The 112525-nt window shown below is 67.7% G+C and carries 108 protein-coding genes (2 of these 108 cut by a window edge); 76 read left to right on the top strand and 32 right to left on the bottom strand.

Going from position 1 to position 112525, the window contains the following annotated elements; all coding sequences use genetic code 11:
* On the bottom strand, positions 1-642 hold the beginning of the coding sequence (locus tag SPHME3_RS0102260) for a thiamine pyrophosphate-binding protein (RefSeq protein ID WP_017977475.1). Its footprint begins 1011 nt before the window's first position; 642 of the gene's 1653 nt are visible here — the first part of the coding sequence; it begins with the start codon at positions 640-642; its stop codon lies beyond the left edge, outside the window.
* 108 nt (positions 643-750) lie between these two features.
* Here SPHME3_RS0102260 and SPHME3_RS0102255 point away from each other — a divergent pair, with 108 nt between their 5' ends.
* Positions 751-1662: an SMP-30/gluconolactonase/LRE family protein gene (locus SPHME3_RS0102255; protein WP_017977476.1), complete on the top strand. Its 912-nt coding sequence runs from the start codon at positions 751-753 to the stop codon at positions 1660-1662.
* Between the two features lie 55 nt (positions 1663-1717).
* On the opposite strand, the gene SPHME3_RS0102250 is transcribed toward SPHME3_RS0102255, so the two are convergent.
* Positions 1718-2095: a hypothetical protein gene (locus tag SPHME3_RS0102250; protein ID WP_017977477.1), complete on the bottom strand. Its 378-nt coding sequence runs from the start codon at positions 2093-2095 to the stop codon at positions 1718-1720.
* A gap of 178 nt (positions 2096-2273) precedes the next feature.
* Positions 2274-3194 (bottom strand): oxygen-dependent tRNA uridine(34) hydroxylase TrhO, encoded by a 921-nt coding sequence (gene trhO, locus SPHME3_RS0102245; protein ID WP_017977478.1) that lies wholly within the window; start codon positions 3192-3194, stop codon positions 2274-2276.
* 147 nt (positions 3195-3341) lie between these two features.
* Here trhO and rnr point away from each other — a divergent pair, with 147 nt between their 5' ends.
* From rnr to SPHME3_RS0102190, 10 genes are all read left to right on the top strand, one after another.
* On the top strand, positions 3342-5561 hold the full coding sequence (rnr, locus tag SPHME3_RS0102240) for a ribonuclease R (protein WP_017977479.1): 2220 nt from the start codon (positions 3342-3344) through the stop codon (positions 5559-5561).
* Positions 5558-5896 (top strand): hypothetical protein, encoded by a 339-nt coding sequence (locus SPHME3_RS0102235; RefSeq protein WP_017977480.1) that lies wholly within the window; start codon positions 5558-5560, stop codon positions 5894-5896. The genes rnr and SPHME3_RS0102235 overlap by 4 nt, the downstream gene beginning before the upstream one ends.
* A 111-nt stretch (positions 5897-6007) precedes the next feature.
* On the top strand, positions 6008-6163 hold the full coding sequence (locus SPHME3_RS21250) for a hypothetical protein (RefSeq protein WP_017977481.1): 156 nt from the start codon (positions 6008-6010) through the stop codon (positions 6161-6163).
* Positions 6156-7517 carry a DUF5935 domain-containing protein gene (locus SPHME3_RS0102225; protein WP_017977482.1) on the top strand — a complete coding sequence of 454 codons (1362 nt, stop codon included), beginning with the start codon at positions 6156-6158 and terminating at the stop codon, positions 7515-7517. Before SPHME3_RS21250 ends, SPHME3_RS0102225 begins: the two co-directional genes overlap by 8 nt.
* Positions 7514-8551: an acyltransferase family protein gene (locus SPHME3_RS0102220; protein WP_017977483.1), complete on the top strand. Its 1038-nt coding sequence runs from the start codon at positions 7514-7516 to the stop codon at positions 8549-8551. Before SPHME3_RS0102225 ends, SPHME3_RS0102220 begins: the two co-directional genes overlap by 4 nt.
* Positions 8552-8606: 55 nt before the next feature.
* Positions 8607-9620: a DNA topoisomerase IB gene (locus SPHME3_RS0102215; protein ID WP_017977484.1), complete on the top strand. Its 1014-nt coding sequence runs from the start codon at positions 8607-8609 to the stop codon at positions 9618-9620.
* 7 nt (positions 9621-9627) lie between these two features.
* Positions 9628-10800, top strand: coding sequence for a mechanosensitive ion channel family protein (locus tag SPHME3_RS0102210; RefSeq protein WP_017977485.1), 1173 nt, complete (start codon positions 9628-9630; stop codon positions 10798-10800).
* A 193-nt stretch (positions 10801-10993) separates the two neighbouring features.
* Positions 10994-11428 carry a MaoC family dehydratase gene (locus SPHME3_RS0102205; RefSeq protein WP_172436207.1) on the top strand — a complete coding sequence of 145 codons (435 nt, stop codon included), beginning with the start codon at positions 10994-10996 and terminating at the stop codon, positions 11426-11428.
* A gap of 61 nt (positions 11429-11489) precedes the next feature.
* Positions 11490-12668 carry an acetyl-CoA C-acyltransferase gene (locus tag SPHME3_RS0102200; RefSeq protein ID WP_017977487.1) on the top strand — a complete coding sequence of 393 codons (1179 nt, stop codon included), beginning with the start codon at positions 11490-11492 and terminating at the stop codon, positions 12666-12668.
* Between the two features lie 360 nt (positions 12669-13028).
* Complete coding sequence (locus tag SPHME3_RS0102190; RefSeq protein WP_017977489.1) at positions 13029-13511, top strand: pyridoxamine 5'-phosphate oxidase family protein; 483 nt, start codon at positions 13029-13031, stop codon at positions 13509-13511.
* A gap of 69 nt (positions 13512-13580) precedes the next feature.
* Here the strand turns inward: SPHME3_RS0102190 and SPHME3_RS0102185 are convergent, their stop codons facing one another.
* A complete protein-coding gene (locus tag SPHME3_RS0102185) occupies positions 13581-14813 on the bottom strand; it encodes a polyhydroxyalkanoate depolymerase (protein ID WP_017977490.1) in 1233 nt (410 codons plus the stop codon).
* Between the two features lie 150 nt (positions 14814-14963).
* Between SPHME3_RS0102185 and SPHME3_RS0102180 the strand changes: the two genes are divergently transcribed.
* The 5 genes from SPHME3_RS0102180 (at position 14964) to SPHME3_RS0102160 (ending at position 21835) form a co-directional block, all read left to right on the top strand.
* Positions 14964-16748 (top strand): ABC transporter transmembrane domain-containing protein, encoded by a 1785-nt coding sequence (locus SPHME3_RS0102180; RefSeq protein ID WP_017977491.1) that lies wholly within the window; start codon positions 14964-14966, stop codon positions 16746-16748.
* A 324-nt stretch (positions 16749-17072) separates the two neighbouring features.
* On the top strand, positions 17073-18221 hold the full coding sequence (locus tag SPHME3_RS0102175; protein WP_017977492.1) for a saccharopine dehydrogenase family protein: 1149 nt from the start codon (positions 17073-17075) through the stop codon (positions 18219-18221).
* Between the two features lie 48 nt (positions 18222-18269).
* Positions 18270-19505, top strand: coding sequence for a TIGR04063 family PEP-CTERM/XrtA system glycosyltransferase (locus SPHME3_RS0102170; RefSeq protein WP_017977493.1), 1236 nt, complete (start codon positions 18270-18272; stop codon positions 19503-19505).
* On the top strand, positions 19502-20161 hold the full coding sequence (locus SPHME3_RS0102165; RefSeq protein ID WP_017977494.1) for a hypothetical protein: 660 nt from the start codon (positions 19502-19504) through the stop codon (positions 20159-20161). The genes SPHME3_RS0102170 and SPHME3_RS0102165 overlap by 4 nt, the downstream gene beginning before the upstream one ends.
* Before the next feature lie 102 nt (positions 20162-20263).
* Positions 20264-21835 carry a spinster family MFS transporter gene (locus SPHME3_RS0102160; protein ID WP_017977495.1) on the top strand — a complete coding sequence of 524 codons (1572 nt, stop codon included), beginning with the start codon at positions 20264-20266 and terminating at the stop codon, positions 21833-21835.
* 4 nt (positions 21836-21839) lie between these two features.
* Here SPHME3_RS0102160 and bla read toward each other — a convergent pair whose 3' ends face one another.
* Positions 21840-22691: a subclass B3 metallo-beta-lactamase gene (gene bla, locus SPHME3_RS0102155; protein WP_020486353.1), complete on the bottom strand. Its 852-nt coding sequence runs from the start codon at positions 22689-22691 to the stop codon at positions 21840-21842.
* Positions 22692-22790: 99 nt separating this feature from the next.
* Here bla and SPHME3_RS0102150 point away from each other — a divergent pair, with 99 nt between their 5' ends.
* On the top strand, positions 22791-23684 hold the full coding sequence (locus tag SPHME3_RS0102150; RefSeq protein ID WP_017977497.1) for a LysR family transcriptional regulator: 894 nt from the start codon (positions 22791-22793) through the stop codon (positions 23682-23684).
* On the opposite strand, the gene SPHME3_RS0102145 is transcribed toward SPHME3_RS0102150, so the two are convergent.
* From SPHME3_RS0102145 to SPHME3_RS0102135, 3 genes are read right to left on the bottom strand one after another with little or no spacing between them, the layout of a single operon-like run.
* On the bottom strand, positions 23645-23875 hold the full coding sequence (locus SPHME3_RS0102145) for a helix-turn-helix domain-containing protein (RefSeq protein WP_017977498.1): 231 nt from the start codon (positions 23873-23875) through the stop codon (positions 23645-23647). The two genes, SPHME3_RS0102150 and SPHME3_RS0102145, sit on opposite strands and share 40 nt — an antisense overlap.
* On the bottom strand, positions 23875-24507 hold the full coding sequence (locus SPHME3_RS0102140) for a hypothetical protein (protein WP_018250530.1): 633 nt from the start codon (positions 24505-24507) through the stop codon (positions 23875-23877). The genes SPHME3_RS0102145 and SPHME3_RS0102140 overlap by 1 nt, the downstream gene beginning before the upstream one ends.
* A complete protein-coding gene (locus tag SPHME3_RS0102135; RefSeq protein ID WP_017977500.1) occupies positions 24507-25136 on the bottom strand; it encodes a hypothetical protein in 630 nt (209 codons plus the stop codon). Before SPHME3_RS0102135 ends, SPHME3_RS0102140 begins: the two co-directional genes overlap by 1 nt.
* A gap of 83 nt (positions 25137-25219) precedes the next feature.
* Here SPHME3_RS0102135 and SPHME3_RS0102130 point away from each other — a divergent pair, with 83 nt between their 5' ends.
* From SPHME3_RS0102130 to SPHME3_RS0102095, 8 genes are all read left to right on the top strand, one after another.
* Positions 25220-25879: an acyloxyacyl hydrolase gene (locus SPHME3_RS0102130; protein WP_017977501.1), complete on the top strand. Its 660-nt coding sequence runs from the start codon at positions 25220-25222 to the stop codon at positions 25877-25879.
* Positions 25876-26178, top strand: a complete 303-nt coding sequence (locus SPHME3_RS0102125; RefSeq protein ID WP_017977502.1) for a hypothetical protein — start codon at positions 25876-25878, stop codon at positions 26176-26178. Before SPHME3_RS0102130 ends, SPHME3_RS0102125 begins: the two co-directional genes overlap by 4 nt.
* A 380-nt stretch (positions 26179-26558) precedes the next feature.
* Positions 26559-27725, top strand: a complete 1167-nt coding sequence (gene crtY, locus SPHME3_RS0102120) for a lycopene beta-cyclase CrtY (protein ID WP_017977503.1) — start codon at positions 26559-26561, stop codon at positions 27723-27725.
* 16 nt (positions 27726-27741) lie between these two features.
* Positions 27742-29217: a phytoene desaturase gene (locus SPHME3_RS0102115; protein ID WP_017977504.1), complete on the top strand. Its 1476-nt coding sequence runs from the start codon at positions 27742-27744 to the stop codon at positions 29215-29217.
* 77 nt (positions 29218-29294) lie between these two features.
* Positions 29295-29678, top strand: a complete 384-nt coding sequence (locus SPHME3_RS0102110) for an endonuclease domain-containing protein (RefSeq protein ID WP_017977505.1) — start codon at positions 29295-29297, stop codon at positions 29676-29678.
* The gene (locus tag SPHME3_RS0102105; protein WP_017977506.1) at positions 29678-30214 is read left to right on the top strand and encodes a septal ring lytic transglycosylase RlpA family protein; all 537 of its coding nucleotides are present in this window, start codon (positions 29678-29680) and stop codon (positions 30212-30214) included. The genes SPHME3_RS0102110 and SPHME3_RS0102105 overlap by 1 nt, the downstream gene beginning before the upstream one ends.
* A 38-nt stretch (positions 30215-30252) precedes the next feature.
* Complete coding sequence (locus SPHME3_RS0102100) at positions 30253-30834, top strand: LOG family protein (RefSeq protein ID WP_017977507.1); 582 nt, start codon at positions 30253-30255, stop codon at positions 30832-30834.
* A complete protein-coding gene (locus tag SPHME3_RS0102095) occupies positions 30824-31768 on the top strand; it encodes a phytoene/squalene synthase family protein (protein ID WP_024310434.1) in 945 nt (314 codons plus the stop codon). The genes SPHME3_RS0102100 and SPHME3_RS0102095 overlap by 11 nt, the downstream gene beginning before the upstream one ends.
* Before the next feature lie 265 nt (positions 31769-32033).
* On the opposite strand, the gene SPHME3_RS0102090 is transcribed toward SPHME3_RS0102095, so the two are convergent.
* Both SPHME3_RS0102090 and hemF read right to left on the bottom strand, forming a co-directional pair.
* The gene (locus tag SPHME3_RS0102090; protein WP_017977509.1) at positions 32034-32618 is read right to left on the bottom strand and encodes a GNAT family N-acetyltransferase; all 585 of its coding nucleotides are present in this window, start codon (positions 32616-32618) and stop codon (positions 32034-32036) included.
* Positions 32619-32622: 4 nt separating this feature from the next.
* On the bottom strand, positions 32623-33465 hold the full coding sequence (gene hemF, locus SPHME3_RS0102085) for an oxygen-dependent coproporphyrinogen oxidase (protein WP_017977510.1): 843 nt from the start codon (positions 33463-33465) through the stop codon (positions 32623-32625).
* A 36-nt stretch (positions 33466-33501) separates the two neighbouring features.
* Between hemF and SPHME3_RS21245 the strand changes: the two genes are divergently transcribed.
* Positions 33502-33891, top strand: coding sequence for a hypothetical protein (locus SPHME3_RS21245; RefSeq protein WP_020486354.1), 390 nt, complete (start codon positions 33502-33504; stop codon positions 33889-33891).
* Positions 33892-33918: 27 nt separating this feature from the next.
* On the opposite strand, the gene SPHME3_RS0102075 is transcribed toward SPHME3_RS21245, so the two are convergent.
* Entirely contained in the window at positions 33919-34380 is a 462-nt protein-coding gene (locus SPHME3_RS0102075; protein ID WP_017977512.1) for a tRNA (cytidine(34)-2'-O)-methyltransferase, read from the bottom strand.
* A 160-nt stretch (positions 34381-34540) separates the two neighbouring features.
* Here SPHME3_RS0102075 and petA point away from each other — a divergent pair, with 160 nt between their 5' ends.
* The 5 genes from petA to SPHME3_RS0102050 all read left to right on the top strand — a co-directional run bounded on the left by petA (position 34541) and on the right by SPHME3_RS0102050 (position 39210).
* Positions 34541-35122: a ubiquinol-cytochrome c reductase iron-sulfur subunit gene (petA, locus tag SPHME3_RS0102070; RefSeq protein ID WP_017977513.1), complete on the top strand. Its 582-nt coding sequence runs from the start codon at positions 34541-34543 to the stop codon at positions 35120-35122.
* A gap of 16 nt (positions 35123-35138) precedes the next feature.
* Complete coding sequence (locus SPHME3_RS0102065; protein ID WP_017977514.1) at positions 35139-36425, top strand: cytochrome b; 1287 nt, start codon at positions 35139-35141, stop codon at positions 36423-36425.
* 24 nt (positions 36426-36449) lie between these two features.
* Positions 36450-37313, top strand: coding sequence for a cytochrome c1 (locus SPHME3_RS0102060; RefSeq protein WP_017977515.1), 864 nt, complete (start codon positions 36450-36452; stop codon positions 37311-37313).
* A gap of 396 nt (positions 37314-37709) precedes the next feature.
* Complete coding sequence (locus SPHME3_RS0102055; protein ID WP_017977516.1) at positions 37710-38240, top strand: adenine phosphoribosyltransferase; 531 nt, start codon at positions 37710-37712, stop codon at positions 38238-38240.
* 325 nt (positions 38241-38565) lie between these two features.
* Positions 38566-39210 (top strand): hypothetical protein, encoded by a 645-nt coding sequence (locus SPHME3_RS0102050; protein ID WP_017977517.1) that lies wholly within the window; start codon positions 38566-38568, stop codon positions 39208-39210.
* Between the two features lie 29 nt (positions 39211-39239).
* Here the strand turns inward: SPHME3_RS0102050 and SPHME3_RS0102045 are convergent, their stop codons facing one another.
* The 3 genes from SPHME3_RS0102045 to ychF all read right to left on the bottom strand — a co-directional run bounded on the left by SPHME3_RS0102045 (position 39240) and on the right by ychF (position 42304).
* Positions 39240-39686: a MaoC family dehydratase gene (locus SPHME3_RS0102045; RefSeq protein ID WP_017977518.1), complete on the bottom strand. Its 447-nt coding sequence runs from the start codon at positions 39684-39686 to the stop codon at positions 39240-39242.
* Between the two features lie 11 nt (positions 39687-39697).
* A complete protein-coding gene (locus tag SPHME3_RS0102040) occupies positions 39698-41029 on the bottom strand; it encodes an alkaline phosphatase family protein (protein ID WP_017977519.1) in 1332 nt (443 codons plus the stop codon).
* Between the two features lie 174 nt (positions 41030-41203).
* A complete protein-coding gene (gene ychF, locus SPHME3_RS0102035; protein ID WP_017977520.1) occupies positions 41204-42304 on the bottom strand; it encodes a redox-regulated ATPase YchF in 1101 nt (366 codons plus the stop codon).
* A gap of 248 nt (positions 42305-42552) precedes the next feature.
* Between ychF and SPHME3_RS0102030 the strand changes: the two genes are divergently transcribed.
* The 3 genes from SPHME3_RS0102030 to SPHME3_RS0102020 all read left to right on the top strand — a co-directional run bounded on the left by SPHME3_RS0102030 (position 42553) and on the right by SPHME3_RS0102020 (position 44768).
* Entirely contained in the window at positions 42553-43146 is a 594-nt protein-coding gene (locus tag SPHME3_RS0102030; RefSeq protein WP_017977521.1) for a hypothetical protein, read from the top strand.
* Between the two features lie 67 nt (positions 43147-43213).
* Entirely contained in the window at positions 43214-43867 is a 654-nt protein-coding gene (locus tag SPHME3_RS0102025; RefSeq protein ID WP_017977522.1) for a trimeric intracellular cation channel family protein, read from the top strand.
* An 85-nt stretch (positions 43868-43952) separates the two neighbouring features.
* Complete coding sequence (locus SPHME3_RS0102020; RefSeq protein WP_017977523.1) at positions 43953-44768, top strand: hypothetical protein; 816 nt, start codon at positions 43953-43955, stop codon at positions 44766-44768.
* A 7-nt stretch (positions 44769-44775) separates the two neighbouring features.
* Here the strand turns inward: SPHME3_RS0102020 and SPHME3_RS0102015 are convergent, their stop codons facing one another.
* The 6 genes from SPHME3_RS0102015 to SPHME3_RS0101990 form a co-directional block, all read right to left on the bottom strand.
* Positions 44776-45312 carry a hypothetical protein gene (locus tag SPHME3_RS0102015; RefSeq protein ID WP_231372494.1) on the bottom strand — a complete coding sequence of 179 codons (537 nt, stop codon included), beginning with the start codon at positions 45310-45312 and terminating at the stop codon, positions 44776-44778.
* An 8-nt stretch (positions 45313-45320) separates the two neighbouring features.
* Positions 45321-46586, bottom strand: coding sequence for a glycoside hydrolase family 28 protein (locus tag SPHME3_RS0102010; protein WP_017977525.1), 1266 nt, complete (start codon positions 46584-46586; stop codon positions 45321-45323).
* A 4-nt stretch (positions 46587-46590) separates the two neighbouring features.
* Entirely contained in the window at positions 46591-47151 is a 561-nt protein-coding gene (locus tag SPHME3_RS0102005; protein ID WP_017977526.1) for a GNAT family N-acetyltransferase, read from the bottom strand.
* A complete protein-coding gene (gene sppA / locus SPHME3_RS0102000; protein ID WP_017977527.1) occupies positions 47148-49037 on the bottom strand; it encodes a signal peptide peptidase SppA in 1890 nt (629 codons plus the stop codon). The genes SPHME3_RS0102005 and sppA overlap by 4 nt, the downstream gene beginning before the upstream one ends.
* Positions 49038-49122: 85 nt before the next feature.
* Entirely contained in the window at positions 49123-49917 is a 795-nt protein-coding gene (locus SPHME3_RS0101995) for an energy transducer TonB (protein WP_024310436.1), read from the bottom strand.
* Positions 49917-50687: an energy transducer TonB gene (locus SPHME3_RS0101990; RefSeq protein WP_017977528.1), complete on the bottom strand. Its 771-nt coding sequence runs from the start codon at positions 50685-50687 to the stop codon at positions 49917-49919. The genes SPHME3_RS0101995 and SPHME3_RS0101990 overlap by 1 nt, the downstream gene beginning before the upstream one ends.
* Positions 50688-50832: 145 nt before the next feature.
* On the opposite strand from SPHME3_RS0101990, the gene SPHME3_RS0101985 reads away from it, so the two are divergent.
* Positions 50833-52851 carry an alpha/beta hydrolase family protein gene (locus SPHME3_RS0101985; protein WP_017977529.1) on the top strand — a complete coding sequence of 673 codons (2019 nt, stop codon included), beginning with the start codon at positions 50833-50835 and terminating at the stop codon, positions 52849-52851.
* 44 nt (positions 52852-52895) lie between these two features.
* Here the strand turns inward: SPHME3_RS0101985 and SPHME3_RS0101980 are convergent, their stop codons facing one another.
* Both SPHME3_RS0101980 and SPHME3_RS0101975 read right to left on the bottom strand, forming a co-directional pair.
* On the bottom strand, positions 52896-54908 hold the full coding sequence (locus tag SPHME3_RS0101980) for a TonB-dependent receptor (RefSeq protein WP_024310437.1): 2013 nt from the start codon (positions 54906-54908) through the stop codon (positions 52896-52898).
* A gap of 68 nt (positions 54909-54976) precedes the next feature.
* Complete coding sequence (locus tag SPHME3_RS0101975) at positions 54977-55339, bottom strand: DUF2946 family protein (protein WP_017977530.1); 363 nt, start codon at positions 55337-55339, stop codon at positions 54977-54979.
* Between the two features lie 248 nt (positions 55340-55587).
* Here SPHME3_RS0101975 and SPHME3_RS0101970 point away from each other — a divergent pair, with 248 nt between their 5' ends.
* The 5 genes from SPHME3_RS0101970 (at position 55588) to SPHME3_RS0101950 (ending at position 60728) form a co-directional block, all read left to right on the top strand.
* The gene (locus tag SPHME3_RS0101970; RefSeq protein ID WP_017977531.1) at positions 55588-57294 is read left to right on the top strand and encodes a hypothetical protein; all 1707 of its coding nucleotides are present in this window, start codon (positions 55588-55590) and stop codon (positions 57292-57294) included.
* Positions 57295-57471: 177 nt separating this feature from the next.
* Positions 57472-57759, top strand: a complete 288-nt coding sequence (gene groES, locus SPHME3_RS0101965) for a co-chaperone GroES (protein WP_017977532.1) — start codon at positions 57472-57474, stop codon at positions 57757-57759.
* Positions 57760-57837: 78 nt separating this feature from the next.
* On the top strand, positions 57838-59481 hold the full coding sequence (groL, locus tag SPHME3_RS0101960; protein WP_017977533.1) for a chaperonin GroEL: 1644 nt from the start codon (positions 57838-57840) through the stop codon (positions 59479-59481).
* A gap of 182 nt (positions 59482-59663) precedes the next feature.
* Positions 59664-60227 (top strand): Uma2 family endonuclease, encoded by a 564-nt coding sequence (locus tag SPHME3_RS0101955; protein WP_017977534.1) that lies wholly within the window; start codon positions 59664-59666, stop codon positions 60225-60227.
* A gap of 39 nt (positions 60228-60266) precedes the next feature.
* Positions 60267-60728 (top strand): DUF3429 domain-containing protein, encoded by a 462-nt coding sequence (locus SPHME3_RS0101950; RefSeq protein ID WP_017977535.1) that lies wholly within the window; start codon positions 60267-60269, stop codon positions 60726-60728.
* A 16-nt stretch (positions 60729-60744) separates the two neighbouring features.
* On the opposite strand, the gene SPHME3_RS0101945 is transcribed toward SPHME3_RS0101950, so the two are convergent.
* On the bottom strand, positions 60745-61782 hold the full coding sequence (locus SPHME3_RS0101945) for a mannose-1-phosphate guanylyltransferase/mannose-6-phosphate isomerase (RefSeq protein ID WP_017977536.1): 1038 nt from the start codon (positions 61780-61782) through the stop codon (positions 60745-60747).
* A gap of 159 nt (positions 61783-61941) precedes the next feature.
* On the opposite strand from SPHME3_RS0101945, the gene SPHME3_RS0101940 reads away from it, so the two are divergent.
* The 5 genes from SPHME3_RS0101940 to SPHME3_RS0101920 are packed head-to-tail and all read left to right on the top strand — an operon-like array spanning position 61942 to position 69578.
* A complete protein-coding gene (locus SPHME3_RS0101940; protein WP_017977537.1) occupies positions 61942-63330 on the top strand; it encodes a TIGR03013 family XrtA/PEP-CTERM system glycosyltransferase in 1389 nt (462 codons plus the stop codon).
* Between the two features lie 10 nt (positions 63331-63340).
* Positions 63341-65374 (top strand): XrtA/PEP-CTERM system histidine kinase PrsK, encoded by a 2034-nt coding sequence (gene prsK / locus SPHME3_RS0101935; protein WP_231291967.1) that lies wholly within the window; start codon positions 63341-63343, stop codon positions 65372-65374.
* The gene (gene prsR, locus SPHME3_RS0101930) at positions 65371-66729 is read left to right on the top strand and encodes a PEP-CTERM-box response regulator transcription factor (RefSeq protein ID WP_018250526.1); all 1359 of its coding nucleotides are present in this window, start codon (positions 65371-65373) and stop codon (positions 66727-66729) included. The genes prsK and prsR overlap by 4 nt, the downstream gene beginning before the upstream one ends.
* Entirely contained in the window at positions 66722-68719 is a 1998-nt protein-coding gene (locus SPHME3_RS0101925; protein ID WP_018250525.1) for a tetratricopeptide repeat protein, read from the top strand. The genes prsR and SPHME3_RS0101925 overlap by 8 nt, the downstream gene beginning before the upstream one ends.
* 28 nt (positions 68720-68747) lie before the next feature.
* Positions 68748-69578 carry a DUF815 domain-containing protein gene (locus SPHME3_RS0101920; protein WP_231291968.1) on the top strand — a complete coding sequence of 277 codons (831 nt, stop codon included), beginning with the start codon at positions 68748-68750 and terminating at the stop codon, positions 69576-69578.
* Between the two features lie 283 nt (positions 69579-69861).
* Here the strand turns inward: SPHME3_RS0101920 and SPHME3_RS0101915 are convergent, their stop codons facing one another.
* A complete protein-coding gene (locus SPHME3_RS0101915; RefSeq protein WP_017977542.1) occupies positions 69862-71640 on the bottom strand; it encodes an ABC-F family ATP-binding cassette domain-containing protein in 1779 nt (592 codons plus the stop codon).
* A 121-nt stretch (positions 71641-71761) separates the two neighbouring features.
* Between SPHME3_RS0101915 and SPHME3_RS0101910 the strand changes: the two genes are divergently transcribed.
* From SPHME3_RS0101910 to SPHME3_RS0101895, 4 genes are all read left to right on the top strand, one after another.
* Positions 71762-72067, top strand: coding sequence for a hypothetical protein (locus SPHME3_RS0101910; RefSeq protein WP_286165152.1), 306 nt, complete (start codon positions 71762-71764; stop codon positions 72065-72067).
* Between the two features lie 12 nt (positions 72068-72079).
* Complete coding sequence (locus tag SPHME3_RS0101905) at positions 72080-72745, top strand: response regulator transcription factor (RefSeq protein ID WP_017977544.1); 666 nt, start codon at positions 72080-72082, stop codon at positions 72743-72745.
* A 113-nt stretch (positions 72746-72858) separates the two neighbouring features.
* Positions 72859-74256, top strand: a complete 1398-nt coding sequence (locus SPHME3_RS0101900; protein WP_017977545.1) for a sensor histidine kinase — start codon at positions 72859-72861, stop codon at positions 74254-74256.
* Positions 74257-74561: 305 nt separating this feature from the next.
* Positions 74562-75224, top strand: a complete 663-nt coding sequence (locus SPHME3_RS0101895) for an HPP family protein (RefSeq protein ID WP_017977546.1) — start codon at positions 74562-74564, stop codon at positions 75222-75224.
* Here SPHME3_RS0101895 and SPHME3_RS0101890 read toward each other — a convergent pair.
* Entirely contained in the window at positions 75199-76197 is a 999-nt protein-coding gene (locus SPHME3_RS0101890) for an LLM class flavin-dependent oxidoreductase (RefSeq protein ID WP_017977547.1), read from the bottom strand. The genes SPHME3_RS0101895 and SPHME3_RS0101890 overlap by 26 nt on opposite strands.
* A gap of 118 nt (positions 76198-76315) precedes the next feature.
* On the opposite strand from SPHME3_RS0101890, the gene SPHME3_RS0101885 reads away from it, so the two are divergent.
* From SPHME3_RS0101885 to SPHME3_RS0101840, 10 genes are all read left to right on the top strand, one after another.
* Positions 76316-76981 (top strand): pyrimidine 5'-nucleotidase, encoded by a 666-nt coding sequence (locus tag SPHME3_RS0101885; protein WP_017977548.1) that lies wholly within the window; start codon positions 76316-76318, stop codon positions 76979-76981.
* Complete coding sequence (dapD, locus tag SPHME3_RS0101880) at positions 76978-77805, top strand: 2,3,4,5-tetrahydropyridine-2,6-dicarboxylate N-succinyltransferase (protein WP_017977549.1); 828 nt, start codon at positions 76978-76980, stop codon at positions 77803-77805. The genes SPHME3_RS0101885 and dapD overlap by 4 nt, the downstream gene beginning before the upstream one ends.
* Before the next feature lie 224 nt (positions 77806-78029).
* Positions 78030-78992 carry a class II fructose-bisphosphatase gene (gene glpX / locus SPHME3_RS0101875; RefSeq protein ID WP_017977550.1) on the top strand — a complete coding sequence of 321 codons (963 nt, stop codon included), beginning with the start codon at positions 78030-78032 and terminating at the stop codon, positions 78990-78992.
* A gap of 453 nt (positions 78993-79445) precedes the next feature.
* On the top strand, positions 79446-80798 hold the full coding sequence (locus tag SPHME3_RS0101870) for a M48 family metalloprotease (protein WP_026151785.1): 1353 nt from the start codon (positions 79446-79448) through the stop codon (positions 80796-80798).
* On the top strand, positions 80795-81508 hold the full coding sequence (locus SPHME3_RS0101865) for a DsbA family protein (protein ID WP_017977552.1): 714 nt from the start codon (positions 80795-80797) through the stop codon (positions 81506-81508). The genes SPHME3_RS0101870 and SPHME3_RS0101865 overlap by 4 nt, the downstream gene beginning before the upstream one ends.
* 67 nt (positions 81509-81575) lie before the next feature.
* The gene (locus SPHME3_RS0101860) at positions 81576-83264 is read left to right on the top strand and encodes a sensor domain-containing diguanylate cyclase (RefSeq protein ID WP_018250524.1); all 1689 of its coding nucleotides are present in this window, start codon (positions 81576-81578) and stop codon (positions 83262-83264) included.
* A 138-nt stretch (positions 83265-83402) separates the two neighbouring features.
* Positions 83403-83840 (top strand): hypothetical protein, encoded by a 438-nt coding sequence (locus SPHME3_RS0101855; RefSeq protein WP_017977554.1) that lies wholly within the window; start codon positions 83403-83405, stop codon positions 83838-83840.
* Between the two features lie 62 nt (positions 83841-83902).
* Positions 83903-84832, top strand: a complete 930-nt coding sequence (locus SPHME3_RS0101850; RefSeq protein ID WP_017977555.1) for an ABC transporter ATP-binding protein — start codon at positions 83903-83905, stop codon at positions 84830-84832.
* Positions 84833-84890: 58 nt separating this feature from the next.
* Entirely contained in the window at positions 84891-85652 is a 762-nt protein-coding gene (locus SPHME3_RS0101845; RefSeq protein WP_017977556.1) for an ABC transporter permease, read from the top strand.
* A gap of 84 nt (positions 85653-85736) precedes the next feature.
* Positions 85737-86054 (top strand): hypothetical protein, encoded by a 318-nt coding sequence (locus SPHME3_RS0101840; RefSeq protein ID WP_231372496.1) that lies wholly within the window; start codon positions 85737-85739, stop codon positions 86052-86054.
* A 35-nt stretch (positions 86055-86089) separates the two neighbouring features.
* Here SPHME3_RS0101840 and SPHME3_RS0101835 read toward each other — a convergent pair whose 3' ends face one another.
* Positions 86090-86800 carry a CPBP family intramembrane glutamic endopeptidase gene (locus SPHME3_RS0101835; RefSeq protein WP_017977558.1) on the bottom strand — a complete coding sequence of 237 codons (711 nt, stop codon included), beginning with the start codon at positions 86798-86800 and terminating at the stop codon, positions 86090-86092.
* A 95-nt stretch (positions 86801-86895) separates the two neighbouring features.
* On the opposite strand from SPHME3_RS0101835, the gene SPHME3_RS0101830 reads away from it, so the two are divergent.
* From SPHME3_RS0101830 to SPHME3_RS0101820, 3 genes are all read left to right on the top strand, one after another.
* Positions 86896-89418: a penicillin-binding protein 1A gene (locus SPHME3_RS0101830; protein ID WP_017977559.1), complete on the top strand. Its 2523-nt coding sequence runs from the start codon at positions 86896-86898 to the stop codon at positions 89416-89418.
* A gap of 115 nt (positions 89419-89533) precedes the next feature.
* Positions 89534-90661, top strand: coding sequence for a peptide chain release factor 2 (prfB, locus tag SPHME3_RS0101825; RefSeq protein ID WP_017977560.1), 1128 nt, complete (start codon positions 89534-89536; stop codon positions 90659-90661).
* Positions 90658-91389: a class I SAM-dependent methyltransferase gene (locus SPHME3_RS0101820; RefSeq protein ID WP_017977561.1), complete on the top strand. Its 732-nt coding sequence runs from the start codon at positions 90658-90660 to the stop codon at positions 91387-91389. Before prfB ends, SPHME3_RS0101820 begins: the two co-directional genes overlap by 4 nt.
* Positions 91390-91399: 10 nt before the next feature.
* Here SPHME3_RS0101820 and SPHME3_RS20595 read toward each other — a convergent pair whose 3' ends face one another.
* Positions 91400-92980, bottom strand: a complete 1581-nt coding sequence (locus SPHME3_RS20595) for an anti-phage dCTP deaminase (protein ID WP_029720786.1) — start codon at positions 92978-92980, stop codon at positions 91400-91402.
* A 524-nt stretch (positions 92981-93504) separates the two neighbouring features.
* Positions 93505-93930 carry a JAB domain-containing protein gene (locus tag SPHME3_RS0101805; protein WP_231291969.1) on the bottom strand — a complete coding sequence of 142 codons (426 nt, stop codon included), beginning with the start codon at positions 93928-93930 and terminating at the stop codon, positions 93505-93507.
* Positions 93931-94038: 108 nt separating this feature from the next.
* On the opposite strand from SPHME3_RS0101805, the gene SPHME3_RS0101800 reads away from it, so the two are divergent.
* From SPHME3_RS0101800 to SPHME3_RS21235, 6 genes are all read left to right on the top strand, one after another.
* Positions 94039-94833, top strand: a complete 795-nt coding sequence (locus SPHME3_RS0101800) for a thymidylate synthase (RefSeq protein WP_017977564.1) — start codon at positions 94039-94041, stop codon at positions 94831-94833.
* Positions 94830-95309 carry a dihydrofolate reductase gene (locus tag SPHME3_RS0101795; RefSeq protein WP_017977565.1) on the top strand — a complete coding sequence of 160 codons (480 nt, stop codon included), beginning with the start codon at positions 94830-94832 and terminating at the stop codon, positions 95307-95309. Before SPHME3_RS0101800 ends, SPHME3_RS0101795 begins: the two co-directional genes overlap by 4 nt.
* Before the next feature lie 124 nt (positions 95310-95433).
* Entirely contained in the window at positions 95434-96438 is a 1005-nt protein-coding gene (gene cobS, locus SPHME3_RS0101790) for a cobaltochelatase subunit CobS (RefSeq protein ID WP_017977566.1), read from the top strand.
* A gap of 8 nt (positions 96439-96446) precedes the next feature.
* Complete coding sequence (gene cobT / locus SPHME3_RS0101785; RefSeq protein ID WP_017977567.1) at positions 96447-98273, top strand: cobaltochelatase subunit CobT; 1827 nt, start codon at positions 96447-96449, stop codon at positions 98271-98273.
* A 2-nt stretch (positions 98274-98275) separates the two neighbouring features.
* Complete coding sequence (locus SPHME3_RS21240; protein ID WP_017977568.1) at positions 98276-98434, top strand: hypothetical protein; 159 nt, start codon at positions 98276-98278, stop codon at positions 98432-98434.
* Positions 98435-98443: 9 nt separating this feature from the next.
* Entirely contained in the window at positions 98444-98602 is a 159-nt protein-coding gene (locus SPHME3_RS21235) for a hypothetical protein (RefSeq protein WP_017977569.1), read from the top strand.
* Between the two features lie 15 nt (positions 98603-98617).
* On the opposite strand, the gene SPHME3_RS20590 is transcribed toward SPHME3_RS21235, so the two are convergent.
* Positions 98618-98863 (bottom strand): energy transducer TonB, encoded by a 246-nt coding sequence (locus SPHME3_RS20590; protein WP_018250520.1) that lies wholly within the window; start codon positions 98861-98863, stop codon positions 98618-98620.
* Between the two features lie 323 nt (positions 98864-99186).
* On the opposite strand from SPHME3_RS20590, the gene SPHME3_RS0101765 reads away from it, so the two are divergent.
* From SPHME3_RS0101765 to SPHME3_RS0101745, 5 genes are read left to right on the top strand one after another with little or no spacing between them, the layout of a single operon-like run.
* Positions 99187-100404, top strand: a complete 1218-nt coding sequence (locus SPHME3_RS0101765) for a dipeptidase (protein WP_017977571.1) — start codon at positions 99187-99189, stop codon at positions 100402-100404.
* Between the two features lie 12 nt (positions 100405-100416).
* Positions 100417-101355, top strand: a complete 939-nt coding sequence (locus SPHME3_RS0101760; protein WP_017977572.1) for a bifunctional riboflavin kinase/FAD synthetase — start codon at positions 100417-100419, stop codon at positions 101353-101355.
* A 39-nt stretch (positions 101356-101394) separates the two neighbouring features.
* Positions 101395-104184, top strand: coding sequence for an isoleucine--tRNA ligase (gene ileS, locus SPHME3_RS0101755; protein WP_017977573.1), 2790 nt, complete (start codon positions 101395-101397; stop codon positions 104182-104184).
* Positions 104177-104686 carry a signal peptidase II gene (gene lspA / locus SPHME3_RS0101750; RefSeq protein ID WP_017977574.1) on the top strand — a complete coding sequence of 170 codons (510 nt, stop codon included), beginning with the start codon at positions 104177-104179 and terminating at the stop codon, positions 104684-104686. Before ileS ends, lspA begins: the two co-directional genes overlap by 8 nt.
* Entirely contained in the window at positions 104679-105095 is a 417-nt protein-coding gene (locus SPHME3_RS0101745) for a DUF3035 domain-containing protein (RefSeq protein WP_017977575.1), read from the top strand. Before lspA ends, SPHME3_RS0101745 begins: the two co-directional genes overlap by 8 nt.
* Positions 105096-105472: 377 nt before the next feature.
* Here the strand turns inward: SPHME3_RS0101745 and metC are convergent, their stop codons facing one another.
* The 3 genes from metC to SPHME3_RS0101730 form a co-directional block, all read right to left on the bottom strand.
* Positions 105473-106687 (bottom strand): cystathionine beta-lyase, encoded by a 1215-nt coding sequence (gene metC / locus SPHME3_RS0101740; protein ID WP_017977576.1) that lies wholly within the window; start codon positions 106685-106687, stop codon positions 105473-105475.
* Positions 106677-107531: a 3-mercaptopyruvate sulfurtransferase gene (gene sseA / locus SPHME3_RS0101735; protein WP_017977577.1), complete on the bottom strand. Its 855-nt coding sequence runs from the start codon at positions 107529-107531 to the stop codon at positions 106677-106679. The genes metC and sseA overlap by 11 nt, the downstream gene beginning before the upstream one ends.
* Before the next feature lie 67 nt (positions 107532-107598).
* Positions 107599-109143, bottom strand: coding sequence for a cryptochrome/photolyase family protein (locus SPHME3_RS0101730; RefSeq protein WP_024310440.1), 1545 nt, complete (start codon positions 109141-109143; stop codon positions 107599-107601).
* Between the two features lie 29 nt (positions 109144-109172).
* Between SPHME3_RS0101730 and queF the strand changes: the two genes are divergently transcribed.
* The 3 genes from queF to SPHME3_RS0101715 form a co-directional block, all read left to right on the top strand.
* Positions 109173-109619: a preQ(1) synthase gene (queF, locus tag SPHME3_RS0101725; RefSeq protein ID WP_017977579.1), complete on the top strand. Its 447-nt coding sequence runs from the start codon at positions 109173-109175 to the stop codon at positions 109617-109619.
* 123 nt (positions 109620-109742) lie between these two features.
* Entirely contained in the window at positions 109743-112019 is a 2277-nt protein-coding gene (locus SPHME3_RS0101720; protein WP_017977580.1) for a glycosyltransferase family 4 protein, read from the top strand.
* Positions 112020-112072: 53 nt separating this feature from the next.
* Positions 112073-112525: the beginning of a glycoside hydrolase family 130 protein gene (locus tag SPHME3_RS0101715; RefSeq protein WP_017977581.1), read on the top strand. 828 nt of this gene lie beyond the right edge of the window; 453 of the gene's 1281 nt are visible here — the first part of the coding sequence; the start codon lies at positions 112073-112075; the stop codon falls past the right edge of the window.

Genomic DNA, 112525 nt, shown 5'->3' with positions numbered 1-112525 from the left:
CCATCCCGCCCCGCCGACGATCGCGACGGGGCGTTCGGCGGTGGCGAGCAGATCGGCAAGCTGCGCCATCGCGCCCTCGTCGCACCCCTGCGCCGCGCGCTCGACGCGCGGCCGGTCGACCGCCTCGACTGCATCGAGCAGCATGTCCTCGGGCAGCGCGAGCACCACCGGCCCCGGCCGCCCGTTCATCGCCACCGCATAGGCGCGCGCGACATATTCCGGGATACGGGCCGCATCGTCGATCCGCGCCGCCCATTTGGCGAGGGGCCCGAACATCGCGGCGAAATCGACCTCCTGGAACGCCTCGCGATCGCGGGTGCCGCGATCGACGTCGCCGATGAACAGGATCATCGGCTGCGAATCCTGCCGCGCGACATGCACGCCGATCGAGGCATTGGTCGCGCCCGGCCCGCGCGTCACGAAGGCGATGCCCGGCCGGTGCGTCAGCGTGCCGTCGGCGCACGCCATAAAGGCCGCGCCGCCTTCCTGCCGGCACACCACGGTTTCGATCTGCGGCGTATCATGCAGCGCATCGAGCACCGCGAGGAAGCTTTCGCCCGGCACGGTGAAGATGCGTTCGCACCCTTGCGCGAGCAATTGGTCGACGAGGATGCGGCCGCCGGTCCGGGTCTGTCTCTCCATGCGCGCGACTGTGCCCCGCGGCGGCGGCGATGTCGAGGAAGGGACTTGCCAGCGCCACCGCCCCTGGCGATGCTGCGGCAGCATCGACGACGTGGGAGAGGCGCGCAGATGACGTGGCGGACGGTGGCGCAGGGCCTGCGCTTTCCCGAAGGACCGGTGGCGATGCCCGACGGCAGCGTCATCCTGGTCGAGATCGCGGCGGGGCGGATCACCCGCATCGATGCGGAGGGCCGGATCGACGTGGTCGCAGAACCGGGCGGCGGACCCAATGGCCTGGCGATGGGGCCCGACGGCAAGCTGTATTGCTGCAACAACGGCGGGTTCAACTGGCATGAAGCGGGCGGTTTTCTGGCGCCGCACGGGCAGGCCGACGATTATAGCGGCGGGCGCATCGAACGCATCGACCCGCTGCGCGGCACGGTCGACGTGCTGTACGCCGACGGCGATTTCGGCTGTTCGCTGCGTGGCCCCAACGACATCGTATTCGACGCGCATGGCGGTTTCTGGTTCACCGATCACGGCAAGACGCGCCCCCGGGAGCGCGACGTCACCGGCATCTTTTACGCCAAGGCGGACGGCAGTTTCCTGGAAGAGGTGGTGTTCCCGTCGGAAAACCCGAACGGCATCGGCCTGTCACCCGACGGCAGCCGCCTCTACGCGGCAGAGACCTACACGTGCCGGCTGATGGCATTCGACGTGATCGCCCCCGGCAAGGTCGCGCCCGGCGGCGGCCCAGGCGGGCCCGGCATCCCGGTCTATCGACCGGCGGGGTATAAATTCTTCGATTCGCTGGGTGTCGAGGCCGGCGGGAACGTCTGCGTCGCGACGATCGGCGAAAGCGGGATCAGCGTCGTGTCCCCGACGGGCGACCTTGTCGAATTCGTCGCGACTGATGACGTGTTCACGACCAACATCTGCTGGGGCGGGGACGATCTGCACGACGCCTATGTCACGCTGTCGGGCAGCGGCCGGCTGGTGACGATGCGCTGGCCGCGGCCCGGATTGCGCCTGGCCTATTGAGGGAACGGCGCGCCCGGCGATCGGTACGCCGACCGCTGAGCGCCTTATTGTCCGCTTACACCCGCGACCGCGGACCGAAGTCGAACCAGCCCGGACGCTGGCCTGCCGGATAGGCCGGACGGGCGGCGGTCTGACGGCGGCCGGTCAGGCGTTCGCCGATCGTCGGCGCCGTGGTGGCGACCGGCGCCGCGACCGGCCGGGCCTGCGCCGCTTCGGTCAGCCGCGCATTCTCCCGCTCCAGTTCGGCGACGCGCGCATTCGCGGCAGCCAGGCTGGTGTCGCCCTGCTTGCGATAGGTGCCATGCGCCTCGCGCTCCGCGGCGTACCGCGCCTTCCACTTCTTGCCGCCGCTGCTGCTCGCCAATCCGAAGAACCAGCCTGCGATCAGGCATAGCGCCAGGGCGGCGAATTGCGTGGTGGTGGTGAACAGCATCCGTCGAGCCTCCTGTTACGGCAGCATAACGACGATGCCGGGGGTTGGTTCATCCGACAGGCGCCGCGCTTCCTTCGACCCTCACCCTTCCGGCGCTACGCGTCTCCCTCCCTCTCCCGCTGGGAGAGGGAAGAGACGGCGAAGCCGTCGATAGGGTGAGGGTGGGTGCGCGACGCGCTCACTCCCCGAACCGTCGCCCGACATGCGCCTCGCCGCGCGCCTCCGCCAGCTGCGCCTGCCGGTGCCGCTCCGCATAGCGCGCCCGGTCCGCCGCATCGCGCGTGTCGTGGCAGCGCGGGCAGCTCACGCCCTCCTCGTACAGCGGCGACGCGCGATCCGCCTCTGACACCGGCATCCGGCACGCCCGGCACAAGCCGTGGCTGCCCGGCGCCAGGCCGTGCCCCACCGCCACCCGTTCGTCGAACACGAAACATTCGCCCCGCCACGCGCTCTGCTCGGCGGGCACCTCTTCCAGATATTTCAGGATGCCGCCCTTCAGGTGGAACACGTCCGGCACGCCCTCGGCCTTCAGGAACGCCGTCGCCTTTTCGCAGCGGATGCCCCCGGTGCAGAACATCGCGACCCGCTTCGTGCCGGCGAGCAATTCGTCGCGATGCGCCCGAAACCAGCCCGGAAATTCGCGGAACGATCGCGTTTCGGGATCGATCGCGCCGTCGAACGTGCCGACCGCCACCTCGTAATCGTTGCGCGTGTCGATCAGCACCGTGCCCGGATCGGCGATCAGCGCATTCCAGTCGGCGGGATCGACATAGGTGCCGGGATCGGTCGGGTCGACCAGCGGCTCGCCCATCGTCACGATCTCGCGCTTCAGCCGCACCTTGGTACGGTGGAAGGGCATCGTGTCCGCCGCGGAAAACTTCACCTCCAGCCCCGCGCATCCCGGCAGGGCGCGGATATGCGCGAGCACTGCGTCGACGCCCTCGGCCGGCCCGGCGATCGTCCCGTTAATCCCTTCCTCCGCCAGCAACAGCGTGCCGCGCACGCCCTGCGCCTCGCACAAGGCCAGCAACGGCCCCTGTAGCGCGGCGGGATCGGCGAAACGGGTGAAGTGATACAATGCAGCGACGGTGACAGACATGGGTAGGCCTTTAGTCGGTTCGCGCAAAGACGCGAAGCCGCGATGAGGCAGGGCGACCTCGCTCATCCGCAACCTCTTCGCGTCTTTGCGCCTTCGCGTGAACAAACATGCGGTGACGAACCCGCCCGCGCGCCCTATCTCCACTAAGTGGCAAAGAAACCCAGACCCGGCCTGCCGACGCAGGCGCAGATCCTCGACTTCATCACGCAATCGGAGGTTCCCGCCGGCAAACGCGAGATCGCCAAGGCGTTCGGCCTGACCGCGCAGGAAAAGATCGCGCTGAAGGCGATGCTGAAGGACATGGCCGACGAAGGCCTGATCGACAGCGCCCCCGGCCGCGCCTTTCACAAGATGGGCGGCCTGCCCAAGGTAACGGTGCTGCGCATCGCCGACGTGGACGATGGCGGCAACGTCTGGGCGGTGCCCGATCGCTGGGAGGCGGACGGCCCCGTGCCGCGGCTGCGCGTCCGCGAACGCAAGCGTGGCGCGCTCGGCATCGGCGAACGCATCCTCGCGCGCACCGAAGAGGCGGGCAACGGCTGGATTGCGCATCCGATGAAGGTGCTCGCCAGGGCCTCGGAGCAAATCCTCGGCGTGCTGCGGCAAGAGGGCGAGCGCTTCTGGCTGACCGGCGTGGAAAAGAAGGAGCGGCGCGAATTTCCCGTCTCCGACACCGGCGGCGCGGCGGCGGGCGATCTGGTCATGGCGGAAATGGGAGGGCGACCGCCGCGCATCACCGTTCGTGTCGTCCAGCGCCTCGGCGATCCGTTCGCACCGCGCAGCTTCTCGCTGATCGCGATCCACAAGCTCGGCATTCCGGACGTGTTCACCGGCGATACGCTGGACGAGGCGAAGCGCGTGTCCGCCTTGTCGCTCGGCGAAGACCGCGAAGACCTCACGCACCTGCCGATCGTGGCGATCGACCCGGTCGACGCGCGCGATCATGACGACGCCGTCTGGGCCGCGCCGCATGAGGATGGCGGCTGGCAGGCGGTCGTCGCGATCGCCGACGTCAGCTTTTACGTCCGCCCCGGATCGGAGCTGGACCGCGAGGCGCGGCGGCGCGGCAATTCGGTCTATTTCCCCGATCGCGTCGTGCCGATGCTGCCCGAAATCCTGTCGGCGGAGGTGTGCTCACTGAAGGAAGGCGAGGACCGCGCCGCCCTGGTCTGCCATCTCCACATCTCGAAATCGGGCAAGCTTGAAAGCTGGCGCTTCGCCCGCGCCCGCGTCCGCACCGCGGCGAACCTCGCTTATGAAGAGGCACAGGCGACGATCGACGCCGATGCCGGTGCGATGATCGACGTGCTGCGTCCGCTCTGGGCCTGCTGGCGCGCGCTGGCGAAGGCGCGCGATGCGCGTGAGCCGCTCGACCTCGACCTGCCCGAACGCCGCGTCGTGCTCGACGAGCAGGGCCGGATCATGTCGGTCGCCCCACGCGAGCGGCTCGATGCGCACCGGTTGATCGAGGATTATATGATCGCCGCCAACGTCGCCGCCGCCAAGGCGCTGGAAGCGAAGAAGGCGCCGGTGATGTATCGCGTCCACGAACCGCCCAGCCGCGAAAAGCTCGTCGCGCTGAAGGACTATCTCGAGACGTTCGACGTGCCCTTCGCGCTCGGCCAGGTGATCCGCCCGGCGACGTTCAACCATATCCTCGACCGGATCGGTGATGCCGACTTCCGCCCGCAGGTGATGGAGCAGGTGCTGCGCACGCAGACCCAGGCCTATTACGCGCCCGCCAACCAGGGGCATTTCGGCCTTTCACTGGGTAGCTACGCGCACTTCACCTCGCCGATCCGGCGCTATGCCGACCTCGTCGTCCACCGCGCATTGGTCGCGGCCTATGGTCTGGGCGAGGGCGGGCTCACCAAGGCGGATGCCGAGGCGATGGAGCAGATCGGCACGACGATCAGCGCGCTCGAACGACGCGCGATGGAGGCGGAGCGCGACACGATCGACCGGTACGTCGCCGCCTTCCTCGCCGAACGCGTCGGCGAGACGGTGTCGGCGCGGATCACCGGCGTGCAGAATTACGGCTTCTTCGCCACCGTCGAAGGGATCGGCGGCGACGGCCTGATGTCGGTCCGCGACCTGGGCGGCGAATATTTCCGCTTTGACGAGGCGGCGCGCACGCTGACCGGCGAGGACAGCGGCGAGGAATATGCGCTGGGGCAACGGCTGGAATTGCGGCTCGCGGAGGCAAACCCGGTGTCGGGCGCGCTGCGCTTCGAACTGCCCGGCGGCAAGGGCGCCGCGCCGGGGCCGCGGCATCTCGGCAAGGGCATCAAGGGCGGCCGCAAGGACCGCGTCGTCGCGCGCCGCGGTCGGCCCGGCAACATCCGCCACAACGGCAAGCGGCGGTGAGCGACCGGCTGACCCGGATCGCGACATCCGGCCCGCGCGGCACGGTGCGCGACCGCTATCTGGTCCACGGCACGATCGCCCCGCGCTTCGTCGCGGCGCACGCGGTGATCGCCGACGACGCCATGCCCTTCACCCCCACCGATGCACGCGAGGCGAAGGCCTTCGCCGCGATGATCGCCGACGGATCGATCCGCGGCGTGGGGCAGGGCCGCTTCTGGTTCGACATGCATGCCTACGAAACCGCCGCCGCGGCGCGCCGGGCGAAGCGCGTTCCGGTGCTGCTGGTGGTCGCGCTGCTGACCGCTGCGGTGGCGGTGGCTTTCTACCGAATCTAGTCCCACTCGTCATTCCGGCGTCCGCCGGGATGACGAAGCAAGTAATCCCTTAACGCCGCATCAACCCGAACCCCCTACACCTGTCGCCTGGACAAGGAGCGCTCGCACGCGATGATCGACAATCTGTCGCTGGCGCTGACGCACGGCCTGATGCTGCTCGCCGCCTGGCGGCTGCTGCGCCGGCCCGATCTCGATTCCGAAGCGCCGCCGCCCCGCCACTGGCGCGCCCGCCGCAGCACGCCGCCGGAGCCGCCCGCCGGTGCGTGATCTCGTCTTCGTCGCCTTCCTCGCCGCGCTGTTCGGAATGGGCCTCCGCCGTCCGTTCCTGCTGGTGTGCGCATACGTCTATATCGACATCGTCTCGCCGCAGCGGCTGACGTACATCCTGCTCAACGCCGTGCCGATTTCGCTGATCGCGGTGGTGCTGGCGGTCGGCGGCTGGCTGCTGATGGACGACAAGAGCGACAGCCGCTTCGCGCCGCGCCAGGGCCTCATCATCCTGCTGCTGCTCTATTGCGGGATCACGACGATGGGCGCGGACTTCCCCGTCGACGCGCGCGACAAATGGGACTGGGTGTGGAAGTGCCTGGCCTTCGCCGCCTTCCTGCCGCTGACGCTGCGCACGCGCCTGCGCATCGAATCGCTGCTGCTGTTCATGATCCTGTCGGCGGCGACGATCATCATCGTCGGCGGCATCAAGACCGCGGCGGGCGGCGGCGGCTATGGCCAGCTCGACCTGATGGTGACCAACAATTCGGGCCTGTACGAAGGGTCGACCATCTCCACCGTCGCGATCGCGATCGTGCCGCTGATCGCCTGGTTCATGCGCTGGGGCACAATCTTTCCGCCCGACTGGAAGGTGAAGGGCTTCTGCCTGTGCCTGATCTTCGCCTGCCTGCTGATCCCGATCGGCACCTCGACGCGCACCGGCACGCTCTGCACCGTGCTGGTCGCGCTGCTGTCGCTGCGCAATACGAAGCGCAAGTTCACCTATCTCGCCATGATCGGTGCGGCCGGGCTGCTCGCGGTGCCGTTCCTGCCCGCGAGCTTCACCGAGCGGATGAGCACGATCAAGAGCCACGACGCCGACGAATCCGCCTCCACCCGCATCGCCGTGTGGCAGTGGACGATCGACTATGCCAAGGCGCACCCCTTCGGCGGCGGGTTCGAGGCGTTCCGCGGCAACCACATCCGCTACGAGATCAAGAAGACGACCGCCGCGCAGGGCGATGCCGCCGCGACCGTCGCCGATCAGGCGGTGACCGACAAGGCGCGCGGCTATCACAGCGCCTATTTCGAAATGCTGGGCGAACAGGGTTATCCCGGCCTGGCCCTGTGGCTTGCGATCAGCCTGATCGGCCTCGTCCGCATGGAGGTGCTGCGCCGCCGCTATCGCGATCCCGCCGGCCCCTTCGGCTGGGCGGGCCCCCTCGCCGCCGCGCTCCAGACCGCGCACCTCGTCTATCTGCTCGGCGCGGCGTTCATCGCCATCGCCTTCCAGCCATTCATCTACATGCTGCTCGGCGCGCAGATCGGCCTCGACACCTATCTCGCCCGCCGCCGCAGCGAAGAGGGCCAGGCGCCGCTGCGCAAGCCACGGGGCGACGCCATTCCAGCATGAGCGAACTGCGCGCCCTCACCTCGGCCCGGGGCATCGCTGCGTGGCTGGTCGTCCTCTACCATATCCGCGCTAGCATCGCGGGCCTGCCGCACGGCGTCGAGGCGGTGTTCGCCAAGGGCTATCTCGCGGTCGACTTCTTCTTCCTCCTGTCCGGTTTCGTCATCTGGCTGACCTGGCATGACCGACTGCGCGGGCAGGGTGCCGCCGGCATCGCCCGCTTCCTGCAAAAGCGCGTCGCGCGCATCTGGCCGCTGCATGGCGTCATGCTGGCCTTCGCCGTCGCGCTGGCGCTCGCGCTGTGGGCGACCGGGCGCAGCGACCCCGCCTTTCCCTTCGCCGAACTGCCGCTGCATGTGCTGCTGGTGCAGAATTGGGGCGTCACCGATGCGCTGCGCTGGAACGATCCGGCCTGGTCGATCAGCTGCGAACTCGCCGCCTATCTGCTGTTCCCACTGCTGATCCTGACGATCGACTGGCGACGCCTGCCCGCGCTTGCGCTGGTGGCCGTCGCAGCGGCGATCCTCGCTGGCCTGCACATCGCGATGCAGGGCGCGCCGACGCTGGGCTGGGACATTCCGCGCTACGGCCTCATCCGCTGCCTCGCCGAATTTGCGACCGGCACGATCCTTGCCGCGCTGTTCCTGCGCCGCCCATCGCTCGCCTGGCCGCTCGGCGTCGCCGCGATCGGCACGGCAGCCTGGGCGCTGGGCTGCCCCGAGACGCTCGCCGCGCCTTTGACGTTCGCCGCGCTGCTGCTCGCACTGGCGCTGACCGCCGGCACGCCGCACCATCCGCTCGAGGGGCGCTGGCTCCACGCGCTCGGCGACATCAGCTACGCGACCTATCTGTCGCACTTCCTGTTGTGGAAGGCATTCAAGCTCGTCGCCGTCCGCGATGCGACTGCGGTGCCCTGGCCGGTCATCGCCCTCTATCTCGCGCTGGTCCTCGCGGCGTCCGTCCTCCTCTACCGCTGGGTCGAACGGCCCGCGCAACGCTGGGTCAACGCGCTCGGGCGGTCACGCGCCACGGGGTAGCGCTCGGAACCGTGCGCGTCGCCTGGGCATTTCCTACTAGGAAGGGAGTGCCCAATTGGCCGCACGCATAGTCTATTGCGATGATTCCAAGCCCGGCATCACGCGCCGCAAGGTTCGCAATGGCTGGGCCTATTATGCGCCCGACGGCGACCGGATCACCGATCGTGACGAGATCGACCGGCTGAACGCGGTCGGCCTGCCCCCCGCCTATCGCGACGCCTGGTTTTGCCCCAAGCCCAATGGCCATATCCAGGCGGTCGGCTGGGATGAGAAGGGGCGCAAGCAATATCGCTATCACACCGGCTTCCGCGAGGCGCAGGAGGCGGCGAAATACGAAAAATGCGCCGATTTCGGCCATTGCTTGCCCAAGCTGCGCGCCCGCGTCGAGGCGGACCTGTCCGCACGCGGCCTGCCGCGCGATCGCGCTATCGCCGCGGTCGTGCGCCTGCTCGACATCGGTCACCTGCGCGTCGGCAACGAAGCCTATGCCGAAACGAACAAGAGCTACGGCGCCACGACGCTGCGCAAGCGCCACGGCACCGTCCGCGGCAACACGCTTAAGCTGCGCTACAAGGGCAAATCCGGCAAGGAACGCGATGTCGCGATCACCGACAAGCGGCTCGCCGCGACGGTGCGCAAGATGCAGGACCTAGACGAACAGCATCTGTTCGCCTGGGTGGACGACGATGGCGATGCGCACCCCGTCACCTCGTCCGACGTCAACGATTATATCAAGCGCGCGACCGGCGGCGATTTCACCGCCAAGCATTTCCGTACCTGGGGCGCCAGCGTCGCCGCGTTCGAGGCGCTGGCCCGCGCCGAGGCGGACCTCAGCCTGAAGGCGCTGCTCGAACCCGTCGTCGCCCGGCTCGGCAACACGCCCGCCATCGCGCGCAAGAGCTACGTCCACCCGTCCCTCATCGCCTTGGTAAAGACGGGGCAGGGCGCCTTCCGCCGCGCGTTGCGCCTGCCACGCTCCGCCCGTCATCTCAGCCGTGAAGAGCGGGGGCTCATCGCCTTCCTCGAAGCCGGCACGCCCAGCACGGCGCCGCTGAAAGCCGCGGCCTGATCCCCTTATGTCCAAAACCACGACCGCTACCGCTTCGCCGATCTTCGACAGCAACGGCGTCCAGGATCAATTGACCGGCCTGTACACCGCCAGCGAAGTCTGGCTGCACACGCACTGGCTGCAAATCCTCATCGCGCTCGCCGTCGGCGTGGTGATCGTCGTCGCGCTGCACGGCCTGCGCCGGCTCGGCGAACGCCTGTGCCGACGCAGGGATGTCTCGGGCGTTGCAGAGACGCTCGTGCGCCGCGGCTGGGGCGCGATCGTCGGCCGGGCGATCGCGCGCACCAACAACTTCTTCATCGTCATGCTCGCCGCCAAACTGGTCGCGGGCTATGCCGGTGCGCCGAGCCAGGTATCGACGACGATCAACTTCCTGTGGACCGTCGCCTCCGTATTCCAGGCGGCGATCTGGGCGCGCGAGCTGATCCTCGGCGCGATCGAGCATCGCACCAGCAGCGAACATTATTCGGGCGAGGCGCTGCTCAGCGCGATGGGCCTCATCCGCCTGCTCGTCACCGTCGCGCTGTTCGCTGTCGCGCTGGTCGTCGTGCTCGACAATCTCGGCGTCAACGTCACCGGACTGATCGCCGGCCTGGGCGTCGGTGGCATTGCCATCGGCCTCGCCGCGCAGGGCATTTTCGGCGACCTCTTCGCCGCGCTTGCAATCATCTTCGACCGACCGTTCCGCCGCGGCGACAAGATCAGCTACGGCACGACCAACGGCGTCATCGAATCGATCGGCCTGAAGAGCACGCGCATCCGCGCTTTCACCGGCGAATTGCGCGTGATCAGCAACAAGCAGCTGCTCGACAAGGAAATCCAGAACATCAGCGTGCGCGACCACATCCGGCTCGCCTTCACGATCGGCGTCACCTACGAAACGCCGCCCGACTCGCTCGCCCGCGTGCCGCAGATCATGCGCGAGATCGTCGAGGGCGAAGGCGGCAAGGTCGCACGGTCCAGCTTCGAAACCTTCGGCGCCTCCAGCCTCGATTTCGTGCTGCAATTCGACATCCCCGGCGACGATTGGGCGACCGCGCACCCGATGCGCGATCGCATCATGGTGTCGTTGATCCGCCGCTTCGCCGCGGAAGGGATCGGCATCGCCTATCCGACGCAGACGACCTACACCGCCGGCCCCGACGGCAAGCTGGTCATGCCCTACGCCCCCGCGTCCTAGGCGTTTTCGAACATCGGGTCCGCCGCGTTTGGCGCGGTTCGTCGTGCATGGGCGCCGGGGTTCAAGCTTTCGGTCGGGAGAGGGGCTTGCGGAACGCCCCCGGCTCCGCCTACAGGATGGCGCGACGCGGAACGCCATCCGCGCGCCGCAATCGGGAGGGCGATTCTTCGTGACGACGATCACCGCGCAGGCGATGAAGGACAGGGTCGGCACCGAAACCGTGTCCGACTGGGTCGAGGTGACGCAGGCGATGATCGATCGCTTCGCCGAAGCGACCGGCGACCATCAGTTCATTCATATCGATCCCGTCGCGGCGGCGCAGACGCCCTTCGGCGGCACGATCGCGCATGGCTTTCTCACGCTGTCGCTGATGCCGCTGCTCAGCAGCAAGGTGCCCGACGCGCCGCAGATCGAAGGCGCGCGGATGGGCGTCAACTACGGCGGTAACAAGGTTCGCTTCCTTACCCCCGTCCGTTCGGGATCGCGCGTGCGCGGCCGCTTCACCCTGCTCGCCTTCGACGAAAAGCGCCCCGGCCAATTCCAGCAGACCACCAATTTCGTCGTCGAGATCGAAGGGCAGGACAAGCCTGCCCTGATCGCCGAATGGATCAGCCAGATTTTCGTCTGACGCCAACCCTATAGTCACCGAACCCGCGCGCCGCGTCGCGCCCCATCAAGGAAGCCAGCCCATGCGCTCCGCCGTCATCGTCTCCACCGCCCGCACGCCGATCGGCCGCGCCTATCGCGGCGCCTTCAACAACACGACGCCGCAGGCGTTGGCCGGCCATGCGATCGACCATGCCGTCAAGCGTGCCGGCATCGATGGCGGCGAAGTGGAGGATGTGGTGTTCGGCGCCGCGCTTCAGCAGGGGCATCAGGCGGGCAATATCGCGCGCCAGGCGGCGTTGCGCGCCGGCCTGCCGATCACCGTGTCGGGCATGTCGCTCGACCGCCAGTGCGCCAGCGGCCTGATGGCGATCGCCACCGCGGCCAAGCAGATCGTGATCGACGGCATGGATGTCGCGATCGGCGGCGGCGTCGAGAGCATCAGCATGGTCCAGACCCCGCAGATGCGCGTCGCCCCCGACAAGCAGCTGCTCGCGATGCACAACGACATCTACATGCCGATGCTGCAGACCGCCGAAACGGTCGCCAAGCGCTACGGCATCGGCCGCGAGGCGCAGGACGCCTACGGCCTTCAATCGCAGCAGCGCACCGCCGCGGCGCAGGCGGCGGGCAAGTTCGATGACGAGATCGTGCCGATGGCGGCGACGATGAACGTCGTCGACAAGGTGACCAAAGAGGTCAGCACCAAGGACGTCACGCTGTCGAAGGACGAGGGCAATCGCGCCGACACGACGCTGGAAGGCTTGCAGGCGTTGCAGCCGGTCGTCGGACCGGACGGCGTCATCACCGCGGGCAATGCCAGCCAGCTGTCGGACGGCGCCTCGGCATCGGTGCTGATGGAGGAAAAGGTCGCCGCAGCGAAGGGGCTGACTCCGCTCGGCCGCTACGTCGGCATGGCGGTGGCGGGCACCAAGCCCGACGAAATGGGTATCGGCCCGGTCTTCGCGATCCCCAAGCTGCTCGAAAAGAACGGCCTGACGATGAAGGACATCGGCCTGTGGGAACTGAACGAGGCGTTCGCCGTCCAGGTCCTCTACTGCCGCGACACGCTCGGCATTCCCGACGAATTGCTCAATGTGAACGGCGGCGCCATCTCGATTGGACATCCCTACGGCATGTCCGGCGCCCGCATGACCGGCCACGCGCTGATTGAGGGCAAGCGCCGCGGTGCGAAGTATGTCGTCGTCACAATGTGCGTCGGCGGCGGCATGGGCGCGGCGGGGCTGTTCGAGGTCCTGTAAGTTGAAAGTTAGGCCCGGAAAGGGTATGTAGCGACTCGGACATTGTCATTGGTGTCCTCCTTGTGTGGGCCTCGATCGTTGCAGCGATCGGGGCCCAAAACGTTTGGGGCTCAGGTTGCAGCCCGAGCCCCGCCCGTGTGCTTTACCTGTTGCGACTATCGACGATCTTTACGGCCAAGGCCGCAAAGGCGATGATGACGCCCAGGATCTGGCACAAGTCGGCCACCGTCATTGCAGTGTCTCCTTGTGATGACGGCGGGATTGCCGCCGCCGGCGATCGTGGCCGATGCGGTCTTTCCGCGCAACCAACCCCCGATGCGCTCGTTCTTCCGGCCGAACCCCCGGTACAGGAGACGATGCATGGCCGATCAAGACAGCCCGCAGGAAGTGGCCGCCAAGTTCCTCGACAAGCTGAAGAGCAGCCCGTTCGTGATGATCGGCCTGATGGATGGCGAGCATTCCGAACCGATGACCGCGCAGATCGACGACGATCAGCCCAACACGCTGTTCTTCTTTGCCGGTCGCGACAATCGCATCGCCAAGGGCGGCGATGCCATGGCGCAGTTCGTTGGCAAGGGGCACGACTTCTTCGCCTGCCTCGCGGGCAACGTCAGCCGCGACGACGACCGCGCCCAGATCGACAAGCTGTGGAATAACCAGGTCGAAGCCTGGTTCCCGGGTGGGAAGGAAGACCCCAACCTGACGCTGCTGCGTTTCGATATCGACAGCGCCGAGCTGTGGGAAACCGATATCTCGATCGGCGGCCGGCTGAAAATGCTGTTCGGCGGCACGATCCGCAGCGACGAATCGAGCAGCCACGCCGTGGTCGACTCGGTCGCCTGAGGCGTCCGGCCTTATAAATGACGATAGGGGCGGTTCCGATCGGAGCCGCCCCTTCGCATATCTGGCGTGTCAGGCGTGCGCCGCCATCCATTCCTCGACGATCGGCGCCACCTTGTTGCGCCAGCGCGAGCCGTTGAAGATGCCGTAATGGCCCGCACCCTCGGCCATGTAATAGCGCTTCTGATCGGCCGGCAGGTTGGTGGCGAGCGTCAGCGCCGCCTTTGTCTGTCCGAGCCCAGAAATGTCGTCGCGCTCGCCCTCGATCGCCAGCACCGCGACATCGGTGATCGCGCCGGGATCGACGGGGCGCCCGCGATGCAGCATCTCGCCACGCGGCAGGGCATGCGTCTGGAAGACGAGATCAACCGTCTGCAAGTAGAATTCCGCGGTCATGTCACACACCGCGCGATATTCCTCATAGAAGTTCTTGGTCGCCTGCGCGCTTTCGCCGTCGCCCTGGACCAGATGCTTGAACATCTCCCAATGGCTCATCATGTGGTTGCCGAGGTTCATCGACATGAAGCCGGCGAGCTGCAGGAAGCCGGGATACACCTTCCGGCCCGCGCCTGGATACATCATCGGAACGGTCACGACGACATTCTGTTCGAACCAGGCGTGCGGGCGTTCGGTGGCCAGCGTGTTGACCGCGGTCGGCGCCTCGCGCGTGTCGATCGGTCCGCCCATCATCGTCAGCGTCTTGGGCCGGCAGGGGTGCTTGTCCGCGCTCATCAATGCGACCGCGGCATAGCAGGGCACCGACGGCTGGCAGACCGCCAGCATATGCGTGCCGCCCTGGCCCTCGTTCGGCCCGATCGCTTCCAGGAAGGCGATCAGATAGTCGATATAATCGTCGAGGTCGAAATGCCCGTCCTTCAACGGCACCAGCTTCGCATCGCGCCAGTCGGTGATGTAGACGTCCGCGCTCGGCAGCATCCGCTCGACCGTGCCGCGCAGCAGCGTGGCGTAATGGCCCGACATCGGCGCAACGATCAACAGCTTCGGCCCGCCTTCCACGCCATCGCGGCGGAAGCGCTTCAGCTGGCCGAACGGCTTTTGCAGCACGATCTCCTCATGCACCGCCACCTCGTTGCCATCGATGACGGTGTGGTCGAGGCCGAAGGCCGGCTTGCCGCGCGTCGCGGAGGCATGGGCGAACACCTCCAGCGCGGAACTGACCAGTTGGCCGCCGCCGACATAGGACCAGGGGTTGGCCGGATTGCGCATCCAGTCCGCGCCGAAGGTCGCCATGGCGCTGGCCCCGGCCAGCATCGAGCGCTGCATTTCATAGGCGTCGTAGAGCATGATCGTGTCGTAGCCTGTATTGGTTGCCGTATACGTAACGGCATTCGCGCTTGCCGCAATCGTCTGAACGCCCGAGACGCGCGATAAGCGCCAGACCGAGTACGCGCCGGCGGCGTTGAGCCGTGTGCCCCCTGCTGCTAGGCGCGAGCGATGGCGCGTTCCCCCGTTTCCCCCACTCCCGCCGCCGGCAAGGGCCGGCTCGGCGACCTTCGCCTCGTGTGGGAGATCGCGCTGTGCTATCCCCGCCACATCGCCATCGCGCTGGCCGCGCTCGCCACCACCTCGGCGGCGACGATCGGCATCCCCTATGGCTTCAAGCGGGTAATCGACCGCGGCTTCGTCGCAGGCGGGCAGGGGACGGTGGATGCCTCTTTCCACTATCTGCTGATGATCGTCGCGGTACTCGCGGTGGCGACGGCGATTCGCTTCTACCATGTGTCGTGGCTGGGCGAGCGCGTCGTCGCCGACCTCCGGCTGAAGGTGCAAGCGCACCTGCTGGCGCTGACGCCGCGCTTCTTCGAGGAAAACCGCCCGTCGGAAATCGCCTCGCGCCTCACGTCCGACACGACGCTGATCGAGACGGTCGTCGGCACCACCGTGTCGATCGCGCTGCGCAACACCGCGACCGGCATCGGCGGCATGGTCTATCTGTTCGTGCTTTCGCCCAAGCTTGCCGGCATGCTGCTGCTTGGCATTCCGCTCGTCGTGCTGCCCGTCACCATCTTCGGCCGCCGCATCCGCGCGCATTCGCGCATCTCGCAGGATCGGATCGCCGATGTCGGCGCGTTGGTGACCGAAACGCTGGGCGCGATGAAGATCGTGCAGGCATTCGGTCAGGAATCGCGCGAGGCGGCGCGCTTCGGCGCGGCGGTGGACGCGACCTTCGCCGCCGCGAAGCGCCGCATCGCGCTGCGCGCAGTGATGACCGCGATCATGATCGGCCTCGTCTTCGGGTCGATCGTGCTGGTCGTGTGGGAGGGCGTCGCCGACGTCACCGCCGGGCGCCTGTCGGGCGGCGGCATGTTCGCCTTCGTCGTGACGGGCGGCATCGTCGCGGGCGCGTTCGGCGCGCTGACCGAAGTCTATGGCGACCTGCTGCGCGGCGCGGGCGCGGCGAGCCGCATTGCCGAACTGCTGCGCGAGACGCCCGAGATCGCCCGACCCGCCGCTCCGATCCCCTTGCCCGTGCCGGTGGCGGGGGCGCTCGCGTTCGAGGGGGTGCGCTTCCATTATCCGACGCGCCCCGATGCGGCGGCGATCGACGACCTGACGCTCACCATCCGCCCGGGCGAAACGGTGGCGGTGGTCGGCCCCTCGGGCGCGGGCAAGTCGACGTTGTTCCAGCTCGCCGAACGCTTCTACGATCCCGCCGCGGGCCGCGTGCTGCTCGACGGCGTCGACCTGCGCGAAGCCGATCCCGCCGCAGTGCGCGCGCAGATGGCGATGGTGCCGCAGGATGCGGTGATCTTCGGCGCCAGCGCGCGCGACAATCTGCGCTATGGCCGGTGGGAGGCGAGCGACGACGAGCTGTGGGCCGCGGCGGAGGCGGCCAACGCCGCGGAATTCCTGCGCACGCTGCCGCAGGGCCTCGACACGCATCTGGGCGAGGGCGGCGCGCGCCTGTCGGGCGGCCAGCGCCAGCGCGTGACGATCGCTCGCGCGCTGCTACGCGATGCGCCGATCCTGCTGCTCGACGAGGCGACCAGCGCGCTCGACGCCGCCAGCGAACGGCTGGTGCAGCAGGCACTCGAACGGCTGATGCAGAACCGCACGACGCTGGTCATCGCCCACCGGCTGGCGACGGTCCGCGCCGCGCAGCGCATCGTGGTGATGGACCAGGGCCGCATCGTCGAGGACGGCACCCACACCAGCCTGATCGAACGCGGCGGCCTGTACGCGCGACTCGCCCGGTTGCAATTCAACGAAGCGGCGTAAGGGACACCCGTTACCCCACTTACACCGTCATTCCCGCGAAGGCGGGAATCCAGACGCGCAGGTCCCTCTTGAGCCGCACCGTTAGCGGTTCTGGATTCCCGCCTCCGCGGGAATGACGGAGGATGGGGCGGTCATTCCCCTTGTTCGTCATCCCGGCGCAGGCCGGGATCCATGGACGCGCGACGCCAGCGGTCATGCGCGCCTATCAGCCATACCGAAACCATGGATCCCGGCGTGCGCCGGGATGACGTGGGGGGCGGTGAGGCCTTGCCCCCACCGCCCCCAAAGCGCATGACGTTTGCGTAAAGCAAACGGGAGAGGGCAATGCGCGACTTCGACATCATCGTCTACGGCGCGACCGGCTTCACCGGGCGTCTCGTCGCCGAATATCTCAGCCAGCAGGGCGTCACCCGCTGGGCGATGGCGGGGCGTAGCCGCACCAAGCTGGAGGAGGTGCGCGACCTCATCGGCGCGCCGGCCGATACGCCGCTGGTCGTCGCCGATGCCGACGATCCCGCCTCGCTGAAGGCGATGGCCGAATCGACCCAGGTCGTGCTGACCACCGTCGGCCCGTACCAGCTCTACGGCGCACCGCTGATCGCCGCCTGCGTCGCCGCCGGCACCGCTTATGTCGACCTGTGCGGCGAGCCGGCGTGGATGCGCCACATGATCGACGCGCATCATGCCGAGGCGCAGCGCACCGGCGCGCGCATCGTCTTTTCCTGCGGCTTCGATTCGATCCCTTTCGACCTCGGCGTGCTGACATTGCAAGAATGCGCACGCGCCAAATACGGCATGCCCGCGCCGCGGGTGAAGGGCCGGGTGCGCGCGATGAAGGGCGGCTTTTCGGGTGGCACCGCCGCCAGCCTGAAGGCGACGCTCGCCGCGGCGGCACGCGACCCCTCGATCGTCGGGCTGCTCGCCAGCCCGTTCGCGCTGACGCCCGGCTTCAGCGGCCCCCATCAGCCGACCGGCATGCTCCCCGAATTCGACGCGACGCTCAACACCTGGGTCGCGCCGTTCATCATGGCGGCGATCAACACCAAGAACGTCCACCGCACCAACTATCTGCTCGGCCACCGCTACGGCACCGACTTCGTCTATGACGAGATGATGGTTGCCGGGCTGGGCGACATGGGCAAGGCCGCCGCCGAAGCGATCGCCAAGCTCAATCCGCTCGCCGGCGACAAGGGCCCCAAGCCCGGCGAAGGCCCCAGCAAGGAGGAGCGCGACAGCGGCCATTACGACCTGCTGTTCGTCGGCCTGATGCCCGATGGCGCGCGCTTCGATGCGGTGGTGACCGGTGACCGCGACCCCGGTTACGGTTCGACCAGCAAGATGATCGCCGAAACCGCGCGCTGCCTGATCGAAACGGAGGGGGCGGGCGGCATCTGGACGCCGGGCGCGCTGCTCGGCACCGGATTGCGCGATCGCTTGCAGGACAAAGCGGGGCTGACCTTTACCGCGGGCTAGGCTGCGGTTGACGCGGCATTAAGCACTGTGGGTGCAAGGGCTTGGGCCATGCGGATTCTCCATGTCCTCGACCACGGACTGCCCCTGCAAAGCGGCTACACCTTCCGCACGCGCGCGATTCTGAAGGCACAGGAGGCGCGCGGCTGGCAGGTGGCCGCCGTCACCGGCCCGCGCCATGGCCTGGCGCCGGACGCAGTCGAATCGGTCGATGGCCTGACCTTTTATCGCACCCAGGCGACGCGAAAGGGCGGCGTGCTGGGGGAGGTCGGCGGCCTCGCTGCCTTTGCCCGGCGGATCGATGCGGCGGTCGACGCCTTTCGGCCCGATATGCTCCACGCCCATTCGCCCGTGCTCGATGCGATCGCGGCGTTGCGCGTCGCGCGCGCACGCGGCCTGCCGCTGGTCTACGAAATCCGCGCCTTTTGGGAGGATGCGGCGGTTGGCAATGGCACGGGCACCGAAGGGTCGGCCAAATATCGTGTCACCCGCGCGATGGAGAGCTGGGCGGTGCAGCGCGCCGATGCCGTTGCGGTGATCTGCGAGGGCCTGCGCGGCGACCTGATCGCGCGTGGCGTGGCGGCGGACAAGATCGTCGTCTCGCCCAACGGCGTCGATCTCACGCTCTTCGGCGAACCGGTCGCGCGCGATCCCGCGCTCGCCGCATCCTTGGGGCTGGAGGATGCCGAGACGATCGGCTTCATCGGCAGCTTCTACGATTACGAGGGGCTGGACGATCTGATCGCCGCCATGCCCGCGCTGGTCACCGCCCGGCCCAAGGCGCGGCTTCTGCTCGTCGGCGGCGGCCCGATGGAGGTGGCGTTGCGCGCGCAGGCGGCGGCGTCCCCGGCGGCTGACGCGATCCGCTTCGTCGGCCGCGTGCCGCATACCGAGGTGGAACGCTATTACGCGCTGGTCGACGTGCTCGCCTATCCGCGCAAGCGCATGCGTCTCACCGATCTCGTCACGCCGCTGAAGCCATTGGAGGCGATGGCGCAGGGCAAATTGGTCGCCGCCTCCGACGTCGGCGGCCATCGCGAACTGATCCGCGACGGCGACACCGGCACGCTGTTCGCCCCGGACGATCCCGCCGCCATCGCGATGGCGCTCGCCGGCCTGCTCGCCGACCGCAGCGGCTGGGACGCCCGCCGTGCCCGTGGGCGCGCGTTCGTCGAGGCGGAGCGTAACTGGTCGTCAAACATTCGTCGTTACGATCCCGTTTACCAGCGGCTCACGTCGGCCGCGCTGATGGACACAGCATGCCAGCATTCCCCGGCCAGCCTATGACCCAGACCATGCCGTCGCGCGCCGCGATGATGCGCTGGATCGCCCCGGTGGGTGGCGCGGTGGCGGCGCTGGCCGTCGTCCTGCTGTTCGTCGGCTTGCCCGCCACCGTGCTGGAGGATTGGGTATGGCGCAGCGGCCTGCCGTCGCTGATCGGCGCGGCGGAACCGCCCTTGGGCACGACCGCGCGCGCCGTGCTGGCGCTGGCCGGCGGCGCGCTGGCCGGTGCGGTCATCTGGTCGGCGCTGTTCCTGTTATTCGGCCCAGGTGGCCTGCTCGCCCCCCGCGCCGCCTCCAGCGATGGCGTCCCCGTCCTGCGCCGCGCCGATGCGCACCCTGACGCGCCTGCGCGCCGTCCGCTGTCGGCTGCGGATCTGGAGGATGACGACGACACGATGTTTGCGCGCCCCGTCACCAGCGCGTCGCCCCCACCGCCGCCGGTCGAACAGCCGATTCCGGCGGACCTCGACCTGCCGCTCGCCGCCTTCCACCCCGGTGCGCTGCCCCCCGTGCCGCTGACCCCGGTGCGCCCGGTGCCGCCGCTGCGCGTGCCCGCCAAGCCGGCCGCCGGGGAGCCTGCCGCCCCCGCCGCCCCGCCGACGATCGAATCGCTGATCGATCGGCTGGAGCGTGTCACGCGTCGTCGTCCGAAGCGGTGAAGCGCACACCGCCAGACACACTTTAGAATATCGGGTATCGCTTTTGGGGTTATCGGGCCCCGGAACCTCTGTTAGCCTTCGAAAAAATCGAAGGAGAGGTCGATGGCTGGTCCCACCGCGTCCGGGGACGGGGCGGCGCAGGCGCCCGCGCCGCGCTATGCCTGGTATGTGCTGGGCATCCTGTTCGTCGTCTACGTCCTCAACTTCGTCGACCGGCAGGTGATCTCGATCCTGGCCGAAGACATCAAGCGCGACTTGAACCTGAAGGACGAGGACCTCGGCTTCCTCTACGGCACCGCCTTCGGTGTGTTCTACGCACTGTTCGGCATCCCGCTCGGCCGCCTCGCGGACAGCTGGCATCGCGTGCGGCTGATGACCGTCGGCCTCGCGCTCTGGTCGACAATGACCGCATTGTCCGGCTTTTCGCGCACCGGTGGACAGCTCGCCGCGGCGCGCATCGGCGTCGGCATCGGCGAGGCGACCGCGAGTCCCGCCGCCTATTCGCTGATCTCGGACTATTTCCCCAAGCGGCTGCGCGCGACGGCCTTGTCGATCTATTCGGCGGGCCTGTACGTCGGCGGCGGCGTGTCGCTGTTCATCGGCGGACTGATCGTCCAGGGCTGGAACCGCACCTATCCTGACGGCGGGCCCTTCGGTCTCGTCGGGTGGCAAGCGGCGTTCCTCGCGGTCGGTATTCCCGGCCTCGTCGTTGCGCTATGGGTCGCGACGATCCGCGAACCGATCCGCGGGCTGGTCGAGGGGTTGCCCGAACCGGACAAGCATCCCGCGCCCTTCCGCGCCTTCTTCCAGGAACTGCTCACGATCATCCCGCCGCTCACGCTGATCGGCGCGGCGCGCGGCGGCACGCGGGCTTTGCTCATCAACCTTACCGGCCTTGCCGCGGTGGTCGCGGTCGTCGCCTTCCTGATCGGTATCGGCGAACCCAAGCCGCAGTGGCTGGCGATCGGCATCGGCGTCTACGCGGTCTTCTCCTGGGCCTGCGCGCTCAAGCGGCGCGATCCTGCCACCTTCGCGCTGATTGTCGGCACGCCGGCCTTCCTCTGCACCGTCGTCGCCTACGGCCTGAACTCGTTCCTCAGTTACGCCGCCAGCTTCTGGGCCGCGCCGTACGTGTTGCGCACATTGGGCGAGACGCCGGCGCGCGCCGGCCTGTTGCTCGGCAGCAGCGGCGCGCTCGCCGGGTTTTTGGGCCTGACGATCGGCGGCATCGTCGCCGACCGCCTGCGCCGCACCGATCCCGCCGGGCGGCTGATCGTCGTGATCTTCGGCGCGACGGTGCCGATCCCGTTCCTGATCGGCGCCTTCACCGCGTCGAGCGTCTGGGTCTTCTATCCCTGCCTGTTCCTGTCGGGCCTCACCGCCAGCGGCGCGCTGGGGTCGGCGGCGGCGACGACGCAGGACCTGGTGTTGCCCCGCATGCGTGGCACCGCGACCGCGACCTTCTTCATCGGCACGACGCTGATGGGGCTCGCGATGGGGCCGTATCTGGCGGGCCGCATCTCGACGCTGTCGGGCAGCCTGTCGGTCGGCATGCTGTCGCTGCTCGCGATCATGCCGGTGACGCTGACCTGCGCGATCGCCGCCTATCGCCTTGTCCCCGCCGCCGAAGCGTCACGCGAAGCGCGCGCACGGGCGGCGGGGGAGCCGATCTGATCGCCTAGCGCGCTCGCTCCTCGCGCAACCGCGTGGCGACCTTCACCGCCGACGCGCGCGCATAGGCGCGGCAGGCGCCGGGCGCGGTGCGGAAGCGATCGGTCGCGTCGTCCTGATCGGCATGCGCGGTGATCAGCAGGTCGCACGGCAGCGCCGCCATCGCCGCCTGACCCCGGCGAAACGCAGCGAGCACCGGCCGCGCGGCAGGCGCGCTAAACCGATAGCCGGGCGCGGACACGGGGTTGAGGCTGCTTGCGAAGACGATGGCCTTGCACGTCCGCCCCTCGCAGGCGCGCCAGCTCCAGCTCATGCTGCCCATCGTATGACCCGGCGTCGCCCGCGCGGTGACGACCGTATCGCCCAGCCGCACCGGCTCGCCATCGCGGATCGTGCGCACCGCCGCCACCGCGGGAAAGCGACTGTCATAGCCGCGCTGGGGATCGTCGGCGGCCAGCCGCCCCGAGCGCAGCCCCTCCGCCCCGCGTACGCTGGCGACCACCGTCGCGCCGGTATCGCGCACCAGTGCGGCGAGGCCACCGGCATGGTCGAAATGCGGTTCGGTGCTGAGGATGTAGCGGATGCGCCGCGGGTCGAACCCCAGTTTGCGGATGTTGGCGAGGATCGCCGGCTCGGCCTGCGGCAATGCCCCGTCGATCAGGATCAGGCCGTCGCCGGTGTCGATCAGTGCGACGCTAAGCCCGCCGAAGCCCACAAGATAGGTCTTGCCGAACACCCGTACCGGCGGGGCGGGGCGCAGCCAGTCCTGCGCCTGTTCGACCGCGATCGGACGGGTCAGCGGATCGTCCGCGGTCGGGGAAACGGCGGCAAGCATGGCCGCAAACGGGGTAACGAGCATCGGCGGGTCTCCTTCGCCACGCAGAATGCCTCGGTGCAGACACTGCCGACAAAGCATCTTCTCTCGACACAGGCATGAACTCCCCTCATGCCTAGGCGCATGGATCGCGCCCAATTGCCCCTCAATGCGTTGCGCGCCTTCGAAGCGGCGGCGCGGCATCTGAACTTCACTCGCGCGGGACTCGAATTGTGCGTCAGCCAGGGCGCGGTCAGTCATCAGGTCGCGCAGCTCGAACGCCGGCTGGGCACGCGGCTGTTCCACCGGCTGCCGCGCGGGCTTGCGCTGACCGATGACGGCCATGCCTTGGTGCCGGTACTCGCCGAAACGTTCGATCGGATCGGCGCGACGCTGGACGGCTATGCCGACGGGCGCTTCCGTCACCCGCTGCACGTCGGCGTCGTCGGCACCTTCGCGACGGGCTGGCTGATCGAGCGGATCGACGATTTCGACGCGACGCATCCGCACATCGACCTGCGCCTCGCGATCAACAACAACCGCGTCGATCTGGCGGGCGAGGGGCTGGATTACGCCATTCGCTTCGGCGACGGCGCATGGCATGGCACGGCGGCGGAGGCCGTGCTCGACGCGCCGCTGACCCCGCTGTGCGCGCCCGCCGTCGCGGCGCGGCTAAGCGGCCCGGCCGATCTGGCGCGCGAACGGCTGCTGCGCTCCTACCGCCCCAGCGAATGGAGCCTGTGGTTCGCCGCCGCCGGGTCTGACGCGCCACCCTTGCGTGGGCCGATGTTCGACAGCTCGGCGCTGATGGCGGGCGCGGCGGCGGCGGGCCAGGGCGTCGCGCTCGCCCCGCGCGCGATGTGCCTGCGCGATCTCGCCAGCGAACGGCTGGTCCAGCCCTTCGCCATCGAGGTCGACGCCGGCCGCTACTGGCTGACCCGCCTGCTGTCGCGCAAGGAAAGCCCGGCAATGCAGGCGTTCCGCCGCTGGCTGCTCGATCAGTCCGCCGCCTTCAGGTCGTCGTCCGACGGTTCGTAGCCAAGGATGTCGCCCGGCTCGCACTCCAGATAGCGGCAGATCGCGGCGAGCGTGCCGAAGCGCACACCCTTCACCCGACCCGATTTCAGCAGCGACAGGTTCGATTCGGTGATGCCGATCGCCTCGGCAAGCTCCTTCGATCGCACCTTGCGGCGCGCGAGCATGACGTCGAGGTTGACGATGACTGGCATCAGACGAAATCGTCCAGATCGCGCTGCGCCTGCAACCCCGATTCGAGCGCCCAGACCGCGGCATAGGCGGCAAGGCCGAGCAGCAGTGGCATCGCCATCGCGTTGAAATCGAGGGCGATCAGCCAATGCGGTCCCCAGGAGGTGCCGCGATAGAGCAGCATCTGGCGCAGGCTGTCCGACAGCGGCTGCGCGATCGCCCAGAGGATCGCGGCGATCGTCGCGCGCCGCAGCCACGGCAGCGCCTGCGCGAAGGCATAGCGGGGCGGCCCTCCCAGTCGGCGCAGCGCGATTCCGACCGCGACGAGTAGGACGACCAGCGGCCCGACGTCGATCGCTTCGATCCCGGCAAGGCCGAGGCGGACCAGCGGCCGCTGCACATAGACCTTGAGGCGCTGGATATCGGCGGGCGCGGCGCGCAGCTTTTCAGCATCCTGCTCGTCGAACAGCGTGACGGGGTCGGAGGACCAAGTGCAGCCCTGGTCGCCGCAATGCGATCGGGGCGCTGGCCAAAGGCCGGCGAGCGGGATCGTCGCCGCGACGAGCGCCGCGATCAGCAGGAACAGCAGGCCGGCGATACGGCAGCGGCGCGCTTTGCGGGCGATTCGGGTACGGGGGGCGAGCGGCGGGCGCATCAGACGAAATCGTCCAGATCGCGTTGTGCGCGCAACCCCGCTTCGATCGCCCAGATTGCGCAATAGGCGGCGATGGCGAGCAGCAGGCCGGTCGCGATGTCGGCGAGGTAAATGTTCGTGTACAGGGTCGGTCCAGCCGGCGTGCCCGGCGACAGCCACGATTCGAGCGCGGTCTGATACACCGCGTGGGCGAGCGTCCAGACGATCGCGGCGATCGAGGCGCGGCGCAGCCACGGCAATGCCCGCTGCAACGGATCGGCACCGCGTCCACCGAGGCGGCGGAGGGCCACGCCGACGCTGAACAGCAACGCGGCAAAGGGCAAAGCGTTGATCGCCTCGATCCCCGCAAGGCCCAAGCGCACCCGGCCCTGCGCGGCAAAGGCGTTCAACGCCTTCAGCGCGGCGGGCGACGCCTCCACGCGCAGTCGCTCGTCGCTGTCGATCAGCGTCACCGGCCGCGCCTCCCACACGCAGCCGTAACCGCCGCCGCATCCCGGCGACGCGCCCGGGGTCAGCCCGGCAAAGACGATCACCGGCAGCATCACCGCGGCGCCGATCAGAAACACCAGCCCCGCAAGCCGACACAGCCACGCCTTGCGCGGCGGCAGCCAATATCCGTCCGTCATCATGTTCTTTCTGTTTGACAGAAATTTCTTGGCTTCATACACGAATGAGGCCGGCTGGTCGACAGCCGTGGAAGGGGATACACGTCATGAAGACCGGGTTGATGCGCCTGTTGGGCGCCACGATGCTGCTTGGCCCGACGCCGGCGATGGCGCAGGATTTGGTGACGCATGCGCCCGAAGTGGCGGTGGGCGTGCTGCGGCACGGCGCGAACTTCCATCCGTTGGGCAGCCAGCTGACCTTCCCGACACTGCCGCCGGGGCAGGTGTATGAGGGCATGGAAGAGGACGGCACCACCGACGTCCAGCTCGTTTATCGTACCAAGATGCTGCCGATCCGCTGGGCATTGAAACCCCGGCTGACGGCGAAGGTGCAGGTCAGCACCGCGGGCAAGACGAGCTTCGCCAGCCTCGGTGCGGAATGGCGGCAGCATGCCTTCAAGGGCCGCGTCTATGCGCAGGTCGGCATCGGCGTGACGATCCACGACGGCTATCGCTATCTGCCCAACCCCTTCCTGCCCGGCTTGGACAGTGCCGAGGCCTGGCGCCGGTACGAAATCTACCAGACCCGCACCGGCTTCGGATCGCGCGTGCTGTTCAACCCCAATGCCGCGATCGGCGTGCGGATCGACCGGCGCTGGGCGGTCGAGGCGACCTGGGAGCATTTCAGCCACCGCCAGCTGTTCTCGGACGTCAATCCGGGCATCGACAATGTCGGGATCCGGCTGGTCCGGGCGCTGGGGCGGTGATCGCCCTCGCGCTGCTGCTGGCGGTGACGCCCGTCGCGGAGCCGCCGGGCGAGGACATCGTCGTGACCGGGCGACGATGCGCGGCGAGACGGCTGCGGATCGTGACCAAGACCGACCGCCGCACCGGCGACATACACTGTGTCTTCAAACGGTGCAGCGGCGATGCCGCACTGGATGCGGGGATGTGCGCAGGCCTGCTTGCCTGCGCGCCGGTGGCGCGGACCAGCGCCCAGGTGACGGCGTGCATGACGCCGGTATGGAAGCGGCTGATCGATGGCGAGGCAGCGCCTGCGGGGTGATGCGCAGGCCTGTCGTTTTGCCCCCCGTCACCCCGGACTCGGTCCGGGGTCCACCGGGCCACGGGGGGACGGCAAGAGCCTCTGACCATCCCCCTCGCCGCAGAGTGGACCCCGGACCAAGTCCGGGGTGACGGCGTGAATGGGGCCATGGTCGCCTTCCACCTCCCACCGTCATTCCCGCGAAGGCGGGAATCCAGACGCGCTGCCGTCACGCCTCCGGCCGGAACGTTAGAGGGTACGGATTCCCGCCTTCGCGCGAACGACGAACCGGAGGGTAGCAAGCCTCCCCGCGCGCCGTCCCATCGCGCCCCTCAACGAACCGACGGTTACGCCTCGAACCCGGGTTCTCTCCCCCCCGTCTTTCGGCTACGCGCTCCTCCATGGGCACGACGATCCGTTGCGACCTGGCGATCGTCGGGGGTGGGCTGGCCGGCGGCCTGATCGCGCTGGCGGTGAAGGCGCGCGCGCCCTCATGCGACGTGCGCATCGTCGAGGGCGGCACGACGCTGGGCGGCGAGCACGTCTGGTCGTTCTTCGGCAGCGATGTCGCCCAGGCCCATCGCGGGCTGGTGCAGGACATGGTGGTGCATGGCTGGCGCGGCTATGACGTCGTCTTCCCCAACCTGACGCGCGATGTCGACGCGACCTATTATTCGATCACCAGCGAACGGTTCGACGCCGTGCTGCGCGCCAAGCTGCCGCCGCAGGCGATCATGACCGGCCGGCGCGTGCTGGCGCTGTCGGCGACCGCCGTGGTGCTGGGCGACGGCGACCGGATCGAGGCGGGTGGTGTTATCGACTGTCGCGGCCCCGGCGACCTCGATACGCTGGAGCTCGGCTGGCAGAAGTTCGTCGGCCACGAACTCGCGTTGCCGACGGCGCACGGCATCGAGCGGCCGCGGGTGATGGACGCCACCGTCGCGCAGATCGACGGCTATCGGTTCGTGTATTGCCTGCCCTTCGCGCCCGACCGGATGTTCGTCGAGGACACCTATTACAGTGACACGCCCGGTCTCGACGTCCCCGCGATCCGCGCGCGCATCGCCGACTATGCGCAGGCGCGGGGCTGGGCGGGCGCACAGGTCGTGCGGCGCGAGGCGGGGTCGCTGCCGATCACCTTGGGTGGCAATTTCGACGCCTATTGGCGCTCGACCGGCAAGGGGATCGCCAAGGCGGGGATGCGCGCAGGCCTGTTCCAGCCGGCGACCGGCTATTCGCTGCCCGACGCGGTGCGCTTCGCCATCGCGCTGGCGGACAGCGGCGACTGGTCCGGCGCAAGCCTCGCCACCTTCGCCTATGATCACGCGCGCGAGCACTGGCGACGCGGCGCATTCTACCGCATGCTCAACACGATGATGTTCCGCGCGGGCGATCCGGCGGAACGCTGGCGCATCATCGAACGCTTCTACCGTCTGGACCCGGCGCTCATCACCCGTTTCTATGCGGGACGGTCGAGCATCGGGGACAAGGCTCGCATCGTAACAGGGAAACCGCCGGTGCCGGTCGGTCGCGCGCTGCATGCGCTGCGGACGACGGCATGGCGGTAGGACAGGGATAGAAGACATGAAGTCGGCGATCGTCATCGGATCGGGATTCGGCGGGCTGGCGCTGGCGATCCGGCTGCAATCGGCGGGCGTCGCGACGACGATCGTCGAAGCGCGCGACCGGCCAGGCGGCCGGGCCTATTATTGGGAAAAGGACGGCTTCACCTTCGACGCCGGCCCGACCGTCATCACCGATCCGGCCTGCCTGCAGGAATTGTGGGCGCTGACCGGGGCCGACATGGCGCGCGACGTCACGCTAGAGCCGGTGACGCCCTTCTACCGCCTCAACTGGCCCGACGGCACGAACTTCGATTACACCAACGACGAAGCGGCATTGCAGCGCGAGATCGGCAAGCTCGATCCCGCCGACATCGCCGGCTACCACCGCTTCCTCGAATATGCCGAGGGCGTGTACCGCGAAGGCTATGAAAAGCTCGGCCATGTCGCCTTCCTCGATTTCGCGTCGATGGTGAAGGCGGCGCCCGCGCTGGCGAAATACCAGGCGTGGCGGTCGGTCTATTCGATCGTGTCGAAGTTCGTGAAGAACGAGAAACTGCGCGAGGCGCTGTCGTTCCACACTCTGCTGGTCGGCGGCAATCCGATGACCACCAGCGCCATCTACGCGCTGATCCACAAGCTCGAGCGCGACGGCGGCGTCTGGTTCGCGCGCGGCGGCACCAACCGCCTCGTCGCCGGCATGGTCGCGCATTTCGAGCGGATCGGCGGCACGCTGCGCCTTGGCGATCCCGTCACTGCGATCGAGACGTTGGGCGACCGGGTGACCGGCGTCACCACGCAAAGCGGCTGGACGATGCAGGCCGATGCCGTCGCCGCCAACAGCGACATCATGCACACCTATCGCGACCTGCTGAAGACGTCGCGCAGCGGCCAGCGGACGAAAGCGGCGCTCGAAAAGAAGCGCTATTCGCCGTCGCTGTTCGTCGTTCACTTCGGCATCAAGGGCGCGTGGCCCGGCATCCCGCACCACATGATCCTGTTCGGCCCGCGCTATAAGGGGCTGCTCGAGGACATTTACGATCACGGCGTACTCGCCCAGGATTTCTCGCTCTACCTCCACCACCCGACCGTCACGGACCCGAGCCTCGCGCCGGAGGGGCATTCGACCTTCTACGCGCTTGCCCCCGTGCCCCACATGGGCAAGTTCCCGGTCGACTGGAACGAGATCGGCCCGATCCTCGAAAAGCGCATCCTCGACGAGGTCGGCCGCCGCCTGATCCCCGATATCCACGATCGGATCGTCACGAAGTTCAGCTACGCGCCGAGCGACTTCGCCGCCGATCTTAACGCGCATCTGGGCAGCGCCTTCAGCCTCGAACCGATCCTGACGCAGAGCGCCTATTTCCGCGTCCACAATCGCGACGACCATATCCCGAACCTGTATTTCGTCGGCGCCGGCACGCACCCGGGCGCAGGCATCCCCGGCGTGGTCGGCAGCGCCAAGGCGACCGCGGCGCTGATGCTGTCGGGGCGGTGACCTCTTCCTCCCCTCCCTGACAAGGGAGGGGCCGGGGGTGGGTTGCCCTCCGCATCACGATCGGCCAGCCTCGCACGATGCCCCGGATCGCGCCTTACATGACCGCCAACGCGCGGGCGCTCCGCACCGACGCGACCGAGGCGGAGCGACTGATCTGGCTGCGCGTGCGCGGCCATCGCCCGCGGTTCACGCGGCAATTGCCGGTCGGGCGTTACATCATCGATCTCGCGTGTCGCAGCGTAAAGCTGAGCGTCGAGTTTGACGGTAGCCAGCATGTCGACAGCCTTAGCGATGAGGCGCGGACGCAGTGGCTCGAAGGATTGGGGTGGCGGGTGATTCGATTCTGGAACAGCGATGTCGTCGCCAATCCTGACGGCGTGACGGAGGTCATCTTGGCCGCCGTTGCGCAATGCGGCGGGCCGACCCACACCCGGCCCCTCCCTTCCAGGGAGGGGAGGTGATGCGGCGCTTCGCCGTTCTCTTCCTCGCCCTTTCCCTTGCCGCGTGCGGTGGCCGGGCGGTCACCGACGTGCCCGTGAAGATCGGCCGCCCCTACACCGTACGCGGCGTCACCTACGTCCCCGCCCCCGCGCCCGGATATGACGCGCTGGGCTATGCCGGCTGGTACGGCGGCGAATCGGGCAACGTCACCGCGCGCGGCGAGCGGTTCCGCGCCAAGGCGATCAGCGGCGCGCATACGACGCTGCCGCTGCCGAGCTACGTCGAGGTGACCGCGCTCGACACCGGCCGCACCATCCTGCTGCGCGTCAACGATCGCGGTCCCTTCGTGCGCGGGCGGATCATCGACCTGTCGCGCGGCGCGGCGGAGCTGCTCGGCATCCGCGCGTCGGGCTCCGCGGCCGTGCGCGTCCGGCTGGTCGACCCGCCCGAACGCGACCGCGCCCGGCTGCGCGCGGGCAAGCCCGCCAGCCCGCGCCCCGATGCGTCGCCCGACACGCTCGCCACGCTCCGCCAGCGCTGGATGGAAACGCGCTGAGCTTGCCGCTGGGCCCGCATCGGCGTAGCGGCAGCGCCATGAAACGTCTCGCTATCTACTGCGGCTCGGCGACGCCCGCCGATCCCGTCTATATCGAATCCGCCCGCGCCATCGGCCGCACGCTGGCCGAGCGCGGCATCGGCGTCGTCTATGGCGGCGGCCGGCTGGGGCTGATGGGCGCGATCGCCGATAGCGCGCTCAGCGCGGGCGGCGAGGTGATCGGTGTGATCCCGCAGGCGCTGGTCGATGCCGAGGTCGCGCACCGCGGCCTCACCGAGCTGCACGTCGTCAGCGGCATGCACGCGCGCAAAGCCGCCTTTACCGACCTTGCCGACGGCTTCGTCACCATCCCCGGCGGCACCGGTACGATGGACGAATTGTGGGAGGCGCTGAGCTGGGCGCAGCTGGGCTATCATGCCGATCCGGTCGGCCTGCTCAACGTCGCGGGCTATTACGATCACCTGATCGCCTTTTGGGACAAGTCGGCGGAAGTCGGCTTCCTGCGCCCGCAGCACCGCGACCTGCTGATCGTCGACACGACGCTGGACGGCCTGCTCGACAAGATGGCGGCGCATGTCCCGACGCAGCCGATCGTGCGGATGAAGACGTCTGACCTCTGAGGCGAAGCCCAGCCGCGACGCCATCGTCGCGACCGCGCACGAATCGATCGCGAAGGGATCGAAGAGCTTCGCGGCGGCGAGCCTGCTGTTCGATCCGGCGACGCGCGAACGGGCGTGGCTGCTCTACGCCTGGTGCCGCGCGTGCGACGATATCGCCGACGGGCAGGATCACGGCCACGACCTGCGCCCGGTCGAGGATGCACCCCGCCGCATCGCCGAGATGGCGGCGCTCACCGACGCGGCGCTCGATGGCGTGGTGGTGGGGGTGCCGGCGTTCGACGCCTTGCGCATCGTCGCCGCCGAAACGCGCCTGCCGCGCCATTTCGCGCACGACCTTATCCAGGGCTTCCGCCTCGACGGCGACGGCTGGCGGCCGCGGACCGAGGACGATTTGCTCACCTATTGCTACCATGTCGCCGGCGTCGTCGGGTGCATGATGGCGGTCATCATGGGCGTCGATCCGGGTGACGACGCGGTGCTGGACCGTGCCTGCGACCTCGGCCTCGCCTTCCAGCTCGCCAATATCGCGCGCGACATCGACGAGGATGCGCGCGGCGGCCGATGTTACCTGCCGTCCGACTGGCTGGCGGAGAAGGGGATCGCCCCCGACGCCATCCTCGCGCCCGAACACCGCCCGGCGCTTGCGGACCTCGCCCGGCGGCTGACGGACCGCGCCGCGGCGTTCGAAGCGAGCGCCCGCGTCGGCACGCGCGCGCTGTCGTTCCGCTCGGCCTGGGCGGTGCTGGCGGCGGCGCGCATCTACGGCACGATCGGCCGCAAGGTCGCCGCGCTTGGCTCGGCGGCGTGGGATGCGCGCGTGACCACCTCGAAGGGCGAAAAGATCGCCTTCATCGTCCAGTCGGCAATCGAGGCGCGCGGCCGGCACGCGATCCCCGATACGCCCCGCACCGGGCTATGGACGCGCCCGCGCTAGACGCTGGTCCGTCCTCAACAAACATCCGTCATCCCAGCGCAGGCTGGAATCTTCCGGTCAGGGCCGGATGATGTGAGATCAAACCGTTCGTGCTGAGCTTGTCGAAGCACAGGCGTCCGCAAGGGCTGACCTTACGTGTGGCGCCCCGCCCTTCGACAGGCTCAGGGCGAACGGTCAGCGGGATCGGCGTCATGTCATCGTGCTGTCGGGTGCGTAGCAAGGCCTGCGGGAGATTTCGGCCTGTGTTGAGGTGACGTGCGGTCGGTCACGCCAGATACGGAATGTGCGCGCCCATCTCCACCGGCAGCAGCCCCAGTCGCCTCGGGTCGGGAAAGGTCTCGATCGTCCGCTTGACCGCCACGAACCCCTGCTTCCGGTAGAAGCCCAGCGCCGCCGGGTGATCGAGCGTACACGTATGCACCCACACCCGCGTCACCCCCGGCCGCCAGCAGCGCGCCATCGCCTCCGCCATCAGCCAGCCGCCATGGCCGCGTCCCGCGAGTTCCGGCACCAGCCCGAAATAGGACAGCTCGCACGCCCCCGCATGGCGCAGGTCGAGTTCGAGCAACCCCACCTCGATCCCTGCGCGATCGGTGACGGCATAGACCTCCACACCCACATCGTGGACGATCGCGGTCAGCGCGGCATCATCCATCGCCAGCCGCGAATACCATAGCCACGGCCCCCCGACGCGGCGGAACAGCGTGCGGTATTTCTCCGGCTCGGGCGTCGCCCAGCGCACCAGCCGCAACGGTGAGGCGGGCAGGGGGCGCAGCGGTGGCCGGCGCGTCATCTCCAGCGTGGTGACGATCGTCGCCAGCTCGCCGTCGTCGACCGGGATCAGCGCCATCGACTCAAGCCCAGTTCGCGCGCGGCGGCAGGCTCATCAGGATCGCGTCGATATTGCCGCCGGTCTTCAGGCCGAACAACGTGCCGCGGTCATAGACCAGGTTGAACTCGGCATAGCGCCCGCGCCATTCCAGCATCTGCGCCTCGTCGTTCGCGTCGAAAGCTTCCTGCATCCGCCGCCGCACGATGCGCGGATAGACGTCGAGGAAGGCCTCGCCCACGGCGCGCGTGAAGGCGAAGTCGGCGTCGAAATCGCCCTCCAGATGATCGTAGAAGATACCGCCGACGCCGCGATGCACTTTCCGGTGCGGGATGTAGAAATAGTCGTCGGCCCACGCCTTAAACCGAGGGTAGTAATCCGGCCCGTGCGCATCGCACGCGGCTTGCAACACGGCATGAAACTCCGCCGTGTCGCCCTCGACCGGCAGCGGTGGGTTGAGATCAGCGCCGCCGCCGAACCATTGCTTGGTCGTGCGCAGGAAGCGCGTATTCATATGCACCGCGGGGACGTGCGGGTTGGCCATGTGCGCGACCAGGCTGATGCCGGTCGCGAAGAAGCGCGGATCCTCGCCGGCGCCATGGATCGTCTTGCCGAACTCGCCTTCGAACGTGCCGCCGACGGTCGAGACGTTGACGCCGACCTTCTCGAACACCTTGCCCTTCATCACGCCGCGCACGCCGCCGCCGCCCGGCTCGCCCGACGGATCGACGCGGTCCCACGGCGTATAGTCGAACGCCGCATCCGACCCCGCCTCGCGCTCGATTGCCTCGAACGCCGCGCAGATGCGGTCGCGCAGCAATTCGAACCAGTGGCGGGCGGCGGTCTGTTGGTCGTCGAGCGTCAGCATGGGCAACGGCTTAGCGGCGCAGGGGAGGGGGTGTCGATGGGGCGGATTGTCCTAGCTGTGTCCGCCCATAGCGATGATCAGCGCATTCGTTATAGTCACTGCATGGGCCAAGACAGGGAGCTAGACGGGCAGGAGGGTCCGATCGTGCCGAGGGGCTGCGGGATCACAGCGGCGATCTGGAATTTGATTATTATGGGGCTTGTCGCCCTATCCTTTGCCTCCGGGCCCTATTCGAGCTTTGCCCAGATGGCCTGGTATCGGCTCGGATCGATAAGCTTCCTGCTGTTGGGCGCGGTCATACCGTCGGCCCTATTGTTTTTGTTGCCTAAACGCTGCTCAATGACCGTGCCCGCTTTAACGGCGTGGATGATTGCGGCATTCGTCATCTTCGCATGGTACATGATCTATTCTGGCGGGGGTGTGTGACAAGCAGCCGGTAAGTCATGCTCATCTTCACCCCGGCCACCCGCCCGTCTGCCGCAGCGCTTCCGCCGCGACGATCGCCGCCGACACCGACAGGTTCATCGACCTGAGCCCCGGCGCCATCGGAATCACCACCCGTGCGTCCGCCCGTGCATGCACCTCCTCCGGCACTCCCGCGCTTTCTCGGCCGAACAGCAGCACATCGTCCGCCCGGAACGCAAAGTCATGCAGCGGCGTCGCCCCGCGCGTCGTCAGCAGCACCAGCCGGCCCGTCGCCTGTCCCTGAAACGTCTCCCAGTCCGCATGTCGCGTCACCGACACATGGTCGATATAGTCCATTGCCGCGCGCGCGACGCGCTTGTCGTCCCACTGGAATCCCATCGGCTCGATCAGGTCGAGCGCCACGCCCAGGCACGCCGCGGTGCGCATCACCGCGCCGACATTGCCGGCGATATCGGGCTGGTAGAGGGCGATGCGCAGGGGGCTGGTCATGGCTCGCGTCCTTAGCGGCGGGCCGGCGAAGCGCAAAATGCTGTTGGCAAAGCGCGCGGCCGCCGTCTATCAGGCCATAAGCCCGCCGTGGGGACGGCAGGGTTCGGTGGGGCTGCACTCCGGCACTTCCGCAAGAACATAGACGCAAGGGCAGAGACGAATGGCGATTGACGACAACGTACCTCCCGGTGAATCGCCGGCGCCGTTCCACGAGGAAGTCCACGATCCCCGCCGTCGCGATTTCATCAATATCGCCGCCGTGTCCTTTGCCGGCGTCGGCGCGCTCGCGATCGTGCTGCCGCTCATCAACCAGATGAACCCGTCGGCGGACGTGCTGGCGCTGTCGACCACCGAGGTTGATCTGTCGAAGATCCAGCCGGGCCAGGCGATCAAGGCGCAGTTCCGCAAGCAGCCGCTCTTCGTGCGCAACCTGACGCCGAAGGAAATCGCCGAGGCGAATGCGGTCGACATCAAGACGCTGCGCGATCCCCAGACGCTCGCCGAACGCACCAAGCCGGGCAAGGAAAACTGGCTGATCACTCTGGGGGTTTGCACGCATCTCGGCTGCGTGCCGCTCGGCGCGGGCGAGGGCGAGAACAAGGGGCCGTTCGGTGGCTATTTCTGCCCGTGCCACGGCTCGGCCTACGATACCGCGGCGCGCATCCGCCAGGGACCGGCGCCGAAGAATCTGCACGTGCCCGATTATGCGTTCAACTCCGACACCGTCGTGACGGTCGGTTAAGGGAAAGGTAGACCACATGAGCTTTCCCTGGGCCAAGCATTACGAACCCAAGCAGCCGCTGATGCGCTGGCTGGACGAGAAGCTGCCGTTGCCGCGCCTCGTCTACAATGCCGTAGGGGCCGGCTATCCGGTGCCGCGCAACCTCAACTATTTCTGGAACTTCGGCGTCCTCGCCGGCGCTGCGCTCGCGATTCAGATCATCACCGGCGTCGTGCTGGCGATGCATTATGCCGCCAACGCCGGCGTCGCCTTCGGTTCGGTCGAAAGCATCATGCGCGACGTCAACGCCGGCTGGTTCCTGCGCTATGCGCACGCCAACGGCGCGTCGATGTTCCTCGCCGTCGTCTACATCCACATCGGCCGCGGCCTCTATTACGGCTCGTACAAGGCACCGCGCGAGATGGTGTGGCTGCTCGGCGTCGTCATCTTCCTGCTGATGATGGCGACCGCGTTCATGGGCTATGTGCTCCCCTGGGGGCAGATGAGCTTCTGGGGCGCGCAGGTCATCACCGGCTTCTTCTCGGCAATTCCCCTGGTGGGCGAGACGATCCGCGTCTGGCTGCTGGGAGGCTATGCGCCGGATAACGCGACGCTCAACCGCTTCTTCTCGCTCCACTATCTGCTGCCGTTCGTGATCGCGGGCGTCATCATCCTGCATATCTGGGCGCTGCACATCCCGGGGTCGAACAACCCGACGGGCGTCGAGGTGAAGGGCGAACAGGACACGGTGCCGTTCCATCCCTATTACACGGCGAAGGACGGCGTCGGCGTCGGCGTGTTCATGCTGATCTTCGCGCTGCTGATCTTCTTCAGCCCGAACCTGCTCGGCCACCCGGACAATTATATCGAGGCGAACCCGCTCTCGACGCCGGCGCACATCGTGCCCGAATGGTACTTCCTGCCCTTCTACGCGATCCTGAAGAGCTTCACCGCGAACTTCATCCTCGACGCGAAGCTGTGGGGCGTGCTGGCGATGTTCGGCTCGATCCTCCTGCTGTTCTTCCTGCCGTGGCTGGATACGTCGCCGGTGCGCTCGGCAAACTACCGTCCGAAGTATCGCATCTTCTTGGGGGTGCTGCTGCTCGACGTGCTAGTGCTCGGTTATGTCGGCGGGGCGGAAGCGAATGCGCGCAACGTGATCCTGGGGCAGATCGCCTCGGCCTATTATTTCGCGCACTTCCTCATCATCCTGCCCTGGGTCGCCCGGTCGGAGCGTCCGCGCCCGCTGCCCAATTCGATCACCGAAGCGGTGCTGGCAAAGCACGGTGGCACCAGCCTCGCGCACAGCGCGGCGCAAGCCTGAACCGACTGGGGGACAATCAGAACCATGCCTCGCATCATCGCCTCCCTGGTCGGCGCCGCCTTCATCTTCGTCCTCGGACTCGCGCTCTTCGGCACCGCCAAGACCGCGATCGAGGATCCGGCGAAGGAAACCGTCGAACAGCTCTTCCACATGCACCCCGAGAATATCGGGCTGTCGTCGAACGGCTTCTTCGGCAAATATGACAACCAGCAGCTGCAGCGCGGCTTCCAGGTCTACAAGGAAGTCTGCTCGGCCTGCCACAGCCTGAAGTACGTCGCCTTCCGCGACCTGCAGAAGATCGGCTACACCGAGGCCGAGGTGAAGGCGATCGCCAACCAGTGGGTGATCGAACAGCCGACCGTGAACCCGGAAACGGGCGAAGCCTCGACGCGCAAGAACGTCGCCAGCGATCGTTTCCCGTCGCCCTTCGCCAACGAAGTCGCCGCACGCGCCGCGAACAACAATGCGTTGCCGCCCGACCTGTCGCTGATGACCAAGGCGCGCCATGACGGTTCGAACTACGTCCACGCGCTGCTGATGGGCTATCGCAACCAGGCCGGGTATAAGAACGAGAAGGGCGAAGAGCTCCTCAAGATGTTCCCGGATGCGAAGACGCCGCAGGGCCTGCACTTCAATCCGTGGTTCGCGAACCTGAACATCGCGATGCCGCCGCCCCTGACGCAGGACGGTCAGGTCACCTATTCGGACGGCACCAAGGCGACCAAGGACCAGATGGCGCGCGACATCGCCGCCTTCCTGACCTGGACCGCCGAACCCAACCTCGACACCCGCCATGGTGCGGGCCTCGCGGCGGCGCTGTTCCTGCTGGTGTTCTGCTTCCTCGCCTGGGGCGCCTATCAGAACGTCTGGCGCGACATTAAGCACTGATCCCGATCGCCTGACCGGCGGTTCGGAGCGAAGGGGCGGGCGGTGCGACACGGCACCGCCCGCCCTTTTCGTGTGCAGGGGGGCAGAGGAAAGACCGCGCCCCACTCTCCCCGTCATTCCCGCGAAGGCGGGAATCCAGACGCGCTACCGTCGCGCTTCCTGCCGGGACGTCAGAGGGTATGGATTCCCGCCTTCGCGGGAATGACGGTGGTGGGGAAGCACGGGGGGCATATCTCCCTTCGTCATCCCGGCGCACGCCGGGATCCATGGACGCGATGAGGCAGCATTGGCGCGGCGCGCGGGCCGCCCGCAACCATGGATCCCGGCGTCCGCCACGATGACGACGGGAGTCCTCCACCATTGACCCCGCATGCGTCCCAAGCGACACACGCCCCCATGAACGACGACCTGAAAGCGCTGATCCGCACGATCCCGGACTTCCCCAAGCCCGGCATCCAGTTCCGCGACATCACCACGCTGCTGCTCGATCCCGCCGGCCTCGCCGCGACGATCGACCGCATGGTCGCCGCCACCACCGGTCCCGTCGATCTGATCGCCGGGATCGAAGCCCGCGGCTTCCTGTTCGCGGCCGCGCTCGCCGTGCCCCTGAAGGCGGGCGTGCTGCTGATCCGCAAGGACGGCAAACTCCCCGGCGCGACGATCGCCGAGGATTATGCGCTCGAATACGGGCAGGACCGGATCGCGATGCACGAAGATGCGCTGGTGCCCGGCCAGCGCGTGCTGCTGGTCGACGATCTGATCGCCACCGGTGGCACCGCGCGCGCTGCGGTGCGGCTGCTGCGCAAGGCGGGCGCCATCGTCGAGCAGGCGCAGTTCGTGATCGACCTGCCCGACCTCGGCGGCGCGGACGCGTTGCGCGCCGATGGCGTGCAGGCCGATGCCCTCTTCGCGTTCGAGGGGCATTGAGGCGCCGGAACGGCGCCAGCCCGACCGTCGCGGCCGCTCCAATCCTCCCCAACCGTCACCAATACCGTTCGCCCTCAGCCTGTCGAAGGGCGGGACGCCTCAAGCGGTCGGTTTAGGTGCGGAACCGCTGTGCTTCGACGGGCTCAGCACGAGCGGAGGACGCGTAAGCACCGCACGATGGCACCACGCGGGTCTTGCCCCATCGCCCGCTCATCACCCATTCAGCCGGAACCCGCGACGATCCGCCCTCGTTGAACGACAATAGGTTGCGTCCCCGATTCGCCAATCCGACTCGCCGGCGCCCTTCGATGATGGGAGAGCATCCATGATCTTCAAGCGTTTGGCATTGGTGGGCCTGTTGTTCGGCACCGGTGTCGCGACCAGCGCCTGCACCGACGGCTATGGCTATAGCGGCGTGTCCGTCGGCTACGGAACCGGCGGCTATGGCTATTACGACGACGGTTTCGCCGATCCCTATTACGGCGGCTACGGCTATGGCGGCTATCCCAGCTACTTCGGCTGGTACGGCGATTATTATTATCCGGGCACCGGCATCTACGTCTACGACCAGTACCGCCGGCCCTATCGGTGGAACGACGGCCAGCGCCGCTATTGGGAGCAGCGCCGCAATCAGTGGCGCGGTGATCGCAACTTCCGCAACGATTGGAACGGCTTTGACCGTCGTCCTGGCTGGCGCGGCGATCGGCCGGGTGGCCCAGGCGGCCCGGGGGTGGGCAATCCCGGCCGCCCGGACTGGGGCAATCGCGGCAATTGGCGCGGCAACCGCCAGAATTTCTCGGGCCAACCCGCGCCCGCACCGCAGCCGCCGGCTGGCGCGGCCCCCGCGCCCAATCCGCAACCCAATTGGCAGGGCCAGCGCAACTGGAACGGCAACCGCAACTGGAACGGCAATCGGAGCTGGGGCGGCAATCGCGGCGGCGGCCCGCGCGGCGACCGCGGCCGCCGCTGATCGACGGGGGCGCCGCGCTGCCGGCGCCCCTATCGCTCGCGGGTAGCGATCAGCCCGTTCGACACAAAGGTCATCACCGGCACGTCATGCTGGTTGAACACCGTCATCCGACTCTTGAAGATGCCCATCTCCGGCCGGCTCGCCGATCGACGTTTTTCTAGCACCTCGCTTTCGCAGCGTAGCTGATCGCCCGGATAGACCGGCGTCAGCCAGCGCAATTCGTCGATGCCGGGCGATCCCAGTCCCGCCTGGTCGTTGGCCTTCAGATGTTCGACCAGCATCGCCATCGTCATCGCACACGTATGCCAGCCGCTCGCCGACAGCCGCCCGAAATGCGTCTGCGCCGCTGCTGCGTCGGACAGGTGAAAGGGCTGGGGGTCGTATTTCTCGGCAAAGGCGATCACCTCGTCCCGCGTCACGGCGTAATCGCCGAACCGTGCCGTGCTGCCGACCTCGATGTCCTCGAAATACTGCACCCGTCGCTCTCCTATCGTTTGAGCACCTGCCTAAACGGTGCGTCGTTCCCGTCCAGCCCCTGGCCCGCAGGCAGGTTCAGCAGATCGCGCAGCAAGGGGTTGATGTCGGTATTGTCGAAGCTGGCCAGGCGCTTGCCGCCGACGAAGGCCGGGCCGTTGGCGATGAACAGCGCCGCCATGTCGGGCGCCTGATTGTCGTAGCCATGCGCACCGCCGCTGAACGCGGTCTTCACCGCCGTCTTGGTGATCATCCAGCCCGGCTCGGCCAGGCAGATATAGGGCGGCACACGCGAATTGGTGCCGTAACGCAGCCGCGCCGGAATCTCCCCCTTGCGCCAGCATTGCATATGCGCGTGGGGTTTGAGCAGCGCCGCCTCCAGCGCCTGCTGCCGCCCCGGCATCGGATACAGACCCATATAAGGTCCGCTGTTGAGCGTCCGATACGTGCGCGGATCCGCGATCCGGTCGATCGCGATCGTGCGCGTGCTGCTGGTCGCCGACATGCCGTGGTCGGCGACGATGACCAGGTTGGCCGGCAGGTTAAGGTCGCGCAGACCCGCCACCAGCCGCCCGATCTGGCTGTCGACCTTGGCGGCGGCCTGCGTCACCTCGGGCGATTGCGGTCCATACGCATGGCCAGCGGTGTCGACGATGTCGAAATAGAGCGTCACGAAGCGCGGCCGGGTCGCCGCCGGGCGGCGCAGCCAGTCGATCACCGAATCGACCCGCTGTTCGCCCGTCACCGCCTGATTGAACTGCTGCCAGTCCTCAGGCCGGGTGGCGTTCGCGACCTGGCCGTGGCTGTCCGGCAGCAACGTGCCGCCCCAGCCGACATTGGCGCCCGGCCAGAACATCGTCGCGGTGCGGACGCCCGCCTTTTCCGCGGTGACCCAGATCGGTTCGCCCTCGTTCCACCAGAAGGGATCGTCGTTGGCCATGGTGAAGGTCTCGCCGGGGCGTGCCGAGTCCTCCATCGTGTTGCCGACGATGCCGTGGTGGTCGGGCACCTTGCCCGTCGCCAGCGTCCAGTGGTTGGGGAAGGTCACCGAAGGGAAGGACGGCCGCATCGACGCCGAGACCCCGCCCGCCGCGAGCGCGTTGAGGTTGGGCGTGACGCCACGATCGAGATAATCGGGCCGGAAGCCGTCGATCGACACGAGGATCGTCACCGGCGGCGTCACCGTGCGCGGCAGCGGGGCGGGGGGCGCGTCGGGCTCGGCAGGCAAAGCCGCCGTTTGCGACGGCGCGGGCTGCGTCACCGGCGACAGCGCCGGCGGCGTGGCGGGCAGCGCGCAGGCGCCAAGCGCGAGCGTGGCGAGAAAAGCGGTCGGACGAAGGTTCACGCGGCGATCACCCCGATCATGGCAGGAATGCTTGCCTTTAGCCGCGAGCGGGGAGGGGCGACAAGGGCAGAGCAGGCAGCGCTTGCGTCCGCCCGTCCCAGATCGTGCCCGAAGGCGAGAACGGTGAAGAGGGGCGCAAAGCGCCCGGCAGGCCGCCGCCTCGGCCCCGCCCGCTTACACGTTGAACCGGAACAGCATCACGTCGCCGTCGTGGACGACATATTCCTTGCCTTCCTGGCGCAGCTTGCCCGCCTCGCGCGCGCCCGCTTCGCCCTTGCAGGCGACGTAATCGTCGTACGCGATGGTTTCGGCGCGGATGAAGCCCCGTTCGAAGTCGGTGTGAATCTCGCCCGCCGCGTTAGGCGCCTTGGCGCCGGCATGGACCGTCCAGGCGCGCGCTTCCTTGGGGCCGACGGTGAAGAAGGTCAGCAGCTTCAGCAGCTTATACCCGGCGGTGATGACGCGGGCGAGGCCGGTTTCCTCCAGCCCCAGCTCGCTCAGGAATTCGCCGCGATCCTCGGGCGCCATCGTCGCGATTTCCGCTTCGATCGCTGCGGAGACGACGACCGCCTCGGCGCCTTCCGCCTTCGCCTTTTCGAACACCTTGGCCGACAGCGCATTGCCGTTCGCCGCATCGGCTTCGTCGACGTTGCAGACGTAGAGGACGGGCTTCGCCGTAATCAGCTGCGCCTGCGCGAAGACGCGCGCCTCTTCGGCATCCTTGGGCTGCGTCAGGCGCGCGGGCTTGCCGTCGCGCAGCAGCTCGAGCGCCTGGCCGAGCACCGCCGCGCCGATTTTGGCCTCCTTGTCGCCCTGCTGCCCCTTCTTGATGAGGTTGGGAACGCGCTTTTCCAGGCTTTCGAGGTCGGACAGCATCAGCTCGGTCTCGACCGTCTCGGCATCGGCGATCGGATCGACCTTGCCCTCGACGTGCGTCACGTCGCCATCGGTGAAGCAGCGCAACACATGGACGATCGCGTCCACCTCGCGGATGTTGCCCAGGAATTGGTTGCCCAGCCCTTCGCCCTTCGACGCGCCACGCACCAGGCCGGCGATGTCGACGAAGGCGAGCTGTGTCTCGATGATCTTCGCCGAGCCCGCGATCTCGGCAAGCTTGTACAGCCGCGGATCGGGCACTGCGACGTTACCGACATTGGGTTCGATCGTGCAGAACGGATAATTGGCCGCCTGCGCCGCTGCCGTCTCGGTCAGTGCGTTGAAAAGCGTGGACTTGCCGACGTTGGGCAGGCCAACGATGCCGCAGCGGAAACCCATGGGTCGTGCTCTGTTTTCTGCAAAGGGAATGGAGGCCGCGGCCTTAGCCATATGGCGCGCGATTGACCAGCCGTTCCGCGGTTTTCGCACTTTGGCGATGGAATCCACCGGCTCGTCGCAGCGCGTCGCTGCCGCAATTGTGCCTTGATTGATACCGCGTCGTCTATGTCGTGCAGCGGATACGTCGCGGGAACGACGGCAGACAGATACGCACGCTGCAACGGGGGCTTATGCGTCGGTCGGGGTGGATGATGGCAGGGCTGGCCGCGGCGACGGCCACGGGGGCACAGGCGCAGGTCGCGCCGCTTGCGATCCTGACCGCGCCTACGCCGATGGCGGCGCAGCGCACGCCGCTGCTCGCGCCGATTGCGCTCGGCAGTACGCTCGACCGTTCGACGCCGCTCACCGCACGGCTGCGCCTGCGGGTCGCGACGATGACGACCAGCGCGGGCCCCAACGAGCGCGTGCATCAGCGTCTCGCGAGTTCGATGGTCGAATATTATCCCTTCGCGGACAGCGGCTTCCACCTGTCCGCTGGGGGCCGTCTGTACGACGTGCGGGCCGGCGAGCAGGTCGGCAACCGCCCGCTGATGCTGTCGCAGCGTCCGACGCTGGGCGCCGGTGGCGGCCGCATCGGCCTGCGCCGCACCCCGGCGCTGACCTTCGGCTATACCGGCACGATGCTGGCCGACACCACAATCGGTTTGGAGGTCGGCGCGATGAAGGGCCGCGCCTATGAGATCGGCGGTCGGCTGACCCGCCCGACCGCGGGCGAGCGCGGCGGCGTGGGCAATGGCCCGATCAACCCCGTGGTCAACGTCTCGTTCGGCCGGCGCTTCTGATCCGATCCAGCGATCGCGGCACGCGACCCGTTCAATCGCGCCGCCGCTTCGCCTAGGGTCGCCGACGATGCTGCCGCCCTTGCCCCATGGCGAATTGTCCGCCGACCTGATCCTGCCCGCCTTCGCACCCTGGTTCGACGTCGCGGGCCTCGCCGTGTTCGCCGCCTCGGGCGCGCTTGCGGCGGCGAAGCGCGGGCAGACCGCGGTGACGCTGGCCTTCTTCGCGCTGATCACCGGCGTCGGCGGGGGCACGGTGCGCGACCTGCTGATCGGTGCGCCGGTCTTCTGGGTCCACGATCCGCGCGCGGCGACCGTGTGCCTTGCGATGGCCGCGGCGATCTGGGTGACGCCCGAACGCTGGTGGCGGGACGAAGCGCTCGCTTGGTTCGACGCGATCGGGCTTGCGGCCTATGCCGTCTACGGCGCGGCCAAGGCGCTGGGCTATGGCATCCCGCCGCTGCCCGCCGCGCTGATGGGCGTGGTGACGGCCTGTGTCGGCGGCATCATCCGCGACGTGCTGGCGGGCGAACCGTCGATCCTGATGCGACCCGAACTGTACGTCACCGCCGCGGCGCTCGCGTCGGGCCTTTACGTCGCGCTCGGTCTGGTCGGCCTCGCCGGCGCCCCCGCCGCGATCATCGCCGCCGCCGCCGGCTTCACCCTGCGCGCCTTTGCGATCCGCTACCACCTCGCGCTCCCCGCCTATCGCGGGCGGGGGTAAGGGCGGTCTGCCGTCGATCCGACACGAATCCGCCACCAACCGCGCGCATCCTGACGCCACCTGCATACGGCGGCTGGAGACGGTCATGCGCAAGACGATCGGTACAACTCTCGCTCTTCTCATACTCGCGGCATCTCCGGCGACCGGCCAGACGCCGCGCGATCCGGTTGGCGACCTGTGCGCCGCGCGCGCCGATATCGCCGTGCCCGCCACGCAGGTCTATCATCGCCGCAACGGCGCCACGATCGTCTTCGTCGCGGTCGCGCATGAACATGACGCGCAATCGCCATCGGCACGCGCGATCAAGGCGGCATTCGATCGCGTCCACCCGACGATCGTGCTGGTCGAGGGCGCCTCGGCGGACAAGAGCGCCGACCCCGCCTATCGCGCCTTCCTGTCGCAGCGCGCCGCCGACCAGTTTGCGCACGGCCATATCCAGGAGAATCTCTACGCGGTGAAGCTCGCGACCGACGCGAAGACGGCGTTTTCCGGCTGGGATATGAGCCCCCGCGACGAATATCGCGCCGATATCGACGCCGGCTACGACATGCGCGACGCGCTCGGCGCGCATCTGCTGCGCGCGCATGTCGATCCCTTCGGCCCGGTCCCCGCCAATCGCCTTGCCGACGAAATACGGTCGATCCCGCACCTGCGCCAACCCAAGGACTTCGATTTCGCCGCCTGGTATCGCGGCGTTTATGGCGCCCGCCTCGACCCGATGGCCGGCACGCCCTGCGGCACCGGTCCGGCGAGCGCGATCGTCAAGTTCGAAAGCATCGCGCGCACTCGCAATCTCGCTCGCCTGATCGATGCGAATGCCACGCCGGGCGCGGTGGTGCTGGTGGAAGCGGGCGCCAACCACTGGCTGGCGCTGCGCGACTATCTGGACCGCACGTCCTGACGGAAGGTCAAGCGGCGGGGCGCCAGCAGGGTTTCAACTGCGCCATGCTGGCCTCGGCCCAGTGCGCCAGCGCGCCGTCGTTACTGGACATGGTGATGCTCGCACTCGACCCGTCGGGCTGATCGCTGGAGAAGAGATTTAGAGTGTACCCCGTCCCGTCTGTCCAGACGACCGGCGGCCATAGTGAATGGGCAGGAGCGGTGGCCGGAATCACCGAAAGGGCGGTGGGTACGTCGTTCAAATTTTTCAGCACGCTGATCAACGCCGGACAGGCGGCGGCATCGGTCGTCGTTACGGTCAGACGACCCAGCGGGTCCATCACCTTGCGCCGTGCCCGCCACACACCTGATGCGGCGTACCCGCTCCGCCACATGTCGATGATCTCCCATCCATGGCAGAGCGAATGGCTCGCCATCAACTGAACATCGGTGGCATGCTTGGGTTCGGGAACGCCTTCCTCGCGGGACGTCATGGCCGCCTGACTGATCTGCGTGCAATCGAGCAACGGCTGCGGCGCGGCTGCTTGCGCCGCACCCAGCAGCATGGCCAGTATCATTGCCCCGCCCCCGCGCACGCTGTTCCGACCGTGGCGGCGGGGCCGGTCACGCCCGGCGGCAGCGGCGTCGCGCCGCCCGGTCCGATATGCAGCGTCGCATTGGCGACCTGCCACGGCGTGCCGGCGGGAAAGCGCACGCCATCCAGCGTCACGTCCAACGGGTGCCGCGCGTCATAGCCGCGCGCGATCAGCTGCCCGCCGTCGCCCTCGACATTCGCCAGCACGATGTCGCGATAGACGGGGATCGATCCGCCCTGCGCCTTGGGATCGTAGCGCGTGTCGAAATCGATCGGCCGCGCCACCCCGCGCAGGCAGATGTCCTGATAGCGGATGCGCTGCACCAGCCCGCCGCGGCTGGGGTCGCTCTTGATCCGCAGGCCCGATGTCGTGCCGTCGAAGGTCAGCCCGCGCACCAGCACGTCGGACACGCCGCTCACCGTCTCGCTGCCGATCGACACGCCGTGCCCGGCATGGACGTGGCTGTCGAGGATCGAGACGTAGCGCACGCCGCCGCCGTTGCCGGCCTTGATCGCGATATCGTCGTCGCCGGTGCTGAAGCGGCTGTGTGCGATCGTCACGTCCTCGCTCGCGCCCGGATCGATGCCGTCGGTGTTGCGCGCATCGGCCGGCGCATCGATCGTCACGCCCCAGGCGGTGAAGCCCCGCACGTGATTGACCGCGACGTGGAAATTCGCCGCATTGGCGAAGCGCGTGGCGTACAGCACCAGATTGCGTCCGCCATCCACCGTCACCAGCCGCGGCACGTTCTGCTTGCCGCCTTCGCGTTGCGCCCGGCGTGCGAGCTGCCACCACGTCTCGGTGCCGCCCGCCATCGTCGCGCCGCCCGCGCCGTCGATCGTGCCCGCCCCCATGATCGCCGCATCGGTGGCATCGGCCAAGTGGATCAGCGGGCGACAGCCATGGCCCTTGGCATCGATCGTCCCGCACAATCCCTGTCCGGCGTCGAAGCGCCGCGGATCGGGGATCGCGCGCAGCGTCGCACCGGGGGCGAGCCACAAGGTCACGCGCGACGGCATCTCGATCGGCCCGCTCTCGTACAGACCGGGGCCAAGCCGCACCGCGGCCCCGCGACACCGCCGCAACGCCGCCTCGATCTCGCGGCTCCGATCGCCGGAGGTGGGGGACAGCGTGACGCAGGCGGCGGTGGGCAGCTGCGGCTCCACCACGGTTCGCCGATCCTGTGCCGCGGCCGGTGCCGCCGCCACGCCCAACACAAGCACGACCGCAGCACACCGACGCATAGGCTCAGACCCTTACGACACCCACATCCGCGAACCGCTTCGGCTCGGCAGGCGGGCTGGCGGGGTCGGCCAGCTCGCATTGCCAATAGCCCACGTCGATCCACTGGCCCTGTTTGTAGCCGATCTCGCGGAACACGCCAGCGCGGCGGAAGCCGACCGTCTCGTGCAGCTTGATCGACTGGTTGTTGGGCAATGCGATCCGGCCGATCGCCTGGGTAAAGCCCTGCGCGCGCAGCGTGTCGATCAGCGCTTCGTACAGCAGCCGCCCGACGCCCTGCCGCTGCGCGACATCGGCGACGTAGATCGTCGTCTCCACCGCCCAGCGATACGCCTCGCGCTCCGAAAAGCGCGTCGCATAGGCATAGCCGAGCACGCCGCCCGTCTCCGCCCCGTTGGTCGCGACCATCCAGGGGTAGAGCCCCTGCGACGACGCCATCCGCGTCCGCATCGCGCGCGCGTCCGGCGCCTCCGTCTCGAACGACACCGTCCCGGCGAGCACGTGCGGCGCGTAGATGGCGGCGATCGCGCCGGCATCATCCGGCGTCGCGGCGCGCACCCCGATCATGCGCCGAAGCCCAGCTTCGCCAGCACCAGGTCGAACAGCCTGGCGTCGCTGTCGGCGGTCGCGCTCGGCCCGATGCCGCCACATTCCAGGCAGCGCGCCTGCACCGATCCGCTGCGCGCGAGGCGGCTGACGTCGCCCACCGCCTGCGCGACGAGGCCGCGGCGCTCGGCCGCGATCCGCCCGAAGACGTCCGCCGACGGGCTTGCGGCATCGTCGTCGTCCTTGCGGCTGGCCAGCGCGGCGGCGAACTGCGCGGCGGCGCTCGGTTCCTTCTCCAGATATTCGGCATGGACCTTGGCCGGGTCCAGCTTGGCCCGCTTGGCGGCTTCCGCCACCGCATCGTTCAGCCCGCCGAAGCGATCGACCAGCTTGATCTGCCGCGCGGTGCCGCCGTCCCACACGCGTCCCTGCGCGATCGCATTGACCTGATCGACGGTCATGTGGCGCGACTGTGCGACGCGGGTCAGGAACTGGCGATAGCCGTTCTCGATCCCCGCCTGCAGGATCGTGTCGAGCTCGGGCGTGGTGCCGGCAAACACATCGGGCTGGCCCGACAGCGGCGTCGTCTTCACGCCATCCGTCGTGATGCCGATCTTGGCCAGCGTCTTTTCGAACGTCGGGATGATCCCGAAGATGCCGATCGATCCGGTGATCGTCGACGGTTCGGCGAAGATCACGTCACCCGGCGTGGATACCCAATAGCCGCCCGATGCCGCCAGCCCGCCCATCGACACGACGATCGGCAGCCCCTTCTGCTTGGCCTGCAGGATCGCGAGGCGGATGCGTTCCGAGGCCATCACCGATCCGCCCGGCGAATCGACGCGCACCACCAGCGCCTTCAGGTCCTTCTTGGCGAGGCCGTTCAGGATCAGCTTGGCGATCGTGTCGCCATGCGCGCTGCCCGGGCCGCCTTCGCCGTCGACGATATCGCCCGCGATCGTGATGACGCCGATCGCATCGCCCGACTTGGACAGCGGATGCGCCGCGACCCAGCTGTCATAGCCGATGCGGTTGTAGAAGCCCGCCGCCTTCTTCGCATCGCCGCCGACGATGGCCGCGACGCGCGCACCGAAGGCGGTGCGATCGCCCAGCGTGTCGACGATGCCCGCCGCCTTGTTCGCCTGCGCGATGTCACCGCCCGCCGCGACGATCAATGTGTCCGGGCTGGCGAGGAACTGCGCCACCTGCGCCTTCGGCCGGGCCTTGGCGATCGCCTCTTTCCACTGGCTAAAGATCGACCCCAGCAGCGCCTGGCTCGCCTCGCGCGCCTCCGGGCTCTGGTCGGTGCGGGTATAGGGCTCGACGAAGCTCTTGAACTTGCCGACGCGATAGACGTGCGTGGTGACGCCCAGCTTGTCGATCAGCCCCTTGTAATACAGCTGGTTGCCGCCCGGCCCCATGAAGATCGTGCCGCCCAGCGGATTGACCCAGATCTCGCTGGCGTTGGCGGCCAGGCGGTAGCCCGCATCGGTATAGGCGGTGGCATAGGCCAGCACCGGCTTCTTCGTGTCGCGGAACTTGCGGATCGCGTCGGCCACCTCGTTCAGCGTCGCCGGATAGCCGCCGCCGAAGCGATCGAGGTCGAGCACCAGCGCCTTCACCCGGTCGTCGGTCCGCGCCTCATCGATCGCGCGCAGCACGTCGCGCGCGCGATACTGGCGCGGCCCCTGCTGGCCTGACAGCATGGCGAACGGCGCCTGTTCCTCGGGCTGTTCGACGATCGTGCCGTTGAGGTCGAGCACCAGCGCCCCCGGGCTGATCGCCTTCATCCCCGGCCGCGCGCTCAGCGCCGCGAACAGCAAGCCGAAGAACAACAGCATCGCGATCAGGACCAACCCGTCCTTGATCGCCACCAGCAGCTTCCATGCGCCCCGAACCAGCTTCACGCGATGCTCCTTATCGTTGCCTCTAGCGCTAGAGCAGGCGAAGGCGCCGCGCAACGGGGCGTGTTGGGTTGGTAATACGGACAGGTCAGTAGGCGGGAATCACCCAGCGCGTCCGATGGTAATGATATCGGACCGACTTGTCCGAGGGTGGGAAGGTGCTCCGTGTCATCAACACGCGACAGCTCGTGTCGTCCAGCGAGGCGATGTTGGAGCTGACCACGACGCGGCACGCCGTGGGTTTTCCCTGTGCGTCAACTGTCACCAGTGTTTTGACCAGGCCTTGCTGATTACCGCGCAACGCATCCACCGGATAATCATCGGCCGTAAACAACCGTGCGGCGACCCCCGGCTCCAGGTCGATCATCGCATCCGGGTCTGCACCCCAGGATTGCAGCAGGTCCCGTCCACAGGTCTTGGCGGCGACGAAGGCCTTGCCGATCCCCTTGATCGGAACAGCGATAGGGCGATCCGCACCGGCATCGACCAACAGCGTCTCGGCGGTCGGCACCGCCTTCCACTGGTCGTCGGCGAGCGACAGCTTGATGGCGTACATGTCGTGTCCGGTGGCGCCCCCGACCCAACGCGCCGGAGCCTTTGTCCCGCCGGGCGCCAGCGTGACTGCGGCGGTGCCGGATGTGCCACGCCACGCTTTCTCCGGCATCAGCAGGACGATGTCGCCACGATCGGATTGGGGATCGACGTCGATCGCCAAAATCGCCGGCTTCGGCCCATCCCCGAACGCGCGGTTGATGATGCACTGGTTCGGTGCATATTCGACGCCCCATTTCGCCGTCGATCGGTCGACATGCGCCGCCGGTGCCGCAGCTTGCAGGGCGAGGGCGAGGGCGATGATCGCGCCAGCCGGGGCCCCCGCCGTCATTATGGCACCCTCCAGTCGGTGCGCTTAAACACGTAGCGCGTCTCTCGCGACGAGGGTTCGAATTTCGCACGCGCCGTCATAATCCGGCACGTCGTCGCATCGAGCAACGGCGAACGCGAACTGACCACCACCTTACAGTCGCGTGGTCGTCCCTTGGGATCGATCGTCAGCAGGATCCTCACCGTGCCCGATTCGCCATTGCGCAGCGCTTCAGGCGGATAGTCCAAATTGGTTATCCAGTCTCCGGGACTCTTCGAACCGGAGGTGTCGATCATCGCATCGGGGTCCGCGCCCCAGGATGTCAGCAGCGTCCGGCCGCACGTCTTGGCAGCGGCGATCGCCTTGTCGATCCCCTTGACCGGTACGGATACGGGCGATGCGAACGGCCCCTGGATCGTCAGCGTGTCGCCCGCCGTAATCGCGGCCCAGCCGTCCTGGCCGACCCCGATTTCGATCGCCGCCCGCGCGTCCTTCGATCTGCGGGCGAACCATATCGGCCGCAGCGTCGCGCCGCCCGGGGCGACGGTCATCGTGGCAGTGCCGAAAGTCCCCTTCGTCGCAACGCCGGGAATGAGCAGGACGATATAACCGGTGCCGGTCATCGGATCTGCATCGACGGCAAGGAACGACTTGACCGGGCCGGACCCGAACTGCCGGTTGATGATGCACTGTTCGGGGCTATAGTCCACGCCCCACTTGCCTGCCGCATCTATACTGCCGCCCGAAGGTGCGGCGGCCTGTAACGCCAGCGCGACCAGTCCGATCATCATGCTTATCCCCCGATATTTTTTTCGAGCCTAGCATTGCTGCGCGCCGCTGCAACGGGATGCCACTGGCAGAACGATCGCGTCTCGCCTAACCTGCCGCCGCGCACCGCGAAAACGGCGTCGGGCGCAAGTATTGGGGGGAAGATGTATGCGTATCGTGCTGGGCGGCGTGGCGGTGTTGGCGTTGGCGATCGGCGGGGCGGGCGCCTTGCGCGCGCAGACCGGGGCCGGGGCCGTCGATGCACGCGCTTTCGGTGCGCGTGAGGACGTCCGGCAGGTCAGCATTTCCCCCGACGGCAAGCGGCTCGCGATGGTTCGCGCCGCGGCGGGGGCGGGCACCGCGCTGTACGTCGCCGATCTGACCGGCGACGCAACGCCCCGACCGATCCTCACCTCGAGCGGCCGGCCCGATCAGCTGACGGGGTGCAGCTGGTCGACCGCGACGCGGCTCGTCTGCAATATCTCGACGCTGATGACGACCAACGGCATGCGGCTGGGCTACAGCCGCGTGCTGACGCTCAACGCCGACGGCAGCGATATGAAGCCCCTGTCGGGCGAGACACGCGACCGGATCGACGGCTTCGGCCAGTTCGGCGGCGGCATCATCGATTTCCTCGCTGACGATGCGGCGGGCGGCGATGCGAAGGGCGGTTCGGTGCTGATGACGCGCGATTACGGTGCGCAGATGACCACCGGCTCGATCACCGCCTCCACCGCGTCGGGCCTGGGCGTCGAGCGCGTCGATACGACGACGTTGCGCCGCCAGCAGGTCGAACGGCCCAGTGGCCGCGCCAGCGAATATATCACCGACGGCCACGGCACCGTCCGCATCATGGGCATCACCGCCGCCAGCGACAGCGGCATGCTGCGCGGCCGCACGACCTATATGTACCGCAAGGCGGGCGATCGCAGCTGGCAGCCGCTGTCCGTGGTCAGCGACGATGGCGGCGTATCGCACGGCTTCGATCCCTATGCCGTCGATCGCGACGCCAATGTCGCCTATGGCTTCGACGATCACGGCGGACGCCAGGCACTGTACCGCGTCGCGCTCGACGGCAGCCTGAAGCGCGAACTGGTGCTCGATCGCCCCGATGTCGACGTCGATTCGCTGATCCGCATCGGCCGCCAGCAGCGCGTCGTCGGCGCCAGCTTCGCTACCGACCGGCGCGAACGCGTGATCTTCGATCCCGCGCTGAAGGCGCTTGCCGCCTCGCTCGGCCGCGCCTTGCCGAAACAGCCGATCGTCAGCATCGTCGATGCCAGCGCCGACGAACAGAAACTGGTGCTGTTCGCCGGCAGCGACGTCGATCCCGGCAGCTTCTATCTGTTCGATCGCACCGCGAAGAAGCTGTCGCCGATCCTGTCGGTGCGCCCGCCGCTGGGCGGTCGTACGCTCGCCAGCGTCAAGCCGATCAGCTTCAAGGCGGCGGACGGCACAATGATCCCCGCCTATCTCACACTGCCCGCCGGCAGCAGTGGCAAGGGACTGCCCGCGATCGTCCTGCCGCACGGCGGCCCCGGCGATCGCGACGAATGGGGCTTCGACTGGTTGCCGCAGTTCTTCGCGGCGCGCGGCTATGCGGTGCTCCAGCCCAATTTCCGCGGCTCGACCGGCTATGGCGCGGCGTGGTTCCAGAAGAACGGCTTCCAGTCGTGGCGCACCGCGATCGGCGACGTCAACGATGCCGGCCGGTATCTGGTGTCGCAGGGCATCGCCGCGCCCGACAAGCTCGCGATCGTCGGCTGGTCCTATGGCGGCTATGCGGCGCTGCAATCGGCGGTGCTCGACCCGGCATTGTTCAAGGCGATCGTTGCGATCGCGCCGGTCACCGACCTCGAAACCTTGCGCGGCGAACATCGCAACTTCACCAATTTCGAACTGGTCGACGGCTTCATCGGCCATGGCGCCCATATCCGCGACGGCTCGCCGGCGCAGAATGTCGATCGCATCGCCGCACCGGTGCTGCTGTTCCACGGCGACCTCGACCAGAATGTCGGCATCGGTGAATCGCGCCTGATGGCCAGCAAGCTGCGGGGGGCGGGCAAGCCCGTGACCTTCGTCGAATATAAGGGCCTCACCCACCAGCTCGACGATAGCGACGTGCGCACCGACATGCTCGGCAAGAGCGACGCCTTCTTGCGCACCGCGCTGCATATCGACGGGTAAGGCCTTTGGGAGCCAGCCGCCGCGGCCGGCTCCCCCTTTTGCCTTTAGTTGGTCGCGATGCGCAGCGTCGCCATCAGGCGGCGGCCCGGCATCACCACCAGGTCCTTGTTCAGTGCGGTGCTCAGCCGCTGCGTGTCGTTGGTCAGGTTCTGGCCGACCAGCGCGATCTCCATATTGGGATGCGAGGCGAACGGGCGCACCGCCAGCTGGCCGTCGAGCGCCACGTAACCCGGCGTCGGCGTATCGAACACGCCCGCCTTGTCCTGTTTGCCGGCGTAGATCAGGTTGAACCCGGCATCCAGCCGGTCGCCGGTCCAGTTCAGCCCGCCGCCGATACGATAGGGCGGGATGCGCGGGACGTTGTTGCCATCGTCCAGCGTCGCGCGCGTGTAGTCCGCGAGCACGTTGAACCGGTAGACGCCGTGCGACGTGTGGACGAGGTCGTAGCTCGCCTCGCCCTCGAACCCGCGGAAATGCGCGCCCTGCTGGCGGTAGTTCAGCTCGCGCAGGTCGTGGTCGTCGTCCTGCGTCGCCTGGCACGCGCCGTCGTCGGTGCAGTACAGGCCGGTCAGGTCGCCGTAGATATAGTTCTTGAACCACGAACTGTAGACGCTGCCGTCGAAGCGGAACTTGCCCGACCGGATGCGCAGCGTGCCCTCCAGCGAATTGGCGCGTTCGATCTTCAGGCGCGGATCGCCGGTTTCGAACGTGTTGGGCCCGTCATGCCCGCCGCGCGCGAACAATTCGGTCAGCGCCGGCGCGCGGCCGGTGCTGGAGAAGGTGACGCCCAGCTTCACCGCGGGGCTGACCGTGTACAGCGCGCCGATCGCACCGCTCAACGGCGTGTAGCGCGGCGTGGCGGCGACGTTCGACGCGGGCGTGCCGGTCAGATGCACTTGCTCGATCCGGCCCGACGCCTCGACGTGCAGCGGCCCGGCGATCTTCGTGTCGGTAAAGACATATCCCGCGATGCTCTCCATCGTCGCGGGGAACAGGTACGAGCTGTCGTCGCCCACCGCCGAGAAGTTGCGGTGCTGATATTCGACGCCCAGCGCGGTGTTGTCGATGAAGCCGATCCGGTTGGTCAGCAGTTCGGCGCGCGCATTATATTCCTTGTTGCGGAACGTCGTGTCGATCGTGCCGTCCGGCTCTTTTTCGTCGTGGCTGTAATTGGCGTAGCTGCCATCCAGGCTCAGCGACTTGAGCAGGCCCGATCCCAGCGCGAACGACGATCGCGTCATCACCTTGGTCTGGCGCATGTCGATATAGGTGGTGTCGCTGGGGATGCCGTATTGCGCGTCATATTGCGTGATCGCCGCGCCGACATGGCTGTCCTTGTTGCTCCCGAAGAAATACGACCCGCCGACCGATCCGCCGAAGCCCTTGAAGAAACTGTTCTGCTGGACGCCGAGCGGGGTGTCGTAATTGCCCTCGTGCCGGCCGAAGCCATCGGCGTGCAGCGCCAGGTCGCCGACCGTCGCATCGACCAGCGCCGCGCCCTGATACAGGTCGGACACGGTGCCATAGGTGCCGTTGACCTCACCCGAGAACGGCCGGTCGGACAGGTGCATCGGCACGCGATCGTTCAGCACGTTGACGACGCCGCCGATCGCCTGGCTGCCGTAGCGCAGCGTGCCCGCGCCACGCACCACCTCGATGCTGCGCGCGGAGAGCGGATCGATCGGCATGCCATGGTCGGGCCCGATGTCGGACACGTCGGAGGAGCTGAGGCCGTCTTCCAGGATGCGCACGCGCGTCGCGTCCATGCCGCGGATGATCGGGCGGCTGGCGCCGGTCGCGAAGCCGGTCGCGGCGATGCCGGGCACCTTGGCCAGCGCATCGGAAATGCTCGCGCCGCCGGCCTTCAGGATATCCTCGGCATCCACCTTGGCAGAGATGGCGGGCGTATCGTCGCGATCGTGCTGGATCGGGCTGGCGGTCACGATGATGTCGCGGCCGGTGTCGGCCGTCTGGGTGGCGGGCGCGGCGGTCTGGGCGAGCGCGCAGGCGGGGAACAGCGCGGCGCTGGCCGCGCCGAGGAACAGGAAAGAACGCATCGACGTCTCCGGGAAATCGGGCACAGGCGCGCATCGGCCGCAATCGGCGACGCGCGAGGGGGGAGGGATCAGAGCGGAGAGTCGATCGGCGGCGCGCGACTGCGCCAGCCATGGCCGCGCGGTGCGGGCAGGGGATAAGCGGCGACGGCTTGGACGGGCCTGATCGCCGCCGCGGGCACCGCGGCCACCGCCGTCGGCACCGCATCGGGCAGCAGCGGTTCGAACGCCGCACGCGCATAACAGAGCGCGCAATCCGCATCCGCGGTCGCCAGCGTCGTCGACCGGTCCGTGCCGTCGCGGGCGGTGGGATGCAGCGGATGCATGTGCGCCTGCGCGATGCCCCCGCCGCCCAGCAGCGCGCACAACGCCAGCAGCGCAAGCATCAGCACGCCCGGCTGCGGCCGGCGCTGGCAGGGTCGCGTGTGTCTCATCCCGCCCCGTCCCGACACGAGCGAACCTGTCTAAAAGCTGAATGAGAGACAACATATCATCCTTGTCATGTTGCCCCACACGCAAGTCGCTGAAATCGCTCGCCCACGCGGATTGCGGCCGGATTGTTGCCGCCTGTCATCATGCCGTCGCACGCCGCGCGCAGACTGCACCGCCATCGGATTCGGATCGTTTCGGACGGGGCACATTCCTGTTACGATCGCGTCGAACCGCAAGGGGACCCAAGGCCATGATCCGCGCCCGCTGCCGTGCTGTCCTGCTCGCCTGTACGATGACGACCCCCGCCGCGGCCCAGCAGGCGACGACCGCGCCCCCGCCCGTGGCCCAGGCTGGCAACAAGGCTCCCGGCCCGGATATCGTCGTGCAAGGGCTGAAAGACCGCAAGCGCGGCACGTGGCGCCGGGCCGATGGCGCGCACATCATCGTCTATAGCAAGGGAAGCGCCGACGAACTGGTCCGGGTCACCCGCAACATCGAACGGCTGCACCAGTTGCTGACCCGTCTGTACCGGCGGGGCGGCGGCGCCGACGATATGGTCCGGCCGCAGATCACGTTGCTCGATCCCGACACCGATCTGTCGAGTCTCGGTCTGCAGAATGCGCGCTGGCAGCAGGGGCCGTTCATGGCGCCCTTCGCGGGCACCGTCTATTACGACCCGCGCGAGGACGGCGAGGTGATGGCCGTGTCGCGTCGCGATACGTCCATCAAGCTCAATACCGTGCGTGCCTTCAACGAGGATTGCGACGACGTCGTGCAGTATGCCGGGACCGACGCGGTCGGACTGTGTTCGAAGATGGCACCGCATCGTAATCCGCTGGGCGTGGCGTGGGAACGCTCGCTCTACGCCGCCTACGCCGAACGCTTCATCCTCACCTATGCGCCGGCCAGCGATCCGCGCTGGTATCTGGATGGCATCGGCGCGCTCTTTTCATCGATCGCGATCCGGCCCGACGGCGCGATCGACTATGCCCGCGTGCCCGATCAGTTCCAACAGGTGCTGACCGCCTATGGGCCGGCTGACGTGGCCGGCGTCCTGACAGGCCGCTACCTGACCGACACCGGCGACGCCGCGCGCTGGTCCCCCTATCACGCGTGGCTGGTCAGCCACTTCTTCCTCTATTCGGCGCTGTCGTCCCAGCGCAGCGACCAGTTCCGCCGCTATATGGCCGCGGTGCGACAGGGCAAACCCCTTGCCGAAGCCGCCACCGTCTTCGGCGACCTTGCCGCCTTGCAGCGCGAGATCGGCCGGTACGCGCGCCGCGACTTCGCCTACGCCCATGGCCAGGCGCCGCAGCCTGATGTGCCGCCGCCCGCCGTCACGCAACTCTCGCCCACAGACTCCGCACTGGTCGAGGCGCGCCTCGCGCTGGGCGGCCGTGGCGACGGCTGGCTCGACACCATCCGCGCCGCCACCACCGGTGTCGACGATCCCGACGCGCTGCGCGTCGCCGCGACGGCGGAATGCGGCAGCGGACATGCCGACGCCTGCCTCGCTGCCGCCGATCGTGTGCTGGCCAGCCGCCCCGACGATGCCGCGGCGCTCGCGTCGAAGGGGCGCGCGCTGACGCTGAAGGCAATCGCTACGGCTGGGGCCGATCGGACGACCGGCCTCGCCGCCGCGCGGCAGCTTCTCGCCCGGGCGATCACGCTCGATCGGGACGCGCCCGCGCCGCGACTCGCCTATGTGCGAAGCTTTCTCGACGCGGGGCAGGCACCGCCCGACGATGCGTTGCTCGGCCTCGCGCAAGTGATCCGCCGCGTGCCCGCCGCACCCGCGCCGCGCCTGCTGCTCGCCGAATCGTTACTGAAGCAGGGCAAGGCGGATCTCGCCGGCCGTGTCGCCTTCTCGCTGACGCATGGCCCGTTCGATTCCCCGGAACGACGCACCGCGACGACGCTGTTCGCCTCGACCGGCACCGCTGCACGCGGCAGCTAAGTCGCCGCTTTTCGGGCCAGCGAGACGAGCCGCGCCAAAACGTCGACGACTTTCTTCGGTTCCCGTCCCGCCGATCTCTTGACGGTCCCCGGCCCGCGACACATATCCCGGCCGTTGGCACTCGCGCATCGTGAGTGCCAGATTTTTGTAACACTGACTGAAAAGAGGGACTTCGCAATGAACTTTCGTCCGTTGCATGACCGCGTCCTCGTCCGCCGTGTCGAGGCGGAAGAGAAGACGGCCGGCGGGATCATCATCCCCGACACCGCCAAGGAAAAGCCGCAGGAGGGCGAGGTCGTCGCCGCCGGCACCGGGCTGAAGGCCGAAGACGGCAAGGTCACGCCGCTCGACGTCAAGGCTGGCGACCGCATCCTGTTCGGCAAGTGGTCGGGCACCGAGGTGAAGGTCAACGGCGAAGACCTGCTGATCATGAAGGAAAGCGACATCCTCGGGATCGTCGGCTGATTGTGACGGGCAGGGCCGTTTTTGGCCCTGACGTACTGTCCACTTCCACAACTTCCAATTTTCGAAAGGGTAGCCACCATGGCAGCCAAGGACGTAAAATTCGGCCGCGACGCGCGTGAACGCATTCTGCGCGGCGTCGACATCCTCGCCGACGCGGTGAAGGTCACGCTGGGGCCGAAGGGCCGCAACGTCGTGATCGACAAGAGCTTCGGCGCGCCCCGCATCACCAAGGACGGTGTGTCGGTCGCCAAGGAAATCGAGCTCAAGGACAAGTTCGAGAACATGGGCGCGCAGATGGTGCGCGAAGTGGCCTCGAAGACCAACGACATCGCCGGTGACGGCACCACCACCGCGACCGTGCTCGCCCAGGCGATCGTGCGCGAGGGCATGAAGTCGGTGGCGGCCGGCATGAACCCGATGGACCTGAAGCGCGGCATCGACATCGCGGTGACCAAGGTGGTCGAGGACGTGAAGTCGCGCTCGAAGCCCGTCTCGGGCTCGTCGGAAGTCGCGCAGGTCGGCATCATCTCGGCCAACGGCGACAAGGAAGTCGGCGAGAAGATCGCGGAAGCGATGGAGAAGGTCGGCAAGGAAGGCGTCATCACCGTCGAAGAGGCCAAGGGTCTCGAGTTCGAGCTGGACGTCGTCGAGGGCATGCAGTTCGACCGCGGCTATCTGTCGCCCTACTTCATCACCAACCCGGAGAAGATGACGGTCGAACTGAACGATCCGTACATCCTGATCCACGAAAAGAAGCTGTCGAACCTCCAGGCGATGCTCCCGATCCTGGAAGCCGTCGTCCAGTCGGGTCGCCCGCTCCTGATCATCGCCGAGGACATCGAGGGTGAGGCTCTGGCCACGCTCGTGGTCAACAAGCTGCGCGGCGGCCTGAAGGTCGCAGCGGTCAAGGCACCGGGCTTCGGCGATCGTCGCAAGGCGATGCTGGAAGACATCGCGATCCTGACCAAGGGCGAGATGATCTCGGAAGACCTCGGCATCAAGCTCGAGAGCGTCACCGTCGGCATGCTCGGCACCGCCAAGCGCGTCACGATCGACAAGGACAACACCACCATCGTCGACGGTGCGGGTGAAGCCGACGCGATCAAGGGCCGCACCGAGGCGATCCGTGCGCAGATCGAGAACACCACCAGCGACTACGACCGTGAGAAGCTCCAGGAGCGTCTCGCCAAGCTCGCCGGCGGCGTTGCCGTGATCAAGGTCGGCGGTGCGACCGAAGTCGAGGTCAAGGAGCGCAAGGACCGCGTCGACGACGCGCTGCACGCGACCCGCGCGGCCGTCGAAGAGGGCATCGTCCCCGGCGGTGGTACGGCGCTGCTGTACGCGACGAAGGTGCTCGAAGGCGTCACCGGCGCCAACGAAGACCAGACCCGCGGCGTGGACATCGTCCGCAAGTCGCTGACCGCGCTGGTGCGTCAGATCGCGCAGAACGCCGGCCATGACGGCGCCGTCGTCTCGGGCAAGCTGCTCGACCAGACCGACACGTCGTTCGGCTTCAACGCTGCGACCGACCAGTATGAAAATCTGGTCGCCGCCGGCGTGATCGATCCGACCAAGGTCGTCCGCACCGCGCTGCAGAACGCAGCCTCGGTCGCCGGCCTGCTCATCACCACCGAGGCGACCGTCTCGGAACTGCCCGAGGACAAGGCTCCGGCCATGCCCGGCGGCGGCGGCATGGGCGGCATGGGCGGCATGGACTTCTGATTTCGGACCGGGGCAGCGAAGGCTGCCGCGGACACGAAATCAGAACGGCCGGCGGGTCGGCCAAGCCGATCCCGTCCGACGTCACGGCAGCGGCTCCGCCGCTGCTCGCCAAGCAAAACAGGGGCCGGGGGCGCAATCCCCCGGCCCTTTGTTTGACCCCATAGTGGTGGTACGCTCGGGCTATGGAGTACGCATCCTCCTATGATCCGATCACGGCCGGGGCGTTTGCCCAGTTCGGCTTCCCCGAACACCTCAAATGCGAATTGGTCCACGGCATCATCCGCAGACGTAACGACCGCACTCCCGCCCAAGCGAAGATCAGCAGCAACGTCCTGACGAACTTGCGCAGCAAGCTTCGTGGGACCGACCGTCGGCCTTATGGTTTTGACACAGGCGTCCGTGTCACGGATACCGACGTCCGCTACCCGGATGTCAGCGTCTGTTACGACAGCTCCGCTACTCACTGTCGTGAGGTGCCGCGCGTCCTCACTGACCCGATCGTGATCATTGAAGTCTGCTCAGGCTCGACCGGCCGCTTCGACGAAACCGCGAAGCTCGGCCAATACCGCCACCTGCCGTCGCTCGACACGATCGTCTTCGTCGATCCCGAAGCGGAAACGGCCCGCGTCGTCCAGCGCCTCGGCCCCCAGTCATGGCGTGACGACCTGTTCGCCCAGCCCCATGACGTCATGCTGCCGGCGCTCGACCTGACCATCCCGCACACCGAAATCTTTGCCCGGGACTGACACCGGCAACCCCATAGCCGCCCGCTCGTTACGCCGGCCATGAACCACGACGCGACCCGCACCGACATTCCCGCTGACGGTGCCATCCTCGGCTACGGACCGATGCTGCCGCTGGTCGCTGCCGGGATCGGCGCATGGCTGCTGCCGCCGCCCTGGCCGTTCTGGGCGACGCATCTCGGGATCATCTGGGGTGCTTTGATCCTCGCCTTCATCGCCGGGGTGCGGCGCGGCTTCGGCTTCGGTCATCCGGCTGCATCGAAGCCGGTCGAGATCGCGACCTGCATCGCCTATTTCACGCTCGCCGGTCTGGCGCTGGTCGTCGAACAGGCGTCAACGGCGCTGCTCTTGCTGCTCGTCGGCTATGTCGTCGCGGGCTTTCTCGATCGCCGCGCCGCAATTGCTGGCAACGCACCCGCTTATTTCGCGGCGCTGCGGCTGCGCCAGTTGTTGATCGGCGCGGCGGGGATCGCCGCGCTGTTCGCCCGGGCCGTCATCGCCTGACGGCCCGGCGCGTCGATTACTTCTGCATCGCCTCGATCAATTTCTTGACGTCCTGGCTACGACCGCGCGGCACGATCATCACATCGTTGCCGCACGCCACCACGATTAGGTCGCTGACGCCCACCGCCGAGATGCGGACGCCGTCTGATCGGATCAGGCAATTGTTCGTGTCGATCGCCAGCACCTCGCCGCGATGGTGGTTGCCACGCTCGTCGCACGGGCTGATCGCAAGCAGCGCGTCCCAGCTGCCGACATCGCTCCAGCCCATCGCTACCGGCACCACCGCGACGCGATCGGCGCGTTCCATCACGGCATAGTCGATCGAATCCGACGGCGACCCCCCGAACGCCTCCGCATCAGGGTAGACCCGCACGCCCTCGCGCCGGGCTTGCCGCATGGCGGTCTGCGCGGCGGTCAGGATCGCCGGAGCATGCGCCGCCAGCGCGCCCAGAAACATGTCGGCGCGGAACAGGAAGATGCCGCCGTTCCACACATGGTCGCCCGCCGCCAGCATCGCCTCGGCACGATCCCGCGGCGGCTTTTCGACGAAGCGTGCGACGCGATGCACGCCCTCGGCCAGTTGGTCGCCGACCTGGATCCAGCCATAGCCGGTTTCGGGCGCATCGGGCGCGATCCCGAACGTCACCAGCCAGCCATCCGCGACCATCGGCATCGCGGCGTCCACCGCGGCGCGGAATGCCTCGACATCGGCGATGACGTGATCGGACGGCATGACCAGCAGCGCGTCCTCCGCCCCCGCCGCTAGCGCCGCTAGCGCGATCGCCGGCGCGGTGTTGCGGCCGACCGGTTCCAGGATCACCGCCTGCGGCTTGGCGTCAGCGGCCGCGAGCTGCTCGTCGATCGCATCGGCATGCCGCGCATTGGCGACGACGATCGGCGCCGCAAACGCCTCGCCATGCGCCCGCCGCGCGGTCAGCTGCAGCATCGTCTCATCCGCGGTCAGCGGCAGCAGCTGCTTGGGCATTTCGGGGCGCGACATCGGCCACAGCCGGGTGCCCGATCCTCCCGAAAGGATCACAGGAACGATCGTCATATAGGTCAGGAAACTCCTAGGACGTCTTTCCCTAAGCCAGAAAAGACCGGAAACGTAACGATAATCCTCGCCGCTTGTTCAAGCTTTCTTCGTATTTTTCTGCGACGCCGCTGACAGCCTGTCGGAAAAGCTTACAGGACGGCGTCGGAGGAGCCGGGCATGATCCGCCTGTTCAAGCATTACGTGCCGCATGTCGTGCTGCTGCTCGGCCTGGTCGACGCGCTGTTGCTGGTGCTGGCCGGCGAACTCGGCTGGGTGCTGCGCGCCTATCAGATCGGCATGCACGTCGATCCGATCACGACGCGCCTGCCGCAATTGCTGTCCTTCGCCTTTGCCTTGCAGGTCGCGCTGATCGCGGTCGGGGCGTATGGCGTCGCCTCGCTCCTGTCGCTCCGCTTCGCGGCGGCACGGCTGGCGGTGGCGCTGCTGATCGGCGTGTCGTGCCTGTCGATCCTGTTCTTCCTGATCCCACCGCTCGCACTGTGGCGATCGAACCTTGCCTATGCGACGCTGATCGCGGCGGTGCTGCTCGTGATCGTACGCGGCGTCGTCGGGCGTCTCGTCGGCGGAGACCTGCTCAAGCGGCGCATTCTCGTGCTGGGGGCGGGCGCGCAGGCGAATCGAATCCGTGATCTGGCGCAGCAGCCCGGCGCCAACGTCATCGTCGCCGGCTTCATCGCGATGCGCGATGGCGAGACGGTGGTGCCCGACGCGATCCCGCGCGGCGCCATCCCCAATCTCGCCGCGCATGTCCTCGACCATCAGGTCGCCGAGGTGGTGCTGGCGCTGGAGGAACGCCGCAACGCGCTGCCGTTGCAGGACCTGCTGCGCGTCCGCACCACGGGCGTCGCCGTTACCAATATCTCCAGCTTCCTCGAGCGCGAGACGGGGCGGATCGACCTCCGCTCGGTCAACCCGTCGTGGCTGATCTTCTCGGACGGTTTCGCCTCGGGCCGCATGGTGTCGAGCGCCTTCAAGCGCGCCTTCGACGTCATCGCCAGTCTGGTGCTGCTCGCCTTCACGCTGCCGATCATCCTGCTGACCGCGGTGGCGATCCGCCTCGAATCGAAGGGCCCCGCCTTCTACCGCCAGCGCCGCGTCGGCCTGTACAACCAGGGCTTCGACATTCTGAAGTTGCGCTCGATGCGTCAGGATGCCGAGGTGCCGGGTCACGCGGTCTGGGCGGAGAAGGACGATCCCCGCATCACCCGCATCGGCCGCATCATCCGCAAGGTGCGGATCGACGAACTGCCGCAGGCCTGGTCGGTGCTGAAGGGCGAGATGAGCTTCGTCGGCCCGCGCCCCGAGCGCCCGCAATTCGTCGCGCAGCTGGAACAGCAGCTGCCCTATTATGCCGAGCGGCATATGGTGAAGCCCGGCATCACCGGCTGGGCGCAGATCAACTATCCCTATGGCGCGTCGATCGAGGATGCGCGTCACAAGCTCGAATACGACCTCTATTATGCCAAGAACTATTCGCCGTTTCTCGACCTGCTGATCCTGTTGCAGACGTTGCGCGTGATCCTGTGGCCGTCGGGGGCGCGCTAGCGTCATGGTGATGCTGATCCTCTGGGGGCATGCGCTCGCCGCGCTCGGCTTTGCGGCATTGACGCTCGCCTGGTCGCGTCGGGCGGCGGCGGTCGGCCTGCACAGTCGCATGCTGGTCGCGGCGCTGGCGGTGACGGCGCTGTGGGCGCTGGCGGTGGCGGGGATCGGCGAAGCCGACCTCGTCACGCGCGTCGTACAGTCGTTGCGCAACCTCGTCTGGCTCGCGGCGATGCTGGTACTGGTCCGGCGGACCGGCGCCGGCGTGGCGGCGGTGTATGCGCTCTACGCGGCGACCGCGACGGTCAGCGCGCTGGCGATCGGGTGCGCGTTGCTGGAAACGCTGCCGTTCGCGGCGACGACGCTGGCGACGCTCGCCGATCTGCGGCTGATTGCGCGCATGCTGGCGGCGGTCGGCGGGCTGATCCTCGTCCACCAGCTTGCCTTCGTCGGGCGCGAGCGGGAACGCGGGCGGATCGTGCTGATCGCAGCGGCGATCGCCACCATCTGGGGCCTCGACCTGCTGGTCGCGGCGGCGGACTGGGGCTGGGGCGCGTCGCCCGCGGTGGTGGTGGTCCGCGGCTTCGCACTGACGGTCGCCACCGTGTTCCTCGCCGTGCCGTTGCAGGCCGACCGGCGCGGCCTGTCGCTGTCGCACGACGTCGCGATGCGGCTGTTCGTCGCGACCGCGATCGCCGCCTATGTCGGCGCGACGTTGCTCGCGACGCAGGTCGCCGGCCGGTACGCGGGCGATGCCGCGCGCGTGGCGCAGACCGCCATCGTGCTCGGCGCGACCACCGCGCTGATGACCTTGCTGTCGACGCCCTGGCTGCGCGCCTGGACCAAGGTGAAGGTCGCCAAGCATTTCTTTGACCACCGCTACGACTATCGCGCCGAATGGCAGCGCTTCACCGCGACTTTGGGGTCGCCGGGCGAGGGCGCCGATCCGCTCGACCGCCGCATCGTCCGTGCGATGGCGGAGCTGACCGGATCTCCCGCCGGCCTGTTGCTGATCCCCGCCGGCATGGCCCTTGAGGCCGGCGCCGCATGGCATTGGCCCGAACAGCCGCCCGAAGCGGCAGCGGGCGACACCGCGCTCTTCGCCTATCTGGCCGCGACCGGCCGCATCATCGCGCTCGATCAGGTTCGCCGCGGCGACGCGCCGGAGGGCGAGGGTGCGGCGGTGCCGGCATGGATGGGTACGCAGGACGAGGCCTGGGCGCTCGTGCCCCTGTTGCACGGCACCAGCCTGATCGGGGCGATCCTGCTGGCCCGCCCGGCGGTGGACCGCGCGCTCGACTGGGAGGACCTCGATCTGCTCCGCGTCGCCGGACGGCAGGCGGCGAGCTACCTTGCCGAGGATCGCGCGCATGCGGCGCTCGCCGATGCCGCGCGCTTCGATGAATTCAACCGGCGCTTCGCCTTCATCCTCCACGATATCAAGAACATGGTCAGCGGCCTCAGTCTGGTCGCGCGCAATGCGGAGCGGCATGCCGACAATCCCGCCTTTCGCGCCGACATGGTCGAAACCCTCAAGGATTCCGCCGCCCGCATGAACGCGCTGCTCGCCCGCCTGTCGCAGCATCATCGCAGCCTGCCCGAACCGCTACAGCCGGTTGACGTCGCCATGCTCGCCGCGCGGCTCGCCGGCGCCCGCCGCGCGCAGCATGTCATCGAGGTCGCAGGGCAGGGGACGGCGCTCGCGCAGCCCGGGCGGCTCGAACAATTGCTCGGTCACCTGCTCCAGAACGCGGTGGAGGCCTCGCCCACCGACGCACCCATCACGATCGGGATCGCGACGGAGGGCGCGCGTGTCGAGATCGACGTGGTCGATCAGGGCTGCGGCATGAGCGCTGCCTTCATCCGCGACCAATTGTTCCGCGCCTTCGCCTCGTCCAAGCCCGATGGCTTCGGCCTCGGCGCCTATGAGGCGCGTGAACTGGCGAGCGCGATGGGCGGCACGCTCACCGTCACCAGCCGCGAAGGCGCAGGCACCCGCTTCCGCGTCACGCTGCCGGCCGCGACGGCGCTGGAGGCGGCGGCATGAGCGAGGTGCGGCCCGTCCTGCTCGTCGTCGAGGACGATCTCGCGCTGCAACGCCAGTTGCGCTGGGCCTATGAAGGCTATGAGATCGTCACCGCCGCCACCCGGGCCGAGGCGATCGACGCGCTGCGCCTGCACGAACCCGCGGTCGTCACGCTCGACCTCGGCCTGTCGCCCGACCCGGACGGCACCAGCGAAGGCTTTGCGACGCTGGCCGAGATGCTGGCGCTCAAGCCCGACACCAAGATCATCGTCGCCTCCGGCCATGGCGCCCGGGCGAGTGCGCTGGACGCCATCGCGCTGGGGGCCTGGGACTTTTACGCCAAGCCGATCGATATCGACGCGCTGGGCCTGATCGTCGCGCGCGCCTTTCACGTCCACGGGCTCGAGGCGGAAAACCGCCGTCTCGCCGCGCGGGATACCGGTCATGCGGGGTTCGGCGGCCTGATCTACGCCTCGGATGCGATGGCGAAGGTGGTGCGCACCGTCGAACGCGTCGCGCCGGCCGACGTCTCGGTCATGCTGCTCGGTGCCAGCGGCACCGGCAAGGAATTGCTGGCGCGCGGGCTGCATCAGGCCTCGCCGCGCCGCACCGGAGCCTTCGTCGCGATCAACTGTGCCGCTATCCCCGAAACCCTGCTCGAAAGCGAATTGTTCGGCCACGAGAAGGGCGCGTTCACCGGCGCGGTGAAGACGACGCCCGGCAAGATCGAACAGGCCGCCGGCGGCACCCTGTTCCTCGACGAAATCGGCGACGTACCGCTGCCGCTCCAGGTCAAATTGCTGCGGTTCCTGCAAGAGCGTGTCATCGAACGCATCGGCGGGCGCAAACCGATCCCCGTCGACACGCGCATCGTCTGCGCCACGCACCGCGATGTCGATGCGATGGTCGTCGACGGCAGCTTCCGCGACGACCTCTATTACCGCCTCGCCGAGATCGTCGTGCGCATCCCGGCGCTCGCCGAACGGCCGGGCGATGCCGCACTGCTCGCCCGCGCACTCGTCCACCGCCATGCCGCGGCGATGAAGCTGCCGGTCACCGGCCTCGCCCCCGATGCACTCGCCGCGATCGAGGCATGGGGCTGGCCCGGCAACGTCCGCGAGCTCGAAAACCGCATCAAGCGCGCGGTCATCATGGCGGACGGCAAGCTCGTCACTGCCGCCGACCTCGATCTCGTCGCCACGTCCGACGACGGCCTGCCGCTCAATCTGCGCACCGCGCGCGAAGCGGCCGACCGGCAGGCGATCCGCCAGGCGCTGGCGCAGGCAGGCGGCAACATTTCCGGCGCGTCGCGGTTGCTCGGCATCAGTCGCCCGACGCTGTACGACCTCCTGAAGAGCTACGACCTGCATGGCTGATCCGCGCTATCCGATGCTGCGCCGTCGCCGGCGGCGGCGCGGGATGCGGCTCAGGCTGTCGGCGTTCACCCGCGCCCGCGCGGTTGCGCTCGGGGTCGTCCTCCTCGTGCTGATCGCCGCCGCAGCACTCGCGCTGCGCCCGCATGCCCGCCCCGCACCGGCCCAGGCGCTCGCCGATGCGCGCACCGCCTTCGGGCTCGGTAATTTCAGCGCCGCACGCAATCACGCACTCGCCGCGCTGGCCGGCGACCCCGCGTCACGCCCCGCGATGCTGCTGCTCGCCCGCAGCTATCTGCGGCTGGGCGAGGGCGCCGCGGCGGAGGGCACATTGGCGCGCGCCGGCAAGCTCGGCGAACCGGCGGCGACGCTCGCCGGCCTGCAGGCGCAGGCGCGGCTGTTGCAGGGCGATCCGCAGGGCGCGCTTGACCGCGCCGACCAGGCCGTGGCGAACGATGGCGACGCGGTCCGCGCGCGGGCGCGCGCCACCGCGCTCGGCGGCGATGCGGGGCAGGGCGCCCAGTTGCTGACCGACTGGATCGCCGCGCACCCCGATGACGCGCTGGCGGTGATGGACTTCGGCCGCATCCGCCTCGATGCCGGCGAACTCACCGGCGCCACGCAGGCGGCGGCGCGCGCGGTGCGGCTCGCCCCCGGCGATCCCGGCCCGCTGACCTTGCAGGCGGAGGTGGTTCGCACCCGCTACGGCCTCACCGCCGCATTGCCCTGGTTCGAGGCGGCGTTGCAGCGCGATGCTTATTACACGCCCGCGCTGATCGGCTATGCCGCGACGCTGGGTGAGCTGGGGCGCAACTTCGACCTGCTCGACGCCGCCCGCGCGGCGCTCGCCGCCCGGCCGGGCCATCCGCAGGCGCTGTATCTGCAAGCCGTGCTCGCCGCACGCGCGGGCAAACCGGGCCTTGCCCGCGCGATGCTCTACCATGCCGGCGGCGCGCTCGCCGCCACGCCGGGGGCGATGCTGCTCGACGGTGGCGCCGATCTCCAGGCTGGCCGGTATGAGGGCGCGACCGGCACGTGGCGCCGGCTCGCCGAGGCACAGCCCGCCAATCTGGTCGTCCGCCGCCTGCTCGGCGCCGCGATGCTGCGCGCGGGCGATCCCGCTGGCGCGCTCGACTGGCTGGGCCCCGCGATCCAGCGCCGCGACGCCGACGCCTATACGCTGACGCTCGCCGCCCGCGCCTATGAAGCGCGTGGCGACCGCCTGACCGCGGGGCAATTGCTCGACCGCGCGGCGCGCGGCGCCTCCGACAGCGCGGGCGGCTTCGCCAGCGACGACACCGTCGGCACGCTGCGCGCCGCGGCGGCAGGCGATCCCGGCGACCCGCATGCGCTGATCGAGGTGATCCGCGGCCAGCTCTCCGCCGGCGACACCGCGGGCGCCATCGCCCAGGCGCGCGTGCTGGTCGCGCAAAGCCCCGGCGCGCCGCCCGCCCAGCTCGCGCTCGGCGATACGCTCGCCGCCGCGGGCCGCTATGCCGAGGCCGCGCCCGTGTACGCCCGCGCCGCCAGCCTGTCGTTCGACGAGGCGACGATGCTGCGGCTGGTCGACGCCTGGGGCCGCGCGGGCCGCCCCGAACAGGCGGCGGCGGCGCTGTCGCTGTTCCTCGAACAAAATCCGCAGAATTTGACCGCGCAGGGTCTGCGCGGGCGCCTTCAGATCGAAAATGGCGAAGCCGATGCCGGTATCGAGACGCTGGAGGCGGTGCGCCGCATCGCCGGCAACCGCGACGCCGCGCTGCTCGCCGATCTCGCGCGCGGCTATGCCGCCACCGACGACGGCGCCATCGCCCGCCGCTACGCCCGCGCTGCCTATGCGCTGTCGCCGATGAACCCCGGCGTGTGCGACGCCTATGCGCTGGCCCTTGCCGCGGACGGCGACCTTGCCGGCGCGCGCCAGCTCGCGACCAAGGCGCTGGCGCTCGCCCCCGGCGACCCGCGCCTCGCCGCACATGCCCGAGCGCTCGCCCGCTGATCGCTTGCGCGCGGCGGACGGCCACGCCATGACGCACGCCATGGCCGATCCCGCCACCGACCCGCTGCTGCGTATCGCCGCGGCCCTCGACCGCCTGTCGCCCCCGCCGCCGCCGGGCGCCGACCCCGCCGCGCACCCCGCGTATGTCTGGCGAGGCGACGTGCTGGTCGCCGCCCGTGCCTTCGCGCCGCTGCCGCCCGAATTGCTGGTCGGTATCGACAAGCAGAAGACCGCGCTGATCGAGAATTTACGCCGCCTTGCGGCCGGCGCGGCGGCGCAGGACGTGTTGCTGTGGGGCGCGCGCGGCACGGGCAAGTCCGCGTTGGTGAAGGCCGCGGTCGGCGCGGTGCAGGCCGAGGGCGGCGCCATCGCGCTGGTCGAGGTCGCGGCGCTCGACACGCTGCCGCAGCTCTTCGCCCGCCTCGCCAGCGTCCCCCGCGCCTTCGCGCTGTTCCTCGACGACCTCGGCGTCGAAGCACCCGCTGAGGGCCGCATCCTGCGCTCGCTGCTCGAAGGCGGCGCAGAGGCGCGCCCGGCCAACGTCCGCCTGCTCGTCACCGCCAACCGCCGCCACCTGATGCCGCGCGACATCGAGGAGCAGAGCAGCGCGATCAACCCGCGCGACAGCATCGACGACCAGCTCGCACTCGCCGACCGCTTCGGTCTCAGTCTCGGCTTTCACGCGCTCGATCAGGACGGCTATTGCGCGATCGTCGCCGGCTATGCCGCCCGCTACGACCTGCCCTTCGACGCGGCCGAGGCGATCAACTGGGCCACCCGCCGCGGCAGCCGCTCGGGCCGCGTGGCATGGCAATATGTGACCGAAGTCGCCGGCCGCCTGGGGCGCAGCCTGCCCTGATCCGAAAAGCGACGCCCCTCCTCCTTCGTCATCCCGGCGAACGCCGGGATCCACGGACACGACGAAGCAGGCGAGGGCACGCGACCCACAAGCCGCCCGCAACCATGGATCCCGGCCTCCGCCGGGATGACGAAGGGGGGGAGGCGAACCGTGCGCCCAAAAAACGTCGTCATTCCCGCGCAGGCGGGAATCCAGACGCGCTACCGTCAATGAAAGAGGCGAAAGGGTAGCGTCTCTGGATTCCCGCCTCCGCGGGAATGACGGATGCGAACGCGGGTAGCGCTTACCCCATCCCCTCAACCTGCTCCGCCAGTTCCAGCCAGCGCATCTCCGCCGCGTCCTTCTCCGCCCGCGCCGCCTCGATCGCCGCGCTCAGCGCCGCGAAGCGCTTGGGATCGCGCGTATACAAGGCCGGGTCCGCCATCGCCGCCTCGTCGCGCGCGATCGCCGCATCCAGCGCCTCGATCCGGCTGGGCAGCTGGTCGTAATCGCGCTGGTCCTTGTAACTGAGCTTCGTCTTCGCCTGCACCGGCGGCGCCGCGACCGGCTTGGGCGCCGCCTTCTTCGCGGCTGCCACCGGCGTCTTCCGCTGCCGTTCCCAATCCTCGTACCCGCCTGCGACCACGTCGACCGTCCCCGATCCGTCGAGCCCCAACGTCACCGTCACCGTGCGATCCAGGAAGTCGCGATCGTGGCTGACGATCAGCACCGTCCCCGCATAATCGGCGATCACCTCCTGCAACAGGTCGAGCGTTTCGAGGTCGAGGTCGTTGGTCGGCTCGTCGAGCACCAGCAGGTTCGATTCACGCGCGAACTCGCGCGCCAGCAGCAGGCGCGACCGCTCGCCGCCCGACAGCGTCCCCACCTTCGCCTCCGCCAGTGAGGGATCGAACAGGAATTCCTTCAGATAGCCGTGGATGTGCTTCCTCACCCCCAGCACGTCGATCCAGTCGCCGCCGTCGGCCAGCACCTCGCGCACCGTCTTGGTCGGCGCCATCAGGCTGCGCTGCTGGTCGATGACGATGCCGTCCAGCGTCTTGGCAAGCTTCACCTCGCCCTCGTCTGGCGCCATCTCGCCGGTCAGCAGCTTCAGGAGCGTCGTCTTGCCCGCCCCATTGCGCCCGACGATGCCGATCCGGTCGCCGCGCGTGACGCGCAGGGTGAGGTCCTTGATGATCGCACGCTCACCGAAGCTTTTCGACGCATGCTTCACGTCGATCACGACCTTGGTCTTGCTGTCGTCCGCCGCCGTCGCGAGGTTCGCCGCCCCCTGCGGCCCGATCATCGCCGCGCGTTCGGCGCGCATCTCCTTCAGTTTCGCAAGCCGCCCCTGGTTGCGCCGCCGCCGCCCGGTGACGCCGCGCTGCAGCCAATGCTCCTCGATCTTCAGCTTGGCATCGAGCCGCTGCGCATTGCGCTCTTCCTCGGCATAGACCTGCTCGGTCCACGCCTCGAACCCGCCGAAGCCTATTTCGGCACGCCGGATCGACCCGCGGTCCATCCACAGCGTCTGCCTGGTCAGGCGCGTCAGGAAGGTGCGGTCGTGGCTGATGACGACGAACGCGCCCTTGAACCGGCCCAGCCAGTCCTCCAGCCAGTCGATCGCGGCGATATCGAGGTGATTGGTCGGCTCGTCGAGCAGCAGCACGTCGGGGTCCTGCGCCAGCGCACGCACGATCGCCGCGCGCCGCCGCTCGCCACCCGACGCGGACGCCGCCTCGCGGGCAAGGTCGATACCCAATTGGTCGGCGATCGCCTCCGCTTCGTGGCGTAAGGGCGCATCGTCGCCACGCAGCACGTAATCGGCCAGCGTCGCGCAGCCCGCCAGGCTCGGCTCCTGCTCCAGCAGCACCACGCGCGTGCCCGGTACGATCACGCGCCGCCCCTCGTCGGCGTCGATCGCGCCGGCGATCAGCTTCAGCAGCGTCGTCTTGCCCGCACCGTTGCGCCCGATCAGCGCCAGCCGGTCGCGTGCGCCGATATGGATGTCGAGGTGGCGGAACAGCCAGCCGTGGCCCTGGATAACGCCAAGGTCTTCGTAAGCGAGAATGGGGGCAGCCATGATGCGCCCGCAGGTAGGCGGCGGCGCGTGTCCCGGCAAGCGTGGCGAGTGGCTGTGCCTGAATGGTATGCAACCGTGTCATTCACAGGGTGTTCAATGCCTCCCGCTTATGCAAGGCGTCATGAAGATGGTTCTGCCCGTGTTGCTCCTTGCCCTGGCCGCGCCGGTGCCCGCGTTCGCGCAGGCGCCCGACCAGCGTCGCAGCGACCAGGAACGCGCCTATGACGCCCGCCGCAAGGGCGAGATGCTGTCGCCGCGCGCGATCGAGGCGCGGGTGATCCCGACGATGAAGGGCTATGAATATCTGGGCTTCGACCTCGATTTCGGCAGCTCGGTTTACACGCTCAAGTTCATGCGCGATGGCGTCGTGGTATGGGTCGATGTCGATGGCCGCTCGGGCCAGATCATCGGCCGGACCGGAAGATAAAGAGGGACTGACATGCGCGTTCTGATCGTCGAGGACGAGCCGAATCTCGGGACACAGCTCAAGAACACGCTCGAAGGCGCGGGCTATGCCATCGATCTCGCCACCGATGGCGAAGAGGGGCATTTCCTCGGCTCCACCGAGAATTACGACGCGATCGTGCTCGACCTCGGCCTGCCCGAGATCGACGGCCTGACCGTGCTCGACCGCTGGCGCAAGGAAGGCAAGACGATGCCCGTCCTCGTCCTCACCGCGCGCGACAGCTGGTCGGACAAGGTGGCGGGCCTCGACGCCGGCGCCGACGATTACGTCGCCAAGCCGTTCCAGACCGAGGAATTGATCGCCCGCCTGCGCGCGCTGATCCGCCGCGCGTCGGGCAATGCGTCGAGCGAACTCACCGCCGGCGACGTCCGCCTCGACACGCGTTCGGGCAAGGTGACCAAGGCCGGCGAGCCGGTGAAGCTGACCGCGCAGGAATATAAGCTGCTCAGCTACCTGCTCCATCACAAGGGCAAGGTGGTTAGCCGCACCGAGCTGATCGAACATATCTACGACCAGGATTTCGATCGCGATTCGAACACGATCGAAGTGTTCGTGACGCGCATCCGCAAGAAGCTGGGCCAGGACGTCATCACCACGATCCGCGGCCTCGGCTATAGCCTCGAAGACCCCGACGCCTGACCGGCGTCCGTCCGCCCATCCCACCCCGTTCGCCCTGAGCCTGTCGAAGGGCAGGTGAGCCTCAGGCCCTTCGACAGGCTCAGGGCGAACGGCTGGAGAAGCTCCTAATAGTCATGGACACCCCCCCGCTCGCCGAATCGCCGCCCAGCAAGCGGGCGAAGACCACCGGATCGCTCTCGCGCCGCATGATCCTGATCGCGGCGGCGTGGATCGGGCTGCTGCTGGTCGGCGGCGGCTTCGCGCTCGATCGCGTGCTGGTCTCCGCCGTCACGCGCAACTTCGACGACCAGCTGCAATATGTCCTGCGCTCGCTGCTCGCCTCGTCGGAGATCGGGCCCGATGGCGAGGTGCTGTTCAGCCGCGACGCCGCCACCGATCCGCGCTTCGTCGAACCCTATTCGGGCCTGTACTGGCAGGTGTCGGCGCCCGGTGCGCAGGTCGGCGGCGACGCCTTCTTCCGCTCGCGCTCGCTGTGGGACCGGCGTCTGCAATTCGGCGGCCGTCACGAAGACCGCAACATCCATATCTACGACAGCCGCCAGTTCCCCGACGAAAGGCTGCGGATCGTCGAACGCGATGCGCAGCTGCCGGGGTCGAAGGTCCATTGGCGTTTCCAGGTCGCGCAGGGTCGCGGCACGCTCGATGCGCAGATCACCGTGCTGCGGCGGACGTTGGTGCGCAGCTTCGCGCTGCTCGGGTTGGGCCTTGTCGTGCTGGCGTGGCTGCAGACCTCCTACGGACTGTGGCCGCTGCGCCGGGTGCGCGAAGAGATCGCGCGGATGCGCGCCGGCCAGTCGAACCGCATCGACACCGCCATGCCCGACGAGGTCGCGCCGATGGTCGAGGAGCTGAACGCGCTCATCGAACATAACGAACGCCAGGCCGAGGAAGCGCGCCGCCACGCCGGCAATCTAGCCCATGCGCTGAAAACGCCGCTGACGGTCATCATGAACGCCGCGACCGCCCAGTCGGAAGACCTCGCCGACACCGTCATCCGCGAAGCGCGCACGATGCGGCGCCAGGTCGACCACCATCTCGCCCGCGCCCGCGCGGTCGGCCGCCGCGGCTCCGCGCACAGCCGCGCCGACGTCTGGCCCAGCCTCGAATCGGTCGAGCGCGCGGTGGCGCGGCTATACCGCCACGTCCGCATCGACATCACCGGCCCCAAGGATCTGCAGGTCCATGTCGAACGGCAGGACCTCGACGAAATGCTCGGCAACCTCGTCGAAAATGCCGCGAAGTACGGCGGCGGCAGCGTCTTCGTGACGGTGACGGGCCAAGCGGGCTTCGTCGAACTGATGATCGAGGACGACGGCGTCGGCATCCCCGAGGAAGACCGCATCCGCATTTTCGACCGCGGTGTCCGCCTGGATACGGGCAAGCCCGGCACCGGGCTGGGCCTCGCCATCGTCCGCGACGTCGCCGAAATCTACGGCGGCACCGTCGCGCTGGAGGAAAGCGAGGACCTCGGCGGGTTGCTCGTACGGCTGAGGTTGCCCGCCGCCAACTGAGGCACGGCACCGCCGCCCCATCCCCCCGTCACCCCGGACTCGTTCCGGGGTCCACTCTGCGGCGAGGGGGGCGCTCAAGCCTCTCGTCACCCCCAGCGGCCCAGTGGACCCCGGAACAAGTCCGGGGTGACGAAAAGGGGCAATCCTCCCCGGCACGGGAAGATGGCACTGCGCAGCGGTGACGGAGGGGGGCTTCCCCAAACGCAACGCTCGCGGCGAGCCCACTCCACCACGCCTTCGGCGCGGTTCCCCTCCCCGTGCCGGGGAGGATTGCCGTCCCCTCACCTCCACCGCTAACGCGCGCCATGCCCGCCTTTCGTCCGATCCTCGCCGGCGCCCAGTTCGGTGACCGCCTCCGCGCCGGCCTTGGCGCCGCCTGCGGCATCCTGTTCACCGGCCTGATCGCCGCGCTCGCCACCCATGCGGGCTCATCGCCCCTGCTCGTCGCCCCGATCGGCGCGAGCGCGGTGCTCGTCTTCGCGGTCCCCGCCAGCCCGCTCGCGCAGCCCTGGTCGGTGATCGGCGGCAATACCGTCTCGGGCCTGTGGGCGCTGCTGGTGGTCGCGCTGGTGCCGCACACGGCGCTCGCCGCCGCGATCGCGGTCGGCGGCGCGATTGTCGTCATGTCGCTGGCGCGCTGCCTCCATCCGCCCGGCGGCGCGGTGGCCTTGAGCGTCGTGCTGCTGACCGCCGCACACACGCCGGCCGGCCTGTGGTTTCCGCTCTCGCCGGTCGCGCTCGATTCGGCGCTGCTCGTGCTCGCCGGCCTCGCCTTCCATCGCGTGTCCGGCCACGCCTATCCGCACCGCGTCGCGCCGGTGCCGGCGTCACCCTTCACCGACGGCGACATCGACGCGGCGCTCGCCGACATGCACGAGACGTTCGACATCGCGCGCGAAGACCTTGACGCACTGCTCGCCCGCGCCGCGCATCACGCGCGCGTCAGGCAGGCACCGCAAGCCCGCTAAACACCTCGGCGGTGATCGCCAGGCTCCGCTTGCGCGCCTCGTGATCGTAGATCGCGCTCGCCACCATCACTTCGTCGACGCCCGTCCGCTCGAGGAACGCCGCGGTCTGGCGCGCCACCGTCGCGGGCGATCCGACCGCCGAACATTGCAGCACATGGTCGAGGATCCCCGACCCCTGCGGCCCCAGCGAGGCGCGATAGCCCGCGACCGGCGGCGGCAGCTGGCGCGGATTGCCGGTGCGCAGCGCGACGAACGACTGCTGCTGCGAACTCGCCAGCAGCTCGGCCTCCTCATCGGTGTCGGCGGCGAAGACGTTGAACCCCGCCATCGCATACGGCCGGTCGAGCTGCGCGGAGGGGCGGAAATCGCGCCGATAGATCGCCAGCGCCGCATCCAGCGCATCGGGCGCGAAGTGCGAGGCGAAGGCATAGGGCAGCCCCAGCGCCGCCGCGAGCTGCGCCCCGAACGTGCTCGACCCCAAAATCCACAGCGGCACGTTTGCGCCCGCGCCCGGCGTCGCGGCGATCCCGGTCCGCCCGTCGTCCGCGAAATAGCTCTGCAATTCCATCACGTCGCGCGGGAAGGCATTGGGGTCGCTGTCCAGCGTCCGCCGCATCGCCTGCGCGACACGCTGGTCCGATCCCGGCGCGCGGCCCAGGCCCAGGTCGATCCGGCCCGGGAACAGCGCGTCGAGCGTCCCGAACTGTTCGGCGATGATCAGCGGCGCATGATTGGGCAGCATGATCCCGCCCGCACCGACGCGGATCGTCTTCGTCGCCGCGGCGACATGGCCGATCACCACCGCGGTCGCCGCGCTGGCGATGCCGCGCATGCCATGATGCTCCGCCACCCAATAGCGCTGGAAACCCAGCGTCTCGGCGTGGCGCGCCAGGTCGGCGGCACGGCTGAGCGATTGCGAGACGGTGCCGCCTTCGACGACGGGCACCAGATCGAGCAGGGAAAAGCGTGTCATGCCACGAATATGGTTATGCGAGTGATCGCTCGCAATCATAGAGTGGCTTGTCCCGCCCCAAGCCAAAGCACGCCGCCCTTGCTTGTGCAGGGCCGCCGCCCCGCCTAGACGCGCGGCGATGCTGCCTGCGCTCGCCCATATCGACACCTGGATCTTCGATCTGGACAACACGCTCTATCCGGCGCGCGCGAACCTGTTCGCGCAGATCGACCAGCGGATGACCGATTATGTCGCGCGGCTGCTGGAATTGCCGTGGGACGAGGCGCGCCGGCTGCAGAAGGACTATTTCCACCGCCACGGTACGACGCTGACCGGGCTGATGGCGGAACATCACGTCGATCCGCACGACTTCCTCGCCGATGTCCATGCGATCGAGATGGACGTGCTCGAGGCCGACGCCCCGCTCGCCGCCGCGATCGCGCAACTGCCCGGCCGCAAGCTCGTCTTCACTAACGGCGACAAGCCCTATGCGCTGCGCGTCCTCGACCGCCTGGGCCTGGGCGACGCGTTCGAGGCGGTGCACGATATCCACGCGATGGACCTGGTGCCCAAGCCGCACGCCTCGGCCTATGCGGGCCTCTGCGCCGCCTTCGCGATCGATCCCACCCGCGCGATCTTCTTCGAAGACATGGCGCGCAACCTCACGCCTGCCAAGGCGATCGGCATGACCACGGTCTGGATCGACAACGGCTCCGAACAGGGGCCGGAGGACGCGCGCGACCATATCGATTTCACCGTCCACGACCTCGCGCCGTGGCTGCAACATGTCATGGAGGCATCATGAGCCAGGATCTTCAGCCCATTATCGATTCCGCGTGGGAGGCCCGCGCCGATCTGGGCTTCGGCACGATGGGCGAGGTCCGCAATGCGGTCGACAGCGCGCTCGCGCTGCTCGACGCCGGCACGGCGCGCGTCGCCGAACCGGACGGCAACGGCGGCTGGCGCGTGAATCAGTGGCTCAAGAAGGCGGTGCTGCTGAGCTTCCGCCTCAACGACAACAGCCTGATCGATAACGGCCCCGGCGCCGGCCACTGGTTCGACAAGGTGCCGAGCAAGTTCTCGGGCTGGAGCGAGGCGGAGTTCCGCGCCGCAGGCTTCCGCGCCGTCCCCGGCAGCGTCGTGCGCCGTGGCGCCTATGTCGCGCCCGGCGCGATCCTGATGCCGAGCTTCGTCAACATCGGCGCCTATGTCGGCGAAGGCACCATGGTCGACACCTGGGCGACCGTCGGCTCCTGCGCGCAGATCGGCAAGAACGTTCATTTGTCGGGTGGCGCCGGCATCGGCGGCGTGCTCGAACCGCTCCAGGCCGACCCCGTCATCATCGGCGACGGCGCCTTCATCGGCGCCCGCGCCGAAGTTGCCGAGGGCGTCCGTGTCGGCGAAGGCGCGGTGCTGTCGATGGGCGTCTATCTCGGCGCCTCGACCAAGATCGTCGACCGCGAAACGGGCGAAGTGTTCAAGGGCGAAGTGCCGCCCTATGCGGTCGTCGTTCCCGGCTCGACGGGCGGCGGCGACGGCAAGCCGTCCCTGTACTGCGCCGTCATCGTCAAGCGCGTCGACGCCCAGACGCGCAGCAAGACCAGCATCAACGACCTGCTGCGCGACTGAGTTTCCACCCAACCCCCATCCGTCACCCCGGCCTTGAGCCGGGGTCCCGCTTCTTCTCGCGCGGCGGCTAAAAGCGGGACCCCGGCTCGAGGCCGGGGTGACGATGGTTCCGAGTGCCGCGGGCCCGAATGACCTGGCGCACCGCCACCCCGGTCGAATCAGCGTTGTACCCCGCCCCGCCAGCGTCTATCAGGCCCGTTATACACGTTAAACGGAAGGCTCCCATGTCCGACGCCAGCACGCTCCTCGACCGGGTTCTCGTCCTCGAAATGGTGCGTGTCACCGAAGCGGCGGCGATCGCCGCCTCGACGTTGACCGGGCGCGGCGATGAAAAGGCGGCGGATGCCGCGGCGGTCGAAGCGATGCGCGCCGCGCTCAATGACCTCGACATCGACGGCACCGTCGTGATCGGCGAGGGCGAGCGCGACGAGGCGCCGATGCTGTTCATCGGGGAAAAGGTCGGCAGCGGCAACGGCCCGGCGATCGACATCGCGCTCGATCCGCTGGAAGGCACGACGATCTGCGCCAAGGCCGGCCCCAACAGCCTCGCGGTGCTCGCCATCGCCGAAGCCGGCGGCCTGCTCAACGCGCCCGACGTCTATATGGACAAGATCGCGGTCGGCCCGGGCCTGCCCGCCGGCGTCATCGATCTCGACAAGTCGCCGACCGAGAATATCAAGGCGATCGCCGCGGCCAAGGGCGTGGCTCCCAACGAGATCATCGCCTGCGTCCTCGATCGCCCGCGCCACGAGGCGCTGATCGCCGAGCTGCGCAGCCTTGGCGTCGGCGTGATGCTGATCGGTGACGGCGACGTCGCGGGCGTCATCGCCACCGCCGATCCCGACACGACCATCGACGTCTACATGGGCTCGGGCGGCGCGCCGGAAGGCGTCCTCGCCTGCGCCGCACTGCGCTGCGTCGGCGGCCAGTTCAAGGGACGGCTGCTGTTCCGCAATGACGACGAACGCGCCCGTGCCCGCAAATGGGGCATCGCAGACCTGGACAAGCAATACGACCTCGAGGAACTGGCCAAGGGCGACTGCATCTTCGCCGCGACCGGCGTCACCGACGGCTCGCTGCTCGAAGGCGTCAAGCGCCGCAAGGGCAAGATGACCACCGAAAGCGTCGTCATGCGCGCCTCCACCGGCACCGTCCGCTGGGTCAAGGGCGAACACCGCACGGCATAAAGGGGCAGGGGGAGGGACCCTTCTCCCTCCTCCGTTCGCCCTGAGCCTGTCGAAGGGCGGATCGCCCCGAGCATCGCCCATGCGTGTGGACAGCCGCCCTTCGACAGGCTCAGGGCGAACGGCGCGCCTGGGGACGGCTCCCAGCGCGCGCCAGGTGGCCCACGGCTTTCGCGCGCAAAGGCGCAGGGGACGCACAGCCGATATCGCGCGACAGCGCGCCTACACCCTCCCAAGGCATCGCGAGCAACGCCGCCGCACCCGCGCCCCCTCCGCGTCCTCCGCGCCTCTGCGCGAACCATAGTCTTCGCGTCTTCGTGTCGTCGCGCGAACCAAAACCCCGCTCACCCCCCGTTCACCCGCCCGCCGCTAACCACCCGTCGCATGCCCGCCAGCGTCCGTCGTTTGCCCGTGACCCCGCCGCCCGGCCCGCCTATGATCGCTCGCGTGCCTGCCCTGAAGCGCCTCGTCATCGCCGCCGCCGCCAGCGTGCTGCTGGCCGCCCAGCCGGCCTATGCCCAGTCGATCCTGCGCGATGCCGAGACGGAGGCGATGTTCGCCGACATGTCCACGCCGCTGGTCAAGGCGGCGGGCCTGTCGCCGCGCGACGTCAAGGTCGTCCTCATCAACGATGATTCGATCAACGCCTTCGTCGCGGGCGGCCAGACCGTCTACGTCCATTCGGGCCTGCTCCAGGCGGCGACCAGCGCCAACCAGGTGCAGGGCGTCATCGCGCACGAACTGGGGCATATCGCCGACGGGCACGTCGTCCTCGCCGATGCCGGCATCAAGCCCGCGATGCACATCACGCTTCTGTCGATGGTCCTCGGCCTCGCCGCCGTCGCGGCCGGCGCGGGCGAGGCGGGGGCGGGGCTGATGGCGCTCGGCCAGCAGGCCGGCATGGGCAAGTATCTCTCGTTCAGCCGGACGCAGGAATCCTCTGCCGACGCCGCTGGCGCGCGCTTCCTCACCACCGCCGGGATCACGGGGAAGGGGATGCTCACCTTCTTCAAGACGTTGCAGCAGCAGGAATATCGCTACGGCGTCGAGAATATCGATCCGTTCATGCAGACCCACCCGCTGTCGGGCGAGCGCATCGCCAATCTGACCGCGGTGCTCACTGCCGCGCCGTCGTGGAACACGCCGCCCAATCCGGCGCTCGAGGAACGCTTCCGCCGCGTGAAGGCGAAACTCGAAGGCTATGTCATGCCGCCCGAGCGGACGCTGCGCGACTTCCCCGATACCGACACCAGCATCTACGCGCATTACGCCCGCGCCTATGCCTATCATAAGGCCGGCTATCCCGACAAAGCCGACGCCGAATCGCTGGCACTGATCAAGGCCAAGCCCGACGATCCCTATTTTCAGGAAATCCGCGGCCAGATCCTGCTCGAAGCCGGCAAGCCCGCCGACGCCATCGCGCCCCTGCGCGCCGCGACCGAAGGCTCGCGCAACAACCCGCTGATCGCCACCACCTTCGGCCACGCGCTGATCGCGACCGAGGACAAGACGCATTATCCCGAAGCGATCCGCGTGCTGCGCGTCGCCACCGGCCGCGACGATCAGAACCCCTTCGCCTGGTATCAGCTCGGCACCGCCTACGAACTGACCGGCGACACCGCGCGCGCCGCGCTCGCCACCGCGGAGCGTGCCAGCATGGACGGCGACATGCGCACCGCCGCGCAGAGCGCCCGCTACGCGCTCGCCAATATCCCGAAAAACACGCCCGACTGGATTCGGGCGCAGGACATCGCCATGGCCGCGCAGAACGACATGGACGACAACCCCAAGAAATATAAGAAGAGATGACCCGATACACTTTTCCGCTGATCGCGGCTCTCGGTGTCGTGATCGGCGCCGGCGCCGTCTGGAGCTACGATCGCTTCGCCTCGCCGGGCGGCCCCGACCAGGCGCGGATCGAGCGCGTCGTCCACGACTATGTCCTCAGCCATCCCGAAATCATCCCGCAGGCGATGCAGAAGCTGCAGGACCAGCAATCGGGCCAGGCCGTCGCCGCCAATCGCCGCGATATCGAAACGCCGTTCGGCAGCGCCTGGGCGGGCAATCCCAAGGGCGATGTGACGCTGGTCGAATATTTCGACTATAATTGCGGCTATTGCCGCGCCTCGCTGCCGATGATCGCCGACCTCATCAAGCGCGACCCCAAACTGCGCGTCGTCTATCGGGACCTGCCCATCCTGTCCGACGAAAGCCGCGTCGCCGCCCGCGCCAGCCTGCTCGCCGCGCAGCAGGGCAAGTTCCAGGCCTTCCACGACGCGCTCTACGCCGGCGGCCCGGTCAGCGATGCTTCGATCCAGGCGGCGGCGGCGAAGGCGGGCGTCAGCCTGTCGGGCCTGCAAAGCCCCGTCATCACCGCCGAAATCGCCAAGAACATGCAGACCGCGGTGAAGCTCGGCATGAACGGCACCCCCAGCTGGGTCGTCGGCGACCGCATCCTGTCGGGCGCGCTGCCGATCGAGGAGATCGAAAAGGCGATTCAGGCGGCGCGGGCACGGTAGGCGGACCGGCCGTCGCATTAGCACTTTGTCAAAGTCCGGAATGCTAGTCCTGTCGAAAGGACAATTCATGACGGTCTTCAAGCGCTTGCATCTCGACCGGTCGCTATCCCAGCGGTTCACGGCACCGCGAACGATCCTGCTGGCGACGCTCGCGATCGTCCTTGCGCAGCTGACCGCTTACGCCCTGATCCACGCCAGTCGCGAACAGCGGACCCGGTTCGACGCGCATGCCGCCGCGCTCGCCGATCTGTCGCGTGCTTTGTCCAACGCCGAGGATGCGCTCCACAACGTCGCGGGCGTCCGCCACGATGGCAAGGCGATCGCGCAATTCTACACCTCGCTCCGCGACGTCGAAACGATCGTGCCGCGCCTGCGCATCGACCAGCGCAGCTATGCGCTGGATCCGGGCATCCACGGCGAAATCCAGACGCTGGTGCAGGGGTGGCGCCGCACCGACGCCGCCTATGAAACGCATGATGACGCGCGCGCGGTCGGCATCCTCACGCTGCCCGCCGCCGAACGGGCGATGGAGGAAGTGCAGGCATCGGTCGGGCGGGCGATCGATCGCAGCCGGGCGGATGCCGCGGCCGCATCGCAGCGCATCTGGATGATCTTCAACCTGTTGTTCTGGTTCCAGATCGCGTCGGTGATCCTGCTCGCGCTGGCGATCGGCCGGTCCTACCGTCGCGTGATCGCCGAATCGCGCGGCCGCCTGGATGCGATGACCAGCGAAGCGGCGACCCGGCGTCGGCTGGAGCTGCTGTTCGGCATGCACGACATGCTGCAGGCGGCGGAGGATCATCGCGACGCGAACCTGATCCTGTCGGCGACCGCGTCGCAGCTCGCACCGAGCGTGCTGGGCGCGCTGTACGTCTTTAACAATTCGGGCGACCGGCTGCATTTGTCCACCCAATGGGGCGATGCGCGCGCCGACCAGCTGTTGCCGATGACGATTACGCCAAACGAATGCTGGGCGCTGAAGCGGGGCAAGCCGCACGTCAACGGCGATGGCGACCAGTCGCTGCGCTGCATGCATGCGCACCACGGCGCGTCGGCCTCGATCGAAGTGCCGATGATCGCGCGCGGCAACATCCTCGGCATGCTGGTGATGGTCGCCCCGGAAGGCGAATCCGCCGACACAGGCGAACTGCGCCTCGTCGCCACCGCGCTCGCCGATGGCATGTCGCTCGCGCTGTCGAACATCGCGCTACGCGAACGCCTGCGCACCCAGGCGCTGCGCGACGGGCTGACCGGCCTGTACAATCGCCGCTACATGGAGGACGCACTCGAACGGCTGTTCGACGGAAACGGCCCCGCCGCGCCCGCTTCGTCGATCATCATGATCGATCTCGATCACTTCAAGACGATCAACGACGAACACGGGCACGCCGTCGGCGACAACATTTTGCGCGACGTCGGCCCGCTGCTGCTGGTCGGCCTGCGCAAGACCGACGTCGCCTGTCGCTATGGCGGCGAGGAACTCGTCGTCGTCCTGCCCAATTGCGATCACGACCACGCCGTCGCCCGTGCCGAGGTGATCCGAAGCCGGATCGCCGAGCTGTCGAGCGCCTATAATTTCCCGATTTCGGCATCGCTCGGCGTCGCCACGTCGGAACGGCACGGCCGCACGATCCCGGCGCTCATGGCCGCCGCCGACGCCGCGCTCTACGATGCCAAATCCGCCGGTCGCAACCGGGTGATGAGCGCCGACCGCGCCCGCGACGCGATAGCGGACATCCCCCTCGCAGCGGAATGACGGACGGGCGCCGATCGGGATGGCAGGTGAGGGGAGGGGCGATCTGCTGCCATCTTGCCGGCCGAACCGGCTTGCTGATGGCGTCGGGCGTTCGGGCCGCTATACCGGTAGCAGACCCTGCTGACCTGTGGAGGTGATATGCGTCGCATGCTGAACCCAATCGTCCTGGCGGTCGTCGCCGCAGCGACGGTCGCCGCCGCACCGGCCAAGCCGGTCCTGGACGTCGCCCAAGCGATTGCCGCCGCCGACACATCGCGCGGGGGATATCATGGCCGGTTCGCGATCACGGTACGAGCGACCGGTAAGACGCGGGAAGCCACGTATCTGAATTCGACGGACGATTATCGATCGCCTGATGTGCTGACCTTCCGCCTCGCGCCGAACGTCGCGGGCGTCCTGACGAAACGCTATGGCGTGCCTGCCGACACCTATCTCAAGGACAAGCGCGTCACGGTAGAAGGGATCGTCACGCGACAGATGGTCGTCAACGTCAAACATGGCCGTACGGACAGTTTCAATCGCTGGACGCACGTGGTGTACGTGCGTTTGCCCAGTCAGATCATCGCGGTCGAATAGGCGCCCCCCTTTTTCCAGCCGCTTGAGCACCCTATCTCCCGCCGCACCAAGGGGGCGCATCAATGCCGGAAACGATCCTCGCCGTGTCCGGCGTGTCCAAGACCTATAAGGGCGGCTTCACCGCTCTCCACAGCGTCGAACTGACGATCAACAAGGGCGAAATCTTCGCGCTGCTCGGCCCGAACGGCGCCGGCAAGACGACGCTGATCAGCATCATCTGCGGCATCGTCACGCCGTCGACCGGCACGATCCACGTCGCCGGGCATGACGCCATTGCCGACTACAAGGCCGCGCGCCGCCGCATCGGCCTCGTGCCGCAGGAACTGTCGGTCGACATGTTCGAAACCGTGCTCGCCACCGTCACCTTCTCGCGGCGGCTGTTCGGCCGATCGGGTCACAGCGCCTATATCGAACAGATCCTTCGCGATCTGTCGCTCTGGGACAAGCGCGACGCCAAGATCATGGAGCTGTCGGGCGGCATGAAGCGCCGCGTGCTGATCGCCAAGGCGCTGGCGCACGAACCCGAAATCCTGTTCCTCGACGAACCCACCGCCGGCGTCGACGTGGCGCTGCGCCGCGACATGTGGAAGCTGGTGCACGGCCTGCGGGAACGCGGCGTCACGATCATCCTGACGACGCATTACATCGAAGAGGCCGAGGAAATGGCCGACCGCGTCGGCGTCATCAACAAGGGGCAATTGCTGCTGGTCGACGAGAAATCGGCGCTGATGAAGAAGCTCGGCAAGCGCGAACTCGACCTCGCGCTGGTCGAACCGCTGGTGGCGGTGCCCGACGGCCTCGACCGCTGGCACCTCAGCCTCGAAAACGACGGCAAGACGCTGCGCTACGTCTTCGACGCGACCGAGGAACACACCGGCATCCCCTCGCTGCTTCGCGAACTCTCCGCACGCGACATCGCGTTCAAGGACCTCGAAACCTCGAAATCGAGCCTCGAGGACATCTTCGTCGACCTGGTGGGCGAGCGGGCATGAGCGCGCAAAACACCGTCGTCGGCGCGACTTTTGTGACTTTCCGAAAGGCGGGCCGCGCATGAATCTCCACGGCGTCTGGGCGATCTATCGCTTCGAAATGGCCCGCGCGCTGCGCACGCTCTGGCAGAGCCTCGTCGCGCCGGTGCTCACCACCAGCCTCTATTTCATCGTCTTCGGCGGCGCGATCGGCAGCCGGATGCAGACGGTGGACGGCGTCGGCTACGGCAGCTTCATCGTGCCGGGGCTCATCATGCTGAGCCTGCTCACGCAGAGCGTCGGCAATGCCTCGATCGGCATCTATTTCCCCAAATTCACCGGCACGATCTTCGAACTGCTCTCCGCCCCCGTCTCGGCGATGGAGATGGTGCTGGGCTATGTCGGCGCGGCGGCGACCAAGTCGGTCGTGCTGGGGATCATCATCCTCGTCACCTCGGCCTTCTTCGTGCCGATCCGCGTCGATCATCCCGCCGCGATGGTCGCGTTCCTGTTGCTGACCGCGATCGCGTTCAGCCTGTTCGGCTTCATCCTCGGCATCTGGGCCAAGAGTTTCGAACAATTGAACTTCGTGCCGATGCTGCTGATCACCCCGCTGACGTTCCTCGGCGGCAGCTTCTATTCGATCGACATGCTGCCCCAGCCGTGGCGGACGGTCAGCCTGTTCAACCCGGTCGTCTATCTGGTCAGCGGCTTCCGCTGGAGCTTCTTCGGCAAGGGCGACGTCGACATCGGGCTCAGCCTCGGCGTCACATTGGGCTTCCTCATCCTCTGCCTCGCCATCATCGCCTGGATCTTCAAAAGCGGCTGGCGGCTGAAGAACTGAAGGGGGCGTATTTGCGCCTTCGCTGACGTGAAAGCGGATACGGACTGCACGGGAAATGCATACTGATCGCGCATGCACCTCTGCATGACACGCCGGGCCACGCTCCTCCTCCTGATCATCAACGCCATCGCGTTGGCCCTCTTCCTATTCATCGCGTCAGATTACTGGATTGAACCGGAGCTAGCCGGGGTGCCCGGCGCAAACATCGGCAACGCATTTGGCTGGATGCTACTCGCAGCGCCTATCCTGCTATGTTTCGTTGCCATCGATATATTGTGTACTGTAACTGCAATTGTGCGCGCCGATAGGCCTCACAGGCTCAAATTTGCCTGCCTTGGCGCCGCCTTGCTGGCGTGTTGGGTTGCAGCTTTCCTCCTCGATAACGCCCACCACGGCATGTAGCTGCACCGGGGCGGCAGGGGGAGCCAGGCCAGCCGTCACCCTCTCGCCACGACCCGCGACGCCACCCACGGCCGCAGCACCAGCGCGTTGAGGTCGACCAGCGCATGCACCGCGATCGCCACCCACAGGCTGCCGGTCCCCATGTACAGCGCCGCGAGCAGGGCGCCGCCAATCAGGTTCGCTGCCATTCCCGCCCAGCCCTGATAGCGGTGCATGGCGGCAAAGGCGGCGGTGCCCACCCCCATCCCCACTGCGCCCGACCCGCAGGCCAGCGTCACGATCAGCGGCAGCCACAGGCGGAAGAACAGCTCCTCCGTCACCCCCGCCGATATCGCCAGCACCGCTGCCGGCCACAGATCGCCGTCGCGCCGCGGCAGCAGCGCGCTGGCATCGCCGATCGTCCACGGCCCGCGCCCGCGCCGCGCCCGCCACCACGTCAGCGCCAGCCCCAGCGCGCTGCCGCCCGCCAGCCCCAGTGCGATCGTCGTCGGTGCAATCGCCCCCGGCGGCAGACCGAGCGTCTGCGCCAGCGGCAGGAAGGCAAGCGGCATGCCGCCGATCGCTCCCAGCCCCCCGATCGCGGCCAGTCCCAGCAATGCCGGCAGGCCGTACCCCAGCCACAGCCCCGACGCCCAGCGCAGGTGGCGCGCGGCAAAGCCGATCCGCCACCCCGCCATCAACTGCCCGCGCCACAGGATCAGCGCCTGATAGCCCAATGTCAGGACGAGGAGGATCGCGACCAGCATCGCCGCCGCCTATCGGTTCGTGCCCCCTCGCACCAGTCCGCCCGCCCACAGGCTGGCAAGCGCGGCCAAAGCCGTGTAGATGCGCGCTCCAGTCTATGGCGTCCGATCCCCCCCGCACCAGCCGATTCACCGCCTTCCGCGACGCCGGCGGCGTGCGTGGCCTCGTCAGCCGCTCCTGGGGGCGCTGGTGGGTGAAGGGGCTTGCCATCCTCGCCGTGCTGGCGGTCGTCGGATACGGTGTGCTGTGGGTGACGGTGCTGCGGCAATTGCCCTCGGTCGATCAGCTGCGCAGCTACGAACCGCCGCTGCCCACCAACGTGCGCGGCGCAGACGGCGCGCCGATCCAGTCCTACGCCCGCGAACGCCGCGTCGAGCTGAGCTACGCCGAATATCCGCCGCTCCTCGTCCGCGCCTTCCTGGCGGCGGAGGACAAGACCTTCTTCGAACACCATGGCGTCGACTATCCGGGCCTGGGCGGCGCGGTGATCGATTACGTGCGCAAGTTCGGCACCGGCCGGCGGGCGAAGGGCGGATCGACCATCACCCAACAGGTCGCCAAGAACCTGCTGATCGGCAACGAATATTCGCCGACGCGCAAGTTCAAGGAAGCGATCCTCGCCTATAAGATCGAGGACACGCTCACCAAGCCGCAGATCCTGGAACTGTACCTCAACCAGATCGCGCTCGGCCGGAACGCTTTCGGCGTCGAGGCGGCGAGCCATGCCTATTTCGACAAGGAACTGAACGAGCTCGATCTCGCGCAGCTCGCCTATCTCGCCATCCTGCCCAAGGGCCCGTCGAACTACGATCCTGTCCGCCATGCCGATCGCGCGCTCGCCCGCCGCAATTACGTGCTCGGCGAGATGCTGAAGAACGGCTTCATCACGCAAGCCCAGCACGATCAGGCGGTGGCCGAACCGCTCGGCACCATCCTGCGCCGCACGCCGAAATACGAACGCGTCGGCGGCTATTTCGTCGAAGAGGTCCGCCGCCAGCTGATCGACAAGTTCGGCGAGACCGAGCGCGACGGCCCGTTCAGCGTCTATGCCGGCGGCCTGTGGGTGCGCACCAGCCTCGACACGCGGTTGCAGGACCTCGCGGCGCAGGCGCTGCGCGACGGCCTACTCCGCTACGATTCGGGGCGCGGTTGGTCCGGCCCGTTGCGCCACGTCGACCTCGACGACGCGGACGGCTGGTTGCAGCCGTTGCTCAACACCAACATCGGCCTCGACTATAAGGACTGGCGCGCGGCCATCGTTATCGCGCGCGAGGGCGACGCGTGGCAGATCGGGTTCGCCGACGGCAAGACCGGCACGCTGCCGCGCGGCGCGGCGCAGATGCCGGTCCGTGGGCGTGGCGGCACCGCCTTCGCCGCGCTGAAGGCCGGCGACATCATCGCTGTCGCGCCGCAGGGCGGTAGCTACGCCATCCGTTCGGTGCCGAAGATCAGCGGCGGCTTCGTCGTCGAAGAGCCGCAGACCGGCCGCGTGCTCGCGATGCAGGGCGGGTTCGACAGCCGCTTGCAGGCGTTCAACCGCGCGACGCAGGCGATGCGCCAGCCCGGATCGACCATCAAGCCGATCGTCTATTCCGCCGCGCTCGAAAACGGCATGACGCCCGCCAGCATCATCGTCGACGGCCCGTTCTGCGTCTACCAGGGCGCGCGGCTGGGGCAGAAGTGCTTCCGCAACTTCGGCAATTCGCGCGGGGCGGGGCCGCACACGATGCGCTGGGGCATCGAACAGTCGCGCAACCTGATGACCGTCCGCGCCGCCGCGACCACCGGCATGCCGCGCGTCGTCGACGTCATGAAGCGCATGGGCGTGGGTGATTACCAGCCCTATCTCGCCAATGCGCTGGGCGCGGGCGTCACCACCGTCAGCCGCATGGTCAACGCCTATGCGACGCTCATCAACCAGGGCCGCGCCCATGCACCCACGCTGATCGATTTCGTGCAGGACCGCCACGGCAAGGTCATCTGGCCGGAAAACTGGCGCGGCTGCGACGGCTGCAACGCGCCCGACTATAATGGCAAGCCGATGCCGCGCCCGGGCGATCGCACGCGTCAGGCGATCGACCCGCTCACTGCGTACCAGATGGTCCACATCACCGAAGGCGTCATCCAGCGCGGCACCGCCGTCGTGCTGCGCGATCTCGACCGGCCGATGATGGGCAAGACCGGCACGACGACCGGGCCGACCGACGTCTGGTTCGTCGGCGGCACGCCGCAGTTCATCGGCGGCCTCTACGTCGGCTACGACACGCCCTCGAACCTCGGCGGCTATGCGCAGGGCGGCACCTTCGCCGCGCCGATCTTCAAGGAATTTGCGGTCAAGGCCTATGAGGGGCTCGACAAGATCCCCTTCCGCGCCCCCGCCGGCATCCGCATGGTCCGCATCGATCGCGCCACCGGCCGCCCGGTCTACGGCACCTTCCCGACCGACACCGATCCCAAGGCGGCGGTGATCTGGGAAGCGTTCAAGCCGCAGAGCGAGCCGCGCCGCGCGATCCATCGCGGGCCCACCCCCGCCGCGACCGCCACCGCCGCCGCCCCGCAACGCGCCACCAACACGCAGCGCGACAGCGATTTCCTGCAAAGGGAAGGCGGAATCTACTAGCGAACATTCTGTTCGTCATCCCAGCGCAGGCTGGGATCTTCCTCGTGGGGCACCATCTTTGCCGCATGAGGTGCCAGCCTTCGCTGGCATGACGTTTGGTTTTTGGAGAAGTTTCATGCGCGCCGAAGCGCAGTCCCACGTCGACCGTATCAATGACGCGCTGGCGCTGCTGCGCCGGTTCCTCGATTGGGACCGCGCGCTGCGCCGCCTCGACGAGCTGAACGCGCGCGTCGAGGACCAGGCGCTGTGGAACGACCCCAAGGCCGCGCAGGAGGTGATGCGCGAACGCCGCCGCCTGGACGAGGCGATCACCGCCACCCGCGCCATCCAGTCCGAGATGGACGACACCGTCGAACTCATCGAAATGGCCGAGGCCGAGGGCGACACCGCGATGGAGCAGGAGGGCGTCGAGGCGCTTGCCCAGCTGGCGGAACGCGCCGACCACGACAAGATCCAGGCGCTGCTGGCGGGCGAAGCCGACGCCAACGACACCTATATCGAAATCAACTCGGGCGCCGGCGGCACCGAGAGCCAGGACTGGGCGGGCATGCTCCAACGCATGTACACGCGCTGGGCCGAACGCCGCGGCATGAAGGTCGAGCTGATCGACTATCACGCCGGCGAACAGGCGGGCATCAAGTCCGCGACGTTGCTGGTGAAGGGCGAGAACGCTTATGGCTATGCCAAGACCGAAAGCGGCGTCCACCGCCTCGTCCGCATCAGCCCGTATGACAGCGCCGCGCGCCGCCACACCAGCTTCTCCAGCGTCTGGGTCTATCCGGTGATCGACGACAATATCGTCGTCGACTACAACGAAAGCGACCTGCGCATCGACACCTATCGCGCGTCGGGCGCCGGTGGCCAGCACATCAACACCACCGATTCGGCGGTGCGCATCACGCACATCCCCACCGGCATCGTCGTCCAGTGCCAGAACCAGCGTTCGCAGCACAAGAACAAGGCAGAGGCGTACAACCAGCTGCGCGCACGCCTGTACGAACTGGAATTGCAGAAGCGCGAACAGGCCGCCAATGCCGAAAACGCCACCAAGACCGACATCGGCTGGGGCCACCAGATCCGCAGCTACGTGCTCCAGCCGTATCAGCTGGTGAAGGACCTGCGCACCGGCACCACCTCCACCGCGCCCGGCGACGTGCTCGACGGCGCCCTCGATCCGTTCATGGCCGCCGCGCTGTCGCAGCGCGTGACGGGCGAGAAGGTCGACGTGGAGGACGTGGATTGATCCGGCTCCGGGCCCGCGCCATCGCCGCCGCCACGGGGCTGTGCCTCGTCGCGTCCGCGTGCGACGGGTCCAAGCCGCTGCTGAAGCGCGACGACGCGCCCAGCCAGTTCCCGGTCGCCGACCGCCCCGTCGCGCATATCGTCTCGGCCCGCTGGTCGAACGAAGAGGCGCGCGATCGCCTCAACGAAGCGTCGGAGGTGATGAACAAGGCCGGCATCGCCAAGGGCATGACCGTCGCCGACATCGGCGCAGGGGAGGGCTATTACACCATCCGCCTCGCCCAACGCGTCGGCGAACACGGCCGCGTGCTGGCCGAGGATATCGTCGCCAGCGTCCGCGATGCTTTGGCCGAACGCGTCGCCCGCGAAGACCTCGAAAACGTCGCCGTCCGCCTCGGCACCCCCGCCGACCCCAAGCTGCCCCCGGCGAGCTTCGACCGCGTCCTCATGGTCCACATGTACCACGAGATCGAACAACCCTACGAATTCCTCTGGCGCCTCAGGCCCTCGCTCAAGCCCGAGGGCCTGGTCGTCGTCGTCGACGCCAACCGCCAGACCAAGAACCACGGCACGCCGCCTGCGCTGCTGAAGTGCGAGTTCGAGGCGGTCGGCTACCGCCAGGTCGCCATGACCGACATGCCGTCCGCCGGCGGCTATATGGTGACGTTCAAGGCGGTCGGCCGCCGGCCGGAGCCGGAAGCGATCAAGCCGTGCGTGATGCGGGATTGACGGGGGACGCTTAGCTGTTGGTTGAGGGCGCTGTAGATAGAGGCTGGATTTTGAAGCCCAGCTTGTGAAGCTCGAACAACTCAAGGTCAGTGTATGTCGGAGCAGATAGGTCGATCATAGGCTTTGGTTCCCCGCTAATCCACCTGACGGCTTTTCCATCAGATTTGCGGCGCCCCTTTTCAAAAATGTCTCGGTATCGGAAAGGAGAAATTCCCAAAAATGGCAGAAAACTGACTCGATTTGTGGACGCGTTCTCTATTTCCACTTCGTTTTCGTGTAGTTCTTTCGCCTTGCTTTTTGGGTATGGTTCAACATAAACAACCTTCTGAATTCCAGAAGCTAAAAGATGCTTTGTGCAATTGTGGCACGGAAATGTAGTACAATATAATATCGAGCCTTTCACAGCCCGGCCCAACCGGGCAGCGTCGCAGATCGCCCCCATTTCCGCGTGAACGACGCGGCCATATTCGGTTAAATCTGTGACCGCGGCTTCAGATAAGCAGCCATGCCCATCTGGATCATCCTCCGAGGGCTTCTTCAGCAAGGCGTCAACGATGGCGGCGGCCGGACCGATCTCTGTTGCTCGCTTGGAAAGCATTCCGCCAGCCGCTAAGCGTTCGAGTAAATCCCTTACAACTTCTTTTTTTAAAACATCGTTTGGGTCATATCCAAGTTTGATGTCGCGATAGTCCGGATCTTCTCCGTCCCAATATGTACCCCCAAAAGCCTTTGGTACTTCATTGCAGCCTTGGGAAATAACCTCTCCATCCTGACTAAATATGGCGGCACCTACTTGTCGCGATAGGTCGGTCGAACGGAGAGATGCTGATTTTGCAGCATAGATACCGTACTCGGCCTTCGTAGGTGCAATGTCAGCACGTCCGAAAAAAGCGTGAACGAACCGGTTGATCGTGGCCTGCATCGAGGACTTCGTGATGCCGTCAACGAAAACATCCGCCAGATGAAACGTGTCTCGAAGATGCTGGCCATTTTTCTCAGATCCCTCACTTTGGTCTCTGTGAAGAAGCTCCTCTGCATGACAGCTTATTTGAAAATCTGGCGTGTTCAATGGCAATGTTCGTTTGAGTTTTGTCTCAATAGCTGATCGGCGATGCTCCTCAGAGCCGTAAGCGGAAACCAGAATGAATTGCTTACCGTAAACTTTTCGGAGGAGCTTTACCTCCTCGGGTCGCTTTAGCTGACGAATGATGTAAGCAGTTTGTGGAATTACCTTATTTTCTGGTAAATCGTCATCATCACCGTTTGATTTTTCCTGTTCCGCGCGGTGTCTTCGGATGGCTTTCATCACAAAGCGCATCAATGTATCCGCGCTGCCGTATTTGCGGCACACCTCGTTGGCGTGGTCCATTTTATAGTTTGCTTCGGTCAGGAAATCGGTGCCTGCCGGCCGAGGGAGATTGGTGACTTCTTCTGAAATTTCCTTTGTGACGTGGATCATGACCGATTGGTAGGAAACCGAACTGAGCGCGTCGGATAAGGAGGCGACTATATCCTCAATGGCGACTCCTAACGCACCAGCTATCCCGATAACGAGCTCTGGAAATCGGACGGCACCAATTCCGTTCTCCATACGTTCTCCATTGTTGAAGTCGTTGAGTTGAACGTATATGGCAATGAATGCGTTTGGCGAAGCAGGAGGAAGCCGTGGCTAACGACCATCATGGATCATCCCCCCGTCGGGACGCTGGCGAGGCTAATTGGGCAGCTGATCGGCTTGCCCGACGCATGGGTGCAGAATTTGTACCAATTTCTTCGTCATCAAACGCTGGCGGTGACGCACGAAATGTCTCACGCAGTCAGGTGCTACCGATGCAGCTTCGTTAAAGCTGAAGGGCGTCGATTAAAATAGCTCGACGCCCTTAGAAACAGCGTAGGGATTTGGTTGGATTGAGGGCAGGCTTTTACCTGCGATCTCTTCCAATTATCCATAATCTGTGCCACACATCGTCTATGCCGCGAGCGCTTTGCCCCGCTGCCCCCTTCCAGTCTCCGGTTCGAAAATGCGGGTCCCCGATCCCGCACGTTACGTATCGTCCACATTGTCCACTTTGGAACCCGCGGTACGGCCCCGCCGCGTCCGAATCCGCGGCCGACTCACACCATCCCGAGCGCGCGCAGGCTGGTGATGCGGTCGCCCGCCAGGATCAGATGGTCGAGCAACTCCACCTCCACCGCCGCGCACACGCGGGCGAGCGCGCGGGTGTAGGCGAGGTCGGCGGGGCTGGGGGTGGCGTCGCCGCTCGGGTGGCCGTGGCCCAGGATCAGCGCGGCGGCGTCATGCGCCAGCGCGCCCGCGATCACCATGCGCAGCGACAGCGCGACCGACGCCCGCCCGCCGCCGACATCGATGCGGCCCAGAAGCCTCCGTTTCGGATCGAGATACAGCACCGCCGCGCGCTCCACCGCGCCCTCCGCCAGCCCGGCGAACAGCCGCGCCGCCGCGGTGGCGCCGGTCACCGCGGGGGCGGGGGCCGCGGCGGGCACGGGGCCCATGACCGGGAAGGGGGGCGTCGTCGTCACGCTTATGTCCTGTCACGCCGCGCCGTGCCGTGCAGCGCCACGCGCATCCGTTTCGGAGCAAGTCCCGCCGGGGTGGCGACTCGCACCCGCCTCCGCTACCCAGCGGGGATGCGCCAATATCTCGACCTCATGGACCGCGTGCTCACTAGCGGTGCCGAGCAGATGGACCGGACCGGCACCGGCACGCTCTCCGTCTTCGGCGCGCAGATGCGCTTCGATCTGCGCCAGGGCTTCCCCGTGCTCACCACCAAGAAGCTGCACCTGCGCTCGATCATCATCGAACTGCTGTGGTTTCTGCGTGGGCAGACCAACGTGCGCTGGTTGCAGGAGCAGCGGGTGAGCATCTGGGACGAATGGGCGGATGAGGCGGGCGAGCTCGGCCCCGTCTACGGCAAGCAGTGGCGCGATTGGGATGCGGGCGACGGCCGCCACATCGACCAGATCGCCGAGCTGATCCAGCAGATCAAAACGCAGCCCGCCTCGCGCCGCCAGATCGTGTCGGCGTGGAATCCGGGCGAGCTGCACGCGATGGCGCTGGCGCCGTGCCATTGCCTGTTCCAGACGCATGTCGCCAACGGCCGGCTGTCGCTGCAACTCTATCAGCGCTCCGCCGACATCTTCCTCGGCGTGCCGTTCAACATCGCCAGCTATGCGCTGCTCACCCACATGCTCGCGCAGCAATGCGAGCTGGAGGTCGGCGAGTTCATCTGGACCGGCGGCGATTGCCACCTTTACACCAACCACCTCGACCAGGCGCGGCTGCAGCTGACCCGCCAGCCCGGCCCGCTGCCCCGCCTCGAAATCCGCCGCACGCCGCCCGCGATCGATCAGTACGAATACGAAGACTTCGTCCTGCACGATTACGAAGCGCAACCGCACATCAAGGCAGCCGTCTCCGTATGATGACCTTCCACCTCGCGCGCGCCGACAATGGCGTCATCGGCCGCGACGGGCAGCTCCCCTGGCGGCTGCCCGCCGATCTGAAGCGCTTCAAGGCGCAGACGATGGGCCGCGCGATGGTGATGGGGCGCAAGACGTTCGAAAGCTTCCCGTCGCCCTTGCCGGGCCGCCGCCACATCGTCCTGACCCGCGACCCCGCCTGGACCGCCGCGGGCGCCGAAGTGGCCCACAGCCCCGCCGCCGCACTGGCGCTGGCGGGCGACGACGTCGCGGTGATCGGCGGCGCGGAGGTCTTCGCGCTGTTCCTCCCCCAGGCGGACCGCATCGAACTCACCGAAGTCCACGGCGACTACACCGGCGACGCCACCGTCCCCCCGTTCGACGGCTGGCGTGAGGCGGCCCGCGAGGATCACCCCGCAGAGGGTGACCGCCCCGCGTACAGCTTCGTAACGCTCGTCCGCCCCGACGCGGCGCACTGAAGGCACCGCCATCGCTTGACGCGGCGGCGATCCGTTTCCACTGGTAGCCGGTGGGTCATTCACGCGCTTCGTGCGTTGGGGGTGGCTGCCTCTTGCCTCGCTTCGAAAACGGTGCCCCGACCCGATGACCGACATTCCCAACACCCAGCCTGACAGCCGCGAAACCACGATCCTCGACGCCCCCGACAAGATGGTCGGCGTCCGCGACCTGTTCGGCATCGACAGCGACATGGAAGTGCCGGCGTTCAGCGAGGCGGACGAACGCGTCCCCGATCTCGACCCCGCCTATGTCTTCGATCCCGACACGACGCTGGCGGTGCTGGCGGGCTTCGCCCACAACCGCCGCGTGATGGTGCAGGGCTATCACGGCACCGGCAAATCGAGCCACATCGAACAGGTTGCGGCGCGCCTCAACTGGCCGTGCATCCGCATCAACCTCGACGCGCATATCAGCCGCATCGATCTGATCGGCCGCGACGCGATCGTGTTGAAGGACGGCCAGCAGATCACCGAATTCCGCGAAGGCCTGCTCCCCTGGGCGCTGCAGACGCCGACCGCGCTGGTCTTCGACGAATATGACGCCGGCCGCCCCGACGTGATGTTCGTGATCCAGCGCGTGCTGGAAACCGAAGGCAAGCTGACGCTGCTCGACCAGAATCGCGTCATTCGCCCGAACAAATGGTTCCGCCTGTTCGCGACCGCCAATACGGTCGGCCTCGGCGACACGAGCGGCCTGTATCACGGCACGCAGCAGATCAACCAGGGCCAGATGGACCGCTGGAACATCGTCGTCACGCTCAACTATCTGCCCGCCGCGACCGAGGCGCAGATCGTGCTCGCCAAGTCGGGCGAATACGACAAGCCCGAAGGCAAGAAGCAGGTGGATAACATGGTCCGCGTCGCCGATATGACGCGCAAGGGCTTCATCAACGGCGACATCTCGACCGTCATGAGCCCGCGCACCGTCATCACCTGGGCGCAGAACACGCTGATCTTCGGCGACGTCGGCTTCGCCTTCCGCCTGTCGTTCCTCAACAAGTGCGACGAGAACGAACGGCCGCTGGTGGCGGAATATTACCAGCGCGTCTTCGGCAAGGACCTGCCGGAGAGCGTGGTGGGGAAGGCTTGACGGCCGGCGTGTCGAACGAAACCCCTCTCGACCAGTTCAAGGCGGTCCTGTCCGGCACCGCGCGGGCGATTGCTGAGGAGCCGGAGGTGGAGCTCGCCTTCACGGCCGATGCGCCGTCACAATCGGGCAAACATATCAAGATTCCGATGCCCGCGCGCGCGCTGCCGGCCGAGCAGGTGGCGGAGGCGCGTGGTTTCGCCGACGGGTTCGCGCTGCGGTTGAAGCATCACGATAGCGCGATGCACCTGCGCCACGCCCCCGCCGAGGCGGTGGCGCGTGCGGTGTTCGACGCGGTCGAGGGTGCGCGCGTCGAGGCGCTGGGCAGCCGCGGCTATGCGGGTATCGCCGACAATCTGCGCCATGCGCTCGACGTGCGGTTGCGCGCCGATCCGATCACCCGCGCCCGCACGCGCGAGGAGGTGCCGCTGTCGACCGCTTTGTCGCTGATGGTGCGCGAGGCGCTGACCGGCCAGCAGGCACCCGCCGCCGCCGCGCCCGGCCTGGCGCTGGTGCGCGACTGGATCGAGCAGCGCACCGACCTGTCCAGCCTCGCGCTCGCGCTCGACGACCAGCGCGCCTTCCAGTCCCTCGCGATGAAGATGCTTGCGGAGCTGGAGCTTATCGAGGGCGAGGTAAAGCCCGAGGAAGCGGACGACGGCGGGTCGGAGGACGAGGGCGCCGACGACCAGCAGCAGGACGAGGGCGAGGACAGCGAGGACGAAGACGCCGGCCAGGGCGAAGGCCAGGTCGACGCGCGCGGCGAACAGCAGCAGTCGGACAGCGACGACAGCGAGGGCGAAGAGTTCGGCGAGGACTCGATGGACGACCTCGACGGCGAGGCGGGCGAGGATGGCGACGACGGCACGCAACCCGTCCGCCCCAATCGGCCGAGCGGCGATTACATGCCGCAGTTCGACTACAAGCCGTGGACGACGCAGTTCGACGAGGTGATCGCGGCGACCGATTTGTGCGACGCCGACGAACTGGCGCGGCTGCGCGGTTACCTCGACCAGCAACTGGCGCATCTGCAATCGGCGGTGTCGAAGCTCGCCAACCGGTTGCAGCGCCGGTTGATGGCGCAGCAGTCGCGCAGCTGGGACTTCGATCAGGACGAGGGCATGCTGGACGCCGCGCGGCTCGCCCGCGTCGTCGTCAACCCGACGCAATCGCTGAGCTACAAGATCGAGCGCGAGACGGACTTCCGCGACACCGTCGTCACGCTGCTGATCGACAATTCGGGCTCGATGCGCGGCCGCCCGATCGGCATCGCCGCGATCAGTGCGGACATTCTCGCCCGCACGCTGGAGCGCTGCGGCGTGAAGACCGAGATCCTCGGCTTCACCACCCGTGCGTGGAAGGGCGGGCAGAGCCGCGAGACGTGGCTCGCCGCGGGGCGCCCGCCGCAGCCGGGCCGCCTCAACGACATCCGCCACATCGTCTACAAGAAGGCGGACGAGCCGTGGCGGCGTGCGCGCAACAACCTCGGCCTGATGATGCGCGAGGGGCTGCTGAAGGAAAATATCGACGGCGAGGCGCTGCTGTGGGCGCACAACCGCCTGATCGCGCGGCCCGAGGATCGCCGCATCCTGATGGTTATCAGCGACGGCGCGCCGGTCGATGATTCGACGCTCTCGGTCAATTCGGGCAGCTACCTCGAACGCCATTTGCGCCAGGTCATCGGCTGGATCGAGAGCAAAAGTCCGGTCGAACTCGTCGCCATCGGTATCGGGCACGACGTCACGCGTTATTACGCGCGCGCCGTCACGATCATGGATGCCGAACAGCTGGGCGGCACGATCATCGAACAGCTCGCGGCGCTCTTCGATACGCCGTGAGGATGGCCGGGGGGAGGGCATTTCGGCCTTGGATCGCGCGCGGCGTCGCGGCCGCGCTCGTGATCGTGGCGGGGCTGATGGCGGTGCCATCGCTGATGATCGCGTTCGTCGGCCTGTTCGCCTTCGACGCGCCGGACGCGACGGCGCACGTCCTGCCCTAAGTGATGGCCATGCTGTGTTTCTCGGCACCGCTGCTCGTCGCGACGGGCGGCGTCCTCGCGTTGTCGAGCGTGGTCGTCCCAGACTGGCGGCGAACCGCATCCGCCGTCGCCTGTCTGGGGTTTCCGGTCGGTGTGCTGCTGTGGTCCGGGACGCTGTTTCGGCACTAACGGTACGACGGACGGTCAGCCCGGCAAGCGCCAGTGGACGGAGCGGGCGTAAACGCCGGCCGTCGGCTGACCCTGCGCGTCCGTGGCGGGCTGGAAGTGTGCGCGGCGGGACAGGCGCTGGCAGGTGCCGGTGTCGAGGTCGGGGAAGCCGCTGCTCTGGTCGATCCGGCAGCCGGTGACGCGGCCCTGCGCGTCGACTGCGAGCGTTACGGCGACATCGCCTTGCTCGCCCATGCGCATCGCGGCGGGGGGATAGTCCATGGCGCCAACCCACGATGCCGGGTCTTCCGCCGGCTGGGGTGGGCGGGCGTGGTGGCGGGCAAGGGCCGGTTGGGCGCAGGCGACGGCGATCAGGGCGGCAGGCACTATCCGGTAACGCATGGTCGATCCTCGTCTGGTGCGGCGGATGGGGACGCACGCGTACCGCCGACGGCGCCCAAGCCGTAGCCACCCCGGCTTACGATTGGCTGACGGTTTGGCGGATGGGGGCGCCATCGGCGCGGTGCGATTTCGGGTGGCTCATGCTCCGGCGATTGCCCATAGTCGGCTCCAGGGGGCGGACGATCCCCGCGGGAGACGGCGGCATGCGCAAATGGCTGATCGGCGGCGGTGTGATCCTCGCGCTGGCACTCGCCGGCTTTTTCGGCATCGCGCCGGTATTGATCGACCGATCGATGAACCGCGTCATACCTGTGCCGATCCGCGTGACGCCGCAGGCCCGCGCGCTGCACCGCACGCTCGCCATCGCCGACATGCACGCCGATACGTTGCTATGGCGTCGCGACCTGCTCGATCGCGCCTCGCGCGGTCAGGTCGACCTGCCGCGGTTGCAGGCGGGCAATGTCGCGCTCCAGGTGTTCTCGTCGGTCACCAAGACGCCCAAGCACCAGAATTACGACGCCAACGGTGCCGACACCGACAATATTACCTTGCTCGCGATCGCGCAGATGCAGCCGCCGCGCACCTGGGGGTCGCTGCTGCAACGCTCGCTATGGCATGCGGAGAAGCTGGACCGCGCCGCTGCGGCGTCGGGGGGACAGCTGCGCCTGGTGCGCGCGCCCGCCGACGTCGACCGACTGCTCGCCGATCGCAAGGCGTGGACGCAATGCTATGGCGACCATTGCCTCACCGCCGCGCCGGTCGGTGCGATGCTGTCGATCGAGGGGTTGCAGGACCTCGAAGGGCGGCTCGACAATCTCGACCGCCTGTATGCGGCGGGCTTTCGCATGGCGGGGATGGCGCATTTCTTCGACAATGACGTCGCGGGATCGATGCACGGTATCGCCAAGGGCGGCCTGACGCCTTTCGGCCGACAGGTGATCGCGGCGATGGAAGCGAAGGGCATGATCGTCGACGTCGCGCATGCCAGCCACGCCGCGGTCGCCGACATCCTGCGCGTCGCCAGGCGCCCCGTCGTCTCCAGCCATGGCGGCGTGCAGGCGACCTGCCGCGTCAACCGCAACCTGACCGACGCGGAGATCAAGGGCATCGCCGCGACCGGCGGGGTCGTCGGCATCGGCTATTGGGACGCGGCGGTCTGCGCGACCGATCCCGCCGCCGTCGCCCGCGCCATCGCGCATGTCCGCGACCTCGTCGGCGTCGACCACGTCGGCCTCGGCTCCGATTTCGACGGCGCGGTGACGACCGGGTTCGACACCAGCCAGCTCGTCGGGATCACGCAGGCACTGCTCGATCGCGGCTTCACGCCGGATGAGATCGCTAAGGTGATGGGGGGCAACGTGCTGCGGCTCCTGCGAAACGGTCTTGCGCCCGCTCTTGCTCCGGGGGCGCCACGGTCCTAGGGCGCGCATGACATGGAGCGGCTGGACGGCGGCTCGACGGTGCCGCCGCATCTGGCCGGGGGGATCGTCGCGCTCGGCAATTTCGATGGCTTTCACCTCGGGCACCAGGCGGTGGTCGGGCAGGCGGTCGCGCGGGCTCGGGCCGAGGGGCGGCCGGCGCTGGTCGCGACCTTCGATCCGCACCCCGTCCGCCACTTCCGCCCCGACACGCCGCCCTTTCGCCTGACCACGCTCGACCAGCGCGAACGCCTGTTCGCGGCGGCGGGGGTGGATGCGATGGTCGTCTTCGCCTTCGACGCGGCCCTCGCGGCCTTGTCCGCGGAGGCGTTTGCCGAGCGGCTGGCGGCGCGGTTGCAGGTGGCGGGCGTCGTCACCGGCGAGGATTTCACCTTCGGCCAGGGCAAGCGCGGCGACGTCGCGATGCTGGCCGCGCTCGGCACGGCGCACGGCTTTACCGCGGAAACGGTCGGTGCCGTGACGCTGGACGGGGAGACGGTGTCGTCCAGCCGCATCCGCGAGTTGCTGCGCGCCGGCGATCCGCGCGGCGCCGCACGGCTGCTGACGCGCCCGTTCGCGATTCAAGGCACCGTGCAGCACGGCGACAAGCTGGGGCGGACGATCGGCTATCCCACCGCCAATCTCGACATGGGCAAATATCTGCGCCCCGCCTACGGCATCTATGCCGTCACTGCGCGATTGCCCGACGGGCGACAGGTGCAGGGCGCCGCCAATCTCGGCATCCGCCCGACCTTCGATCCGCCCAAGGAATTGCTCGAACCCTATTTCTTCGACTTTTCCGGCGACCTGTACGGACAGACGATCGAGGTCGCGCTGATCGACTATATCCGCCCCGAAGCGAAGTTCGACAGCCTCGACGCGCTCACCGCCCAGATGGAGGCGGATTGTGCCGAGGCGCGGGCGCGGCTCTCCGCTGGGGCCCGAGCATTGTGAATGACACGTTCACACCTTGCCGCTAAGCCGTAACGACCTATGAGCGACACGCCCGACACTGCCAAAGATTGGCGCGACACCGTCTTCCTGCCGAAGACCGACTTTCCGATGAAGGCGGGCCTCGCCGCGAAGGAGCCCGCGATCCTGGAACGCTGGGCGCGGATCGGCGTGTACGATCGCCTGCGCGAACAGCGTAAGGGCCGGGATTTGTTCGTGCTTCACGATGGCCCGCCCTATGCCAACGGCGACATCCACATGGGCCATGCGATGAACAAGGTGCTGAAGGACATCATCGTCCGCAGCCAGTCGCTGATGGGCAAGGATGCCCCCTATGTGCCCGGCTGGGACTGCCACGGCCTGCCGATCGAATGGAAGGTCGAAGAGGCGTATCGCGCCAAGAAGCAGAATAAGGACGAGGTACCGGTCGCGCAGTTCCGCGCCGAATGCCGCGCCTATGCCGATCGATGGGTGGGCGTGCAGCGCGACCAGTTCCAGCGCCTCGGCGTGATGGGCGACTGGGCCGACCCCTATCTCACGATGAATTACGACGCCGAGGCGACGATCGTCGGCGAGCTGCTGAAATTCGCCGAAAGCGGCCAGCTGTACCGCGGCGCCAAGCCCGTCATGTGGTCGCCGGTCGAAAAGACCGCGCTGGCCGAAGCCGAAGTCGAATATGAGGACATCGTCTCGACGCAGATCGACGTCGGGTTCGAGATCAACCACGCGCCCGAAGCCGACATCCTGGTCGGCGTGACAGCGGTGATCTGGACGACGACGCCGTGGACGATTCCCGTCAACCAGGCGCTCGCCTATAATCCGGCGCTCGATTACATCCTCTTCGGCTGCGGCGGCCGGCGTTTCCTCGTCGAGGAAAACCTGATGGGTGCGTTCATGAAGCGCACCGGCCTGAAGATGGAAGAATTTATCGCGCTGGTGAAGGGCGCGGTGCTGGAAGGCGCGACGGCGAAGCATCCGATGCATGGCCTCGGCGGCTTCTTCGCCAAGCCGCGGCCGTTCCTGGCGGGCGAGTTCGTGACGCGCGATGCCGGCACCGGCCTCGTCCACATGGCGCCCGATCATGGCGAGGACGACTTCCTGCTGTGCAAGGCGAACGGCATCGACCCCGTGTTCGCGGTCGATGGCGCGGGCATGTACCGGCCGGACTGGGCATGGCTCGGCGGGCAGGGCAGCGTCATCAACAAGAAGTTCACCAGCGCCGAAGGCCCGATCTGTTCGGACCTGCGCGCGGCGGGCGCGCTGTTGTCGGCGAGCGACGATTTCGCGCACAGCTACCCGCATTCGTGGCGGTCGAAGGCGAAGGTGATCTTCCGCGCGACGCCGCAATGGTTCATCCCGATGGACCGCGCGATCCTGAATGATGGCGAGGGCCGCGCCAGCAACGGCGCGACGCTGCGCGAAACCGCGCTCGATGCGATCGAGCATACGCGCTGGGTGCCCGAACGCAGCCGCAACCGCATCCGCTCGATGGTGGAGGGGCGCCCGGACTGGGTCATCAGCCGCCAGCGCGCCTGGGGCGTGCCGATCGCGCTCTACGTCAACCGTACGACCGGGGAGTATCTGAACGACGCTGCGGTCAACGCGCGCATCGTCGCCGCCTTCCGCGATGGCGGTGCGGATGCGTGGTTCACCGCAGACCACCAGACGCTGCTCGGTGCCGATTACGACCTCGCCGACTTCGAACCGCAGAACGACATCCTTGACGTGTGGTTCGACAGCGGCTCGACGCACGTCTTCACCGTCGAGGCGCGTTACGGCGCCGACGTGCGCGCCAATCTGTACCTCGAAGGCAGCGACCAGCATCGTGGCTGGTTCCAGTCGTCGCTGCTCGAAAGCTGCGGCACGCGTGGCCGCGCGCCCTATGACGCGGTGCTGACGCACGGCTTCGCGCTCGACGGGCAGGGGCGCAAGATGTCGAAGAGCCTCGGCAACGTGGTCGACCCGCTGAAGGTGATCGGCGAAAGCGGCGCGGACATCCTGCGCATGTGGGTCGCCTCGACCGACTATTTCGACGACGTGCGTATCGGCAAGGAGGTACTGGGCACGGCATCCGACGGCTATCGCAAGCTGCGCAACACCTTCCGCTACCTGCTCGGCGCGCTCGATGGCTTCACCGAGGCGGAGCGCGTGCCGGTCGAGGCGATGCCGGAACTGGAGCGCTACGTCCTCACCCTGCTCGGCCAGCTCGACATGGACCTGCGCGAGGCGGCGGAGGCGTATGAGCTCAACCGCTACCTGCGCCGCCTGACCGATTTCGCGAACGAGGACCTGTCGGCCTTCTTCTTCGATATCCGCAAGGATTCGCTCTATTGCGATGCGGCGACCGACCCCAAGCGTCGCGCCTATCGCACCGTGCTTGACGTGCTGTTCCACGCGCTCGTCCGCTATGCCGCGCCCATCCTGTGCTTTACCGCCGAGGAGGTGTGGCAGGCCCGCTTCCCGAGCGAGGACGGGTCGGTGCATTTCCTCGAATGGCCCGAACTGCCCGCGCTGCCGGGCGACGAGCCGCTTGGCACCGACTGGGCCGACGTCCGCTCCTTGCGTGCGAGCGTCACCGAGGCGATCGAGCCGCTGCGCCGCGAGAAGAAGGTGAAGTCGAGCCTAGAAGCCGAAGTGACCGTGCCCGAGATGCCGCTCGACGCGGCGGCGCTCGCCGAGACGTTCATCGTCGCGCGGGTGAGTGAGGGCGACGAGGTGACGGTGACGCGCACCGACTATCACAAATGCGGCCGCTGCTGGCGCCACCTGCCCGACGTCGCAGTGGACGGTGACCTGTGCGCGCGGTGCGAGAGCGTTGTCGGCCATGCGTAATCTTCCCGTCGCCGGCCTCGTCACCGCCGCGCTGCTGTTCGTCGTCGACCAGGCGACGAAGTTTGGCGTCACCGATGTGCTGCAGCTCAACGAGCTGACAGCCGAACGCTACGTCACGCCGTTCTTCAACCTGCGCTTTGTCGCCAACCGCGGCATTTCGCTGGGGTATCTCCATGCCGACACCAACACCACGCGGTGGGCGCTGGTCGCGATGACCAGCGCGATCGCGCTGGCCGTCGCGGTGTGGATGACGCGCGAAACCAATCGCGTGGATCGCATTGCGCTAGGCGCGATCCTGGGCGGGGCGCTCGGCAATATCGCCGACCGTGTGCGGCTTGGCTACGTCGTCGATTTCGCCGATCTGCACTTCGGCGGATGGCAGCCGTTCCTCGTCTTCAACGTCGCGGATGCCGCGATCACCCTCGGCGTGCTGGTGCTGCTTGTCCGCGCGCTCCTGATGCGCGACAAGCGCGACATTCCCTCGGAGAATCCCCATGCGTAAGTCAGTTCCGATTCTCGCCGGCCTCGCCTGCGTCGTTCTCCTCTCGGGCTGCGGCAAGCGCGGCTACGACCGTGCGCGTCCCGACGAATTCGCCGTCGCGCGTCAGGCGCCGCTGGTGATCCCGCCCGATTTCGCATTGGTCCCGCCGCAGCCGGGCGCCGCCCGCCCGCAGGACAATCAGGCGACCGCGCAGACGCTCGACGCGCTGTTCGGCGGCAACACGGCACGCAGCGCCGCGGAGAATGGCGTCGTCAACCAGGCCGGCGGCGATGCGGCGGATGCCGGCATCCGTTCCGAGGTCGGTGACCCGCAGACCAACGTCGTCGACAAGGGCGCGACGACGCGCGACATCGTCGCCGCCCCCGAAGGCGACGGCCAGGACGCGCGCGCGGCGGCGACCAAGAAGTAACGCTTCCCCCGAGTCCGGGACACGCTGCCCGACCGTCGATAGAATCGACGGTCGGGTAAGTCGTTTGAAGGGCGGCCGGAGTCGCCCACGCCGTCCTACATCTGACCATTCCGCTATGGAGCGGGACGGACTTCAGATCAGTCCGTCATGGCAAGCGCAGCGAAGCCATCCAGAGCCGGACCAGGACGCCCTGGATCGCCGCGCTACGTTCGCGATGACGGCTCAGGTTCGGCCGGACGTCACTCCGCCGTGGCGCGGAACGACGAGTCATTGCGCCGTTTGACATGAGCCTATTGGAAACGATGAACCCCGAACGTTTCCGTTAAGGTGTTCATCTTGTCTATGGTGCCGCCGCGGAGGCAGCAGCGCTCGCCCGGTCAGGCACGCGCGCGAAACGCGGCGAGTCCCCGGTCGAGATCGGCGATCAGATCGTCCGGGTCTTCCAGACCGATCTGCAGGCGGACCAGCGGCCCGGCATAGTCTCGCGGCGCCGCGGTGCGGATGCGCGCCGGATCCGCGGGGATGGCGAGGCTTTCGAACCCGCCCCAGCTATAGCCGATGCCGAAATGGTCGAGCGCGTCGATCAGCGCGGCCCGCGCCGCCTCGTTGCCGCCGTTGAGCACGAAGGAAAACAGCCCGCTCGATCCCTTAAAGTCGCGCACCCAATAGTCGTGGCCGGGGCAGGACGGCAGGGCAGGGTGGAGCACCTGCGCAACCTCGGGCCGGGTCGACAGCCATTGCGCGATGGCCAGTGCGCTTTTCTGATGCTGGGCGAGCCGGACCGCCATGGTGCGCAGGCCGCGGCTGCCGAGCCAGGCGTCATCGGGCGACGTCACCTGCCCCAATTGATAGCTGACGTCGCGCAGCGCCGTATATTGGCCGGGCGCGGCGGTCACCGACCCCAGCATCACGTCGCTATGCCCGACGACGTATTTCGTCGCGGCGAGGATGGTGAGGTCGATGCCCTTCTCGATCGCCGGGAAGAACAGCGGCGTCGCCCAGGTGTTGTCGAGCATCGTCGTCAAGCCGTGGCGCTTGGCGACGGCGACGATGGCGGGCAGGTCCTGCACCTCGAAGGTCAGGCTGCCCGGGCTTTCGAGGAAGATCGCCTTGGTCGCGGGGCCGATGAGCTGTTCGATCCCCGCACCGATCAGCGGATCGTAGAAGCGGGTGGCGACGCCGAACCGCTTCAACAGCTGCATCGCCTGTCCCCGCGTCGGGTCATAGGCGCTGTCGACCAGCAGCAGCTCGTCGCCCGGCGACAGGACGGACAGCAACGCCGCGGCGATCGCCGCGACGCCAGAGGGGTAGAGGAACGTCGCCTCCGCCCCCGGCTCCAGGCTCGTCAGCGCATCGGCGAGGCTCCATTGCGTCGGCGTACCGCGGCGGCCGTAATAGAGGCGGTGGTGCGTGTCGCCGTGCCCGTTGGCGCGCAGATCGGCGATGGTGTCGTAGAGGATGGTCGAGGCCCGCCAGACCGGCGGATTGACGATCCCAGCGGTCCATTCGGGGCGGCGGCCCGCCTGGACGACGCGCGTGGCATCGCCCAGGCGAGCTTCCGGGGAGGTTTCGTCGTCGGAGTTACGCGTCAACGGCTTCCTTGGCTCCCATGGCCTTGGGCGTCGAGCGATCCGCTCCCCATTCCGACCAGCTGCCGTCGTACAGCGCCGAATCCTTGCCCAGCAAGTGCAGACCGAATGCCAGCGTGGATGCGGTGATGCCCGAACCGCAGGTCAGCGTAATGGGTTTGTCTAGATCGACGCCTGCACCCTCGAACGCGGCCCGCAGCGCGTCACCCTGTTTCCAGGTGCCATCAGCGTTGAAGATGCCGGTGTACGGCAGGTTCTTCGATCCGGGGATATGGCCGGCGTGCGTCGCGGGGCGTGGATCGGGTTCCTCGCCGGTGAACCGCGCCGCCGATCGGGCGTCGAGCACCTGTTCGGCCCGGCTGTCGACGTTCGCCTTCATCTGGTCGAGGTCGCGCACGGTCTTCCTGTCCGCCCAGACGGTGAAGTGGCGGTGGCGCAGCTGTTCCTTGCCGCTCGCCGTCTCACGCCCCTCGGCCTGCCATTTGGCGAGGCCGCCGTCGAGGATCGCGACATCATGGGCGCCGAACGTGCGCAACATCCACCATGCGCGCGCTGCGGTATGCCAGGGGGAATTGTCGTAGAGGACGATGCGGCTGCCATCGCCCAGCCCCAGGCTCTGCATGCGGCTGGCGAACTTTTCGGCGGAGGGCAGCATCATCGGCAGATTGCTGTCGGTATCGCGCAGCTCGCCGAGATTCATGAATACGGCGCCGGGGATGTGCGCAGCCTCATACTCCGCTGCCGCATCGCGACCCAGCGCGGCGTCCACATAAGTGGCATCGACGATCCGCAGGTCGCTTGCGCCCATCTCTGCGGCCAGCCATTCGGTCGTCACCAACGCGTCCATCACACTCTCTCCATTCACGTTTGCACGTTCACGCTCGGGCTACGCTGGGGAGGAGTGCCCGGATGTCTCAATAACCGGATTCGCCTGCAGTGTCGAGGCTCTGTAAGAAAGTTTTAGCTTGGGCGCGTGTTTCATTACGAGATTGCGCGCTTTGCTTCTTCCATGTCGCGTACGGCATGCGCAGCCGCTGGTTATCGCCAAGCTTGCCTTCGTGCCGCGCGAGGAAATCCCAGTAGAGGGCGTTATACGGGCAGGCATCCTCGCCCACCCGCTTCTTCACGTCGTAGCGGCACTGCCCGCAGTAATCGCTCATCCGGTCGATATACGCGCCCGACGAGATGTACGGCTTCGACCCCAGCAGACCACCGTCGCCGAACTGGCTCATGCCGAGCGTGTTGGGCAGCTCGACCCACTCATAGGCGTCGACATAGACTTCCAAATACCAGCGATGCACCTCGGCCGGATCGGCGCCGATCAATAGTGCGAAATTGCCGGTCACCATCAGCCGCTGGATGTGATGCGCGTGCGCGGTCTCCAGCGTCTGGCCGATCGCTTCCTTCAGGCAGTGCATGTCGGTGTCGCCGGTCCAATACCAGCCGGGCAGCTTGCGCTTATGGTTGAGGAAGTTGCGGGTCACATAGTCGGGCCCCTCGCGCCAATAGATGCCGCGCATATATTCCCGCCATCCGATGATCTGGCGAATATAGCCCTCGACGGAGTTGAGCGGCGCACGGCCGGCGCGATATTCGGCTTCCGCGCGGCGGCACAGGTCGAGCGGATCGAGCAGGCCCGAATTGATGTAGGGCGACAGGATCGAGTGCCACAGATAGCGCTCGCCGGTCAGCATCGCGTCCTCGTAATCGCCGAACTGCGGCAGCGCCTTGGCCAGGAAATAGGCAGCCTGTTTCTCGGCATCCTTGGCGGTGACGGCATAAGCGAAGCCGTCGAGCGTGCCGGGGTGGTCGGCAAAGCGCTCCGCCACCAGCACCAGCACGTCCTTGGTAATCGCGTCGGGTTTGAAGACATGCGGCTGCGGCATGAACAGGTCCGCCTTGGCGGGCTTGCGATTCTCCTTGTCGAAGTTCCAGCGGTCGCCGACGGGTTTCTTGCCGTCCATCAGCAGCCCGGTCTTGCGGCGCATGTCGCGATAGAAGAACTCCATGGTCAGCTGCTTGCGCTCACTGGCCCAGGCGTCGAATTCGGCATGCGTGGCGACGAAGCGGTCGTCGGCGCGGATCTCGACGGGGATGCCGAAGATCGTTTCCCAACTCTCCAGCATCGCCGCGACGCGCCATTCGCCGGCCTCGGTCACGACGATCCGTTCGGGCGCGTGCCGCTCCACCGCGCGCGCGATTTCGCCGGTGAAGCTGCCGGCATTGTCGGGATCGTCGAGCTTGACGTAATCGACCGTCCATCCGGCCTTTTCCAGCGCCTTGGCATGGTGGCGCATCGCGGACAGGATATAGGCGATCTTCTGCTTGTGATGGCGGACGTAGGTCGTCTCGTCACCGACCTCCATCATCAGCACGATCGTGTCATCCGGGTCGGCATCGCGGAGCGCGGACAGCGTGGGCGTCAACTGGTCGCCCAATACGGGAACAAGCGTTTTCATCCGGCCTCGCGTCTCCTACATGGGCCGCCATGACCCCGATGCATCTTGGCCAGACCAGCCAGCTGCCCGCTTCTCCCGAAGAAGCGGTGCTCGATTATGTTCCCAATCCGCGTCTTGGTACGACCTATCTCGTCCGGTTTGCGGTGCCCGAATTCACGTCACTGTGCCCGGTGACGGGGCAGCCCGACTTCGCGCACCTTGTCCTGGACTATGTGCCGGGCGACACGATCGTCGAATCGAAGTCGCTGAAGCTGTTCCTCGGCAGCTTCCGCAACCACGCGGCCTTTCACGAGGATTGCACCGTCGGCATCGGTCAGCGGCTGTTCGACGAGATGAAGCCGCAATGGCTGCGGATCGGCGGCTATTGGTATCCCCGCGGGGGCATTCCCATCGACGTCTTCTGGCAGTCGAGCGCGCCGCCGGCGGACCTGTGGCTGCCCGATCAAGGCGTTGCGTCCTATCGCGGGCGAGGTTGATCGAGATCAGCATCATTGCCAGGTTGCGCTGCAACATGAGTGCAACCTTTCGGCCGATCGGCTGTTCATCCCTCGGCAAGGTTGCGGCTCTGCCCGTAATGTTGCGCCAGCGAAGGATGAGGTATGGTGACCACGGCAGCACAGGGTGACGCGATCCGGCATCTGGCCTTGATCGGGAACTTCCTGCCGCGCCAATGTGGTCTGGCGACGTTCACGACCGACGTGTGGCAGGCGATGCGCGATCGCTTTCCTGACGTGCAGGTCGACGTCTATGCGATGGACGATCATCCGGGCCGGTACGCCTATCCCCCGGCGGTGACGGGGACGATCCCGCAGCATGATTTGTCCGCCTATCTGTCGACGGCGCGCACGATCGAGGCAAGCGGCGCGCAGGCGATCTGGGTGCAGCACGAATATGGTATCTACGGCGGGCCGGCCGGCGAGCATCTGCTCAGCCTGCTCGATCGCACCACTTTGCCGGTCATCGTAACCCTGCATACGGTCCTGGAAAAGCCGAACGCCGACGAGCGTCGCGTGTTGGAAGGCCTGTTGCATCGAGCCGCCAAGATCGTGGTGATGGCCGAGCGCGGTCGCGACATCCTGCGCCGCGTCTATGGCGCAAATCCGCGCCAGATCGCGATGATCCCGCACGGTGTGCCCGACCGCGCGTTCGTCGATCCCGAGACGTTGAAGCCCCGCTTCGGCTGGCAGGGACGCGATGTCGTGCTGACCTTCGGCCTGCTCGCGCCCGGCAAGGGCATCGAGACGATCATCGAGGCGCTGCCCGCAATCGCGGAGCGGCATCCCAACCTGCTCTATGCGGTACTGGGTGCCACCCATCCCAATCTCGTTGCGCATGAAGGCGAGGCCTATCGCGATCGGCTGAAGGCGCTCGCCGATCAGCTGGGTGTCGGCGACAATGTCGCGTTCATCGACGGCTTCGTCGAGCATGACGAACTGCTCGACTATCTGCAGGCCGCCGACATCTACGCGACGCCCTATCTCAATCCCGCGCAGATCACGAGTGGAACGCTGTCCTATGCGGTCGGTGTTGGTAAGGCGGTCGTTTCGACGCCCTACGTCCATGCGACGGAGATTCTGGCGGATGGTCATGGCGTGTTGGTCGACTTCCGCGACGTCGCCGCCTTCGCGCGCGAGATCGATCGCCTGCTGTCGAGCAAGCGGGACCGGACGCGGCTGGCGCAGCGCGCCTACGATCGCGGTCGCACGATGATCTGGCCCCGGCTCGCCGAATCGGCGCTGCACGAGCTGGAGGTCGCCGTCGCCTCGCGGCCGCGCCGCCTCGCCCAGTCGGCGCCGCATGGCCTGCGCGCGCTGGAGCCCAATTTTGCGGCGGTCGAGCGGATGAGTGACGCGACCGGCATGCTCCAGCATTCGATCTATTCGGTGCCCGATCGCCGCCATGGTTATTGCATCGACGATAACGCCCGCGCGTTGATGCTGATGAGCGCGATGGACGATCTGGATCCCGTGGCGCGGGACAAATGGACGACGATCTATGCCTCGTTCATTCAGTACGCCTGGAATCCGGAGGCACGACGGTTTCGCAACTTCATGAACTTCGACCGGACCTGGTGCGAAGACGTGGGTTCTGAGGATTCCAACGGCCGCGCGATCTGGGCGCTCGGTGTCACCGCGCGAGACGGCAAGGACGCCAAGCATCGCGACTGGGCGCGGACGATGTTCGATCGCACCGCCAGTCTGGCGCTGGAGCTGGGGTCGCTGCGCGCGCAATCGTTCGCGATGCTGGGTGCCGCAGCAATGCTGGAGACGTCGCCGGGGCACGAGCTCGCGCGGTCGATCCTCCAACGCTTCCCGGACGACCATCTCGCACTGCTGGCGGCGGCGCGCCGCCCGGAATGGCGCTGGTTCGAGATCGTGCTGGCCTATGACAACGCGCGCCTGCCGCAGGCGCTGGTCGTTGCCGGTCAGGCGCTGGGCCGACAGGACCTGATCGATTGCGGGCTGGAGACGCTCGACTGGATCGTCGCCAAGCAGACGTCGCCGGAGGGGCGCTTCCGCGCGGTGGGCACGGAGAGCTTCCATCGCCCCTATGCCGATCCGTTGCAGTTCGATCAGCAGCCGCTGGAGGCGCAGGCGACGGTCGATGCTTGTCTCGCCGCCTGGCGAGCGACAGGCGACGCCCGCTGGGTTGCCGAGGCGGAGCGGGCGTATGGCTGGTATCTCGGCCATAACGATCTCGACCTGCCGCTGGCGACGGCGGCGGACGGAGGCTGTTTCGACGGCCTGATGCCGACCGGTCTCAATCGCAATCAGGGTGCGGAGTCGATCCTGGCGCTGCAGCTGGCAAGTTGTGCGATTTCGGGGCTTTCAAAGGCGACCCAAGGCGTGGCAGGGACATCGCGCGCCGTCGCCTGATACGATCGGGTGACGGCGTCATAACGACCGGTCGACGAGGGTTCTGAAGCGCGATGGATTTGTTCAATCACGGGTTGCGGCTGCATGCCGATCCGTCCCGCGTCGTCGTCCGCCCGTTCCACATCGCGTGGGGCGGCAAGGGCGGCGCCCCCAACCGGACCGAACGGCTCGTCGGCGAAGTGCTTGCCATGTCGACCGAAGAGGCGCGCGATCAGCTCGAGGCTGTGCTGAAGGATTTCGAGGCGCGCCACTGGCAGACCCGGCGTGTCTTCATGACGCGCTACGACGAGATCGAAGAGCTGCTCGGCCTTGATGGCACCGAGATCAGCGACGAAAAGCGCCAGCTGATCGGCGCCTATTTCTGCCACGAATACAGCTATGCCGCCGCGGCGCTGATGAACCCCAGCGCGGTGCCGCATTTCGATCAGTCGGGCATGCCCGAAGGATCGATGCGCATCCTGATGAGCTTGCGCTCGGTCGGTGAGGGGCACATCTCCTCGGTCGCG

Source organism: Sphingomonas melonis DAPP-PG 224, from assembly GCF_000379045.1.
In the GTDB taxonomy this organism is placed as follows: Bacteria; Pseudomonadota; Alphaproteobacteria; order Sphingomonadales; family Sphingomonadaceae; genus Sphingomonas; species Sphingomonas aquatilis.
The sequence above is the reverse complement of the archived record's forward strand: the minus strand, read 5'-3'. Positions and strand labels throughout refer to the sequence as shown.

Bases quoted from the DNA above. Each gene is read 5' to 3' on its own strand.
- ychF (WP_017977520.1), bottom strand. From the start codon at position 42,304: ATGGGTTTCCGCTGCGGCATCGTTGGCCTGCCCAACGTCGGCAAGTCC.
- SPHME3_RS0101920 (WP_231291968.1), top strand. From the start codon at position 68,748: ATGACGCACGCCATGGCCGATCCCGCCACCGACCCGCTGCTGCGTATC.
- SPHME3_RS0102005 (WP_017977526.1), bottom strand. From the start codon at position 47,151: ATGATCGGGGTGCGCGCCGCGACGCCGGATGATGCCGGCGCGATCGCC.
- SPHME3_RS0101940 (WP_017977537.1), top strand. From the start codon at position 61,942: ATGATCCGCCTGTTCAAGCATTACGTGCCGCATGTCGTGCTGCTGCTC.
- SPHME3_RS0102020 (WP_017977523.1), top strand. From the start codon at position 43,953: ATGCGCAAGACGATCGGTACAACTCTCGCTCTTCTCATACTCGCGGCA.
- SPHME3_RS0101890 (WP_017977547.1), bottom strand. From the start codon at position 76,197: ATGACACGCTTTTCCCTGCTCGATCTGGTGCCCGTCGTCGAAGGCGGC.
- prsK (WP_231291967.1), top strand. From the start codon at position 63,341: ATGCTGATCCTCTGGGGGCATGCGCTCGCCGCGCTCGGCTTTGCGGCA.
- groL (WP_017977533.1), top strand. From the start codon at position 57,838: ATGGCAGCCAAGGACGTAAAATTCGGCCGCGACGCGCGTGAACGCATT.
- SPHME3_RS21250 (WP_017977481.1), top strand. From the start codon at position 6,008: ATGATCGACAATCTGTCGCTGGCGCTGACGCACGGCCTGATGCTGCTC.
- SPHME3_RS20590 (WP_018250520.1), bottom strand. From the start codon at position 98,863: ATGGACTATCCCCCCGCCGCGATGCGCATGGGCGAGCAAGGCGATGTC.
- sseA (WP_017977577.1), bottom strand. From the start codon at position 107,531: ATGGACGCGTTGGTGACGACCGAATGGCTGGCCGCAGAGATGGGCGCA.
- SPHME3_RS0101925 (WP_018250525.1), top strand. From the start codon at position 66,722: ATGGCTGATCCGCGCTATCCGATGCTGCGCCGTCGCCGGCGGCGGCGC.
- SPHME3_RS0102075 (WP_017977512.1), bottom strand. From the start codon at position 34,380: ATGACCAGCCCCCTGCGCATCGCCCTCTACCAGCCCGATATCGCCGGC.
- SPHME3_RS0101865 (WP_017977552.1), top strand. From the start codon at position 80,795: ATGACCCGATACACTTTTCCGCTGATCGCGGCTCTCGGTGTCGTGATC.
- SPHME3_RS0102165 (WP_017977494.1), top strand. From the start codon at position 19,502: ATGACCCAGACCATGCCGTCGCGCGCCGCGATGATGCGCTGGATCGCC.
- SPHME3_RS0102100 (WP_017977507.1), top strand. From the start codon at position 30,253: ATGAAACGTCTCGCTATCTACTGCGGCTCGGCGACGCCCGCCGATCCC.
- SPHME3_RS0102190 (WP_017977489.1), top strand. From the start codon at position 13,029: ATGGCCGATCAAGACAGCCCGCAGGAAGTGGCCGCCAAGTTCCTCGAC.
- SPHME3_RS0101885 (WP_017977548.1), top strand. From the start codon at position 76,316: ATGCTGCCTGCGCTCGCCCATATCGACACCTGGATCTTCGATCTGGAC.
- SPHME3_RS0102010 (WP_017977525.1), bottom strand. From the start codon at position 46,586: ATGCGTCGGTGTGCTGCGGTCGTGCTTGTGTTGGGCGTGGCGGCGGCA.
- SPHME3_RS0101895 (WP_017977546.1), top strand. From the start codon at position 74,562: ATGCCCGCCTTTCGTCCGATCCTCGCCGGCGCCCAGTTCGGTGACCGC.
- SPHME3_RS0101905 (WP_017977544.1), top strand. From the start codon at position 72,080: ATGCGCGTTCTGATCGTCGAGGACGAGCCGAATCTCGGGACACAGCTC.
- SPHME3_RS0102185 (WP_017977490.1), bottom strand. From the start codon at position 14,813: ATGCTCTACGACGCCTATGAAATGCAGCGCTCGATGCTGGCCGGGGCC.
- SPHME3_RS0101980 (WP_024310437.1), bottom strand. From the start codon at position 54,908: ATGCGTTCTTTCCTGTTCCTCGGCGCGGCCAGCGCCGCGCTGTTCCCC.
- SPHME3_RS0102060 (WP_017977515.1), top strand. From the start codon at position 36,450: ATGCCTCGCATCATCGCCTCCCTGGTCGGCGCCGCCTTCATCTTCGTC.
- SPHME3_RS0102030 (WP_017977521.1), top strand. From the start codon at position 42,553: ATGATGGCAGGGCTGGCCGCGGCGACGGCCACGGGGGCACAGGCGCAG.
- SPHME3_RS0101765 (WP_017977571.1), top strand. From the start codon at position 99,187: ATGCGCAAATGGCTGATCGGCGGCGGTGTGATCCTCGCGCTGGCACTC.
- SPHME3_RS0102130 (WP_017977501.1), top strand. From the start codon at position 25,220: ATGAAGACCGGGTTGATGCGCCTGTTGGGCGCCACGATGCTGCTTGGC.
- SPHME3_RS0102255 (WP_017977476.1), top strand. From the start codon at position 751: ATGACGTGGCGGACGGTGGCGCAGGGCCTGCGCTTTCCCGAAGGACCG.
- SPHME3_RS0102065 (WP_017977514.1), top strand. From the start codon at position 35,139: ATGAGCTTTCCCTGGGCCAAGCATTACGAACCCAAGCAGCCGCTGATG.
- SPHME3_RS0102170 (WP_017977493.1), top strand. From the start codon at position 18,270: ATGCGGATTCTCCATGTCCTCGACCACGGACTGCCCCTGCAAAGCGGC.
- SPHME3_RS0102050 (WP_017977517.1), top strand. From the start codon at position 38,566: ATGATCTTCAAGCGTTTGGCATTGGTGGGCCTGTTGTTCGGCACCGGT.
- SPHME3_RS0102140 (WP_018250530.1), bottom strand. From the start codon at position 24,507: ATGCGCCCGCCGCTCGCCCCCCGTACCCGAATCGCCCGCAAAGCGCGC.
- SPHME3_RS0102135 (WP_017977500.1), bottom strand. From the start codon at position 25,136: ATGATGACGGACGGATATTGGCTGCCGCCGCGCAAGGCGTGGCTGTGT.
- SPHME3_RS0101995 (WP_024310436.1), bottom strand. From the start codon at position 49,917: ATGACGGCGGGGGCCCCGGCTGGCGCGATCATCGCCCTCGCCCTCGCC.
- SPHME3_RS0102250 (WP_017977477.1), bottom strand. From the start codon at position 2,095: ATGCTGTTCACCACCACCACGCAATTCGCCGCCCTGGCGCTATGCCTG.
- lspA (WP_017977574.1), top strand. From the start codon at position 104,177: ATGCGTAATCTTCCCGTCGCCGGCCTCGTCACCGCCGCGCTGCTGTTC.
- SPHME3_RS0101910 (WP_286165152.1), top strand. From the start codon at position 71,762: ATGAAGATGGTTCTGCCCGTGTTGCTCCTTGCCCTGGCCGCGCCGGTG.
- SPHME3_RS0101745 (WP_017977575.1), top strand. From the start codon at position 104,679: ATGCGTAAGTCAGTTCCGATTCTCGCCGGCCTCGCCTGCGTCGTTCTC.
- SPHME3_RS21245 (WP_020486354.1), top strand. From the start codon at position 33,502: ATGGGGCGGATTGTCCTAGCTGTGTCCGCCCATAGCGATGATCAGCGC.
- queF (WP_017977579.1), top strand. From the start codon at position 109,173: ATGACCCCGATGCATCTTGGCCAGACCAGCCAGCTGCCCGCTTCTCCC.
- crtY (WP_017977503.1), top strand. From the start codon at position 26,559: ATGGGCACGACGATCCGTTGCGACCTGGCGATCGTCGGGGGTGGGCTG.
- SPHME3_RS0102105 (WP_017977506.1), top strand. From the start codon at position 29,678: ATGCGGCGCTTCGCCGTTCTCTTCCTCGCCCTTTCCCTTGCCGCGTGC.
- SPHME3_RS0102150 (WP_017977497.1), top strand. From the start codon at position 22,791: ATGGATCGCGCCCAATTGCCCCTCAATGCGTTGCGCGCCTTCGAAGCG.
- SPHME3_RS0102115 (WP_017977504.1), top strand. From the start codon at position 27,742: ATGAAGTCGGCGATCGTCATCGGATCGGGATTCGGCGGGCTGGCGCTG.
- SPHME3_RS0102205 (WP_172436207.1), top strand. From the start codon at position 10,994: ATGAAGGACAGGGTCGGCACCGAAACCGTGTCCGACTGGGTCGAGGTG.
- SPHME3_RS0101985 (WP_017977529.1), top strand. From the start codon at position 50,833: ATGCGTATCGTGCTGGGCGGCGTGGCGGTGTTGGCGTTGGCGATCGGC.
- SPHME3_RS0102090 (WP_017977509.1), bottom strand. From the start codon at position 32,618: ATGGCGCTGATCCCGGTCGACGACGGCGAGCTGGCGACGATCGTCACC.
- SPHME3_RS0101730 (WP_024310440.1), bottom strand. From the start codon at position 109,143: ATGAAAACGCTTGTTCCCGTATTGGGCGACCAGTTGACGCCCACGCTG.
- SPHME3_RS0101860 (WP_018250524.1), top strand. From the start codon at position 81,576: ATGACGGTCTTCAAGCGCTTGCATCTCGACCGGTCGCTATCCCAGCGG.
- SPHME3_RS0101855 (WP_017977554.1), top strand. From the start codon at position 83,403: ATGCGTCGCATGCTGAACCCAATCGTCCTGGCGGTCGTCGCCGCAGCG.
- SPHME3_RS21235 (WP_017977569.1), top strand. From the start codon at position 98,444: ATGCTGTGTTTCTCGGCACCGCTGCTCGTCGCGACGGGCGGCGTCCTC.
- SPHME3_RS0102055 (WP_017977516.1), top strand. From the start codon at position 37,710: ATGAACGACGACCTGAAAGCGCTGATCCGCACGATCCCGGACTTCCCC.
- SPHME3_RS0101845 (WP_017977556.1), top strand. From the start codon at position 84,891: ATGAATCTCCACGGCGTCTGGGCGATCTATCGCTTCGAAATGGCCCGC.
- SPHME3_RS0102180 (WP_017977491.1), top strand. From the start codon at position 14,964: ATGGCGCGTTCCCCCGTTTCCCCCACTCCCGCCGCCGGCAAGGGCCGG.
- SPHME3_RS0102025 (WP_017977522.1), top strand. From the start codon at position 43,214: ATGCTGCCGCCCTTGCCCCATGGCGAATTGTCCGCCGACCTGATCCTG.
- bla (WP_020486353.1), bottom strand. From the start codon at position 22,691: ATGCTCGTTACCCCGTTTGCGGCCATGCTTGCCGCCGTTTCCCCGACC.
- SPHME3_RS0102210 (WP_017977485.1), top strand. From the start codon at position 9,628: ATGTCCAAAACCACGACCGCTACCGCTTCGCCGATCTTCGACAGCAAC.
- SPHME3_RS0101900 (WP_017977545.1), top strand. From the start codon at position 72,859: ATGGACACCCCCCCGCTCGCCGAATCGCCGCCCAGCAAGCGGGCGAAG.
- SPHME3_RS0101970 (WP_017977531.1), top strand. From the start codon at position 55,588: ATGATCCGCGCCCGCTGCCGTGCTGTCCTGCTCGCCTGTACGATGACG.
- SPHME3_RS0101830 (WP_017977559.1), top strand. From the start codon at position 86,896: ATGGCGTCCGATCCCCCCCGCACCAGCCGATTCACCGCCTTCCGCGAC.
- glpX (WP_017977550.1), top strand. From the start codon at position 78,030: ATGTCCGACGCCAGCACGCTCCTCGACCGGGTTCTCGTCCTCGAAATG.
- SPHME3_RS0101945 (WP_017977536.1), bottom strand. From the start codon at position 61,782: ATGACGATCGTTCCTGTGATCCTTTCGGGAGGATCGGGCACCCGGCTG.
- SPHME3_RS0101990 (WP_017977528.1), bottom strand. From the start codon at position 50,687: ATGATGATCGGACTGGTCGCGCTGGCGTTACAGGCCGCCGCACCTTCG.
- SPHME3_RS0101835 (WP_017977558.1), bottom strand. From the start codon at position 86,800: ATGCTGGTCGCGATCCTCCTCGTCCTGACATTGGGCTATCAGGCGCTG.
- SPHME3_RS0102015 (WP_231372494.1), bottom strand. From the start codon at position 45,312: ATGCTGCTGGGTGCGGCGCAAGCAGCCGCGCCGCAGCCGTTGCTCGAT.
- prfB (WP_017977560.1), top strand. From the start codon at position 89,534: ATGCGCGCCGAAGCGCAGTCCCACGTCGACCGTATCAATGACGCGCTG.
- cobS (WP_017977566.1), top strand. From the start codon at position 95,434: ATGACCGACATTCCCAACACCCAGCCTGACAGCCGCGAAACCACGATC.
- SPHME3_RS20595 (WP_029720786.1), bottom strand. From the start codon at position 92,980: ATGGAGAACGGAATTGGTGCCGTCCGATTTCCAGAGCTCGTTATCGGG.
- SPHME3_RS0101955 (WP_017977534.1), top strand. From the start codon at position 59,664: ATGGAGTACGCATCCTCCTATGATCCGATCACGGCCGGGGCGTTTGCC.
- SPHME3_RS0101760 (WP_017977572.1), top strand. From the start codon at position 100,417: ATGGAGCGGCTGGACGGCGGCTCGACGGTGCCGCCGCATCTGGCCGGG.
- prsR (WP_018250526.1), top strand. From the start codon at position 65,371: ATGAGCGAGGTGCGGCCCGTCCTGCTCGTCGTCGAGGACGATCTCGCG.
- SPHME3_RS0101915 (WP_017977542.1), bottom strand. From the start codon at position 71,640: ATGGCTGCCCCCATTCTCGCTTACGAAGACCTTGGCGTTATCCAGGGC.
- SPHME3_RS0102220 (WP_017977483.1), top strand. From the start codon at position 7,514: ATGAGCGAACTGCGCGCCCTCACCTCGGCCCGGGGCATCGCTGCGTGG.
- SPHME3_RS0102200 (WP_017977487.1), top strand. From the start codon at position 11,490: ATGCGCTCCGCCGTCATCGTCTCCACCGCCCGCACGCCGATCGGCCGC.
- SPHME3_RS0101950 (WP_017977535.1), top strand. From the start codon at position 60,267: ATGAACCACGACGCGACCCGCACCGACATTCCCGCTGACGGTGCCATC.
- SPHME3_RS0102160 (WP_017977495.1), top strand. From the start codon at position 20,264: ATGGCTGGTCCCACCGCGTCCGGGGACGGGGCGGCGCAGGCGCCCGCG.
- dapD (WP_017977549.1), top strand. From the start codon at position 76,978: ATGAGCCAGGATCTTCAGCCCATTATCGATTCCGCGTGGGAGGCCCGC.
- SPHME3_RS21240 (WP_017977568.1), top strand. From the start codon at position 98,276: ATGGCCGGGGGGAGGGCATTTCGGCCTTGGATCGCGCGCGGCGTCGCG.
- SPHME3_RS0102175 (WP_017977492.1), top strand. From the start codon at position 17,073: ATGCGCGACTTCGACATCATCGTCTACGGCGCGACCGGCTTCACCGGG.
- trhO (WP_017977478.1), bottom strand. From the start codon at position 3,194: ATGTCTGTCACCGTCGCTGCATTGTATCACTTCACCCGTTTCGCCGAT.
- ileS (WP_017977573.1), top strand. From the start codon at position 101,395: ATGAGCGACACGCCCGACACTGCCAAAGATTGGCGCGACACCGTCTTC.
- SPHME3_RS0101720 (WP_017977580.1), top strand. From the start codon at position 109,743: ATGGTGACCACGGCAGCACAGGGTGACGCGATCCGGCATCTGGCCTTG.
- petA (WP_017977513.1), top strand. From the start codon at position 34,541: ATGGCGATTGACGACAACGTACCTCCCGGTGAATCGCCGGCGCCGTTC.
- groES (WP_017977532.1), top strand. From the start codon at position 57,472: ATGAACTTTCGTCCGTTGCATGACCGCGTCCTCGTCCGCCGTGTCGAG.
- SPHME3_RS0102110 (WP_017977505.1), top strand. From the start codon at position 29,295: ATGCCCCGGATCGCGCCTTACATGACCGCCAACGCGCGGGCGCTCCGC.
- SPHME3_RS0101840 (WP_231372496.1), top strand. From the start codon at position 85,737: ATGACACGCCGGGCCACGCTCCTCCTCCTGATCATCAACGCCATCGCG.
- SPHME3_RS0101975 (WP_017977530.1), bottom strand. From the start codon at position 55,339: ATGAGACACACGCGACCCTGCCAGCGCCGGCCGCAGCCGGGCGTGCTG.
- SPHME3_RS0101850 (WP_017977555.1), top strand. From the start codon at position 83,903: ATGCCGGAAACGATCCTCGCCGTGTCCGGCGTGTCCAAGACCTATAAG.
- SPHME3_RS0101800 (WP_017977564.1), top strand. From the start codon at position 94,039: ATGCGCCAATATCTCGACCTCATGGACCGCGTGCTCACTAGCGGTGCC.
- SPHME3_RS0102145 (WP_017977498.1), bottom strand. From the start codon at position 23,875: ATGCCAGTCATCGTCAACCTCGACGTCATGCTCGCGCGCCGCAAGGTG.
- hemF (WP_017977510.1), bottom strand. From the start codon at position 33,465: ATGCTGACGCTCGACGACCAACAGACCGCCGCCCGCCACTGGTTCGAA.
- SPHME3_RS0101795 (WP_017977565.1), top strand. From the start codon at position 94,830: ATGATGACCTTCCACCTCGCGCGCGCCGACAATGGCGTCATCGGCCGC.